We start from the raw sequence: 100,554 nt of genomic DNA, 5'->3' as shown, positions 1-100,554 counted from the left end.
GGACCCTCTGTCCGGAAAAATGTCAGCTATCGTCGCTATGAGCACACTTGCGGTCATCGCCAGGATGTCTCTGTCGCGAACATGCGTCACGGCGATGTCGATTGCGCAGGTTGCGGGCAAAGCTGGACGTCGAAGCCAAGCAAAATCTACTTGCTCGATTTTACGCTTCCCGACCTGTCCGTAATCAAACTCGGCTTCAGTTCGAATCCGGAATTCCGGATGCGTCAGGTGCAAATTGACCCAGAGCTAACGAAGGGTTCCGTTCTGCGATCCGTCGGGTTGGAGACGGAACATCGGGCGATTTGCGTCGAGAAGGCTCTACATTCTCACATCAAAGCTCACCGCCCCGATCTGATTGTGCCACCGGAACCTTTCCGGTCAGATATCCGGACGACGTCCGAGATCTACCACCGCCATGGGCGCACGTATATCTCGGCGCTCCTGGATGCGGTGGAGGCGGGTTGGGATCCCTCCGCCTAGGTATCGAACGTCGCCTAATCACGCCGAGGGCGCCCCACTTTGGGGCCCTGCCCTACGTCAAAGGCGAAGACACGTCGTGATCTCAGCGCAACGGGAGATCCCGCGATAAACCCTCACGCACCACAAACGCATTGAGCTACAGATTGTGTAGCGCAATGTGTAGCAAAACCAACATTAATATAAACTGTAACTCCGGATATACATCCGCAAGTTATTGAATATAATTACATTACTACCACGCGGATCGCGAGCTTATTGGCGGACAGACAGGGATTCGAACCCTGGAGACGGTCTCCCGCCTACACACTTTCCAGGCGTGCGCCTTCGACCACTCGGCCACCTGTCCGTTGGGGCGGGTTATACTGATGCCATCGCGGAGCGCAAGGGCCAACCGCACCGTTTAGCTATCTAAAAGATGTAAAGTGACACGACGGTTCTGACGGCCCTTCTTTTCGACCTTTCCCAGACGCACCGGACCGACCTCTGCGGTGCGCCGAACATGGGTGCCACCGCAGGGTTGCAGGTCGATCTGATCCGCGCCCGACCCGATGCGAACCAGCCTGATATGACCCGACCCACGTGGGGGCTGAACCGACATGGTTTTGACCAGCTCGGGGTTTGCATCCAGTTCCGCATCGGTGATCCAGCTCTCGGTCACCTCGTGATCCGCTGCGATCAGGGCGTTCAGTGCATCCTCAACCGCTTGCTTATCCTCAGGGGCCTCGGGCATGTCGAAATCCAATCGCCCCTTTTGCGCGCTGATACTACCGCCACTCACCGGCAGCGGGATAACGACCGACAGCAGGTGCAGCGCGGTGTGGACGCGCATGTGGCCATAGCGCCGCTGCCAGTCCAGCACCTGACGCAGCTCGGCGCCTACGGGCGGCAGGGCGGCGCCCTCAGCAGGGATCAGCACGATAGCGTCGCCATCACCCTTTACAGCCGTCGTGATCGGGGTCACGCCACCGTCCCACTCCAGCACGCCGCCATCACCGGGCTGCCCGCCGCCAGTGGGATAGTAAATCGAACGATCCAACACGATTCCCTCAGCCGAGGATGTCAGAACGCGCGCGGAGGCCTCGCGCAGATAGGCATCTGCGCGGAAAAGTGGCTCGGTCATGGTTTTGCTCCCCTAGGTGCGTTTACTCAGCGTCCTCGTAAACCGCCGGAATATCGTCGCGGCCCTCAACCAGCCAATGTGGCACGGGCAGGTTTTTGGTCCGCAGGAATTCAGGGTTGTACAGCTTGGACTGATAGCGCGTGCCGTAATCGCACAGGATCGTCACGATGGTTTTACCGGGGCCCATTTCACGCGCCATCCGCATCGCACCGGCAATGTTCACACCCGACGACCCGCCAAGGCACAGCCCCTCATGCTCCAACAAATCGAACGCGACGGGCACTGCCTCACTGTCTGGAATGTTAAAGGCCATGTCGGGGGTGAACCCCTCAAGGTTTGCGGTCACACGCCCCTGCCCGATCCCCTCAGTGATGGAGGAGCCGGACGAGCCCAGCGCGCCATTTGCGTAATACTGGTACAGCGCCGATCCATCAGGGTCCGCAATGCCGATTTTCACGTCCTTTGGCTGTAATGCCATACCGGTTCCGGCCAGCGTGCCACCCGATCCAACGGAACAGATAAATCCGTCAACCTTACCGCCGGTTTGCTCCCAAATCTCGGGTCCGGTGGTTTCCAGATGCGACTGGCGGTTTGCGACGTTGTCAAACTGGTTCGCCCAGATAGCGCCATTCGGCTCCGTCTTGGCCAAGGCGGCGGCAAGCCGCTGCGAATAGCGCACATAGTTGTTGGGGTTGCGATAGGGCACCGCAGGCACCTCAACCAATTCCGCACCGGCAAGGCGCAGCATGTCCTTTTTTTCCTGACTTTGCGTCTCAGGAATCACAATAACCGACCGGAACCCCATCGCGGCACCGACGAGGCTGAGGCCGATACCGGTATTGCCGGCGGTCCCCTCAACAATCGTGCCACCGGGGCGCAGATCGCCGCGCGCAACGGCGTCGCGGATCATGAACAGGGCGGGCCGATCCTTGACCGACTGACCGGGGTTCAGGAACTCTGCCTTACCCCAAATCTCACAGCCAGTTGCCTCACTGGCCTGACGCAGGCGGATCAGCGGCGTGTTACCGATGCTGTCCGGTAGGTTTTGGTACACGTTACGCATCTTGAGGCTCCCCGTTCAATGTCGCCAGAACTTAGAACTTCGCCGCCCTACCATCAAGGACGGCAACCGATTTTGCTGCTATCAACCCCAATCGGCCCGCAACCGGTCGTGGTGGATCAGCAAGTGCTGCGCCAGAATGATCAAGGGGCCATTCTCAATTTCACCCGAGGAAAGCGCATCGCGCAATTCCGCAACCGTCAGGATGATCGAGCGGATGTCCTCATTCTCAGCGGCCAACCCGTGAACGCCCCCCGCCTGTGACAGGTCCACTTCACCGATATAACAGCTCATCTGTTCTGTCAGGCAACCGGGGCTGGAATAAAATGGAGGCAGCGTGTCCAAACGGCCCAGCGTCAGCCCCGCCTCCTCCTGCGCCTCACGACGAGCGGTCTGCTCGGCTGTTTCCACACTGTCGATGCGGCCCGCAATCGGCTCCAGCAACCACGGCACCTCCGCCCCGCGGGCCAATGGGGCCACACGCATCTGCTCAACCAACAAAACGCTGTCGGTTTTCGGGTCCCATGGCAGCACGGCAACGGCATCACCGCTAACAAACACGGCGCGATCCATCGGTCCCTGCATTTCCCCACCAAAGGTACGGTGGCTCAGCCGCAAATCCTCAACAGCGAAATAATCGACATAGGGGCGCGAGATCTGCTCCACCTCGACATCGGCACGGCACAACCCGCTGCGATGCACGACGACAGGCTCCTCCAATCGCGCGCGGGCACGGGCATAGGCGCGGAAGCGGATACCCGGCCAGATGCGGTCCACATCCTCATCCGGCACCTGACCGAACAGCGACATCAGTTCACGCGCGCATTCGCTAAAGGCCACCTGATTATCCCGCGACCATGCCTCGAAATCCCATGCGTCACCGGTTTTAAACCGATCCCCGCGCACGAAAAACACCTCCGCATCACGCGGGCCGTCGGGGGTGTTGACGGTGCGAATTTCCAAGGCGTAATCAAACTCATCCTCGAAATAGCTCAACCGGTCCACAGCACCCTGCGGCAGGTTCGACACCAGCATTCCGTGGGCCGTGTCCCCCGCCTGCGCAACGATCACCGGATAGTCCTCACCCACCACGGCCAGAACGGCGTGATCGGCCAGCGTTGCATCAACACTATCCACAACATCCGAATAGGGCCCCATAACGATAGACAGCGTTTCAGCGTCGCGCAGCGTGCCGTAAAAGAACAAATCCCGAGCCATCATACCCTCACTTCATTGGTTGGCCCTGCGATAGCCCACGCGAAAAACTTTGTCGAAATGTTATTGCGCTATGATCCGGACTACCGCGACCCACGTAAATGTTGGTAAAAGCGCGAAACGAAATGGACCAATGACCACATGACCAGCCACCTGCCCTCTGATGCGATGCTCGCGTCCTATGCCTCCGGCACTGAAACGCCGGGCATCGGGCTGTTGGTGCGCACGCATTTGGCAATCGCACCGCAGACCGCAAACCGTCTGCATGTGATGGAGGATGTAGGCGGGCAGATGCTGCAACAAACCGCCCCCGCCCCTATGGCCGATGATGCGCTCAGCCGCACGCTGGCCGCGCTGGACATGCCCGATGCGTCGCCCGCGCCGCGCCCGAATGTCGGCACCGTGCCCGAGCCACTGGTGCAGGTGCTGGGTAAACCGCTTGAGGAACTGGACTGGCAATTCCGCCTGCCCGGCCTGCACGAATATGTGCTTGAGGGTTTTTCCGAGGGTGAGGAAGTCTCCCTCCTGCGCGCCCGCCCCGGTGCCGGAATGCTGCAACACACGCATCATGGTGAGGAAATCACCCTGATACTGGCGGGTGAGATGACAGATGGCGACACCGTGCTGCGCCGTGGCGATGTGTCAGAGGCGGACGACCATCATGACCACCGCCCCCGCATCACAGGCACCGAAATGTGCTATTGTCTGGTTGTGATGACGGGCAAGGTCCACTTTACCGGCCCGTTTTCCCGCGCCCTGAACCTGTTCACATGATCCCCCGCGCATGAGCGTGTTTTCCAAAATCATGACGCCGGATGATGGCGTCGCATGGGTCACTGGCGCGTCTGGCGGTATAGGGCGGGCAACCGTACTGCGCCTCGCCAATGCGGACTGGACCGTTTACGCAACCGCACGCGGCAGCGCCGATCTGGATCAATTGATCGCCGAGGGGCCAGCAGGCCGCATCATCGCCGCCGCTGGCGACGTGACAGATGCGGATCGCATGGCGGCGATTGTGGCGGAAATCACCGCGCAGCACCCTCTCGCGCTGGCGCTGCTGAACGCGGGCATCTACACGCCAATGCGCGCCAATGATTTCGACGCCGCCACCGCATCCCGCATGTGGCGCACCAATCTGGAGGGCGTGTCGAACTGCACCGATCCGGTGCTAAAGGCGATGATCGCGCAGGGCACCGGCCATCTGGCCGTCACAGCCTCCGTGGCGGGGTATCGGGGCCTGCCTGATGCCGCCGTCTATTCAGGGACCAAGGCCGCGCTGATCGCCTATTGCGAGGCACTGGCCATGGACCTCGCCGATCTGGGCGTGCGTATCTCGGTCATCAATCCGGGCTTTGTGGAAACACAGGCGACCAGCACAAATGCGTTCGATATGCCATTCCTGATGACACCGGATCAGGCCGCGCAGCGCATCGTTGCGGGCCTCGGCAAATCAGGGTTTGAGATTACATTCCCCAAGCGATTTTCCCTGATCCTGCGCACCATCGGCCTGTTGCCCAACCGTGCCTATATCGCGGTAATCCGCGCCGTCACAGGATGGAACGGCACGGATAAACGCGACGACTAGCGGCGCACGGTCATCTGCACAACGTCCGTGGTTTCATAGCGGAATGTCGCGGCGCAACTGGTCAGATAGAAGTTCCACATCCGCCGGAACCGATCATCAAATCCCATCGCAGCCACATCATCCCATTTGGCATTAAACGTCTCATGCCAGCGACGCAGAGTTTCCGAATAACTCTGCCCGATCTCGATATTGCCAACCTCGGTCAAACCCGCACGCGTGATCTGCTCGCGCAGTGCCGTGGCAGAGGGCAACATCCCACCGGGAAAGATATACTTCTGAATGAAATCAACACTTTTGCGGTATTCAGGAAACAACCGATCCGCGATGGTGATGATCTGGAACGTCCCGCGCCCACCCGGCTTCAGACGTTCACGGACGGCATCAAAATAGGTGGGCCAGTATTGTTCACCCACCGCCTCGAACATCTCGATCGAGGCGATGCAATCATATATTCCGGTCTCATCACGGTAGTCGCGCATCACGATTTCCACCTGATCGCTCAACCCCGCACGGGCGATCCGATCCACCGCGTAATCATGCTGCTGCTGGCTGATGGTCAGGCCGGTGACACGCGCCCCGCGCTCCTTGGCCGCATATTCGGCAAAGCCACCCCATCCGCAGCCGATCTCCAGCACGTGATCGCCCGATTGCACCCCCAGCTCATCACACATCGAGGCATATTTGGCGATTTGCGCGTTCTCAAGGCTCATCTGGTTATCCGTGAACAGGGCCGAGGAATAGCTCATCGTATCGTCCAGCCACAGGCCGTAGAACTCGTTGCCCAGATCGTAATGATAACTGATATTGCGCCGCGCCTGATCCTTGGAGTTCCGCCGCAGCCAGTGGTTCATACGCTCCCACATCCGGACCAGCGCAACACCCGGTGCATTGCGGCCAATCACGTCGTTGTTCAGCAACAATACGTCCATCAGCGCCTGCAAATCCGGCGTATCCCAATGGCCGTCCATGAATGCCTCGGAAAAACCGATCTCACCGTCGCGCACCACACGCGCAAACATCGCCGGATCACGCACATCGATCCGGCCATAGGGACCTGCCTCATCCCCCTGCGCCCGAAACACGCGACCGTCCGGCAGCACCATATCAACCGTACCCGCCTGAATATTCGACAAAATAGCATAGCCCTGCGCAAACCAGCGGGGCAAATCGGACTGGCCAGATGTTGTGGTCAAATAGGTCATAGATACCCCCTGAGTATTCTGTCGTAAGTGATTATTGTCGATCGCATCAGCGCGCGGCGGGGTCCGTAGTGCCCAAAAACCGCACGCCCTTCAGCGCCAGTCGCAGCGCCTGCCAGTGGATGGCGGCCACAACCTTGAACGTCATCAGCGGATGCGTCAGCACTGCCCAGGCCAGTGCACGATCCGTCGCCACCTGCCCGCGCCCGGTATGGGTAGCGATCAAAACCTCGCCCTCATCCCCGTGCTGACGAATACGGAGCGATAGCTGTTCATCCGGAGGCCGCACATCAAAGCGATAGGTCTGCTGCATCGGAATGAACGGCGACACCCAAAAGGTTTTTGCCTGCTGCTGCCGGATTGCTCCACCGCTCTGCGTGGCTGGCAGAACATAAACCTGCTGCCCGCCATAGGTGTTTTTCACCTCGTATAGCGTGGCATAAACTTGGTCTGCCGCATCACGACAAAAATAGACCGATAGCGGATTAAACGCAAAACCCCATAGCCGCGGAAAACATAACAACTCGACCCGCGCAGGGGCATCAAGGCCGTGTTCAGCCAGCATCCCCTCAACCCACGGGCGCAGCGCACTGCCGTCACGCGCACCATGATCACGCGCATCGAACCGCAGAACCCGCCCCCAGATGCGGCTATCCGCCATGGCATCATCCATCCGGTCCAGATCGAACAGGCATGAGAACACGCGATAGCGAAACCGGTGCCGCTTGGGCGCCAGCCGCATATGCATCACATGGCCGATATATAGACGGATAGGTGGCTTCATTCCGCAGCTTGCGCCAGTTGGGACCGAATTGGAACGATATCTTCGCCACGCCAAACCGGCTGTGCATCCAGCGCCGCCGCAACACGCAAACCTGATCGCAGGCCGTCCTCGTGGAAACCATAGCCCAGCCACGCGCCCGCATACCAAATGCCGCCCCGCCCCTGAATGCCGTCCATCTGCTGTTGCGCGTCAAAGGAGTCCTGCGTGAACAACGGATGCTGGTAGTTGAATTCAGCGTGAACATCGCGCAACGCGACACCCTCATCAGGGTTCAAACTGACGAATAGCGGCTGGCTCGCATCAATTCCCTGCAACCGGTTCATCCAATAGGTCACTGGCGCAGGGCGCAAATCACTGCCGCCATCGCTCAGGAAATTCCAGCTGGACCAAACCCGCTTACGCTTGGGCATCAGCACAGGGTCGGAATGCAGCACCGCACGGTTCGGTGCCGTTTTAAAGGCCCCCAGAACGCTGCGCTCCTGCGCATCCATATCCGTCAACAATGCCGCTGCCTGCGGGGCGTGCGTAGCCAGAACCACCTGATCGAAGGCAACAGGCGACCCATCGTCAAAGGTAACCTGCGGCCGTCCACCCTGTCGTGACACCGCAACCACGCGCGTGGATTTCACGGCCATGGGCAATGCGCCAATCAACCGCCGCACATATTCCCGACTGCCCCCGTCAACAGTACGCCACCGCTTGCCTGCACCATTCCCGTTGAGCAATTCATGGTTGCGGAAAAAATTCACGAAATTCTCGGCCGGAAAATCGAACATATCGACCGTGGGGGTGGACCAGATCGCACCGCCCATGGGCAGCAGAAAGCAATCGCGCAGCCAGTCACCATAACCGCTATTCGACAGATACGTGCCCAGCGTCACGCCGCGCAGCCGCCCCGCATCCAGATCAATCGGAGCTTCTCGGTGAAAACGTAAAATCTCACGCACACCCTTCACAAATTCAGGGCGCAGCAGGTTCGAGGGCTGGGCGAAAATCTTCCAGATATTATCGCACGCATATTCAGTGCGCCCATTTTGCAGCGACATGCCAAAGGACATATCCGATGCCTTGGTCGGTACGTTCAGATGCTCGAACAATCCGGTCAGATGGGGGTAATTGTCGTTATTATAAACGATAAAGCCCGTATCAACGGGGGTTCCGGCAACCTCCACCGTGTTCGCATGCCCACCAAAGCGGTCAGCCGCCTCGATCAGAGTAACCTCATGGACCTCGCTTAACGCGAGGGCGGTGCCCATGCCTGCAATGCCCGATCCGATAACTGCGATTTTCAATTGTCCGCCCCCTGCTTGAATTCCTGATAGGCGTCCAATGCCCGCTGCCGCCCGTCGCGCAGCGGGATCATCCGGTTCGGATATGGATCATCCGGGGACATCCCCCACGATTTCGGGATTGCTTTGAAATACGCAGCAGCATCCACAGATGTTTCAGGATTCAGCCAGCGATGACGATATGCGCCATCGGGATCGAACTTTTCGGCCTGAGTTTCGGGATTGAAAACACGGAAATACGGCGAGGCATCCGGTCCGCATCCCGCCGCCCATTGCCACCCCATCGCATTCGAGGCCGGATCGTGGTCAATCAAACATTGTGCAAACCAATCCAGCCCGACCCGCCAATGCGTCATCAGATGCTTGGTCAGATAGGACGCAACGATCATCCGCACGCGGTTATGCATCAGGCCGGTGACGTATAGCTCGCGCATTCCAGCATCCACGATGGGCTCACCGGTCATACCTCGCCGCCAACGTTCCGCATCGGGGTTATCGTCGCGCCATGGAAAGCCGCGCCATTCGGGACGCCAGCTTTCATCCTCGATCTGCGGGGTGTGATGGATCAGGTGCCACGCGAAATCACGCCAGACCAGCTCCTTGCGATAGGTTTCGGACGCGCCGGTCGCATGCCACGCGGTGCGAATACCAATCTCGCCCAAGGCGAAATGCGCACTCAACCGCGACGTTCCATCCCGATCCGGCCGGTTGCGCAGATCGCTATAATCCGCGACGCCCTGCCCCACGAAATGGTCCAGGCGATCACGCGCCGCCACCTCACCCGCCGCAACATGGTCCGCCACAATATCGGCCCCACGCCGCATGTCAGCGCCCAGTTGCCACGAGTCCAGATCCTCACTCTCCGGCCATGCGTCAGGCGCACGTAGCTCAGGCACATCAAGAGGTTGCGGCACCTCGCGCCCCTTCACGTTGTTCCAATAGGGGGTGTAAACCTTGTAAAATCCACCGCTGCCGGTTTCCACGGTCCACGGCTCATTCAACACATGGCCCTCGTGACTGACCACGTTCAGACCCGCATCGCGCAGGCTTTGCTTAACGCGAATGTCCCGCTCCTTGGACGTCGCATCATATAGCCGTGACCAGTGAACCTGCGTCGCGCCAAGCTGACCAGCCAGCACCTCAAGCACCAAGGCAGGCGGACCAGATCGCAGAATCAACCGCGATCCGTGCCGCCGCAATTCCGCATCCATCGCGGCCAAGGACAAACCCAACCGCCATTTCGCTGCCGCCCCCATCGCATCGACCAGTGCATCACGGATAAACACCGGCACAACCGCGCCCGCACCTGCCGCAGCGCACAGCGCCGGATGGTCCGATAACCGCAAATCGCGTCGCAGCCATAGGATCGCAGTGGTTTCAGCATCATTTTCGGGCAAGGCTCTCTCCGCATTCAATCTTAAACGTAATACGGCACAGCCCTCGCTGCGGATCAGTGTTCAGCAAAGGTTTTCACAAAACCCGTCGCAATGCGGTGCACAGATCGGCGATCTCACCCTCGCTGGTGTAATGGGTAAAGCTGACGCGCAGCACCCCATGCGCAGGATCAATGCCGATACCCTGCAACAAGCGGATCGCGTAGAAATCACCGCCGCCGCAAATGATCCCCTGCCCTGCTAGCTCCACGGCCAGATCCGCCCCTGCACGCGCATGATGCAGCGCAATTGTCGGCGCGCGGGATGCCGCATCACTTGGCCCCAACAATTGCACGTCCAACTCCGCCACGCAGTCCAGAACCGGCGCGGTCAGCGCAATTTCACGCCCACGCATCAAATCATGCACACGCTTGGCCCGCGCCACAGGGCCGGGATCGTCGTTAGAATGATGGCCATGCAAAATATCGATGTAGTCGGCAACACCGGCACAGGCTGCAATTTGCGCATGATCCGGCCCTGCCGGGGTTAACCGCTTTCCGGGATAATCCGCGTTGAACCAATGCCCCTGATTGGGCAGCGCATCGCGCAATTCACGCTTTACGCACATGATACCCTGATGCGGACCATAGGTTTTATAGGCCGAAAACAGATAGATATCTGCCCCCAGCGCCCCGACATCCGGCAGTCCATGGGGCGCATAACTGACCCCGTCCACACAAGCGACTGCACCGGCCGCATGAACAGCCGCAACGATGGCCTGCGCGTCGTTAATCTCCGCCACGATGTTCGAACAATGGGGAAAGCAAACCAGCCGCACCTTATCGTCCAGCAGCGCCTGCAAATCCGCAATGTCCAGATGCCCCGCTGCGTTCATGCGCCATTCGCGCACCTCGAACCCCTCATCGGCCAAGCGTCGCCAAGGGCCGGAATTCGCCTCGTGATCCTGATTGGTGACGATCACCGCATCACCGGCCTGCATCATCTGGCGGAACGCATTCGCCAGAACATAGGTGTTTTGCGTCGTCGAGGGGCCAAAGCTCAGCTCATCCTCACCCACATTCAACATGGCGGCCAAGCGTGCGCCAGCCTCGTCCATCTCCGCACCACCGGCGGCAGTTGGGGCCGCTGCGCCGTAAGGCTGCATCTTGCGTGAAGTGTAAAACCGCGTCAGCCGGTCGATCACGGGGGTGCAAACATAGCTGCCGCCTGCATTCTCGAAATTCGCCAAGCCCGCCAGTGACGGGTCAGAAAATGCCGGAAATTGCGCCCGCACGAAATCCACATCCAGTTCGGCCATTCGATCCTCCACAAAAACAAAAAGGGCGCCGATCGAAACCGGCGCCCCGTATCCTTGCGCAGAACCTACGCTTACTTCAACTCAGCGCGTTCGCTTTGCAGGCCCTTAAAGATGCACCAGCACAGCGCCAGCAGAACCACCGTGAACAGCAAGCCGGTCGAGATCACCATGGATTGCAGCGCCGCAAGGCCACCACCAATCAACAGCGCAATCGCAACGGCACCCTCGAACACGCACCAGAACACGCGCTGCGGCAGTGGCGCATCAACCTTGCCCCCTGCCGTAATCGTATCAATCACCAGCGACCCCGAATCCGAGGACGTGACGAAGAACACGATCACCAGCACAATCCCGATAAACGAGGTGATCGAGGCCAGCGGCATCACGTCCAGCATCTTGAACAACTGCAATGGCAGCGCCGCATCCTGCGCGCCGGTATAGCCGTCATTGATGACCTGATGCACGGCAGTGCCGCCAAAGATCGACATCCACAAAACGCAAACCAGCGATGGGATCAGTAGAACGCAAACGATGAATTCCCGCACCGTGCGACCACGGCTGACGCGCGCGATAAACATGCCCACGAATGGCGACCAGCTGATCCACCACGCCCAATAGAACGCTGTCCAACCTTGGCTAAAGTTCACGTCCTCACGACCAAATGGCATGGCCAGCGCGGGCAGATACTCGAAATAAGCCAGCAGGCTGTCCCAGAAGAACGACAGCAGGAACACGGTCGGACCGGTAATCAGCACGAACAGCGCCAGCAAACCGGCAAGGCCCATATTGATCTCGGACAGGATTTTCACCCCGCCATCCAGACCCCGTATGACCGAAACCAGCGCAATGGAGGTGATGACCGTGACCAGAATAACCTCGGTCGTGCGCCCAACAGGCACGCCAAACAGCTCATTCAGGCCCGCATTTGCCTGCGTCGCACCCAGTCCCAGCGATGTCGCCAGACCAAATAGTGTCGCAAAAACCGCGATGATATCGATCAGGTGCCCAGGCCATCCCCAAACACGCTCGCCCAGAATCGGGTAGAATGCAGACCGGATCGTCAGCGGCAAACCCTTGTTATAGCTGAACAAGGCCAGTGCCAGCGCAACAGTCGCATAGATCGCCCACGGGTGCAGACCCCAGTGATAGATCGTCGCGGCCATGCCCAGACGCAGCGCGCCCTCCTGATCCCCAACTGCGGCACCCAGTGGCGCCCAGTCCGTGCGCACACCGTCCACGACGCTGGTCCCGCCAAACGCGGTGGAGAAGTGGGTCAGCGGCTCGGACACGCCATAGAACATCAACCCGATGCCCATGCCTGCTGCGAACAGCATCGCGAACCAGCCCATATAGGTGTAATCCGGCGATGCATCCGCCCCGCCCAAGCGCACCGATCCAAACGGCGTGACAATCAGCATCAGCGTGAACAGAACAACAATATCCGCCGCGCCGATAAAGAACCAATCGAAGGTCGTGGTTGTAAAGCCGAACATCGCGCTGAACACAGACGCAGCCTGATCCGGCAATGCGATTGTATAGAATACGAATGCAACAATCGCGATACCCGCGATCAGGAAAACAGGATTGTGAATATCCACACCAAACGGGCCAACCGAGGTTTGGATATTATCCTGTCCAATTTCGTATTCTGTATCGATAATTTCTGAATCGCCCTCCGGCGATGGTATGCCCTGCGAATTATTATCCGTCATATGGCTTGTTCCCCTGTCAGGTTCTGCGACCCGAACTACGCTGGCCGCATTGTGAAACAGTTTCGCACTGTCAGGACGATCCGATCACAGACCGGATCGTATGGATGTCTGGAAAAAGACAACATGGCGCGAATGCGACATTCTGACAGGGGGTACAACCCATAGTAGGCGAATTTTTGCCGATTTAGCCGTTCACATCGACCACGACACGGCCCTGAACCTGCCCCTTCAGGATATCAGCCCCCAGTTGCGGCAGATCGCTTAGAGTTGCAGGCCGGATCATGGTTGCCAGCTTGTCCATTGGCAGATCCGAGGCAACACGCTGCCACGCACGCAGGCGATTATCATAGGGCTGCATCACACTGTCGATGCCCAGCAGGTTCACACCGCGCAGCAGGAATGGGATAACTGTAGCAGGCAAACCTGCCCCACCGGCTAATCCAACAGCCGCGACCGAGGCCCCGTACTGCATCTGACCCAGAACACGCGCCAGCATCGCGCCGCCAACCGCGTCGACACAACCGGCCCAGCTTTCAGCCTCCAACGGGCGCTTGACCGTCTCGTTGATATCCTCACGCGCGACGATCTGGGTTGCACCCAAGCCGCGCATGTAGTCCGCGCTTTCAGGCCGTCCGGTCACACCGGCAACCTCATAGCCCCGCGCCGCCAAAATCGCCGTTGCAACAGAACCAACGCCGCCAGCAGCGCCCGTGACCAGAACAGGGCCGTTGCCCGGAACCAGACCGTGATCCTCCAGCGCCATAACGGCCAGCATCGCGGTAAAGCCTGCGGTGCCGACGGCCATCGCATCATGCGTGCTCAGCCCATCAGGCAGCGGCACCAGATAATCGGCCTTTACCCGCGCCTTTTGCGCATAGCCGCCCCAGCGGTTTTCACCGACACGCCAGCCGGTTACGACAACCTTGTCGCCCGGCTTGTACCGCGCATCCTCCGAACTTTCGACCGTACCAGCAATATCGATCCCCGGCACATGCGGATAGTTGCGGACCAAGCCGCCGCCCGGCCCGATGCACAGACCGTCCTTGTAATTAACCGTCGAATACTCGACCGCGACGACAACCTCGCCCTCGGGCAGATCGTCCAACGTGACCTGCTCAATCTGTGCGGAGGTCTTACCTTCATCATCCTTGCGGACAACCAATGCGTTGAAGCTCATCTTACTCTCCCTAAACTGTACGGCTTTCAGCATCTGGACAGGTATTCACCACATCCCGAGATGCCAGCCATATCCTTTGATAAATTCGGCTGCCTAGTTAGGGCCGGACCAATTCACCTTGACGATTTCTGCGGACTTTCCGCCAAAATCCCAGACCCGCCCGTAATCGCGAACGCGGCTTTTGGTGCCCTGCGCCACTGCAATATCAGGCCCCATCCAGTATTGAGAATTCGAGATCATCACCGGCCCACCATCGGCGCCGACAACTTCCTCGATCTCACCCTGAATCTTGCGACCGATCATCAGACGCCGCTTGCGGCCTTCCTTTTCGATCACAACGGGGGCACGCTCATGCCCGATCATCTCACTGACCAGCATGGTGAACAGGCCCGTCGTGCCCTTCGCCTGACCCGAGAAGATTTGCAGCAGCGCATCATGCGCCGCATCATTGGCGCGTTCGTCCACATAGGCCGCAACCTTCCAGTTGCCCTCGCCCATACGGCCCGGAATATCCAGCAGCAGCCCCATGTTCAGACCTGACAGATCCTCACCGTTATAGCTGCCCTCATCGATACTAACCCCGATCCAGGCGTGGCATTCGCCCTCGGTCGGTTTATGCGCACCAAGGCTTACCACGCAGGGGCAAAACACGGTGCAATTGCAGTTGAGGATCAGTTCCCCTTTGATGTGCCATTCCGGCAAGCCGTCCAGCATCTTATTCCTCCCTTATCCGATCAGAGCATGTGCCGCGACCCACACTCCCAGTGCTACCAGACCTATCCCTACAGGGGCGGTCAACCACCTACCGATCGAGGGCAGCTTTTCCAGCGTCATCAACAGCGTTGCCAAACCCATCCAGAGCAGACTCATCATCCCGCCTGCAAAACCAATGGCCATCAGGCCCCAACAGCAGCCCGCACAATAGCCACCCGTGGCAAAGCCCAACCGAATCCCCCCCCGCAAACCGGGACGAAAATTGGCGAGGAACATGCTCATCGGGCTGCGGCAATAATGGACGCATCGCTCCTTTGCATTGGTAAACTGGTAAAGGCCCGCAACGATTAGCAGAATGGCAGAAAACCACGGCGACATGCTTTGCCCCATGCCGCCCGTCAGGCCCACAGCGATCAGGCCCAACTGCACCACGGCCAAGATTGCAGCAACGCCCAGCCAGATGGTACTATAGCCCATGGTCAACCCGATCAGGCCGATCGGGCGGGCTATTTCAGCCTCCAGCAAATCCATAAATGTGCGCGCAGTTGGCACAAAAGTTGGCAACATCATGGCAGCCATCATGACCGCCCACATCAGGAAAAGCGGCGAGAATCGGTCCATCGCCATCATGTTGCCCATGCCATCCATCGCGGGCATCGCATCGACATCCATCATCCGGCCCATAGCGGCATCCGGTTGCGGATCGGCCATCATCGCATCGCTCTGCATCGCGCCATCAATGGGGATGGCCGCCATACCGGGCATGGCCGCCATTTCGGGCGTTTCCTGCGGGAATCCGAACAAATTCACCTGCATATCATTGCTCCAATTGAACAATAATACCCACGCGCCCAGGCACCCTGCAAAAAACAATAGCCACGCAATCGCGCGGGTCCGTGCGAGCATCCCATCCATGTGTCTGTCCAGTCTTTTAGTCTTGATACACGGTCTGGAACATACCCTAACACCGATGCAAATCAATTTTGGTAAACGTCAATATTTAACCAAAGATAACGGCATATTAATGACCAAAACGATAACGGAGCGCACCCTCAAAAAAAGCTCCGCCAGTTTCCCGGCGGAGCCATAAATTCCGATAATTCCGCTCTTACTCGCCTGCTTCCTCGGCGATCAACTCACGCACACGGGCAACCATCTGAGCACCGGGCAGGTTGCGTGCCTCCATGCTGGCGATCCACTCCGCTATCACCGGATCAGCCAGCGCGGCCCAGCGCGCTGTTTCCGCATCGTCCAGCTGGATCATCGTATTTCCCGTTGCGACCGTTTCCTCACGCCCCGGTATGTCGCCAGTATCCGCCGCACGCCCCGCCCATGCCGATGCAACCAGTCCGGAATTGGCGTCAATTACGGCACGTAGATCATCCGGCAAGTTGTTGTAGGAATCGAGGTTCATCGCCAGCACAAACACGGTGTTGTACATCGACCGATCACCACCCATTTCCGTGTGGCTGTCGGCCAGTTCGTGCACGCGCAATGCAGGCACGATTTCCCACGGGATCACGCCGCCATCAACAACACCCTTGCTCAACGCCTCGGGGAAGGCGGGAACCGGCATGCCGATCGGCGTTGCTCCCATCGCCTCCAACAATGCACTGGCCTGCTGCGACGGACCGCGCAGCTTCAGCCCCGCCATATCCTCCAGCGTTTCAACCGTCACACCGCGCGTATGAACCACACCACGACCATGCACATGCAACGCCAGGACCTTCACACCCGAGAATTCTTCCTCAAGAAATTCCTGATAGTACCGAAATGCGGCGCGGCTGGACTCCTCGGCATTCATGCTGGTGATGAACGGCAATTGCAGCGCATCGACACCGGGGAACCGGCCGGGGGTGTAGCCGGGCGAAAACCAACCGCCATCCACTACGCCATCAGCAATCTGCTGGTACAGCGCAGGCGCGGCCCCGCCCAGTTGCATTGAGGGATACAGCTCGAAATCAATACGACCGTTGCTCTCCTCCTCGATCAGCTCACCCCACGGGATGATGAAATATTTGGGGATGGCCGTCTCGTTCGAGACGAAGTGCTGAAACCGCAGCGTAACGTCCTGCGCCAATGCGGGCACCGCAACACTGGCCAGCATGGCCCCCGCGCAGATCGTTTTGAGAAAAGCGTTCATTTTAGTCTCCCACGACTTTAGCAGCATATCGGCCACTTTGGGCGGGACAGAACCCTGCTGCCCTCTCCACGTCAAGCCCCCGTAATGCCACAACTTCACAGCAAAATCTCGCTGCAACGTGATTTGCCCTGCGTGAATTTCATGCACGCGCAGAACCAGCCGTGCTATTACAACCCACAGTAGAAAAACGGAGGAAACGACATGTACCGACAGACAGCCCTCGGCCTGACGCTGGCGATGCTGGTCCAGCCAGCGCTTGCACAGGATACCACCATCCAGCCCGAGGAAACGACGGCCCTAACCGAACAGCAGGCCGTGACCGCGCAAAATTACATGGTTGCCGCCGCGAACCCGCTGGCCGTGCAGGCGGGATATGACGTGCTGGCGGCAGGTGGGTCTGCCGCCGATGCTGCCGTTGCCGTGCAGATGATGCTGAACTTGGTCGAACCGCAAAGCTCGGGCATCGGCGGCGGCGCATTTCTGGTGTTCTGGGATGCCTCACAGGGGCGCCTGACAACATTGGACGGGCGTGAAAAGGCCCCTATGGCCGCTACGCCAGATTATTGGCTGGGTCAGGATGGCGAACCTGTCGGGTTCTGGGATGCCGTGATCGGCGGGCGCTCCGTCGGCGTTCCGGGCACGCTGGCCCTGCTGGACCGCCTGCACGCACAGCATGGCCGCACCCCATGGGCCGACCTGATGCAGCCCGCGATCACAACAGCCGAGGACGGCTTTGCCATTAGCCCGCGCATGGCCGACAGCATCGCAGGCGCGATGGATCGCAGCCTCGACCTGTTCCCTGAAACCGCCGCTTACTTTTTCCACGAGGACGGCACCCCGCGCGCAGCGGGCGAAACGCTGACCAACCCCGCCTTTGCCCGCACCCTGCGCCTGATCGCGGCAGAGGGGATCGCACCGTTTTATACCGGTGCGATTGCTGGCGACATCGTGGCCGCCGTGCGCACCGACACCAATCCGGGCATTATGACGATGCAGGATCTGGCCGAATATGAAGTGATTGAGCGGAACCCCGTTTGCGTCCTGTACCGCACGCATGAGGTTTGCGGCATGGGCCCTCCATCATCCGGCGCACTGACCGTCGGGCAAATGCTGGGCGTGCTCGATAATTTCGATCTGTCCACCATGTCCGAGGCCGATGCGTGGCACCATTACATCGAGGCCGCCCGTCTGTCCTACGCCGATCGCGGCAAATACATGGCGGATAGCGATTTCGTGTCCATGCCGACCGAGGGCCTGATCGATCCCGACTATCTGTCCAGTCGCGCCGACCTGATCGACCCCACCACAACTATGGGACAGGCGCAGGCCGGAACCCCCGCTTGGGACGAAACACGCCTGTGGTCGCCGGATGTAAACTTCGACCGTCCAGGCACTTCGCATATGGTCATCGTGGACAGCTATGGCGACATGGTGTCGATGACCACAACCATCGAAACAGGATTTGGCAGCCGCGTCATGACCGGCGGCTTTCTGTTGAATAACGAGATGACGGACTTCTCCTTCAGGCCCGAAGGTGCAGACGGCCCCGTCGCCAACCGCGTTGAGGCGGGCAAGCGCCCCCGCTCCTCCATGGCCCCCACAATCGTGTTGACCGATGGGCAACCCTCGGTCCTCATCGGCTCACCCGGTGGCAGCCGCATCATCAACTACGTGGCAGGGTCGCTGGTGCGGATGATCGACATGGGCATGGACCCGCAATCAGCGATCAATGCGGGCCACATCGTGAACCGCAACGGTGCCACTGATCTGGAGGAAGGAACCGAGGCCGAAAACATGGCCGAGGCTCTGGCCGGCTTCGATCAGGAAACCACTGTGCGCAATTTGAACAGCGGCCTACACGTTATCACCATCGCCCCCGATGGCACATTGACCGGTGCCGCCGATCCACGGCGCGAGGGTGCCGTGATGGGCGATTAAACAAAACGGGGCGGGCACCACGCCCGCCCCGCATTTCTAAACAGACCTTACCAGCCGCGTTAACTTTTCGTGCCAGCCATATAGCAGCCTGATAGCAGCCACAGCGCAGCCCGCGAATTCACCCAAAATCCGGCGGATCACCCTGCCCGTTATTCTTTTCACGAAAAACCGGCAAAGGGGTACAATTTACCCCTAAACCGTGGCCGTCCCCTCAACCGCTTGCTGACGCCGGATCACATAAATCGCGGCGGCGGCGGATAGCAGCGATGCAACCAGCATCATCAGCAGCAGCGGCCAAACACCACTCTCTACGCTTAGCAAAGCACCCGTCACCGCAGACAGCGCAGCACCGCCACCGATCATCAGCGCACCGCCCAAGCCCGAGGCTGATCCCGCCAGATGGGGCCGCACACTGACCAGTCCGGCATTGGCCGAGGGCAGCGCCAAACCGTTGCCCATACCGACCATCGCCATCGGGATAAACAGCGATAGTGGATGCACCAAACCAACACCAAACAGCACAATGGACAGCACCGCCCCACTCGCCGCCGTCGTCGCGCCCATCAGCATCATCCGGTTCAACCCGATCCGTGCAACATAGCGACCCGACAGGTAGTTACCGAACATATAACCCAATGCAATCAAAGAGAAATAACGCCCCATCGTTTCGGGGCTAAGGCCCAGAATCTGCGTCGCAACGAATGGCCCACCGCCCAGAAACGCGAAAAACGCACCGGATGCAAAGGCCGCGACCAGCGCATATCCCCAGAACCGCCGCGCCCGCAACAGTTCCGGATAGGTCCGAAATTGCGCGCCAAAGGACGAGGACGGCGTATGGTTCGTCTCACCCATATCGGCCCAACTCAACGCCAGAACCAACAGGCCAAACCCGATCAAAACACCCACACTACCGTGCCAGCCAAAGGCACTGTCCAGCTCACCACCCAGCAACGGGCCAATCATCGGAACAACGGACATGCCCATCGTGACATAGCCGATCATACTGGCCGCACGATCCGGCCCGACCATATCGCGCACCACTGCGCGGCTTAGCACCAGCCCGCTGGCAATGACTGCCTGCATGAACCGAAAGCTCAGGAAAGCTTCAATAGTTGTCGATAGATAGCACCCGATCGTGGCCAGAACGAAAAGGCTGACAGACACCAGAATAACCGGCCTGCGACCATATCGATCCGATAGCGGACCAATGAACAATTGCAGCACAGCCGTCACCGCCAGATAGGCCGAAATCGCCAATGCAACGGTGGCATATTCCGCCTGAAACCAAACCGCCATACTGGGCAGCGACGGCAAAAAGATGTTCATATTCAATGCGCCAACACCGGCAATCAGCACCAGAGTCGTAATATGCGGGGGGGTCGTGCGGTCCAGCCAACGGCTGGTTATAGGCGAAGCTTCGGCCATAAATGCTCCATTTGAGCCGACCAGAAAGGCCGCTTTGAGGATAGGGCGGCCAGGCCCGATTTGCCGATGTCAAATGCAGGGTCGGTCGTCATGGATAGGCAGATACAAGACTGCAAGTCCCCTATGTGGGGCCATAATGTCGCATGCCAAGGGGACGGGTACAAAACTCAATACCGCACACATGCTTGATCGACCCTGCCAGCCGTGCCACAGTCTATATGAACGACCGTTCACAAGAGCGGCGAAACATAAGCTGGGGAGCATCGCATGGAAGATCCGATCGTTATCGTAGGCGCATCGCGCACGCCAATGGGCGGCTTTCAGGGGGCACTGTCGGGTGCCACTGCGGCCGAACTGGGCGGGGCCGCAATTACCGCAGCATTAACCGACAGCACGCTGTCGGGTGATGTAGTTGACGAGCTACTGATGGGCTGCGTTCTACCCGCCGGTCAGGGTCAGGCCCCCGCACGGCAGGCCGGTTTTGCAGGTGGATTGGGCGAGGGCGTTCCCGCGACCACGCTGAACAAGATGTGCGGCTCCGGCATGAAAACGGTCATGACTGCCCATGACCAACTGGCCCTCGGCAATGGCACCGTGGTTGTTGCCGGCGGGATGGAGAGCATGACAAACGCGCCCTATCTGCTGCCCGCCATGCGGGGTGGTGCCCGTTTGGGCCATGGTCAAACCGTCGATCACATGTTTCTGGACGGGTTGGAGGATGCCTATGACAAGGGCCGTCTGATGGGCACCTTTGCCGAGGATTGCGCCGAGAAATACCAGTTCACCCGTGAGGCACAGGACGCCTTTGCCCTCGCCTCGCTGGAACGCGCCCTCGCCGCTGATTTCGATGGTGAAATCACTCCGGTCACGATCACAACCCGTAAGGGCGCATCGCAAATCAGCGCGGATGAACAACCAGCCAAGGCACGACCGGACAAGATCCCCACGCTGAAACCCGCCTTTCGCAAGGATGGCACGGTTACGGCTGCGAACTCCTCCAGCATCTCGGACGGGGCGGCGGCATTGGTCCTGATGCGGCAGAGCGAGGCGCAGGCACGGGGCCTGAAAATCCGTGCTCGGATCATGGGTCATGCCAGCCATGCACAGGCACCGGGATGGTTCACCACCGCGCCAGTTCCCGCCGCGAACACGCTGCTGGAGCGCATCGGTTGGACCATCGACGATGTGGATTTGTTCGAGGTGAACGAAGCCTTCGCCGTGGTTCCGATGGCGTTCATGGCCGAAACCGGCGCGCCCCATGACAAGGTAAACGTGAATGGCGGTGCCTGTGCGCTGGGTCATCCCATCGGGGCATCGGGGGCACGTATCCTTGTAACCCTGCTGAATGCCTTGGAAAAACGGGATCTGAAGCGGGGCTTGGCCGCGATCTGCATCGGCGGGGGAGAGGGCACCGCGCTCGCTATTGAGCGTGACTGAAACGCCCGCCACGTTGAGCGCCTGCCCGAACTGGACCTATCTGCTGCGTGAATTCGCGGAGATGTACCGGCTGGGTTCGGCAGGCGGCTCGCAGAAAATTCGCGGGCATCAGCATCGCGTCCGGCAGGCCATCAGCCGTGCCGTGACTGCGAATGCCGAAATCATCGCCCGCCCGCCCGAGGATAAACCGGTCACGATGCATCTGCGTCGTGCCTTGGATCAGGGACGCCATGACCGCATGGAAAGCGTCGTGCGCGCAATTGATGCCGTTCTCCCGCAGCTTAGCTGGCTGTATGGCTATGATAAAATGCCGCGCGGTCTGGACCAGAAATACGCCTATGCTGAAATTGCAGGCCCGCAGGGGCCGGTTCAGACGCAGGAGGTGATCCTAGGCCTTGTCCTGTTTGCGCCCAAAACCACCTATCCATCCCACGCGCATGAGGGCCTGACCGAGAGCTATTACACCCTGTCCGGCGCGGTCAGTGAGAATGATGACGGGGTATTTGCCCCCGGCTCGATGATCTTTAACCCACCCGGTCGTGCCCATCGGATCACGACCGGCGATCACGAACCAACTTTGCTCGCCTATGCTTGGGAGGGCAGCGGCCCCGCACTACTTGGTCAAAAGATGACATTCGCCCGAGTTAAAAAAGGACGCGCCTGATATGCCCACCGATCCCACCATTACCGTTGCCGAGGCGATGACCCTGCATGGCGAGGATAACGTCACCTTTGTCGATGTGCGCGAACCGGATGAAATCGCGCAGGGCACCATTGCAGGCGCTGCAAAAATCCCGCGTGGCACCCTGCCCGAGATTCTCGCCGATCTGTCCGGCCCGTTAGCGGACACATCGCGAACCTATGTTTTCTATTGCGCCGCCGGTGCACGGGCCAGCCACGCAGCACAAACCGCACAGGCATTCGGTCTGCAAAACATCCGCGTGATGGAAACCGGCTACACCAATTGGAAGGGCGCAGGAGGCCCAACAGAATGAGCAAAATCCGCCCCGTATCCGAGATGGTCGCCGCCGCCAATGCCGAGGTTGCGCATATGCCCGCAGCCGACGCCCTGCCCCTGCACGGGCAGGAGGGCGTTACCTTTGTTGATTTGCGCGACCCGCGTGAGCTGACGCGCGAGGGGATGATCCCCGACGCCTTTCACGCCACACGCGGAATGTTGGAATTCTGGATCGACCCCACCTCGCCCTACGCCAAGGAGGCGTTCCAGACCGGCAACCGCTTCGTGTTTTATTGCGCGTCTGGGTGGCGATCCGCGCTGGCGGCAAAGGCGGCGCAGGATATGGGCCTGCAAAATGTCAGCCACATTCAGGACGGCTTTGCCGGTTGGAAAAAGGCGGGCGGCCCCGTCGCTGAACGCTGATCCGCCTGCACCCAACGGACCATAGGAAACCACAATGTTGACCGAAGACCAGACCATGATCCGCGACACGGCGCGTGCCTTTGCCCGTGACCGCCTCGCCCCCGGTGCCCTCGCCCGTGAGGCAGCGGCTGAAATCGAGCCTGAAATTCGTACAGAGCTGGGCGAGCTGGGCTTCCTGGGCATGACCATTGATCCGGATTGGGACGGTGTCGGCGCGGATTATGTCAGCTACGCCTTAGCGCTGGAGGAATTGGCCAAGGGCGACGGCGCCGTTTCCACCATGGTCAGCGTCCATAATGCGCCGTTCCTTGCCATCCTCGACCGGTTTGCCAGCGATACGCAAAAGGAAGCATGGCTGAAACCCGCCGCACGGGGCGAGCATATCGGCTGTTTCGCCTTGACGGAAAGCCATGCGGGGTCCGACGCCTCGGCCCTGCGCACCAAGGCCGTAAAACATAATGACCGCTATGTCGTGAACGGGGCGAAGCAATTCATCTCCTCCGCACGTATCGGTGGCGCGACCATCATTTTTGCCGTCACCGATCCTGATGCGGGTAAGCGGGGGTTGTCTGCGTTCTATGTCAGCAATGACACTGCGGGCTTCATCGTTGCAAAGGTTGAGGAAAAGCTGGGCCAAAAGGCATCCGACACCTGCGCGCTGTCCTTTGACGACATGGAAATCCCGATTGAAAACCGCATCGGTGAGGAAGGCGACGGCTATCGTATCGCGCTATCCTCGCTGGAAACCGGCCGCATCGGCATCGCGGCACAGGCGGTCGGCATGGCGCAGGCGGCCTTTGACGCGGCGCTGGCCTATTCGCGTGAGCGGCAGAGCTTTGGCAAAGCGATCTTTGACCATCAGGCCGTCCAATTCCGGCTGGCCGATATGGAGACGGAGATTGAAGCCGGACGCCAATTGGTGCTGAACGCCGCACGGCTCAAGGATGCAGGCGTGCCCTGTCTGCGTGAGGCCGCAATGGCCAAGCTGTTCACCTCGGAAATGGCGGAACGTGTTTGTTCCGGCGCGATCCAGACCTTGGGCGGATATGGCTATCTCAGCGAATATGGCATCGAGAAAATCTACCGCGATGTGCGGGTTTGCCAGATTTACGAGGGTACCTCGGACATCCAGAAAATACTGATCGCGCGGCAAATGGACTGACGCAGCGCCTATCTGAAAACAATAAAAGCTAGGGGAAACACCATGAAACTTGATAGCTCCATCGCCGCGATTGTCACCGGCGGCGCATCCGGTCTGGGCGAGGCAACGGCCCGCGCATTGGCCGAACAGGGCGTGCGCGTGGCCATTCTGGATCGCGACGCCGAACGTGGCCAGATGGTCGCGGGCGAGATTGGCGGCACCTTTGCCAGCGTCGATGTATCCGATGCGGCCAGCGTCGCGGCGGCGCTACAGGTTGCACGCACGGCCCATGGTCAGGAGCGGATTTGCGTCAATTGCGCAGGCATCGCATGGGCGATCAAAACCGTGGATCGCGACGGCAATCCCCATGATGCAGATGCGTTTTCCAAGACGATTGGCGTCAACCTGATCGGCAGTTTCAACGTGGCCAGCCAATCCGCCGCAGGCATGATGACCGCGGACCCGATGGGCGATGATGGGGAGCGTGGCTTGATCGTCAACACGGCCTCCGTCGCCGCATATGATGGCCAAATCGGTCAGATCGCCTACTCCGCATCCAAGGGCGGAATTGTCGGCATGACCCTACCTATGGCGCGTGACCTGTCGCGTTCGGGCATTCGGGTCAACGCCATCGCTCCCGGCCTGTTCCTGACCCCGATGTTGCAGGGTCTACCACAGGAGGCACAGGATTCACTTGGCGCGCAGGTTCCGTTTCCCGCGCGACTGGGCAAACCGACGGAATATGCAGCGCTGGTCGGGCACATGGCGCAGAACGCCATGCTCAATGGTGAGGTTGTGCGTCTGGACGGCGCAATCCGTATGGCGCCGCGCTGAATAACACGGGTCGAAGCGTTTAGCCCCACCTACACTCATAGGATCTGGCTGCCTTGACTACAGAAGCGGCCAGAGCGCGCCTTTAATTACTATCGAAAATGCTCTCACGGGCACCTGTGATCCAATTACCAATACCCGACAAACCCGTTTCAGTACCGTCAGCCCCATCAATCCCCGTCGCAATGCGGCGGCATTGTAGGCTGACTTGGCTGGGTAGGTCGGCACAGCGGGTGACCTCTCTTTGAACCAAACCGGCATCGCCTGATATTACTGCATTAGTCACCCTGATGGGTTGCGCAACAAGTATGCCATATTGGTTTTCCATCCGGTCAGCGATAGCCGCAGCACGCGATGGGTTTCCGGATTCAGCCTCGGACCTGGCCCATATGCGCCCTACATCTAGCGAGATGACGCTTCTGGTTGGAATGGCCCGCAATGTACTGCGCGCCCGTGATCCATTCCCGCCTTGGAAATAGGAAAGGGCAAGTTGTTGCGCCAAAGCGGTCTGCGAACCACGACGGGATATTGCGCGGGAAACGAGGCGCCGCGCATCAGAAGCGTGACCTCCTGCCATCAATTGACCAGCCTCATCCACTGTTTCCATATCAGCGGCCCATGCTTCGATATTCGTAGATCGCTTCCACGCAGACCACGTCGTCATATCCATCATGCCTGTAGCGGGGGGCGCGCCGTCACGCCGAATGTGACGCTGAAAGTTGTCGTTCCGCACACTTGCCGGTGGATGCGAATGCGCTGCAACACGCCCTAGGTCGCGCGCCGCCTGAATACCGACCTGCCGAACAATATCACGTATGCCACTGCGGATGATATCACTGTCGCCGGTCAAAATCAGGGCCTCTGCCTGAACTTGAATGGCTTGTGCGCTTTGTTCCAGGAACCCCACAACTGCACGGTTCCCGTTTTCAAGCCGTCCAAATGTCGACGGAACAGCCCCTAAGTCATAACCGGCAGCAACCATCAAATCTGCGGCGAAGATGTCGGCCTCCAGTTCATGTGGACGGGTGTAGATTGCCGTCGCGGCTATTTCGGTCAATTGGCCCGCCACGATTGATCCGATCATTACGTCGCTAAAATCCTCATCATCCAGACCCGCAAACTGAATCCCCAGCGCAGCACCAAAGCTGGCCGCTGCTGTTAGCGTTTCCGTCGTGTTGCGCAAACCCTCCATAATGCTGTTCGCCTGATTATGCGCCAAGGCAATATGAGCAAGCTCATGTGCGATAATAAAAGCAACCTCATCTTCGGAAGATGCGCCAGCCAACAAGCCAATATTGACATAGATATCATTCGTGTCTGTTGCGCGAGCGCCGTAAAATCCTGACGCCTCGGGATGAATTCGAACCTCACCGCCGGGCACCACACCACCGGGAACATGAACAACAAGGCTCTGCAAGATCGCCTCTAGCTTACGTTCGGTCTGTGGCATAGACATCGCGCGCCATCCGGTGTCGTTCGACGACATGGCATAAAGGGATACCGTATGAGGCAAACCCGTTCCGATCCGGACTGGTAGGGTTTCCACCACGATTGCGCCCGGAACGCAGGACACCAGTCCCAAACCAAGAAGCCCGATAGTAGCGATTTTACGCAATCCCGCCGCCAATGCTGACGGCCACGACAAGACTTTATTACTAATTACTTTCCTCGACATTAGCACGCATCTCCGATTCCACGACCACCACCATTTGTGCCGCTTGTATTCAATCCGGGAGTACCAGCCATCCGCGGGGCACACGCTTCGCCAGGTACCACGCGTAAATCAATACTAGCGAAGGTTCCTGAAACCGCAGGCAGCCAAATACGACCATCCGTCTGCCTGAAGCCGCGTAGCCCAGTCAGGCTGTTGCCAGAAATCTGCGTGTTACCCCCTGAACATTGTTGCATTTCCATGTTGGGAATATTGGGTGCTAGCACTTCGATACTGATTGGCGTCACAGTGCATGCTGCAGCGACCTGCGGTACTGCGATGAATATGCCAAATAGCAGCGGGTATATGCGGGGGGTCATATTTTGTGCCTTTCAGTTTTGACGGCTGTATTGTTAGCCTCGGAGTTGAGTTGCTGTGAAATATTAAGGAAGCCCTGCGATCCAGCCGCAGCAAACAGACCGGCGGTGCCAACCCAGTTGAAACCGGACCAGTTGAAGTTGTGCCATGCAAAGCGGTACAGGATCAGCCCGATGACAATGCCCGTCACGAGCAGCACAGCAAAAATCATCGCAAGAATTGCGACATGTATGACCCCGCGCACGATGCCAAACCGGACAACGCCATCCATGCGCGCCGCAAGCCACCGATTACGCGCCCGTACAAAGCGCCGCATCATGTCATAACAGCCAAAAAATCGGCCGCTGGGCAGTGGCACACGCACCGTCAGCAACGCGGTCACGACAAGCGCATCCAGCAATGCATCCGGTGATCCCTTGAACTGAAATCCGCCCAAAGTGTAATTATCCGGCGTTGGCGCTTTAAAATCAGCACCTAAACGCAACAGATTATCCAATGCCATCGCATGAAATTCTGTACCGTGGCGGGTTACATCCAGAACATCATGGCGGTCGTGAAAGGGCACATAATCCGTACCAATCAGAAAGATGCGACCCTGCAAATCATCCATGCTTGTCCGTGAATGCGTTCCCCTAACCACCTGCCAAAACTCGGTCGCTGATAGGGTTAGAAAGTAGTCACAAATCAACTGGTCGCGCGGCGTCGTTGAGAAAAGCGAACGCCAAAGGTAGCGTGCGCCCTGCAAAATCCGTTGCTGTAACGAGGACGTAAGCGGGCATGTCCAGTTCTGGCCACCATCCGCATCGGGTATCGCGTCCGGACCACGCGCCCATGTCAGGCTCATATAAGGGGGCATATCAACACGCCCACCTGCCTGCATTGCGTGTTGATCGGCCTCGCGCAGCGCAGTGGTTAGGTTTGTTTCAAGCTCATCACTACTCGCGCATCCTGGATAGGTAAAATTTGTTTGCTGGCGGCCATGTAGGTGGGTTTCCAGCGCACATTTCCAAAAATACAACTGAACCGAGGCCGCCAGGCGTTCGCGCTCACGCTCACGCGTGCGGACCATCCGTTGACGTAGGGGACTGGCATCCGCTGGGGCATAATAATACTGTATGCCCCATTTCATCCGATCGGCAGATGGGGCAAGTACTTGCCCCAATGCGACTGCATTCTGGCTCGGGAAAATGGTGATCCCCCGACGTTGCAACCCATCAGCGCTGGCCGATTGCAAATCGCTGCCAGCGATAATTCCGGTATCCGAGGAGTGCGTCCCAGCCTGCGGCCCGACATTGCTCAACCTACCGTTCAGAAACCGGTGGCTCCACGCTATACTCTCAGCCCTGATGTCAGGTTGATCCCCAGGAAAGACTAGATCCAGAAAGATCGCATCCGGTGAAAATTGTGCAATCCCTTGGATCAATTGCTCGTAAGCATAGCTCTCGATCGGCCGCGGCCCGCCCATAACACCATAGTTGCATTCAGGAGCGACCAATCCCTGCAGGGCGGCTGCAGATGGCATAATCCCCATCTGTCCGCATTCCCCGAACAGATCATTATCATCGATCAGAATGATTACGACTTGATCGCGCAGGGTCCCATCATGTGCGCCGGGCATCATTTCACTGTATAACGGCCCAAACGTGTTCGCAGTTACGCGATCTGTATTGGCATCGATAGCGTTCGATGCACCAAGTATGTCAAAAAAGCCAATCAAAAGCTCAAGTGATACCACTACAAGCAGGACTTCCATAAAATATTTTTTAAAATATTTCACATGAACCTCGCTCTCAGAAACGAGTATTCACACAATAACTTTTAGATCAATATTAAATCATATAGAATCCAGTCGCAGGGATGCCTGCGCTCTAAAACCCAGTGTAACATTCACATGCGTCAAGCAAGACAAATGGCGCAGGAACATCCAGCACAAGCCAGAGTCAGATCAGCCCGTCATAGCCACGGCGAGGGATCACCACCTCTAACAAGACGGGACCGGTTGCCGCCAAAGCCTCGGCGGTGGCCAGTTCCAATTCCTGTTGAGTCGTTGCGCGCAGGGCCTTTAGCCCCAGCGCGGTGGCAACATTTGCGTAATTGGTCGCGCCGAAGTCCACGCCGGTGTTTTGTTTGCCATCACGACGTTGCTTTAACTCGATCAGGGAGAGTGAGCTGTCGTTCAGGACCGTGCAAATCACCGGCGCGTTGGTGTCCCGCAGGGTTGCCAGCTCACCCATGATCATATCCAGACAACCATCCCCCATCACCGCCATGGACCGCGCACCGCTGGCCACGGCGTGCCCCATGGCGAGTGGCAATGCGCATCCCATAGTGCACAGGCCGGTGGACTGGATCAGCGTGTGAGGCAAGGTGCAGCGCCATAGCTGGCTCATCAAAATGCGGTGCGCGCCGCTATCCACACTGACCATCATATCCTGAGGACGCATCTGGTTCAGCATGGCCAGCGCCTGCGCCGGTCCCCAATCTTCGCTGGGCGTGAACGCGGTGGTCAATGCGGCGCGGGCTTCGATGATCCTGCCCCCCCATTCAGGCGCGGGCGTTGCCCCGTCGAACAATGCGGCCATGCCCGCCCCTGGATCACAGGCCCAACTGTCGCCAACGGCGTGCATTGCCTGACGGTTTGGCGTGCTTACAAATTCGATCGCATTAGCGGCGTCCCATGGATCCTGCCAGCCGGCACGCATCTCAATCGGATCATAACCCGCACAAATCACGAAGTCCGCCTCGGCAATCAGGGGCAAGGTAATCGCATCGGATTTCGGGCTGAGGCCATGGCCGCCCAGCGATAGCGGGTGATCCTCGGGCAGCACGCCCTTGGCTTTATAGGTCGTGATAACGGGGATGTTGTGCGTGATGGCAAGGTCGCGAACCGTTTCTGCCGCGCCTGCATGGTTCAACAGGTCCAGCCCCGCGACGATCAGCGGGCGCTTTGCGGCTGACAAACGTGCGCGGGCCGCATCCAGATTGGCGGGCATAACCGGCGACGCGACCGCAATCGGCGCAACCCGCGCGGGGACATGCGCGGCAGAGGCAACACCAATGGGAATGTCGATATGAACCGGACCCGGCTGCGGGTCCAGTGCAAGGCGCACCGCCTTATCAATCATCACATCACAGGCATCTACACGCGCCTCAAAACTGGCCTTAACCAATGGCCCCAACACAGCGCGGTGGTCGAAAATCTGATGGGTATAGCGCAGCGTGGTCGCGTCATCATAGCGCCCCGTCAGCACGATCAGCGGCACGCGGTCCTGTTCCGCATTCGCCGTCACGTTGACCGTGTTCGCCATGCCCGGCCCCACAGTCGCCACCAGAACACCCGGTGCGCCGGTGGCGTGCCATGCCCCCTCAGCCATGAATCCGGCTGCGTTTTCGTGCCGCGCCAGGACGAAGGTAATCCCGGCCCGCTGCAATGCGTCGATCAGGTCCAGAACCTCGCCCCCCGGCACGCCAAAGGCATGGCGCACCCCCGCATCAAACAGGCGAGAAGCGATGATATCAACGGAAGTGCTCATGACGGCGTCCTTGTTCGGTTTGCGGTACAGGAGCCGCCGACATGTCGCGAGTCAATGCACGGCGCGAAACCTCGCATAAATGTCAGTAAGTGTTGGACCGCATCACTTTGGCGGCACGCTGGGCCCCCAGCCGATTTCATTGACGAAATCACCCATGATCGTCAGCCACAGGTCATGACTGTCACGGAAGTTTTCCAGCGTTACGCCGCCATACAGGTTGATGGGCATCTCGAAATAGACATCGCCGTCGTTAAAGCTGATCCGCCCCCAGACCCAATCGCTGTGCCATGCCAGTGCCTGCTCAGGGCGATAACTGCCATTTGTATCGAACTGCACGACATATTGCATCATGCTGCAATCTTTATTCCCGTCACAGTCATAAAACTGCACATCGTAATTCCAGCCATCGTGCTCCGCGCGAATATAGAGGTTTCCATCATTGTCCGTCTCAACACTGGAGGTCGGATTTACCTCTGCGATGATTTGATTAAGCCGCGCGATATTGGTGCCATCGACGATATCCTGAGCATAGGACATTGCGGGAACCAACATCACAGATGCAGCGACGAACAAGGAGCGAAATATCATAATAAATCCACGCTTAGATACGAAAAGGGGCGCCGGAAGCGCCCCTATCTTTGCCGTAGTTTACCAACAGATCAACCCGTTAGGTTCCTGCACGATTTGCAATAAGATCATCAACCACTGACGGATCGGCCAGAGTCGAGGTATCCCCCAGCGCGCCGTAGTCGTTTTCAGCGATTTTGCGCAGAATGCGGCGCATAATCTTGCCAGAGCGTGTTTTCGGCAGGCCCGGCGCCCATTGGATCACGTCAGGCTTGGCAATCGGGCCGATCTCAGTTCGGACGTGGTTTTGCAGCTCTACCAGCAGCGCATCAGATGGCTCCTGCCCCTCCATCAGCGTGACATAGCAATAGATGCCCTGCCCCTTGATATCATGTGGGAAGCCGACGACTGCGGCCTCGGATACGGCGGAATGGGCGACCAGCGCGCTTTCCACCTCGGCCGTGCCCATGCGGTGGCCGGACACGTTGATGACATCATCGACGCGACCCGTGATCCAGTAATAGCCATCCGCATCACGGCGGCAGCCATCGCCGCTGAAATAGTAGCCTTTGTAATCCGAGAAATAAGTCTTCACGAAGCGGTCATGATCGCCCCAAACCGTGCGCATCTGGCCGGGCCAGCTATCCTTGATAACCAGCACACCCTCGGCCTGAGTTTCGGTTTGGACTTCGCCGGTTGTCGCGTCCAGAACCTCTGGCTGCACGCCAAAGAACGGCTTGGTCGCTGATCCGGGTTTTGCCGCGATTGCGCCGGGCAGTGGCGTGATCAGGTGGCCGCCGGTTTCGGTTTGCCACCACGTATCCACGATGGGGCAATTTCCCTTGCCCACAACGTCATTATACCACGCCCATGCCTCAGGGTTGATCGGCTCACCCACCGTGCCCAGCAGGCGGATGGAGGACAGATCGCAGCCCTCGACCCATTCCTTGCCCTTGCCCATCAAGGCGCGGATCGCAGTAGGAGCGGTGTAGAATTGCGTGACCTTATGTTTCTCGCATACCTGCCAGAAACGGGATGCATCGGGCCATGTTGGCACGCCCTCGAACATCACGGTCGTCGCGCCATTGGCCAGCGGGCCGTAGACGATATAGCTGTGGCCAGTCACCCAGCCGACATCGGCCGTGCACCAGAACACGTCGCCATCGTGATAATCGAACGTGTATTGATGGGTCATCGCAGCATATAGCAGATAGCCGCCAGTGGTGTGCACCACGCCCTTTGGCATACCGGTGGAGCCAGAGGTGTAGAGGATGAACAGCGGATCCTCGGCGTTCATCGCCACAGGCTCGCAGGTATCCGCGACATTTGCCTCGGCTTCATGCAGCCACACGTCGCCCTCGGGCCGCCACGCGATTTGCTGGCCGGTGCGTCGAACGACAAGGCACTTCACGCTGTCATCACAGTGCAGCAGCGCCTGATTGACGTTATCCTTCAGGTTGGTCGCTCGCCCGCCGCGCGGCGCGCCGTCAGCGGTAATCACCACCTTTGCCTGCGAGCCATTCACACGGTTCGCCAGCGCGTCCGAGGAGAAGCCCGCGAAAACGATGGAATGGATCGCGCCGATCCGTGCGCAGGCCAGCATCGCATAGGCGGCCTGCGGAATCATCGGCATGTACAGGACAACACGGTCGCCCTTGGTCACGCCCAGATCCTTGAGCACATTTGCCATTTTGCATACATTTGTGTGCAGGTCGCGATAGGTGATGTGCTGCGCGCCCTCCTCGGGGTTATCCGGCTCCCAGATGATCGCGGTTTGCTCGGCCCGCGTTTCCAGATGGCGGTCGATGCAGTTGGCGGCGACGTTCAGCTCACCATCCTCGAACCATTTGATGGAAATATCGGGGTAGGCAAAGCTGGTATTCTTTACCTTGGTCGGGGTTTTGATCCAGTCGAGGCGCTTTGCCTCCTCGGCCCAGAATGCCTCTGGATCAGCGACGGATGCAGCGTATTTTGCCTCATACCCTGCCGCGTCGATATGGGCGCGGGCGACGAGTTCGGGGACGGGTTCGTAGATATCCTTCACGGGGGCTCCTCCGGGACTGTTCTTGCGCTGCGGGACCAGCCCGCAGCGGTGCAGTTCAGATTGCGAGATATTGTTCTCGCATTTCTTTGTTATCGAGCAAGTGCTGTGCGGTATCGTCATAGACAACAGTGCCAGTGTCCAGAATGACAGCCCGATCTGCAAGCTTCAGCGCGGCAACCGCGTTCTGCTCAACAATCACCGTGGTGATACCCAGCGCGCGGATTTCCTTGAGCGTACGCTCGATCTCATGAACGATCACGGGGGCCAGCCCCTCATATGGTTCATCCAGCAAGAGCAGCTTGATGTCGCGGGCTAATGCGCGGCCAATGGCCAGCATCTGCTGTTCACCACCGGACAGGGTCACGCCCTCCTGCTTGCGCCGTTCGCCCAGGCGGGGGAACAGCTCGTAAATCCGCTCAATCGACCAGCCCTTGGGCGGTGCGATCTGGGCCAATTGCAGGTTTTCCTCAACGGTCAGGCCCTGAATGATGCGCCGGTCCTCTGGCACCAACGCCACGCCAGAGCGGGCTGCCTCATGCGCGCTCATCTCATGCAAGGGTTGATGGTCCAGCCAAATCTCGCCATGAGTCACCATTGGTGATCCGGCCCGTGCAATGGCGCGCAGGGTCGAGGTTTTGCCCGCACCGTTGCGCCCCAGCAAGGCGAGGATTTCGCCCTCGTGGATGTTCATGCTGACGCCCTGCACGATATAGCTTTCACCATAATAGGCGTGCATGTCCCAGCAGGAGAAGAAGGCGGGTTCACTGCGTTGTGCCGGCGCCTTGAGAGTGGAAAATTCGCTCATCTCGATATCCTCAATCGTCGTGCGCGTCGCCCAGATACGCTTCACGTACCTTGGGGTTGCCCTTGATGTTCTGCGGGTCGTCCTCAACGATCACATGGCCCTGCGCCAGAACGCTGATCCGGTCAGCCAGCGAGAACACGACATGCATGTCGTGTTCGATCACCACAAAGGTAATCGGCCGCGTATCCGCAATCTGTTTCAGCAGGTCGATCGTTGCGTTGGTATCGGCCCGCGCCATGCCCGCTGTGGGTTCATCCAGCAGCAGCAGTTTGGGGTCCTGCGCAAGGCACATCGCCATTTCGAGGCGACGTTTATCCCCGCGTGACATGGCAGAGGCGATCATGTTCCGCTTCTCCAACATGCCCACCTGACCCAGCATTTCCTCCGCATGGTCACGGATCGCGCTTTCAGCCTTTACCGCCGCGAAGGGCGATAGTTTGAATGCGCCGTCCCGCTTGGCAAAAGACGGGATCATCACGTTTTCCAGAATGGTCAGATCGCTAAATATCTCAGGCGTCTGGAACACGCGGCTGACGCCCATCTGGTTAATCTCATGCGGTTTACGGCCAATCAGGCTTTGCCCATTGAACATCACCGTGCCCGTGTCAGGCGTCAGACGCCCGACAAAGCAGTTGAGAAGTGTGGATTTACCAGCGCCGTTCGGACCGATGATCGCGTGGACGGTGCCTTCCTCAACGTTGAGGTTCACATCGTCCAGCGCCTGTAGGCCACCGAAGCGCTTATTTACATTTTGGACTTCGAGAATTCCCATCGTCCCCTCCCTTATTCCGCAGTGGTGGACTTGCCACCCTGCACATTGGAGCCGAGCTTATCGAGGTCGCCCTTATGGCCACGCCGCCCCAGATAGCCGCCGATGCGTCGCGCACCCTCGACCAGACCGCCGGGCAGGAATGTCACCACCAGCATGAACACCAGGCCCAGCGTCAGGTGCCAGCCATCACCAACGAATTTCGCGACAACAAAGGCGATACTGTCGCCCAGCCCCTCAGGCAGGAAGGAGAACCACGCCTCAACCACGTTTTCGTTGAATTTGGACAGCTTCGCCTCGGCAAACTTAATCACGCTGGCGCCGATGATCGGGCCTAGCAACGTGCCTGCACCGCCCAGAATGGTCATCAGAACAACCTCACCCGAGGCAGTCCAAACCATCCGCTCCGCACCGGCAAGCGGGTCCATACAGGCCAGCAAGCCACCCGCCAGACCGGCATACATGCCCGAAATAACGAAAGCTGCCAGCGTATAGGGCCGCGTGTTCACGCCGGTATAATTCAGGCGGTTCTGGTTGGTTTTCACCGCCTTGAGCATCAGGCCAAAGGGTGAGCGGAAAATCCGCATCGCGATCCAGAATGCCAGCACCAGAAACGCCGCGCTAAAGAAGTAGCCGACATTCAGCTGCACATCCATGCCAAGCACCGCAACATCCGTGGTCGCATTCATGTCCAAGCCAAAGAAGGTCGGGGACGGCAACTGCCCCGCCACACGCTCACCATCCAGAATACGCGGATCGTCCAGCGCCAGTTGCAAACCGGTCTCACCATTGGTGATCGGGGTCAGCACCGAATAGGCCAGTTTGTAGCTCATCTGAGCAAAGGCCAGCGTCAGGATTGAAAAGTAGATGCCCGACCGACGCAGGCTGACAAACCCGATCACCAGCGCAAACAGACCGGCAATTATCACGGACAGGAACAGCGCAGGCAGCACATTCATGCTGAGCAGCTTGAACATCCAAACCGCGGAGTATGACCCCACACCCAGAAAGGCCGCATGACCAAAGCTGAGATAACCGGTCAAACCGAACAGGATGTTAAACCCGATCGCAAAGATGCCAAAGATGGCAAAGAACTGCATCAGCGCCGGATAGCCTGCCCCAAAGGGCGCAGCCAGCAGGGGAACCAGTGCCACAACGATCACAAACAGGATCATCAGCATGGAGTCGGAGATTTTTGAGCCGAACATGGTTCAGTCCTCCATCACGCCCGCGCGGCCCAACAGGCCCCGGGGTCGGGTAAGCAGAATGATGACGGCGACAAGATAGATAATGATCTGGTCAATACCGGGCAGCAGCGCCTTCACTTCGTTCATCGAGGCAAAGGATTGCAAAATCCCCAGCAGGAAACCCGCCGCGACCGCACCGGGCAGTGAGCCCATGCCGCCAACAACAACCACGATGAAGCTAAGCACCAGAAAATCCATGCCCAGATGGTAATCGGGCGACAGGATCGGCGTGTACATCACCCCCGCCAAACCGGCGACTGTGGCCGCCAGACCGAACATAAAGGTGAACCGCTTGTCGATATCGATACCCAGCAGGCCCACGGTTTCACGATCCGCCATGCCCGCACGCACAACCATCCCGAAGGTGGTGAACTGAAGGAAAGCAAACACGCCGCCGATAATAGCCGCCGCAAAGAAGAAGTAGACGAAGCGCCATGTGGGATAGGGAACGCGCCCCGGCTCGAAGCCCAGCAAAGTGCCGAAATCCATCATACCGCGCAGGGCATCAGGGGCCGGTTGCGGGATCGGGTTGGCGCCAAAGAAGGTCCGGATAACCTCCTGCAACACAATGGCCAGACCAAAGGTCACAAGGATCTGTTCCGCATGGGGGCGCGAATAGAAATGCTTGATCAGACCACGCTCCATCACCACGCCGATGATGAACATCACCGGAATAGCAACGACGATGGACGCCAGAACCGAATAGTCGATCAGCCACAATCCGAAATCGCCGAACCATGCCTCCATGACCGGTTCGCGGATTTCCAGCGGGGAACCCCACGCTGTTGTCTCCGTTTCAGAAAGTGTGACGCGCTGGAAGCTGATAAGCTTGTTGAACGTGACAGTGCAGAAGGCACCAAGCATGAACAACGCCCCGTGAGCGAAGTTAACCACGCCGAGCGTGCCGAAGATGAGGGTGAGGCCGAGGGCGATCAACGCATAAGCGGATCCCTTGTCGAGGCCATTGAGGATCTGCAGGACGATATCGCCCATCATACGCTCCCAGTCTGTAAGTGAGGTAAGGGTGGGCCACCCCGCAACGGGGCGGCCCGAAGGTGCTTACGCGCCCGGATTACATGTGCCCAATTCGCCACCGGCAAACATGGGGTGATCCGGTGCATATGTGACCTGCTCCGCCGGGGTAACGTCCACAACTTCCAGCAAATCGAACTGGTTGGAGGGGTTGTCCTTACCCTTCACGACCAGCACGTCCTTAAAGCACTGGTGATCGTCGGCACGATACAGCGTTGGACCGTTGCCCATGCCGTCAAACTCGAACCCTTCCAGCGCCTCAACAACGGCACAAGGGTTAAAGTCGCCTGCACGCTGAACAGCATCCGCATAGAGCAACGCCTGAACGTAGCATGTGTGTGCAGCCTGCGATGGCGGGAAGCCGTATTCCTGACCGAACGACCGAACAAAGGCCTGCGAGGCCTCGTCCTGCAACGACCAGTGCCAGTTGGTGGAGCCGAAGATACCCTTCACGTTCTCGCCCGCACCCTGTGCCATCAGGCGGGAATAGAGTGGAACCACGATTTGGAAGTCCTTGCCGTTGACCTGACGGTCGCGCAGACCGAACTGAACTGCCTGCGTCAGCGAGTTCACCATGTCGCGGCCATAGTGGTTCAGGATCAGCGTATCAGCACCGGAGTTCAGGATCGGCGTGATGTACTGAGAGAAGTCGCCAGCGCCCAGCGGGGTGCGGACCTTGTTAACCGTGTTCCAGCCGAGGCTCTCGGTCGCAGCGGCAATCGACTCTTCCTGTGTCCAGCCCCATGTGTAGTCGGCTGTCAGGTGATAGGCGTTACGATCATTGCCGTAATTCGCGGACAGAACCGGTGCCAGCGCAGCAGCGGACATGTAAGCGTTAAAGAAGTGACGGAAGCCGTTCGCCTTCTTGTCCTTACCGGTCGTGTCGTTCGAATGGGTCAGACCCGACATGAAGATCACGCCGGCCTCCTGACACAGGCCCTGCACAGCAACAGCCACGCCCGAGGACGAACCGCCGGTGATCATGATCGCGCCGTCCTGCTCGATCATCGAGCGGGCGGATGCGCGGGCAGCATCGGATTTCGTCTGCGTATCGCCGGTTACATACTCAACCTTACGGCCAAGGATACCGGTGCCGTCCAGAACCTTGGACGAGAAGGTGTTCAGCATACCGCCGTCGCCCTCACCGTTCAGGTGCTTTACGGCCAGCTCATAGGCGCGCAGCTCATCCGCACCCTCATCCGCATAGGCACCCGACTGCGGCACATTAAAGCCCAGCGTAACAGCAGATGCGCCTGGTGCGTTGGTAAACGCATTGGCCGCAGAGGTGAAGAAAGTCGGCGCTGCAAGTGCACCACCAAAGGCCGCGCCCGTTTTGAGCACACCGCGACGGCTAAAGTTTGATTTCGACATGAGGTTCCTCCCTTTGTGTCGGATCGCCTACGTCGCCTCGGTTTTTTTGTGATTAACGGCGCAGGCGGGTCATCTCTGACCCAGCGTCATATTCACCCCATATTGTAAATGAATCAACAAGCGCTTGCTTTTGCATGGTTTTTCAGTAAATATTTTACACATCACATATGTGTATCTGTCACATATGTTACATTGCGTCGCGGTAAGGCGCTTTCACGAAAGGATTTTTCGCGATGCCCCGTTCCTTTGCCGGACTGCGAATTCGCGAGCGCAGACGCACATTGGGCCTGTCCCAGACAGCATTGGCGCATCAGGCGGGGATCTCTCCATCCTATCTGAACCTGATCGAACATAACCGCCGCCCTGTCGCCGGAAAGGTATTGCTGGCACTGGCACGGGCGCTGGATGTACCCGCCGCCGCATTGGGCGAACAGGCCACATTAGGATTGGTCGCCACATTGCGCGAGGCAGCCGCCGACCTGCCCGTGCATGAACCAGAGACCCATTTGGTTGAGGAATTTGTCGGCCGTTATCCTGGCTGGGCGCGGATGCTATCTACCTTGGATCGATCCAATCGAGAGCAGCGCACCACCATCGAGGCCCTGGGCGACCGTCTGACCCATGATCCGGTTTTGCAATCCGATATGCATGAGATGCTGACCACGATCACCGCCATCCGCTCCACCGCATCCATCCTCGCCACGGTGGATGATATCGAGGTGCCGCAACGCCAACGCTTTACCCGCGCGATCCATGATGAAAGCCAACGGTTGAGCGAGGTCGCAGGCGCGCTGACTGATTATTTTGATCGAACCGCCTCAACCGACCGCCCCCCCGCCACGCCCGAGGAGGAAATCGCGCGGATATTGGAAAGCGCCGGATATGCCTTTCCCGAACTGACCGATGGTGCGGATATTGAGGATGTTCTGGACCGCCTTTGCCCAAATGCGGGGGCCACGCGGACTGGATTGCAGGCATGGCTAACACGTTGGCTGGACGACGCATTGGCCATTCCTGACAGCGATTTATTGCAGATCCTAGCCGAGCCGCTGGACCTAACCGCCGCTGCACGCGCCCATGGCGTGACTGTCGCGCAGTTGATGCGGCGGCTTGCGTTTCGACAGGGGGATATGCCGCTCGGGCTGATCGAAATTAACGGCGCGGGGCAAATCCTGCTGCGCCGCCCCCTACCCGACTGGCCTATCTCGCGGCAAATGGCGGCATGCCCGCTGCTGCCCATTTTTGACGCGCTATTGCAGCCGGGCATGACCCAGCCAGTCACGGTTGAGATGCCCGGCGGGCAGTCCACCCTGACCATTTGCACCAATACAATCACGCCCTCAGACCAGATGGGACAACGCGGCAGGGTTGGCGCAACAATGCTGCTGGTGCCCAATGCGGCGCAGCGTCTATTCGCCCTGAACAACGTGCCATTCGTACATGCCGGCCCCGGATGCCGCGTGTGCGCACGGACCGATTGCAGCGCTCGCATCGCCGAACCCGTAATCGCCCGATAGTTTTGTCCGTTGCTGGATGCCACCTGTCGGCGCTAAGGTGCGGCACACGCGCAAAAGATCACGACAGTTGACGAATACGCGCATGGGGAGAAGTAATGGTCAAACGTATACTCATCGTCGAGGACGAGGCGAATATTGTGGAGTCGTTAGCATTTCTGCTGCGGCGCGACGGTTTCGACGTGTCCACAATTCCAGACGGTGCGCGCGCACTGGCCGAGGCGGAACGGATCACTCCCGACTTGATGATTCTAGACGTTATGCTGCCAAACCTGTCCGGATTTGACGTTTTACGTGACCTACGCACCCATGGCGCGCTTGGCACCACACCCGTGATGATGCTGACGGCCAAGGGGCAAACGCGCGATCGCGATCAGGCGGAACAACTGGGCGCCGATCTGTTCATGACCAAGCCATTCTCCAACGCCGAGATCATAGCACAGGCGCGGCGGCTGACCGGTCTGACACCGTGAGCCAGCAGGAGGATATCCCCCGCGCGCGCAAACGGCGCTATGACGGGGCTGTCATCCTGCCGATCTTTGCCGCTTTTCTGATTTTGCCACCGTTCATCAAGCTCTTCGCCGCACCTGTTACGGTTTTCGGTGTGCCGCTGATTGTCGTTTGGCTGTTTGGTTTGTGGTTGGCGCTGATTATCATCGCACGCCACTTGGCCCATTTATTGACCCAGCCGGGCGATGAGTAGCAATGCCGAGCTGGAACACCATTGTCATCACCAGCTTGCTATACGTGGCACTGCTGTTTTGCGTCGCGTTCTGGGCTGAACAACGGGCAAAGCGGGGGCAGTTTGGCTGGATCAGAACGCCGTGGGTCTACACCCTGTCGCTCTCCGTTTATTGCACGGCATGGACCTATTATGGCGGTGTTGGCTCCGCCGCCCGCAGTGGGCTGGAATTCGCAGCGATTTATCTAGGCCCGACGCTGACCTTTCTGGGCTGGTGGCTGGTCCTGCGCAAATTGGTCCGCATCTCAAACGAGCAGCGGACAACCTCCGTCGCGGATTTGCTGTCCTCGCGCTATGGCAAAAGCACATCCATCGGCGTTGTTGTCACGCTGATCGCGGTCCTTGCCTCGACCCCATATATCGCGCTGCAATTGCAATCGTTGAGCCTAAGCTTTGCGCTGTTTTCAGATGTAGGGACACAGCCCGCGCAGACGGCATTCTGGATCGCGTGCGGTTTGGCCGCCTTTACCATCCTGTTCGGCACCCGCCATGTGGACGCGAACGAGCAACATTACGGCGTCGTTACCGCCATCGCGTTGGAGGCCGTGGTCAAGCTGGTCGCCCTAACCTCTGTCGGTTTATTCGTGGTGTTTGGCATCGCAGACGGTCCGACCGATATTTTCGCACGCATGCCAGACCCCGAATTGCTGAGCGCGGAAGTGTTCGGCCCCCGCTGGGTCACGCTGCTATTCCTATCCGCCACCGCCGTTATCTGCCTGCCCCGTATGTTTCAGGTCGCTGTGGTCGAGAATGTGGACGAGCGGCACCTCGCCACGGCCAGTTGGGCCTTTCCGTTCTACGTCTTCCTGATCTCCCTGTTCGTTCTACCCATTGCGATTGCGGGCATGACCGGATTGCCCAGCGACGCAAACCCCGACCTGTACGTGCTGACCGTGCCACTAGGGGCAGGGAATGGATCACTGGCGCTGCTGGCATTTTTGGGAGGCTTCTCCGCCGCCACATCCATGGTCATCGTGGCCGCAATTGCCCTGAGCACAATGGTTTCAAACCATATCATCATGCCGCTATGGCTGCGCTCGGCCAAGAAATCACCCACAGCCAGCGGCGATGTGCGGCACATGCTGCTATTCTCACGCCGCGCCAGCATCATCGGAATTCTGGCGCTGGGATATATCTATTTCCGGTTTACGGGCGGCTCTACCGCGCTGGCCTCCATCGGGTTGATCGCATTTTTGGGCGTCGCGCAATTGCTGCCCAGCATTATCGGCGCGCTGTATTGGCGCGGGGCAACCCGAACCGGTGCGATTACCGCGGTTATCGCGGGCTTTGCCGTTTGGGCCTATACCCTGTTCATCCCCAGCTTTGACGGCGCATTCCTGTTGCCACCCGAGGTGATTTCAAACGGCCCATGGGGCATCAGCCTATTGCGCCCACAGCAATTGTTCGGGTCGGAATTTGCCGATCCTCTGGTCCACGCCACAGTCTGGTCCATGACGGTGAACATCACGGCCCTAGTCGCAGTGTCGCTGCTATCCCAACCATCCGCGTTGGAACAATTGCAGGCAAAGCTGTTTGTTGACGTGTTCAACATCACCGCAGATCGCCCCGCCATCGCCCTGCAACGGGCCGCGAAATCCGAGGATTTATTTGAGCTGGCGCAACGCATTCTGGGGCGCGAAACCTCATGGCGGATGTTCACCGATATTGCACGATCGCAGGGTAAGCATAGCGGTTTACCTGACCCGACCGCTGAACTGACCGAGAGGTTGGAGCGTGCATTGGCCGGTGCAATCGGCTCCGCCTCGGCCCACGCGATGGTTAGCCAGATTGGCGGGCATGGCACCGTCTCAGTCTCCGAACTGATGCGGATGGCGGATGAGACGGCGCAGATCATCGAATACTCCAACCGGATCGAGGAAAAGAGTCGCGAATTACAGGAAACAGCCTCGCAACTACGCCATGCCAATGCTCGCCTGCATGAGATTGCGGAGCAGAAGGACGCCTTTCTCAGCCAGATCAGTCATGAGCTGCGAACGCCGATGACCTCCGTCCGGTCCTTTGCTGAAATTTTGCGCGATGGTGATGATCTGGAGCCGGAACAGGCCCGCCGTTTCGTTTCCATCATCCATGAGGAAGCGCAGCGTTTGACCCGCCTGCTGGATGAGATCCTGGACGTTTCCGTGCTGGAAAACGGCAAGGCCCAGATCGAGAAGGTGCCCGTTTCTCTGAACGCCTCAATCGAGCAAGCGCTCGCCGCGACCGAGCCACTCATGCGTCGCGCCGGTGTGCAGCTGATCCATGCCTCGGGACCAGACATTACCGTATCGGCGGATCGGGATCGTTTGGCGCAGGTGCTGATAAATGTCCTCAGCAATGCAGTAAAATACGGGCGTGGTCAGCCACCGGCGATAATTGTTCAGGTCAGCCGCGACCGCGACCAAGTACAGGTCACGGTGGCTGATAATGGTCCGGGTATTGCACCGGATGATCAGGAAAAGGTCTTTGAAAAATTCACCCGTTTGCAGCATCAGACCCTAGCGGGCAGTGCCGGATTGGGCCTGCCGATCAGTCGGGAAATCATGCGAAATCTGGACGGGGACCTGACGCTCGACCCGAATGGACCGGGTGCAAGCTTCAGAATTACTTTAAAAACATATGATGAAAATAATCACACGCTATAATATTTGAATATTACGCGATACCTAGAACGCGCAGGATAAACAGAACGACAACAACAAGTCCGACCAGATAAATAATACCACGCATTTAAATATTCCTTTCGCGTTCAATCACGCCCTATCAACGTGATTGAACAGCGAAAGGTTCCCTAAATAACGCAGAGCGTTAAAATCAGGTTCGCGGTCATCAGGTCCAGATGCGCGCCGCCGCCATTCTTGAACACCGTAATTTCATCCGCGTTTTGCCGACCAGCAGTGCCTGCAACCATGGCGCGGAAATCGCCCTGAACGTCGCTGCGCACGATGGTTCCTGCGGCCAGAGGGATCATCAACTCACCGATATGATCCAGCGTCGTCTCATATGAATCAACGAAGATACGGCCACGGCGCAGCACCTCGTCATCTGCCTCACGCATGGTGGCGGTGAATGCGCCGATCAGATCGACATGCGTGCCTGCGCGTAACATTGCACCCGCCAAGATGGGGGTGTTGCTCATGGTTGCTGTGGACACGATATCCGCATCCGCCAGCGCGGTCTGCAAATCCTGCGCGACCTCAACATGGGGATATTGGTCCGCCAGCGACTGCGCCTTGGCCGTTGTGCGATTCCACAGCGTGATTTTGTCGATATTCGGCAGCACGGCCGGATAGGCCTCGATCAGGCTGGCCGCGACTGAACCTGCGCCGATAATCAGCAGGTTTCGCGCATCAGGGCGCGCTAACAGCCGACCGCCAAGTACGGAATCCGCAGCCGTTTTCCACTTGGTAATCAATGCGCTATCGATCAGTGCACGGGGCGCGCCGGTCACGTCATCAAAGACGATCATCGCCCCCTGAACGCTGGGGCGATCTTGCGCGACATTGCCCGGAAACACCGTCACCGACTTTACGCCAACGCCCTGCCCGTCGATCCATGCGGCGCGGCTGAGCATGACATCATCGCGGCGATGCAGGAACTGGTCCGAAATCTCGAACGCGCCGCCGCGGTGTCCTTCCGCCAGCGCATCAACAAGGCGGGGCCAGTCGCAGGGACCGGCCTCCGCCGCGGTGATATACGGTAGCGAGGCCATTATACCCCAGCTGCCGCAGCTGCACGTGCGAAGTCGCGCAGCTTATCCGTCGTCAGGCCCGCGATGTTCATGCGGCTGTCGCCAACCATATAGATGCCACCCTCACGCATTGCAGCCACCTGCTCCGGCGTCGCACCAAGGCGCGAGAACATGCCGCGATGTTCCGCAATGAAATCAAAGCGGTTCGAGTTTGTTTCCTGACGCAATGCTTCGGCCAAGCCGGTGCGCAATCCGTTGATCCGGTCGCGCATCTCAGCCAGTTCGGCCTCCCAATCGGCGCGCAGCTCTGGATCGGTTAGGATTTCAGCAACCACAGCAGCGGGGTGATCCGGCGCGAAGGAATACAGCAAGCGGTTCACCGAGCTGAGCGTCGCGGTGACGAGGGGAACCTCTGCCGCGCTCTCACACTGCACGATCGCGCAACCGGCGCGGTCACGGTACAGGCCGAAATTTTTGGAACACGAGGTCGCGACCATCATGCGCGGCATCTTGGACGCCATGTAACGCACGCCCTGCGCGTCCTCCTCCAAACCATCACCCAGACCCTGATAGGCAAAGTCCACCAGCGGCATCCAGCCATTGTCCAGCGCGCTTTGCGTCACACGCTCCCACTGCGCCTGCGTCAGGTTGGCACCCGTCGGATTGTGGCAGCAACCATGCAGGATGACGACATCATTGGCGTCCAGCCCATCCAGCGTGGCAATCATGGCGTCGAAATCAACACCCAGCGTTTCGGCGTCGAAGTAAGGATAGGACTGATGCGGCACCTTCATATTGGCCAGCATCGCCTGATGGTTAGGCCAGCTCGGCGCGGAATACCAGAAACGAGCGTCGGGGTTTGCACGCATGGTCAGCTCAAACAAAACCCGCAGCGCACCTGTGCCACCGGGAGCCTGCGCGCCGGTCAGACGGTCACTGACTTTACCCAAGGCGAGGCGCTGCATCCCAGCCACGAAATCGGGGTTTCCTGTCAGCTTAGTGTAGGATTTGCTGTCCTGCGCAGCGAGCAACCGGCGCTCAGCCTCCTTAACGGCGCGCATGACGGGGGTTTTGCCTGCGTCGTCCTTGTAGACGCCAACGCCCAAATCGACTTTGGAGTCGCGGGGATCCTCGGCAAAGGCCTGAATCAGTGCAATGATGGCATCTGCCTTTGGCTCGGGAAGGGCGCTGAACATTTCGGTGGTCTCCTCAGGGCATGTCGCGCGGCGCGGTTAGCACCGTTGTCGCGGTCTCTTGGCGAATGGGTGAATACCCATGTTTTTGGTAAAGCTGTAGGGCGCGTGGGTGGTCCAGCGTGCAGGTATTGACGGTGACGCGCTGTACGCCGACCCCATCCCAAGCGGTGTGGATCGCGGTGCGCAGCATCCATGTGCCCAAACCTGCGCCGATCACCTCGGGCATCAGGCCGAAATAAGCCAGATCGCAGGTCGCTTCCTCACGGAAATCCAGCGTGAAGAAACCCGCCGACCAGCCGTCTCGCATCAGGGTATAGATATGAACATCAGGACTGCCGACAAAGGCGTGCAGATCCTCAGGCGACTGACGCAGCCTGTCATTCCATTCCCAATTTGATCCGACACCGCGATACAGGTCGAGGAAATACCGGTTTGGTGGCCCCTCGGCCCGCAACAGCGCCACAGGTGGGCCGCCGGGAACAGATGGGCGCGGATAGTCGGGGCGGGATGTCATTTCGAGGAAGGTGATAGTGAACTCCACCTCCTCACCTGCCTCGCGCCTCATCCTTGGGATACCTTAAGATCGGGATACATGCCCCATTCGGCCCATGATCCGTCATATAGTGCAACCTGCCGATGCCCGATGACCGACAATGCCAGTGACAGGATCGCCGCAGTCACGCCGGACCCGCAGGTCGTAATGATCGGCTTGTCCGCATCAACGCCAGCAGCGGTAAAGACGGCGCGCAGCTCGTCCTCGGACTTTATATGGCCATCTGCGGTCAGAACGTCCTTGTAATATACGTTCAGCGATCCGGGAATGTGACCGGCGCGCAGACCGGCGCGTGCCTCAGGCTCATCCCCGCGGAACCGTGCGGGGGAACGGGCGTCAACGATTTGTTCCTGTCCCAGTTTTACCTGCGCGGCAACCTGCGTCACGTCGCGCACCTTGGACCCATCGCGGCGGGCGGTGAAGTGACGGTCGCGCAACAGGGGCGGTTCATCATCGACATCGTGGCCTGCGGCCTTCCACGCGGGCAGGCCGCCATCCAGAACCGAGATATCCATTTTACCCATCAGGCGGAACATCCACCACACACGGGCGGCGGAAAACAGGCCGGAGCTGTCATAAACGACAACGCGGTGCCCGTCACCAATGCCCATTGCGCGCATCCGGGAGATAAACTTCTCAACCGGAGGGGCCATATGCGGCAAATCAGAGGCGCTGTCCGAGATTTCCTCAATATCGAAAAAGCGCGCACCGGGGATGTGCTCGGCCTCATACTCCGCCTTGGGGTCGCGCCCCTCGGCTGGCAGATACCAGCTTGCATCTAAAATTCGCAGGTCGGGGGCGCCAATATGCTTGGCCAGCCACTCGACACTGACCAGATCGCCCGTCTCACCAACTGCCATGCCATATCCTCCACGCTATTCGAGTTGATTACCGCGCCTCACGATAGGACGCAAGGATGTCGCCCGTTAGCCGCGCATACGTGTCATTCCCGCCCCGTAAATCCCATCGGGGCGCGCCGTAAACCCGCGAGAGGCGTAAAAACCCTCCAGCCCCGCAACCGCCATCAGGCCAATGGCCGATCCATGCACCAGTTGCGCGTCAAGTTCGTGCAGGATTGCATCCAGCAACCGCCCCGCGATTCCCTGCCCCCGATGGCCCTGCGCCACGATCAGGTCCTGTATATGCGCGTACAGAATACCGTCTCCCGATGCCCGCACCATGCCTACCAGTTGCTCATCCTCACGAGCCGACAAGCAAAACAGCGAGTTATCCAGCGCGCGCTGTAACGCAGTAGGATCAATCACCTCCCACGCGGTTTCCAATCGCAATTGCGCGACCTGTTCCGCGGGTAGAGGCCCAACGCAAATCGCGATCACTCGACACCCCGTTTGCGCCGTGCCTCCGCTCTGTTCATGATCTGAGTGCCGACGATCAGCCCCAGCGCGACGATCAGGATAACAATCGTGCCCAGCGCGTTCACATCAGGGCTGACCCCCAACCGCACCTTGGAATAAATCACCATTGGTAGGGTTGAGGACCCCTGCCCGCTGACAAAACTGGCAATCACCAGATCGTCCAGCGACAGGGTAAAGGCCAGCAACCAGCCGGAAATTACAGCAGGCGCAATGACCGGCAGTGTGATCCCCATAAAGATGCGCAGCGGGCGCGCACCCAGATCGCGGGCGGCTTCCTCGATACTCTTGTCAAACCCTGCCAAGCGGGCCTGAATCACCACCGCGACAAACGCCATGCCAAAGGTCGCATGGGCGATCACAATCGTCAGGATCGAACGCCCCTCGGGCCAGCCGAACATCTGTTCCATCGTGATGAACAGCAATAACAGCGACAGACCGGTCACCACCTCGGGCATCACAATCGGCGCGGTGGCCATCACCGTGAACAGCATCCGCAGCCGGAACTTACCGAACCGCGACAGGATATAACCGATCACCGTGCCAAAGGCCGTGCCGAGGGTCGCAGACAGCACCGCAACTTGCAGCGAGACCCAAGCCGCCTCCAGCACCGCATCATTCTGCCATAACTCGACATACCAGCGGAATGACCAGCCGCCCCAAACGCTGACCAACTGGCTGGCGTTAAAGGAATAGATCACGAGGACCAGCAGCGGCACATATAGCAAGGCAAAGCCGATCAGGGCGAGAAATCTGAGCATTATCCATCCTCACGCAGGGCGGGTGATGACCGCAGTATCATGAACGGGATCACCAACAGCGCCAGCATGGCAATCGCCACAGCGCCGGCAACGGGCCAGTCGCGGTTGCGCGTAAATTCACCCCACAGCACATTGCCGATCATCGGACTGTCCTGCGCGCCCATCAGGTCGGGGATCACGAATTCTCCCACTGCCGGAATGAAAACCAGCAGGCACCCCGCAATGATCCCCGACAGGCTGAGCGGTAATGTGACCGTCCAAAAGGTCGCGAAACGGGACGCGCCCAGATCGGCCGAAGCCTCCAACAACGCGCCGTCCAGTTTTTCCAGCGTGGAATAGAGCGGCAACACCATCAGCGGCAAATAGGTGAACACCACCGTCAAATAGACCGCGAAATCCGTCTGCATCATCTGTATCGGTTGATCGATGATGCCGCTCCACAACAGGACGGAGTTCACGATGCCGCCCTGCCGCAACATTCCCATCAGGGCGTAAATCCGCAGCAGTGATGAGGTCCAGAACGGCAGGATCACCAGCATCAGCAGCACATTACGCCGGTAAGGTTCAGCCCGCGCAATTATCCACGCCATGGGCCATGCCACCAGCAGGCATAGCAGGGTCGAGCCGCCTGCGATTTTCACCGACCCCAGATAGGCCCGCCAGTACAGGTCATCCTCGGTCAGAAAGATGTAATTCTCGAACGAGCCCACGAAGTGCGGCCACCAGCCATCCCACTCGAAAGCGGGGGAATAGGGCGGCACACTGAATTGCGGACTGCCCAGACTGACCAGAAAAACAATGCCAAAGGGCACGAGGAAAAACAGGAACAGCCAGAACAGCGGAATGCCGATGACCAGACGTTTGCCCCAGCCGTTCATAGGCGACTACCTTGTCGTGACACGGGCTTTGAAATGTTGGACCGGATCACGATCAATCCCTCAACATCACGGCACCCTCGGGCGCGAAATCGAACAGGACCGGCGTTTCCCATGTGATGTCCCCCTCACCCGCGCGCAGGCGGTTGGGGCGATTTACATCAAGCATCCCGCCACCGGGCAAACGCAGGCGATAACGGGTCACATCGCCACGATAGGCGTAATCATCAACGACGGCCGGATGGCCGCTGCCCAAGGTAATTTTCTCAGGCCGGATGGCCAAGGTCACAGCCGTTCCGATTGCGGGCGGCTCCCCCTCACATGCGGCGCGAACCTCCTGCCCCATTGCGGGACAGTCCAGTCGCACCAGCGCACCGTCAGAACCGGTTACGGTGGCGTCCAGCAGGTTCACATTGCCGACGAAATCCGCGATCAGTTTGTTGCGCGGAAACTCATATATCCGCCGCGGCGTATCAACCTGCACCAACTGCCCCTTATCCATCACGCCGATGCGCGTGGCGAGGGTCATCGCCTCCTCCTGATCGTGGGTCACGACGACAAAGGTGGTGCCTGTCTTGTCGAAAATATCCATCAGCTCGAACTGCGTTTCCTCACGCAGTTTACGGTCCAGCGCGGATAACGGCTCATCCAGCAGCAGCAGTTTCGGACCACGCGCCAGCGCACGGGCCAAGGCGACACGTTGCCGTTGACCGCCTGACATCTGGTGCGGTTTGCGCGCGGCAAACCCCTCCATCCGCACGAGGCGTAGCATCTCGGTGACACGCGCATCCCGTTCCGTCCGGCCCATGCCCATACGGCGCAGGCCATAGGCGACGTTATCCGCAACATTCATGTGCGGGAACAGCGCATAGCTTTGAAACATCATGTTTACAGGGCGGTCGGCGGGATCGATGCCAACCATATCGCGCCCCTCAATCTCAATCGAGCCGGAGGTCGGTTTCTCAAACCCTGCCAGCATTCGCAGCAGGGTCGATTTGCCAGAGCCGGAGCCGCCCAGCAGGCAGAACAGCTCTTTTCGCCCGATATCGAGCGACAGGTCATCGACGGCGCGCACGCCGTCGAATTCCTTTACCACATTGCGGATCCGAAGGAACGGCCCGTCCTGTGACGGCTTCACTGCGCTCACTCGCCGGTCTTTACGGTGGTCCACAGGCGGTTGACCAACCGGTCGGTGCGGGCGTTGTAGACCTCGGACGCCCATAGACGCTGCTTTGCCTCGTCAGTCGGGAAAATACCGGGATCGGAGGTGATTTCCTCATCCACCAGCTCCAGCGAGGCCGCATTGCCGTTCGCGTACCAAACGTAGTTGGTGATGTCGGCGGTGATGTCAGGGCGCATCACGAAGTTGATGAATTCATGCGCCAGATCAGGATGCGGCGCATCGACAGGAATTGCCATCATGTCGAACCACTGCAGCGCACCCTCGGTCGGGATTGTGTAGGCGATATCGACGCCGTTCTCAGCCTCAATCGCGCGGGCCTGTGCCTGGAAAATATCACCGGACCAACCGATCGAAACACAGACGTCACCATTGGCAAGGTCGGAGATATATTGCGACGAGTGGAAGTAACGCACATTCGGGCGCACCGACGCCAACAGCTCCGCGCCGGCCTCCAGATCATCCGCGTCGGTTGAACGTGGATCGAGGCCCAGATAGTTCATCGCCGCGGTCAGCATTTCGGAGGGCGCGTCCAGCATGGTCACGCCGCAGTCGCCCAGCTGTGCGACCACTTCTGGGTCGAAAACCAGATCCCAGCTATCGGTGGGTGCATCATCGCCCAAACGCTCTGCCACCAGCTCAGTGTTATAACCGATGCCGGTGGTGCCCCACATATAGATCACCGAATGCTCGTTTTCGGGATCATAGGCAGCGGCAGCGGCCATCAGCTCAGCGTCCATGTTCGAGGCATTTGGCAGCTTGGAATAATCCAGCGCCTGATAAATGCCCGCGACGACCTGACGACGCAGGAATTCGGATGTGGGAACCACGATGTCGAAACCGGTATTGCCCGCGAACAGCCGTGCCTCCAGCACCTCGTTCGAGTCGTAGACGTCGTAATTTACGGTAACGCCGAATTCCTGCTCGAATTTCTCGATCGTGTCCTCGGCGATATAGTCGGACCAGTTATAGATGTTCAGCACGTTTTCCTGTGCAAACAATGCACCCGGCGCGATCATGGCCAATGTGGCAAGGGCAGTTGTCACGGTAAGCTTGGATTTAGGCATGGTGCATTCCTTGGTTTGCGTCGCACGTTGATTTGAGCATATGCAGCATGTTCCCGACTTGTGAAGGGGTTTCATCGTGTGAAGCCACTACCGCCCGAAACAAGCGCATGCTAGCGATGTGATGTACTGCCTCAGGAGCAACAGCATGCAGCCCCGCAATCCGCTTAGTTTAACCGCCTCACCGAACATCGACGGCTCCGCGCCCGATGCACTGGACCAGTTGCGTCACTGGGTTACAGAGCATGGCGTCGAGGAAATCGAATGCGTCATTCCCGACCTTGCCGGTATCGCACGGGGCAAGGTAATGCCCGCCGCGAAATTCCTGCGCGAGCCGGGCGTTCGCCTGCCGATGTCCACGTTTTTCGCCACCATCAACGGTGATTACACCGAGGAAGCCGGCCCCAAACTATATACCGACCCCGATCTGGTTCTGACCCCTGATTTCGGCGCAATCCGCGCCGTGCCTTGGGCAAATGACCGGTCGCTGCAAATCATGCACGACGCCCAGACCGAGGATGGCGAAGCCTTTGCGCTGGCTCCTCGTCAGGTTCTGCAACGTGTCGTTGATATGTATAATGATCGCGGCTGGTATCCGATTGTCGCACCTGAGCTGGAATTCTATCTGGTCAAACCGAACCACGATCCCGATTACCCGCTAGAACCCCCTGTTGGACGTTCTGGCCGTCAAAGCATGGGCAATCAGGCTTTCTCCCTCTCCGCAGTGGATGAGTATGACGAGGTTATCGAGCTGATCTATGATTATGCCGATGCGCAAAACCTGGCCATCGACACGATCATTCAGGAGGCCGGACCCGCCCAGCTGGAAATCAACATGCTGCACGGTGATCCGGTCAAGCTGGCAGACGAGGTGTTTCTGTTCAAACGCCTGATCCGCGAGGCCGCATTGCGCGGCGGCACCTATGCGACCTTCATGGCGAAGCCCTATGGCAACCAGGTCGGCTCCGCGATGCATATCCATATGAGCGTTACCGATGCGCAGGGTGGCAATATCTTCTCCGGCCCCGATGGTAAGGCGACAGCACTGCACGACGCCTTTGTCGGTGGTCAGCAGGGGCATTTCCATGCGGCGACTGCCTTGGTCGCGCCCTATGTGAACTCGTACCGTCGTTTGATCCCCGGGTGGTCCGCGCCGATCAACCTCGACTGGGGAGAGGACAACCGCACCACCGGATTGCGTTCGCCCCGTGCAACCCCTGCTGCGCGCCGCGTTGAGAACCGTGTCGCGGGCGCGGATGCGAACCCGTATCTGGCGCTGGCGGCAACGCTGGCCTGTGGCTATCTGGGCCTGACGGAGCAGATCAAGCCGCGCGTGCGGGTCAAGGGCAACAGCTATAGCCGCGACCGCGATCTGCCTGCCTCGCTGCTGGATGCGATTGTTGCCTTGGATGAGAGCGAAGAAATGCGTGCCGTACTGGGCGATCAATTCGTCGATATCTTTACTGCTGTGAAACGGACCGAGCATGAGCAGTTCATGCGCGTAATCTCCCCGTGGGAGCGTCAGCACCTGTTGCTGAACGTCTGATGATCCGGTGCGGGGCCGCAACGCCCCGCACGCACTACATGCGGACCACGATGCCCTCATCAGCGGGCAACGTGCCTGAGGCCACATCTGCATAAACTGCTGACAGCCCCTCTACCCCCGCGACCTCACGTATCTTTAGCCACGTCGCACAGCGTGCAGTGGCATCACGCATAAAGTCATTGGTCCGCTGCGCAAAACCGGCCGTACCCCAATCCGCCATCCGCCGTTCAATATGCGACGGCGCGAAGAAAAAGCCGCTGCGACCGACATCAATCCCGTCATCGCGAACCTCGGCTCGGTGCGTGATACCGACCTGAATACAATGCAGCATTTGCGCGCCCAAGCGTTGATGCAGCGCGCCCAGAACCGCACCGTTTCCAGCCATATCTACGACCACAGTGGGGATATCCGCATCCACCTCGGCCAGCGCATCATAAGTCATAACCGAGGAGTAGACCCCCAACCCTTGCACCATTTGCACATTGCGCGGCGAGGTGACTGCGACAACTTCCGGCGCGCTGTCATCTGCGGCTAATGCATAGGCCAGCCCGATGGCCGTTTTGCTGGACGCGCTGAGCATGATGATCCGCTGCGCCCCATGCCACTGCGCCTCTCGCAATGCGTCCCACAGGCAGAACGACGTGATGAACAGCGGAAACAGCAAAGCCCGCATTGCATCATTGGCAGGATCGTAGTGCGGCTCCGCCAGAACCCGTGTGTAGGTGTTATAGCCAACCGGCAATTTGCGCCGATGGGGCGTCGCATCAATCAAATAACCCGCGCCACTGCGGCCCGGCTGCAACGTCAAATATTGCGCTGGTGGAAAGTAGCCATATAGCCGCTCTCCAACCTCAACTCCCTGTGCATTTGTCGCAACAACATCCGCAAAACCCCAGACCGGCAACACCCCCCAACCGCTCTGCGCGACGGGAAAGAATTGCCAATAGGCCAGTTGATCGCCCACCTGTCCGTAGGTCATGTTGTTGGAGGTAAAGGCGAAAAGATCGACCTTCACCAGCACCTCGCCCTCGGCCAGTGGGGCGTCTGGCGTCACCCGCTCCGCCACGATCCGTGTTTGTGTTAAGGCGTCGCGCTGCACCTGAAATTCCGCCATCTAGTTACCCTCCGCTTTGTCCATATCCACGATAAAGGTCTGAAGCTTGCCCATTGCGGGCATTGCTGCTGCCTTGATCCGCGCCATGATCGCCCGCTTTTCCACCGCCGTTTCCGGAATGCCGGAGGTCAGCGAACTGAACCCATCCAGCCGGTTGGATTTCAGCCAAGCCCGCAGGTCCTTGTCCTGCCCCCAGTTGAACTGGTTCATCATGAAACCGGTCGTGTAGCGCAGGAAATCCGTGTCGTGATTAGGCAGTGGTACAACAGCGCAAAGCCGGTTTTTCTCAACCTGCGTCGCGTATCTCGCCTCAACATGCGCAATGAAGGCCGCGCTGAACACCGGCTGGTAGGGGCGCACCGTTTGCGGGGTAATCAGATCGCCCTGAAACACCGGTTTCGTCTCAAGGTTGGTGATCGCACTGGCCGAGCAATCCACATGCACGATACCCGCACCGGTCGGGATCGCACCATGTTCTAAGGTGATTTGATCCGCACCCAGATAGGTTACCCGGCCCATGCGCACGATATTTTTAATACGCCGTAATTGCTCTAGCTCCAACGCACTGATCGTCGCGCCATGGAACATCGCGGGGCGAACCTGTGGATCGATCCGCAGGAAATAACCACAGGATTCCAACCGGTCGAACATATCATCAACACTATCTGCCGCGGCGATCGCCTCGAACTGGTTGGCCTGCGATCCTATGGACGCGGCAAAAAACTCCTGTGTCGGTTGGGTGTTTTTACGGTCCAATAGCCAAGCGTCTCGCGGCATGATCCAGCGAATATCATCCGCATCAACGCCCTGTTGCAGCAGCCACAAACAGGCATCAATCCCGGTTTTACCGCCACCAATAATAACGAAGCCCTCAGGTGCATCCGTCACCTTGGGCAAGTCGTTCACCGGAATGAACTGCACGCCTGCATCTATCGAAAAGTTGGGAATGTGGGTCGAGGGCGTCGAGGTATTCAGATAGGTCGCATCAACTGTTTTCGCGGCAGTCACCTGATATTGCGCACCGGTTAACCGCGCAGTAAACTGCCCGTCGCCGATGTAATCGCACATCGGGAAATACTGCACCCGACCCGAGGGCAGGAACTGTTCCCGCATCACGGCGTCGAAATAGGCGCTAACCTCTGCTCCGCTTGCCAGATCGTTTAACCCTTGGTTCAGGCCCACCGTGTCGATGGTTCCACGGCTCAACTCACGCGATGATACGCCGTAAAAGGCGGATGGCTGGTGCAATGTGACAAAGGGATAGGCCACATTCCAGTGCCCACCCGGCGCGTGATAGCGATCAACAATCGTGATGCGTGCATCGGTTTCGGCCAGCAGGATATCGGCAAAGGCCATGCCCACGGCGCCGCTGCCTACAATCAGATAATCCGTATCGATTTTTGTGATCGTCATCTGCGCCCTAACTTGCCTCAATAGCTATAACAGTGTTATATTGGTATTTATGGAACAGAACCCTGTCAACAAAACCCAAAACGACGTGGCGTCAGCCAAGGCACGCATCCTCGCGGCGGCCTCGGTCCTATTTTTGCAAGGAGGAGCGCGTGCCCTCAGCGTGCGCGCGGTCGCGGCGCAGGCCGGCGTGTCCACGATAGGCATCTACAGCCACTTTCAGGGCAAGCAGGGCATTCTGGACGCATTATATATTGAGGGTTTTACGCGGGTACTGAACAGCCTGAACGTGGAGCACTCCAGTGAGGATGGCATCCGTCTGGCCGCCGCGAACTACCTTGCCACGGCTGAAGAGTATCAAGCGCATTACCGCCTTATCTTTGGCGAAGCTGACCCCAGCTACACCCCATCAGAGGCTGCGATGCAGGTTGGAGCCGATGCCTTTGCCACATTGGTTCGGCTGATCGCCACAATGTTGCCGCCCGACGCAGATCGCGCAGCACGGCAGGACGCCGCGATGCAGGTCTGGTCATTGATACACGGTGCCGTCGCCCTGCGCCAACACGCGGTGGCGGAACTGGTGGACATGGCGAATTGGCAGCAGCGAACCCTAGATGCACTGGATATGTTGCTGGCCAGCCTTAAAAGGTGATTACTTCTTAAAAGGTGATTGCGGGCGTCAATTGCAGCAGCTCACGGGCGTAATCAGCCTTGGGCGCGGTAAAGAATGCCTCGGATCGCTGCGCCTCAACCACTTTGCCATTTCGCAGCACAGTGATGTCATCCGACATTTGCCGCACGACCGCCAGGTTATGGCTGATGAACAGAATCGTCAGCCCGAACCGTGCCTGTAGATCCTTGAGCAAGTTCAGCACCTGCGCCTGAATCGAGACATCCAGCGCGCTGGTCGGTTCATCACAGATCAGGAATCTCGGCCGCGCCAGCAAGGCCCGCGCCACCGCGATCCGCTGCCGCTGTCCGCCGGAAAACTGATGCGGGTAACGGTCGATGGAATCCGCGCTGAGCCCCACCAAATCCAGCATCGCCGCTGAAATCTGCCGACGGCGTGCGGCATCAGGCTCCAACCCGTATAGCCACAATGGCTCGGACAGGATTTCGCCGATGCGGTGGCGGGCGTTCAGGCTGGAATACGGGTCCTGAAACACCATCTGGATCAGGCGCCGTGACACATGATCGCGCGGGCGCTGTTTTGCCGCGGGCAAGGGGTCACCCGCGAGGGTCATTTGCCCCTCAGCCGGACTGACAAGGCCGGTAATGACCTTGGCCATCGTGGATTTGCCCGATCCGCTTTCACCGACCAGTCCCATCACCGTGCCCGGTCGGACCTGCATAGAAACGGAATCCAATGCGACGAAGGGTTCAGGCTTGGTCCACAAGCTGGTACGGGTGCCCGCGAAACGAACGGTCACGTCCTTCATTTCCAGATCGGCACCGCCCTGCTGCACTCCGTCCAGCAACCATGCCTCGGCATCTGCTCCGGTGAGGCCCGCAGGTGAGGCAACTTTTACCACATCGCTTTCAGGCACCAAGAACCGCTCAACCCGTTTATCAAGGCGCGGAACAGCGTCCATCAGCGCCTTGGTATAGGGGTGTTCGGGCGCGCGCAAAACACGCTCTGTCGGGCCGTGTTCCATGACCTTACCACCACGCAGAACTGTCACGTTATCCGTGATTTGTGCGATAACGCCGATATCATGGGTGATCAGGATGAAGCCGATGCCCCGCGTTTGTGCCAACCGCTTGATCAGGTCCAACACCTGCGATTGCACAGCGACATCCAGCGCAGTGGTCGGTTCGTCCGCGATAATCAACTCTGGATTTGTACACAGCGCCAATGCGATCACGACCCGTTGCCGCATACCGCCCGAGAACTGGTGCGGATAGGCCTTGATGCGGGTGGCGGCCTGCTTGATCCCGATTTCCTCCAACAGCTCAATCGCGCGTGTGCGTGCATCGGAGGTGGAGATATCCTCATGCGCCTGAATGGTTTCGATCAACTGATCCTCAACCGTCATCAACGGGTTCAGGCTGGTCTGTGGATCCTGAAAAATCATCGAGATCCGCGCACCGCGCATCTGATGCGCCTGTGCTGCGGTTAGATTTCGCAGATCCACATCGCCTAGGGTCATGGTGCCCTCAGCAATATAGCCGGGAGGTTGCAGCAGGCCGATCACCGCCGCGCCGATCGTTGATTTTCCGGCGCCGCTTTCCCCGACCAGTCCGTGAATTTCCCCCGGATTCACGGATAGGGACACCCCCTCAATCGCGGTGAAATCGCCATGCCTGCTGGGAAAACGGACCGTAAGCCCCTGAACATCGAGCATTAGTGCAGCCTCGGATTAAAGACATCGCGCAGGAAGTCGCCTAGCAGGTTAATGCTGACAACCAACGCAATCAGGAACAGGGTTGGCACCCACAAAATCCACCACTCACCGGACAGCAGGAACTGCATACCGATACGGATCAAAGTGCCGAGCGAGGGGCTATCCGCCGGCAGGCCAATGCCCAGAAAGCTCAGCGTCGCCTCCAGCAAAATAGCCGAGGCCAGATCGACCGTCATAATCACCAGCAGCGGTCCAAGGATATTGGGCAGGATATGGCGAAACATCACGCGCAGTGGATGCTGCCCCATGATCATCGCCGCCTGCACATATTCCTTGTTCCGCTCGACAAAGGTAGAGGCCCGCGCCGTACGCGCAAAATTCACCCATAGCGACAGCGCAATGGCCAAGGTCAGGACCGCAACCCGCACATCGCCATGCATCTCGGACGGTAAAACACCGCGTGCTATGCCGTCGATCAACAGCGCCGTCAGGATCGCGGGCAGCGCTAATTGCACATCCGCAATCCGCATCACGATGGCATCAAACCGCCCACCGTAATAGCCAGCGGCCAACCCAAGTCCAACACCCAGAACGGTCGCGATAACCATCGCCATCAGTCCGATCAGCAGGGACAGTCGTGCCCCGTACAAAATGGCCGAGATCATATCCCGCCCCTGATCATCCGTACCCAGCGGGAATTGCGCCATGCCGCCATCCTGCCAAACAGGCGGCAACAGGCCGTCCATCAGGCTGAACGACGCCAAATCATAGGGGTCGGTCGAGGCGATCCACGGTGCGAAAACCGCACCTGCGATAACCAGAAAGGCGACCAAGCCGGCGATCATCGCCGCCGGGCTGCGCCGCAACATCCAGAAGCCATCGCTGTGCCAGAAACGTGCCAGCATTACGCGGCCTCCTTCACGCGCAGGCGTGGATCAATAGCAATATATAGAAGGTCCACCGCGAGGTTCACCAAAACGAAGAAAAACGCGATCACGACCAGATAAACCCCCATCACAGGAATATCAACGAACCGGATGGATTCCAGAAACAGCAGGCCCATGCCGGGCCACTGAAAAACGCTCTCGGTCACGATTGAAAACGCGATAACACCGCCAAATTGCAGGCCGATAATGGTAATAACCGGCACCATCGTATTTGCCAGCGCGTGCCGGAAATGCAGCCTCCGCCATGGGATACCACGCGCAGTCGCGAACAGGATGTAGTCGGAGCGCATGACCTCCATCATCTCCGCCCGCACCAACCGCATAGTCAACGTCAACTGGTACACGCCCAGTGTGAACGCGGGCAGGATCAGCGCGCGCCAGCCCTCAACCGTGAACAGGGACGAGGTCCAGCCGCCTATTTGCACCGTGCCACCACGACCAAAGGTCGGTAGCCAGCCAAGCTGTACCCCGAACAGAAAGATCAGCATAATTCCAATAACAAAGGTCGGGATCGAAACGCCCACCAATGTCGTGAGCAATATCGATTGCGTCACGAACCCTCGGGGGTTCAGCGCGGTATACACACCCGCCGGAATCCCGACGAGTAGTGAAATGATAAGCGCGACTGTTCCCAGCTCCAACGTCGCGGGAATACGGTCCGCGATCATCTCCGCCACGGGTTGCCGCGTGCGGTAGGAATAGCCGAAATCGCCCTGTAGCAGATCACCGGTGAAACGCGCGAACTGGAACAAGAACGGGTCGTTCAGGCCCAGTTCCTCACGCAATCGCTCACGATCCTCGACCGTGGTTTCCACACCGGTCATCTGGCTGACCGGATCACCAACGAACCGGAACAGCGAGAATGACAGGAAGGCGACAGCCAACATTACGAAAATCGACTGAAATAGCCGCTTCAGGATAAAATAGACCATCGCCGTTCCTGTCCTTCGATCAGTTTACGCTGACCCAGCGCAACATGAAGAAGTTATCGGCCCGCTGTGTCAGGTCGATATTTTCCTTCGCAGCCCAGATCAGAGGCTGTGTGTACAGAGGAATATACGCGACTTCCTCCTGCGAGATCGCAACCAGTTCGTCAATCAGCGTCTGACGGGTGGCTGGGTCCAGTTCCTGCTGGATCTGTGGCAGCAATTCATCAACGCGGGCGTTGCTGTAGTTGCCGAAGTTCCACGAACCCAGACGGGCCTCATCATCCTGACTGTGCAGCAGGAAGCGGATGGGGTGCTCTGCATCGAATGTGCCCGGGGACCAGCCCAGCAGGTACATATCGAAATCATCGGCGCGCAGTTGCTCCCAATAGTTCCGAACCGGAACCGAGGTCAGCTCTGCATCCAGACCAACAGCCGCGAACATCGAGGACGCGGCACGGCACAGCGCCTCGTCGTTGATGTAGCGGTCATTGGTGCATTTCAGGCCAAAGGAGAACCCATCAGGATAGCCAGCCTCGGCCAGCAGCTCACGCGCACGATCAGGATCATATGCGGGACGCTCGGCATTCGCCTCGGAGAAGCCGGAGATGCCCGCAGGCACCAACTGGCTGGCCGCTTCGATCTTGCCACGCATAACAACGCGGTCGATTGCGTCCATGTTCAGTGCGTGTGCAGCAGCAAGGCGAACCCGTGGATCGGTGAACGGGTTGGTGCCCTCCGTCTCGGACGAATACAGCAGTGCTTCATGCTCATGGCCGAAACCGAACATGATGACGCGGGTTTCTTCGCCCTCGATCACCTTAAAGCCGTCTCGGCCCTCAACCTGACCAACATCCTGCAATGGGATCGGTTCGATGAAGTCGATCTCACCGGATAACAGCGCGGCCAGACCGGTGGAGGAGTTTCCGATTGGCGTGAAGATAGCCTCGGTCACATTGCCCTGCGCCTCATCCCACCAGCCGTCAAACGGCGCGAGAGTCGTGCGCACGCCCGGATCGCGCGAGGACAGCATGAACGGACCAGTGCCGTTTGCCTCACGCGTTGCGAAATTCTCGGAATCGCGTGCGGGCAGCTCAGCACCATTTGCCGCAGCCCAGCCGCTGTCGAGGATCAGGAAGTTCGCGATGGAATCCGGGAACAGCGGGTTCGGCGCGTTCGTCACGAAATCGATAGTGAACTCGTCAACAACGCGAACCTCGGTCACAGGTGCGAACCACGAACGCACGTCGGATGCTTCGGAGGAGGCGCGCTCATACGAGAACATTACGTCCTCGGCGGTGAAATCGGACCCGTCCTGAAACGTTACGCCCTGACGCAGGTTAAAGCGCCAGCCGTTTTCGCCCTCAAGCTGCTCCCACGACGCGGCCAGCGAAGGCTCAATCGCCATGCCCTGATTGCGGCGTACAAGGCCCTCGTAGATATTGTTGAGGAAGGACAGCACAGGCGCCGCGTTCACGGCGTGAGGGTCCATCGTCTGCGGATCAGTTGTGGACGCCCAGCGGAATGTCTCGGCCTGTGCGGCTGTACCGCCCAGAACCACAATCCCTGCCAGCGCGGTGCTGCGCAACAGATGTGCAAGTTTCATGATCCAACTCCATATATCTCTGTATGATTACGGCAAGGTGTACGTTCGCGCGCCAAATCGTCAAGCGAGTATGGCAAAACAACACAGATGCACGCGGAAATTCACGGAAACGTGAGCGGAAAAATCAAAGCGCTTGGATTTCTGCGAACAAATGACAGGCTGGAGTGGTTTGATGCAAAATTATGTGGTGATGGGCGTATCGGGATGCGGAAAATCATCTGTCGGAACCGCCGTGGCCCATGCGCTGGGTGGGCAGTTCATTGATGGTGACGACCTGCACCCGCCGCAAAACATTGCCAAGATGGCGCAGGGGCAGCCTTTGACTGATGCCGACCGTGCGCCGTGGCTGGAACAGATCGGCCAGACCCTATGCATGCAACAGGATGTGACCGTTATCGCCTGCTCCGCGTTAAAGCGTCGTTACCGCGATATCATCCGGCGGGCTGCTGGCCAGCAGGTTACGTTTCTGCACCTATCCGGCACACGGCAGGTGATCGAGAGCCGTATGGCCGCGCGCACCGATCATTTCATGCCGCTATCCTTACTCGACAGCCAGTTCGCCGCCTTGCAGCAGCCATCACAGGATGAGCGCGCAATCACGGTCGATATCGACCAGCCCTTTGACGTGGTGGTCGCGCAAATATTAACGCAGATAAACGGCTGAACTATCAGACGACCACAGCCACTAGACCGACAAAATCACCCACCTTGATCAAGCCCGGACTGTGGCGCGCCGTCAGGATACCATCCAGCCCAGCATAGCAAACATGCGGTGCCTCACCCGTTCGGTCTGCACGCCAAATGCGCGCTATCGCCTGCCCCTTGGCCACCGTATCCCCCATATCGACGAGGTATTCGACCAGCCCAGCCGTCTCTGCAAAAACAAAGCAGCGATCGTCGGGCATATCCAGCTGAATGGTTGGATCCAACTGCACCTGCCCCGCCAGAATACCGGCATGGATCAACAGATTGCGAATGCCCTTATTCGCAACCGCCACGCTATAGGCTGTTGCGGTACCTGCGCCGCCCAGCTCGGTTGTGACAAACACCTTGCCTTGGCTCTCCACCTCCGTATCGAACATGCCGACATTGTCGATTTCCAGCATCCGTGCGGAATAGGGCGCGTTAAAGGCCTGCATCGCGGCCATGCAGGCGACCTCCTGCGCCTTGTCCGGCAGGATATGAGCCGCAGCAAAGGGCAGGAAATCCAGCGTTCGTCCGCCCGAATGAAAATCCAACACGATATCCGCCAGCGGCACCAGTTCCGTCGCGATATAATGGCAAATCTTCTGCGTAACCGGGCCATCCGGCCTCCCCGGAAAGCTGCGATTCATATTGGCGCCATCGACCGGCGAGCATCGCGTCCCCGCAGCAAAGGCAGGCATATTCATCATCGGCAGGATAATCACCCGCCCCGTAATATCCTGCACCTGCAATGATACGGCGAGGCTTTGCAGCGCAATCGGCCCCTCATATTCATCACCATGGTTCGCACCCGTCATCAGCGCGGTAGGCCCCTCACCATTCGCGATCACCGTGATCGGGATCATGACAGAGCCCCATGCGCTGTCATCGCGGCTATGGGGTAATCGCAGAAAGCCGTGCTGCACGCCCTGCCCGTCCAGCGGGATTGTCGAGCTGATGGGGTTCCTGGTCATGATTTCACCCAGAGTTCGCGTGGTGTGGAGCACAGACATTCATGGCCGGTTTCGGTGATCAGGATAGGCTCCGTAATCTCCAACCCGCCATCGTCCAGCCATAGGGCCGGCATAAAGTGGAACGTCATCCCCGCCTGCAACACGGTCGTATCACCGCGCCGGAACGAGATTGTTCGCTCTCCCCAATCGGGTGGATAGCTGATGCCGATTGCATAGCCGCAGCGACTGTCCTTTTCGAAACCTGCCTTGTTCAGTGTCGCATTAAACGCATTCGCAATATCCTGCGCCTGATTGCCCGGCTTTGCCTGTTCTAACCCGGCCGAGATTGCGTCTAGCACTGCGGATTCAGCATCGCGGTATTTTTGCGGCACCTCGCCCAGAAACAGAGTGCGCGATTGCGGGCATTGATAGCGCCGATGCGCGCCTGCAATTTCAAAAAAGGTCGCCTCACCCGTTTTCATCGGACGGTCATCCCATGTCAGATGCGGCGCAGTGGCATCCAGCCCTGATGGCGCCATGGGCACGATTGCGGGGTAATCCCCCCACTGCCCATCCGCACCGCTGATGGCGGTGTGGTAGATTTCAGCGATCAGTTGGTTTTTGCGCAGGCCGGGCTCCGCCACCTCCAGAATGCGCTGATGCATTGCCTCAACAATACGCGCGGCGCGGCGCATATAGGTGATCTCCTGCGTGGACTTCACCGCGCGCTGCCAGTTCACCATGCCAGTCGCATCGGTAAATGTTGCATTAGGCAGACCCGCAATCAGCGTCGCGTGCGCCGAAGCCGTGTAATAGTAATTGTCCATCTCCACACCGATCCGGGCATTCTCCAGTCCCAGCTCAGCCAACAGTGCAGCCAATTCCCTCATCGGGTGCTTTTCAGGGTTCTGCACGAAGCTGTCATCATAGGACCGGATCGACGCATCCTCGGCCATGAACACGGTGCGGTACGCGCCCGTCGCATCCATTGCCCGGCCCCACCAAACGGGCTCGCCCTCCATCCGCAGGATTACACCCTGATGGACGTAGAATGACCAGCCGTCATAGCCGCTGACCCATGACATATTCGACGGGTCCGACACAAAAATCGCATCAAGGCCAGCCGAGGCCATAGCGATACGCAGTCGGGCAATTCGAACCAAGTATTCCTCGGTGGTGAAATTTGCGTCTGGTCCGGTCATCGGCGGTCCCAATCTTTAACAATGCTGATGGTGGGGTGTGCAAATGAAAGTTCGACTGTTTTTTTCACCGTGACAAGTCATCGAACGACATAGAACCGCCATCAGCGGCAAAATACATCGCCCCGAGAGCTAAATATGTTGTTCGAATATGGGAAAACGCATTACTGCGCTAGCGAAGGGTACTTATCACAGGATCGACGCAGGCTCATGGCATACGTCACAGGCTTAGTTCTGTTGGGCGGCCCAGCTATCGGATCTTGCCAATTGGACATCCGAGCAATTCTCGCCGTCAAGAATACGGCTTCGCGACGCAGTATACAAAACCGTGCAACCGGACTGCCACTGAACTTCAAATTCATCAGTCGAACGTTGATGAAAAACCGCGCCGCCACCGGTATGTTCGACCAGAGAGGCAAGATCACGGGCGGCAGGTGGTTCGCTTGCAGCAAGCCGCACGCCGTTGCTCCAACCGTCAATTCTGCCACTATCGCTTTTCACGTGGCACCATCTGTTCAGCCCGGTTCCAGTACAGCCCATATTGCGCAGGAAACTGCCATTCGCGACCCGAGCCATAATATTAAAGCCAAAACCCGGCCCTGTGCGAACATTCAGGAAGTCGATAGAAGTTGCATCCACGACCCGCCAATATGCCGGGTCAATGGTAGCATCATCAGGTTCAACGATGTCCGCAACCTCAACATCAGCCTCACCTACATTGAGCGAAAGGTCGAAGCTCGCGCTCTCATTCCGGCGGGCAGCGTTGCTGATCATATAAACCCTGATGGTCCAGTCGCCTGCGCTAGGCAGAACGCCATCAAAATGTGACCCTGCAATAGACCCGACATGAGCGGCTGCACCAGCATATGGCCCTGTCAGATCGTAATACGCACTGACATTTGAGGAGGTCATATCAACGATCAAGCGCTGCCCCGCATCCGCGCTGACAACGTAATCGACAACCTGATCCCCAACGATTGTGTGTGAGATGACAGCGTCCGATAGACCATCATCAAACTGAACATGCTCGACAATGTGTTGCTGGGCAATTGCAGGCAGAGCAAGGCCATAGGCAAGCATGCCAACCACCAAAAAAGCTGGTAGAACCTTCATCGAGAGCCCCGCAAACAAACATCATGCGCGGGACTGTAAAACATTTAGCCCCAATTGAACACTTATTTTGACCAAACCATCCTCACCAAAATGTAAACATGTGAGGAAATCGAAAGGGGCGCCAAGCACAGAGCGTCCCTTTCATCATATAAAACAACCAGATTCAGCTTTTACCTCTCTGGAATAGAAGCGAAATCAAACCCAGTCCTGCGGAACAGATAATCAGTAATAGTGATACTGCATTTAGCACAGGTGTTGATCCATGCTTAAGCTTATCAAACATTGTGATGGTCAACGGCGAATCTGACCCGACCAGCATCAATGTCGTGTTGAAATTCTCAAAGCTCATCAGGATCGAAACCACTCCCGCTCCCACAATCGCAGGCAGCAGGAACGGCAGCGTGACCTGACGCACCGCGCCCCATTTCGTTGCGCCAAGGTTCAGCGCAGCTTCCTCAAGGCTGAGGTCGAATTTCTGTAAACGCGCCGAAATCACGAGCGTGGCAAAGGTGGTGATGAACGAAAACTGCCCCAGGATCACAAGGATCAGACCGGGTCGCAGACCATCGAACCAAAGCCCTGTTGCATCCTCCAGCGTGTTGGCGACCGTACTGGAAAACACCAGGATCGAAATGCCAAGAATCACGCCCGGGATAATCAGCGGCAGCAGCATCAGGATATACAGAAATCCCCTGCCCCGGAAATTGTGCCGCACGAACAGGAACGCATTACACGTCCCCACGAACACGGCCAGCCCCGCGACCCAGATCGCGACAAAGGCCGATGTTCCGATTGAACGCAGGATCGAGCGTTCGTGGAACACGCCGATAAACGGCGCCTCATCCCCGAAGAACCATGCCATCGTGAAACCTTCCCACGGTAGGGACGGAAACACGCTATCATTGAACGCAAAGGCACACACCACGCTGAGCGGCAGCGCGAGATAGACGAAAAACAACGTCACATAGGCCCGATAGGACCATTTCAGGACGTTGGATTGTGGAACTGTAGGGATCATCTTAGCGCCCCATCGTTTCAGTCAGCGTTTGACGCGACAGCTTTAGCCCAAGGAACACAATGCCCGAGGACAGCGCCAGCAGCAGGAAGCCAAAGGCAGAGCCGAGCTCCCAGTTAAATCGCGTAATGAATTGCGTATAGATCAGCCCCGTGAACCACAGGCTATCCTTACCACCCAGCAAAATCGGCGTCAGGTAATTGCCCAGCGACAGCATAAACACCACGATACAGCCCGAAACGATGCCGGGCATAGCGTGGGGTATGATGATCTCACGCAGGATCGAAACGCCGTTTCCACCCAGATCATAGCCTGCCTCGATCATGCTGTCGTCCAGACTGTCCAGCGTGGTGACCAGCGGCACAATCATGAACAGGATCGAGGTATAGACCAGCCCGACCATGATCGCGGCGTCGTTATACAAAAACTCCACCGGACCAGAGATCAGGCCGATAGATTGCAGCGCGTTCGAGATAATTCCCGTTTCGCGCAACAGGATCATCCAGCCGAATGTCCGCACCAGCTCCGACACCCAGAACGGGATCAGGCACATCAAAAACAAAGTTGTTTTCGTGCGACCACGGGTCATTTTGGCAATGTAATACGCAATCGGAAAGCCGAGGATCAGCGTCAGTGCCGTCGTTGAAATCGACATGATCGCAGTGCGCGCAAAAGTCCGCCAATAAAGCGGCTCGTTGAAAAACACCGCGTAATTGCCAAGGCCGGTTTCATATTCCCGAACGCCGACTTTCTCGCTGATTGAAACGAAAAACAGGCCGATATGGGGGAGGATAATCAGCACGACCAGCCATAGCAGCAGCGGCGCCAGCAGCAGGTAAAAGCCCAGTTTGGATTTATCTGAGGTCATCTTACTGACCTTCAACCAGATAACATCTGGCCTGTTGTGGGTTCCATTGTGCGTAAACCGTATCGCCCTTGTTCAAACCAAGGAAGGTGCCGGTTTGCGGCAGCGTAACGTTCAGGATTTCCCCCGACACCGCGTCACGCAAAATGGCGAGGCTGTTCGCCCCGTTGAACAGAACGCTTTGCACGGTGTAGTTGCGCGCATCCGCACCCAGATCTGCATCCGCTGCGTTTTGCGCCAGCCTGATTGCCTCAGGCCGGATGAAGACCTGCGCCCGCTGACCGGCGGCGACGGTGCCGTTGATGGTCCTCGCCTTTAGCTGCAAACCCTTATCGGTGACCACCTCGACGGCATCACCGTTCACGGCTGTTACCTTACCCTCGAACCGGTTCGCATCCCCGACAAAGCCCGCGACGAATGCGCTGTGGGGTTCGTAATAGAGATCGCGCGCCGTACCGATCTGATCAAAGCGCCCCTTGTTCATCACGGCGATCTTGTCGCTCATCACCAAAGCTTCGGATTGGTCATGCGTGATATAGACGAAGGTGGTGTTAAACTCGGCCTGTAGCGATTTCAGCTCGACCTTCATGTGCTCACGCAGCTTGAGATCCAGCGCGCCCAACGGTTCGTCCAGCAGCAACACATCGGGTTCCAGAACCATGCACCGCGCAATCGCCACACGCTGTTTTTGGCCGCCTGATAGCTGGTCAACCTTGCGATCGGTGATGCCGGGCAGGCCCACACGCTCCAACACCCGCTCAACCCGTGTTTTGATCTCGGACTTGTTCACACCGCGCTGACGCAGGCCGAAGCCAACATTTTCACCGATATTCATCATCGGGAACAGGGCGAGATGCTGAAAAACCATGGAGACGGGGCGCTTGTTCGGCCCGACGCCGATCATGGACTTACCCTTGATCTGTAAATCGCCACTGGTTGGAAACTGGAAACCGGCAATCATGCGCAGCAGAGTAGTTTTACCGCATCCTGATGGTCCAAGGATGGAGAAAAACGACCCCGGCGGGACATCAAAGCTAACCTGATCGACAGCACGAAAATCGTTAAAATCTTTGGTTAGATCGATGCATTCCAAATCGGGAGTGGCAGACATAGGCAAGACCCTTCAATTCAATAAGGAGGGGCGCAGATCGCGCCCCTCCCCACTTCAACATATCCGACCGTTTAGTTCGCCGCGTTGATGCGGTCCAGTGCTGCACCTTCCAGTGCCTCCAGACCGGCGGGAACAGGTGGGTACCACTTGATGTTGTCGATTGCCGCCTGATCGAAGCTGCCCTCGTAGCGGGCCTTCAGATCAGCGCTGACATCAACAGCACCATCGACAGCAGCGGTGAAGTTGCCGGCCGTGTTGGTGATCATCGACGCGATTTCAGGGCGCATAACGAAGTTGATCCAGTCATATGCTGCATCATCCGCGCGACCGCGTGCTGGCAGAACGAATGTATCGATCCAGCCTAGTGCGCCTGCCTCTGGTGCGACAAAGGTGATGTCCGCATCGTCGGCGTTCAGCTGCCAACCGCCAGTATCCCATGCCATTGCGGCAACAACTTCGCCGGAACGCAGCAGGTTCTTGATCTCGTCGCCGCCATCCCAATAGGTTTTGACGTTGGCCTTACACTCGATCAGTGCTGCCTCAACCTGATCCAGAATAGCAGTGTATTCCTCGGTATCGTCATAGGCTGCGAATGGGTCGAGGCCCATGGAATAGGCAAAACCGATCAGCGTTGGACGCTTCAGGCGATAGGAAACACGGCCCGCAACGGATTCGTCACACAGGTCGGTATAGTCAGTCACGTCGCCCGCCTGCGCGGTATTCACGACCAGACCGCTGGTTCCCCAAACATGGGGCAGACCGTAGACTTCACCCTCGAACGTGGTGTTGCCAGCGGTTGCTTCCAGCATGGAGGGGATGAACTGCGCCGCATCGACACGCGACATGTCGATCGGCTTGTAGATGCCGAACTCTTCCTGTGCGCTGGTGATGCGATCCTGACTAGGCTGTGCCAGATCGAATCCGCCGCCATTGGTTGCGCGCAGCTTTGCGATCATTTCTTCGTTGTTGGAGGTTGTGACCTCAACGGTGTGGCCGGTTTCCGCCTCGAACATCTCGATCACATCATCAGGTGCGTAGCCACCCCATGTCAGCAAACGCAGAGTGTCTGCCTGTGCTGCTGTCACAGACATAGCTGTCACCAGAAGCGTCGTTGTGAAAAGTCCCGTTTTCATACCCATGTTCGATTCCTTCGATTTGAGATGGCCGCATTAATGCAAGACATCCGCGCAATGTCCAATTCTTCGATGACCGATCCATGACGTAGCCCGCCCCTGTGCCGCTCGCGAAAATCAGGCATAGCAGTGCGCACCTCGAAAATTGGCGGTTCAACGCTAGTGGGCGGCCATTGCAACAACCAGCGGAAGGCCAAATATCGCCCAGTCATTCAACACATGAACGGCCGTCGAAACCCAGATATTCTTGGTGATGATATATGGCAGCAGCAAAACCATTCTAATCGGCACCAAGGCAACCAATGCTTGAGGCAAGTGCCATTGATAGGTCGGCAAGTGGATTAGCGCGAACAATATCGAGGCCACCAACGCCGCGAGAAAAACCGCCTTCGTGCGCCGAATTCCGACCGAATGATACAACCATGCGAGCATTGCAAGAAACGGTAGAACGGAGAAGATTTCCTCTCCCAAAAGCTGGATAACCGCCTTGAGAAAGAACAAAGCGCGCTCAAAATCTGTGGAGGTCTCGATTATGGCAACCGCAGGATTTCTCGACGTTTCGAACAGGTTAACCGCCAGCGCGCCGACCCCGATCGTAACCGCAGCATTCAGCAGAAAGAAGCCGAGGATTATGACAGCATCATTCCACTGCAACGGTCGGAAAAGAGCTGTCCAGCTTGAGCCGGCGACCAAAATCAATGCACCTAACGGAACCGCGACATAAACGATGGCCGGTATGAAACCGGCCAATCCCGACGGGAATAATGCAAGCGTGGTAAAGAGCAGCCCGACACCCGCTACAACGGCCGCAAGAATAATAACCCAGTCGAATAGAGTCAGCGCAACGGGTCGCCCCCGATAGAAGGGAAAATCATCACCCTTGCGTTCCAACCAGCCAATCAGCAGGTCGTCACCGTCATCGCGTATGTACCGCCCCAAGCTACTCTCCCGCGTTATCAATGCCCCCATTGAAAATTCACAAAACGAATACTTCAGACTTCACTATCCCTACAATTTACGACATTTTTCAATACTTTTGCCTCGCCGAGCCTAAAATTGTGATATTTGGCGGTGACACGTATCATGTTGCACGCACCGCAGGTGATTGCCCGCAGTGCGTGAGACCGGCTCAAATTGCTGCGATCACTGTATCAACAGCACGCGATAAACGGCCGACCATTTCGTCCAATTCAGCCTCTGACGCGATGAAGGGAGGGGCCAGCAGCACGTGATCGCCATTACACCCGTCCCGCGTGCCGGGCATCGGATAGCAAATCAGACCCTCGGCAAAGGCCGCCTTTTTGATCTTACCTGCAAGGCCAAGCGCCGGATCAAAGGGGTGCTTCGTCGCGCGATCCGCTACGAATTCGATCCCCCGAAACAGGCCAACGCCGCGAATATCACCAACATACTGTTTCTGCGCGAAACATGTCTGCAATGCGGATTGCAGGTAGTCACCACGCGCCTGCACTTGCGGGATCAGATCACGCTCCAGTAATTCCGAGACGACGGCAAGACCAGCCGCCGCCGCAACAGGGTGCCCGATATAGGTGTGCCCGTGCTGGAAAAAACCGGTGCCGTCAGCGATGGTCGCGTAAACCGATTTCGAAGCCAGCATCGCGCCAATAGGCTGATAGCCCGCACCCAACCCCTTGGCGACGCACAGGATATCCGGTGCGATACCATCTGCCTGACAGGCAAACAGATGGCCGGTGCGGCCCATACCGCACATCACCTCGTCCAAAATCAGCAGCACACCATGCTGATCGCAAATCTCGCGCACACGTTTGAAATACCCCGGAACGGCAGGAACAGCGCCCAGCGTTGCGCCCACCACAGGCTCCGCAATGAAAGCCATCACGTTTTCCGGCCCCAGACGTTGGATTTCCGTCTCCAACTCATTTGCAACGCGCTGACCATAATCATGCAGCGTTTCATCGGCTGGCCGCTCCGCATATTCATAGCAGGGCGCGATGTGGCTGATCTCCAGCAAGAGTGGGGCGAATTGCTGGCGGCGCAGCGCGTTTCCACCAGCGGACAATGCGCCGATGGTGTTGCCGTGATAGCTTTGCCGACGGGCGATCAGATGCTTGCGCTGTGGCTCACCCCGTTCAACGAAATATTGCCGCGCCAGCTTGATCGCGCTTTCCACCGCCTCGGACCCACCTGAAACGAAGTACACACGGTCCAGATTGCTGGGGGCATTTGCAATCAGCAGATCCGCCAATTTCTCCGCCGGATCGGATGTGAAGAAGCCCGTGTGGGCAAAGGCAAGTTGGTCCACCTGCGCCTTGATCGCGTCGCGCACCCGCGAGTTCGAATGACCAAGGCAAGAAACAGCCGCGCCGCCCGATCCATCAAAATAGCGTTTTCCATCGGCATCAATCAGGTAGCATCCATCGCCCCCAACCGCTGTTGGCAAGTCTGAATGGCAATGGCGGGGAAAAACGTGGCTCATAACGAATGCCTTTCGAGCAGAGAGCGCAACGCCGCGACAGACGCCGCGTTATCGGGGTGCGGCCGGTCGGAATGATCGGTCAAACTGTTTTCAAAACCAACGCGCAGATCACCGCCCTGCTGTGCCGTGGCCAGCAGGCAATCATGCTCACGCGAGCCAAAGGCGCAGACCATCCAGTCCTGCACATCCGGCATCGCGGCACGAAACGGTTCTAGATCAACGGGCGCTGAAACTTGCCCAGCGGAATAGCGGCCCAACACGAATAGGACCGAGGATTGCCCCTGCCCCACAATGCCCAGCGCCTGCCAATCCCGCAGCAATGCGATGTCGGCGGTGTCATAGAGGATATGCTGCACCTCCGCCCCTTGATCCGCGCAGCAGCCATAAACCTTTGCGGCAAGTACGGGGTCGCGGGCGATTTCGCGGATGGAGATCGACGCCCAATCGGGCCGCACCTGCGACAGGCACTGCAACTGGGTTGCGACATCGAAAACCCCGGCAGCCTCGGTTGTAATTTGGATGCGCAGCTCCGGCACGACACGAGTTAGCTCCGCCACCGTTTCGATATATTGGCCAGCATCGAGTGAATGCTGACCCTGTTTATCCCGAATATGCAGGTGCACTGCATCCGCCCCTGCATCACGGCACGACATTGCCGTGGCGACGATCTGATCCGTGGTGATCGGCAGCGTGGCGTGATCGGCTGGACCACGCCGTGCCCCGTTTGGGGCCACCATGATGAAGGGGCGCGTCATGGGTCAGACCTTCATCCGGTTGCCGTCAGGATCATAAAGCGGCCCCTGAACCACAGTCGCATCGAACATCTGACGTGCAATATCGACCTGCACTCGGGCTCCATCCGCAACCATCTGATGCGCATGTCCCAGCGCAACAGGTTTGCCCACGCGATAGCCAAAGGCACAGGAGGACGTTTGCCCGATGATCTGACCGTTCAGATAGATCGGCTCATGCCCCAGCGCGATAGCCGCCTCATCGTCAAATTTCAGAGAGAAGACGCGGGCCTCTTCACCCTTTTCGCGCAGTTCGGCCAAAACCTCCGCGCCGATAAAGCCGCCCTTTTTACGGGTCGCGAAATCCAGACCTGCGGCAATCGGGTTTACGTCGCCGTCCAGTTCATGCCCCATCGCGCAGAAGCCCTTCTCAACCCGCATCGAGGTTTGCGCGAACAGACCAGCGGGCACCGCGCCCTGCGCGACAAAGGCCGCATATAGCGCATTTGCATCCGCCGCCTTGCAGGTGATTTCCCATCCGGCCTCACCCACATAGGACAGGCGCGCAGCGGTCACGTCGATACCCGCGATGCGACCCTGACCAACCTTGAAATATCCCAGATCAATCAGGCCCTCAGCCTGCAATGCCGTGGCGATGCGCGCCGTATCAGGCCCCATCAGGCCCAGCGTTGCATACTCCTCGGTCACGTCGGTTAGGGTAACGTCGTAGCCATCGGAACTGCGGCGAAACCAGCTTAGATCCCGCTTGATCGCATTTGTTCCCACGAACAGGCGGTAATGCTGATCGGCCAGACGATGTGCGGTGATGTCGGATTCGAATGTGCCGCGGCTGTTCAAGACGGCGCTATAAATCACCGATCCTGCCTTACGCTGAACCTGCCCTGCGCAGGTGTGGCGCAGGAATGCCTCCGCATCAGGACCGGTTACGTCGATCTTTCCAAAGGGCGACGCATCGAAGATCGCGGCTTTTTCATGGGCGGCAGTTACCTCGGCCTTTACGTTCTCGAACCAATCCGGCTGGTCAAAGCGCATGGTCGGCTCGGCTGTTTTCCCGAAATAGAGCGGCCGCTCCCATCCATAAACCTGCCCGAAATGCGCGCCTGCCTTACGGTATTCCGCGTCCAGCGGCAGTTTGCTCAGGTCACGGGCGGTTTTCAGCTGCTTACCGGGATATGCAATATCGTAATGCGTGCCCAGAATTTCAGGCGCACGCGCCATCAGGTGATCGATATTGTTAAAGATCGGCGCGAACCGTTTCGCATCCGCCTCAGTCAAATCATATGCCGTGTGGCCGTGCACAATCGCATGGGCCAGGTTCATGCCCGCACCACCGCCCGACGCCATCCCGACGGAGTTCAGGCCGCAGCCAAGGAACAACCCCTTCGTTTCCGCCGTTTCGCCCAGCATAAAGGTGCCATCGGGGGTGAAGCTTTCCGGTCCGTTCAGCAGCATCTTGACCTCGGTTGTTTCCAGCGCGGGCAAGCGGTGCAGAGCGTTCATCATCATCGGCTCGAAGTGATCCCAATCCTCGGGCAGCAATCCGAACTCGAATGCCTCGGTCAGGACACCGGGTGCGATTGGCTTGCCCATCGGCTCGAAGCAACCGACCAGCAGGCCGCCGGAATCGTCGCGGATATACAGGTGGTTATCGTGGTCGGACAGCGTAGGCATGTTGCCGACAATGCCCTCGACCGGTTTGGTCAGCAGATAGAAATGCTCACAGGCCAGCGCGGGAACCTCGGCACCGGCCATTGCGCCAACTTCACGCGACCACAGGCCGGTGCACAATGCGATTGCATCGCATGCGATAGTGCCCTGAGTTGTTTCAACGCCGGTAATGCGCCCGTTTTCGGTTAGAACACCGGTCACGCCTGTCCGCTCGAAAATCTTCGCGCCTAGAGATTTTGCACCCTTAACCAGCGCGGCACAGACATCCGACGGTGAAACACGGCCATCGTCGGGGGACCAGACTGCACCCAGAACGTCTTCGCCGTTCATCATCGGCCAACGCTCCTTGGCCTCCTGCGGTGAGATTGAACGGGCGTCGATGCCGTATGCGTGGGCGAGCGCCTCCTGCCGTTTTACGTGGATCAGCCGGTCGGGGTTCGTTGCGATGGAAAGCGATCCCTTTTGAATCCAGCCAACGGCCTGCCCTGTCTCCTGCTCCAGCTGCGAATACAGATCCACCGAATACTGGATCATCCGCGTCAGGTTTTTCGAATGACGCAGCGCGCGCACCTGCGCCGCAGAATGCCACGTCGTGCCGGATGTCAAGGCGTTACGCTCCAACAAAATGGCATCGGAGACACCCATTTTGGCGAGGTGGTACAGGGTAGAGCACCCCATGATACCGCCGCCGATAACGACAACCGAGGCGTGGGAGGGAAGAGTGTCGGCCATGATTTTTTCCGCAGATTGTGTGTCGTCAGGCTCGCCTGAACGCGCTGTGCATGTGCTACCCTTGCAAGCAAAACAAAATTGGTCAATATTTCTAAAAAATAACGTTTGTTTCACATTGCATAAGGCCACCCGCTATGGACCCGACCCTGAAAAACAGGACAATCGCAAAGCTAAAGGCTGAAATCCCGTCCCTGCCCCGTGGTTTGGGAATCGTGGCGAAATATGTGATCGACCACCCGTCGGATTTCGGGCTGGATTCCATTCGTGTAACGGCAAAAAAGGCGGGGGTAAGCACCTACACCCTTGTCCGCCTAGCTGAGCGCGTCGGCTTCAGCGGTTATGACGAGATGCGTGAGCCATTTCGGCAAGCCCTGGTTTCTGCGGCTGTAATCGTTGAAAAACCTGCATGGGTTGAGCGTTTGCGCGATGGCGGCACACTAGGCACGGTTCAGGCAGAGGCCGCGTTGAACGAGATGGGCATTGTGCAGCGATCGCTGGAACAACAGAACTCCGCGCAGATGGAGCGTGTCGTCACCATGTTGACCGAGGCGCCGACCGTATTTCTAACGGCTGTGCGGGCCAGTTATTCGCTCGCCTATTATCTGCACTATGTAGGGCGGATGGCGCTGCCTTCATTGCAACTGATCCCGCGCCATATGAACAACGCGATTGATGAATTGCATACGGCGCAGGCCGATGATGTGATGATTGCGATCACCTTTACCCCCTATTCGCGCGAAACGATCGAGGCCTGCGCCTTTGCCAAGCGTAAGGGGGTGAAGCTGATCCTGATTTCCGACAGTGAGATTGTATCACCCGACTTCAACGCCGATGAAACGCTGATTGCCTCAGTCCTATCGACCTATCATTTCGGGTGCTATGCCGGCGCGATGGCCCTGATCGAGACGCTGATCGCCATGCTGGTCGCGCGCGGCGGTGATCCAGCGCAGGCCAGAATCACATCCTATGAGGACGTTCGTAAGGACAGCCAAGCCTATTGGGTCGCTCAAAAAAAACGGTAGTTTTATATTGAGCGACCTATTTTGGTTCAGTCCCGCAGAACCAGAACCGAACATTGGGCATGCCGCACAACACGCGCCGCGTTCGGGCCGATCAGATAGTCGCGCAGGTCGGGGCGGTGCGCGCCCATGACGATCAGCGAGGGTTTGTGTTTTTCCGCCGCAGTCAGGATTTCCTGATAGATCGTTCCCTGCCGCAAAATATGCAAACAAGTCGCGTCAACCTCTGCACCCAATGCATCTGTCACGGCGCGGTGCAATGCCTCACCCGCCTCCTTTACCACGCTTTCGGTTGCGCCCTCCTTGAACCACGGGGCGACGAGGCTCATCCCGAAATCAGGCAGAACGGAGATCACGGCCAGACGCTTTTCCTCGGCCAACGCGGCGGAATGCGCCCGACCAAGGATCAGCTTGTGATGCTCCGGATGCGCCAGATCGATAGCAGCGAGTATCATACCAAAAGCTCCCTTTGTTGACGGCGACGCTGGACAAAGACCACCAGACCGAACAGCAACAGCGCTGGAATGTAGAAGATTTCCTTGGGCATGCGGTCATTCTCGACCTCCACCCCTGTTAGGGTCCAATCGAAATCGATGCCTGCCTGCTCCGCCGCTTGGCCAAAGCCAATCATATCGACGATCACCGCACCGTCACGCTCGACCAATTCCAACCCTGCTGATTGCGCAAGGCGGTCAAAACCGGACCGGCCTGCCTCACCCAAAGGCAGCTGATAGGTTGATGCGACATGATCACCGAACAGGGTCATTCCCTCCAGCCCCAGCCGCAATGTGCCGCCACTGGGCACTTCCTCAGCCAATGCAAACACTCGTGCGGGTGGTTCCATCACATACGCATCCTCGAACCGGTCCAGCCAGAAACCCGGACGGAACAATGTCAGCGCCACCAGCACCAGAACCGCACTTTCCCACAGGCGCGAGCGTGTCAAGAAATAGCCCATGGTTCCGGCGGCAAAGATCAGCATCGCCATCAGCGCCACAATAAAGACCACAATCGCATGCTGCCACGACACGTCGATCAGCAGCAAATCGGTGTTGAAGATAAACAGGAACGGCAGCAATGCGGTGCGGATCGAATAAAAGAACGCCTGAAAACCCGTCTTTAGCGGATCACCACCAGAAATCGCAGCCGCCGCAAAACTGGCAAGCCCCACCGGCGGCGTCACATCCGCCATGATACCAAAGTAAAAGACAAACATATGCACCGCGACCAGCGGCACGATCAGGCCGTTCTGCGCACCCAGCTCAACCACAACGCCGGCCATTAGCGAGGACACAACGATGTAGTTCGCCGTGGTCGGCAAACCCATGCCTAGAATGATTGAGATCAGCGCGACAAAAACCAGCATCAGCATCAAGTTGCCGCCAGATAGGAATTCGACGAACTCCGCCATAACTTGCCCGATACCGGTCAGCGTGACCGATCCAACGATGATACCCGCAACAGCCATGGCACAGGCCAGACCGATCATATTGCGCGCGCCGATGATCAAGCCATCTACAGCCTCACCCAGACCGGCCCGTAGCGCGGGCAGAACATTGCCCTGCCCCCGAAAAAACGCCTTCAGCGGATTTTGCGTCAACAGGACCAGCAACATAAAGCTGGCCGACCAGAAGGCCGAGAAACCGGGCGATTTACGCTCAACCATCAGCAGATACATCAGCAACAGGATCGGTAGCAGATAGTGCAGACCGCTGCGGAAAATCTGACCGGTGGGCGGCAGGTTCTGCATGGAATCAACCGACAGATCCAAATCCTGCTCACGTGCAGCATGGCGGACCGCCAGCAGATATAGGCCAAGGAACAGCGCAACGATCACCGGCACAGCCGCGCCGCCTAATGTTGCCTCCATCATGCCGACCAGTTGGCCCGCGCTCCACAGGATACCACCTGCGCCGACAATCCCGACGCAGATCATCAGGATTGCCGTCAGGATGAACAGCACGGGGTTCATCTTGCTGGTGCCCTTCATGCCCATTTTCAGGGCCTCAAGGTGCACAATATAGACCAATGCAACATAGGAGATTGCAGCAGGCACAATCGCCGTTTTCACCACATCCACATAGGAAATGCCGACATATTCGGTCATCAGGAACGCAACCGCGCCCATTACCGGCGGCGTCAAAACACCGTTGATCGAGGACGAAACCTCAACCGCGCCCGCCTTGGCAGGAGAGAAGCCGACCTTCTTCATCAGCGGGATCGTAAACGTACCGGTCGTAACCACATTCGCAATCGAAGAGCCAGAGATCAGGCCCGTTGCTGCCGATGCAATCACAGCCGCCTTGGCCGGACCGCCGCGCAAGTGGCCCAATGTGGCAAAGGCAAGTGAGAGGAAGTAGTTACCTGCGCCCGCCTGATTCAGCAGCGCACCAAACAGTACGAACAGAAAAACAAAGCCCGAGGAAACGCCCAGCGCCACGCCGAACACGCCCTCGGTCGTTAGCCACATATGGCTCATCGCACGTTCGATCGACGCACCGCGCCAACGGATCACATCCGGTAGCAGCTCTGACGAGCCAAAGAAAACATAGCCTAGAAACACAACCGCCACAGCCATCAGCGGGAAGCCGAGAGACCGTCGCGCGGCCTCCATCAGCAGAACAACTCCGATTGAGGCAAAGATCAGATCCTGTGTCGATGGCGCGCCCGAACGCGCCGCCAAACCATCCCAGAACAGGTAGAGATATCCCGCACAAAACGCCGCCAGCAGTGCGATGGCCCAATCGATCAGCGGGATCGTGTCGCGGCGGCTCCGCTTGAATGTAGGAAATGCCGTAAAGGCAAGGAAAACCGCAAAGGCCAAGTGGATCGACCGGCCCTGCGCGTTATTCACAACAAAGATGCCAAACTCATAGGGCAGTGGCGAGGCGATCCATAATTGGAAGACCGACCACATCAGTGGAACCACCCACAGCACGCCCCTGTTGAAGCTGCCCGTAGGTGCCCGCGCACCGGTGTCGTTATCGGCGATAAAATCGTCGACGGCCTGATCGTCCTGACTGCTCACGCGTTCGGTCCTACTCTTGTTGTTCAATTGGAAAAACCCGCCCGAATATAATCCGGACGGGCTGGTATCGCTTAGACAGACTTACTTCCAGCCGCGCTCTTGGTAGTACTCCAGCGCGCCGGGGTGCAGGTCAGCGGTCAGACCCGAGGAGATCATCTCCGCCTCGTCCAGACGAGCGAAGGCAGGGTGCAGACGCTTGAAGTCCTCGAAGTTTTCAAAGACTGCGGAAACCACAGCGTAGACAACTTCGTTCGGCGTATCAGCCGAGGTTACGAATGTCGCGCGTGGACCCCAGGACGGGATGTCTTCCTCGTTTCCAGCATACATACCGCCGGGGATGGTTGCTGCCGCATAGGCAGGGTTTTCAGCCAGCAGGGCGTCAATGCCTTCGCCAACCAGTGGGATCAGGTTAACGTCACAGGTGGAGGTAGCCTCCTGCGTGGAACCGTTTGGCAGGCCAGCCGCCCAGATCGTCGCCTCGATGTTGCCATCGCACAATGCAGATGCTTGCTCAGCCGATGCCAGTTCCGCCGCCAGCGAGAGGTCGTCCTTGGTCAGGCCGGAATACTGCATCAGCGTCTCAGCCAATACACGTGTGCCCGAACCGGGGTTTGCGATGTTGACGCGGCGACCTTCCAGATCGGCAACCGTCTCAATGCCGCTATCGGCACGCGCCATCAGGTGCATAGGCTCCGGGTGGATCGAGAACAGCGAGCGCAGCTCAGGAAACGCGCCATCATCGCTGAATGCGCCGGTGCCGTTAACAGCAGCAGATTGCACGTCGGACTGAACAACGCCGAAGTCCAGCTCACCCTGACGGATGGTGCGGGTGTTGTAGACCGAACCGCCAGTGGATTCGACCGAGCAACGCAGGCCGGTTTCAGCGCGGTTCGCGTTTACCAAACGGCAGATCGCGCCGCCAGTAGGATAATAAACGCCGGTCACGCCGCCGGTGCCGATGGTGATGAACTGCTGGTCCTGTGCAAAGGCTGGTCCAGCCAGCATAGCGACAGCCAATCCGAGGGGGGCAATGCTCTTGGTGATATTCATGTAAAATTCCCTATTGCGAAGTTTGCTCCGGCCGAAGCCGCAGGCACCATTCCGGTGACTTGCCATGAATGTCCGCCAAGCAAACGTCAACTGTCACGGAAAAACTAATGTTTTCTACATTTGCTGTGGCACCTAAGCACGCGTTGCTAAAATCAACTACGGATATTAGAATACTAGCAATCAAATTAAACATAACGAAAACGCCAGATAGGGGGCCGCCGTGAAAATCACCGATGCAAAGCTGTTTGTCGGCGGACCGGGCAAGAATTACGTCACGCTGAAAATCATAACCGATCAGGGGATCTATGGCCTAGGGGACGCCACCCTGAACAATCGTGAAACCCTGACTGCCGCCTATTTGCAGGATTACCTGATACCGAACCTGATCGGTATGGACCCGCGCAACAGCGAGGATATCTGGCAGTTCTTTTATCGCGGTGCCTATTTCCGGCGTGGGCCAATTGCCATGGCCGCTTTCGGCGCGATCGACATAGCGCTGTGGGATATCAAGGGTAAGCTGGCCAACATGCCGCTATACCAACTGTTTGGTGGCAAAAGCCGTGATGGCGCAATGGCATACGCCCATGCAACGGGGGCCGATCTGGAGGACCTGATGGACTCCATCGCGCATTACGTCGCGCAGGGGTACAAGGCGGTGCGCGTACAATGCGGGATACCCGGCATGCCCTCCGCCAGCTATGCCGTGCCTGAGGATAAGGGCGCGAACAAGCATTACATCAGCGACTTCAGCGGCATCCGGCCCAAGGTCGAGATATGGGACACCGACCGTTACATGCGCTACATGCCCGATGCGTTGGCCGAAATCCGCGCCCGCTTTGGCCCCGATCTGAAACTGCTGCACGACGTCCATCACCGCCTGTTACCGCGTGAGGCAGCTGAATTTGCCAAGTCCGTAGAACCGGCCGGCCTATACTGGCTGGAGGACCCCACCCCCGCCGAGGATCAGGATGCGCTGCGCCTACTACGTCAACATTCCACCGTTCCCATCGCGATTGGAGAGGTCTTTAACTCGATCTGGGACTGCAATAGGTTGATTGAGCAGGAGCTGATCGACTTCATCCGCGTGGCCGTCACCTATGCAGGCGGTATCACCCACACCAAGCGGATCGTTGATCTGGCCGCTCTGCATCATGTGCGCACAGGTTTTCACGGCGCGCCCAGCCATTCCCCCCTGTGCATGGCAGCGCAGGCGCATTTGAATGCGTGGGCGCCGAATTTCGGCATTCAGGAATATCTCGTCTTGGGCACACCAGAATGCGATGCGCTGTTCCCGTCGGATCACCGGATGGAAAACGGGATGGTCTATGTCAGCGATGCACCTGGATTGGGCGTCGATTTTGATGAGGGCGAGGCCCAGCGCTACAGCTACTCACCCGGCAGCCATCCGGTTGTGCGGTTACAGGACAGAACGCTATGGAATTACTGACGCTGGCCTAGTTCGCGATTTTTGCGCGCTTCCAATCGCCACGCAGTAGACGGCGGTGAAAGACGGGGAACTTCAGTAGTTCCTCGAAAAACAGCAGTGACAGCACCCAGAACACCGAAACGTCGAAATACAGCACCGCCAGCGCCGTTGCAGGGACGCGAAACAGCCATTGCGACCAGACAAAGATGTGCATGACATAAATCGTATCCCCACTAGCCCGCAGCGTGTTTCCGCAGATCGCGTTTGACCCCTTGGGAAAGGGCAGAACCAGCAGGATAGGCAAGAAGCTCAGCAGGACCGTCCGTGTCTCCACATCCAGATCGGCATATAGATAGCTGGCCGACAAGCACACGATGAGGAAGATCACCGCAACAACACCCGCCGCGACAAAAGCGCCACGCCACGCACTGCGCAGAAACCGGTCGAGAATTTCCTCTCGCTGTCCCTGCCCCAGCAACTGCGCCACGATAATGCCCGTTGCCTGCGCCCACTGCATACCGATCGTGCCCGCCACCATGATCCACGGCGCGATGATGGTCATGGCTGCGAACTCGTTCAGGTTCAGGCGCGCATAAATCAACGTACAAACATGGCTGGCAAAGGTCGCACTAAAGAATGTCACCGCAATTGGCAGTGCAAAGGCCAGATGCCGCCGCAGCGTTGCCACGAAGCTTAACTGCCGCCACCCCGCAACATGCCGCAAATACCCGTCCAGCGCCCATAGCCGGACCACCAGAAAGCCAACCTGCACCGTAACCGCAATGGCGCTGCCCATCGCGGCACCAGTTACTCCGAATGCAGGCAGGCCGAAATAGCCGTGGATCAGAACGATGCTCGTGATGACATTGATCGGCAGCGACAGGCAAAAACTGTACAGCGGTAAGCGGGTGCGCCCGCAGCCGTTGAAATAGCTCGACAGGCACTGCCCTATCGCCTCGCCAACAATCACCAGAGAAAATACGGTCAGGTAATCAATGGCAAGGTCGGCAACCTGCTGCGTTGGGGCCATCACACCGATCAGTGAGCCGCCAAACAGCGAAATAATCGCCAAGCCGACACAGCCAACTGTCAGGCTGATGGCCATACCGCAGGCCAGTGCGGATTTGATGAACACAGGATCACCGGTGCCGAATGCTTGCGCGGTGCGCAGCTGCATCGCGTTAGAAAAGGCAAGGATCGCCCCCAGCACAAATCCCGCCACCGCCGCGGCAAGGCCCATTGCAGCCAGCGCAGTTTCCCCCAATGCGGACACCAGATAGGCGTCGATCACCACTGTTCCGTGCAGGATGATCGCCTTTAACGTCATCGGCCACGCTAGGGCGAATACGTCCAGTGATGCGGGGCCCGCAGCGGGCGGTGTGGCTGTTGAGGGGGTGGCAGACATCGGGAAAGGGCGTCCCTAGCAGGGCCGGGGTCACGGCATGGTTTCAGTCAGGCGCGCGCCCATCTGGCCCGCGCCTGTTGCTTGAATGGATCAACCGTCTGACGGCTCGAAGTAATTCGCATTGGTCGCGGAAATGCGCCGAATCGTATCGTCCAGCCGCGACAGATGCAGCATTCCGGCCTCAATCGCGCGGTCGGCGTCATGGGCCTTCAACGCATCAGCAATGACACGATGATCCTCAACCAATTCGGGCATGCGGTCCTCCTTGGACAGACCCAGCACGCAAAGGCGGTCAACCTTGGATTTCTCGCTGATGATAACGTCAAAGGCGAATTCAGCCTTGGCTATCCCGCAGATGGTTTCGTGAAACGCGTAGTCGAGCGCGCCGAACCCGTCGACATCCTTATCCTCAATCGCCTTTTGCTGACTGGCCAATGCCGCATCCAACTGGGCGGCGCCTGCCTCATCGCAATGCTCGGCCGCGCGGCGCAGCACTTCCTTTTCAATGGCGGCACGTACAAAGCGGGATTTGACGATTTCTCGCATCGAAAACCGCTTTACCTCGGTCGCGCGCTGCGGGCGGATCAGCAACAGGTCCAGATTGGCCAAGCGACTGAACGCATCGCGCACCGGCTGGCGTGAGACGCCAAACCGTGCGGCCACATCAGATTCCGGAATTTTATCCCCGGGCCGCAATCGCAGCGACAATATCTCCTCATGAAGATAGGAGAAAATTTCATCGACGCTCGTCCGTCGTTCACCCAGCTGCGTTACCTGTACCATCGCATCATCTCAATCTTTCACGCGCCCCTAATCCAAACATTGCGCACATGGTGCACGCGAAGGCGTCCTGGTTGTTTTCAGTACATGGAGCGTGTGGGGCACACCAAGTGTGACCAAAAATCTGACGCTCATCATGACTTCTGTTTTTCCGCCAGTTTTGACGACTTGTATAGGCCTACCTCACTTCAGGCTAGTATACCAGTATAATTACTAGTATACCAGATGAAGGAAGGCGACGAATCAGTCGCTCGTATCAGATGCGCCGCAAAAATGACGGCGCGATAGGGAGGGGCCATGTCTGGCGTGAGTCTTCAAGGCATCGTAAAAGCTTACGGTGCGGTTCAAGTCGTCCATGGGATCGACCTAGAGGTTCAGGAAAAAGAATTCGTCGTTTTGGTCGGCCCGTCGGGCTGTGGCAAATCGACAACATTGCGCATGATTGCCGGGCTGGAGGAAATCAGCGATGGCGACCTGTCTATCGATGGTAGGCACGTAAATCGCGTCGCGCCCAAGGATCGCGATGTCGCGATGGTGTTCCAGAACTACGCCCTATACCCCCACCTGAACGTTGCAGATAACATCGCCTTTGGCCTGCGCATCCGCAAGGAAAGCAAGGAGAAGATCGCCTCATCCGTTGACGAGGTTGGCAAAATCCTCGGCCTGACACCGTATCTGGAGCGCCGCCCCGCCGATCTGTCCGGTGGACAGCGGCAGCGTGTCGCCATGGGCCGCGCGATCGTGCGCCGCCCCAAGGTTTTCCTGTTTGATGAGCCCCTCTCGAACCTAGACGCAAAGCTACGGACCCAGATGCGCGCCGAGATCAAGCGTCTGCACAAGCGACTGGGTGCCACCTCGATCTACGTGACCCACGATCAGGTTGAGGCGATGACATTGGCCGACCGGATTGTCGTCATGCATGATGGCCGGATTGAGCAGATCGGCACCCCGATGGAGCTGTTCCTGAATCCCGCCAACACTTTCGTTGCTGGTTTCCTCGGCTCCCCACCAATGAACATGGTCAAGGCACGCATTGTGGCCAGTGAAACGGGCCCCGTTGCGGAATTCGGTGGGAACCGCCTGCAACTGGCGCAGATTCCGTCACTGCAATCCGCCGTCGGGCGCGAGGTGATCCTGGGCATCCGCCCCGAATTCGTGACCGTAGCCGAGGAAACCACCCCGGGCCGTTTGCCTGTTGAGGTTGACCTGATTGAGACCCTCGGCTCCGAGGCCCTGATCCACGCAACACTCATGGGCGAACCCTTTGTCATTCGCACCGGTACGGTCGGGCAGATGAACGTGCTGGACGGCATATCCGGATTTACCATCGAACCACATCTGGTCCGGGTGTTCGATGCGGAGACAGGTCAGGCATTGGCCGGTCAGGTGCTAGAGCAATGAGCGCCGATCCGAACGTAACAGGCCCCAAGACCGAGGAGATTGTCCTCGGCGCCGCCGAGGCCACACGCCGTCGCAGGGGCAGCCGCATGGTGCGCCTTGGCGATCATATGAAGCGTGAATGGCAGCTTTACGTGATGCTGATCCCGACCATTCTGTGGTTGTTGGTGTTCTTGTATAAGCCGATGTACGGCCTGCAAATCGCGTTCAAGGATTACTCGCTGTTCCGCGGTGTCGCTGCCAGCCCGTGGATCGGTTTCGATCATTTCGAGACGCTGTTCAGCAATGATCAGTTCCTGCGCGCGCTAAAGAACACGATCATTATCAGCTTCTACGGCTTGGTCTTTGGTTTTCCCATGCCGATCCTGCTGGCGTTGATGTTCAACGAGATCCTGAAACAGACGTTCAAGAAGACCGCGCAGACCATCGTTTATCTGCCGCACTTCATCTCCTCGGTCATTATCGCGGGTATCGTCATCACGGCCTTTTCCCCATCTGCGGGCATCGTGAACACGGTCATGGGCTGGCTGGGCTTTGACCCCGTCTACTTCCTGACCAAGCCGGAGTGGTTCCGCCCGATCTTTATCGGAACAGGCATCTGGCAGGAGGCTGGTTTCCAGTCGATCGTCTACCTCGCCGCAATCGCGGGTGTGTCGCCGACATTGTACGAAAGTGCTGTCGTGGATGGTGCCAGCCGCTGGCAGATGATGTGGAAAATCACGGTGCCGTCGATCCTGCCGACGATCATCATCATGCTGATCATCCGCATCGGCAACATCCTAGAAGTGTCGTTCGAGATGATCATCCTGCTGTATCAGCCCGCAACCTATGAGACGGCGGACGTGGTGAACACCTTCATCTACCGGCAGGGCCTACAGGGCGGACAATACGATTTCGCCGCTGCTGCCGGACTGTTCAACGCCGTGGTCGCCTTCACGCTGGTGATGACCGCAAACACAATCTCGAAGCGCTATTCGCGCACGTCGCTTTGGTAAAGGAGAGAGCAAAATGGCCAACATGAACCTCTATTCCCGCGGCGATAAGCTGTTTGTGATCGTCAATATGGTGCTGATCGCGCTGTTCACGATTTCCACGCTGTATCCCTTTATCTACATCGCGTCCCTGTCGATGAGCACAGGGTTCGAGGCACGGGCAGGCAACGTCGTGCTAACGCCCGTCGGCTTCACGCTAGAGGCCTATAAGCAGGTGCTGAGCGAGCCGCAGTTCTGGAACAGCTACAAAAACACATTCATCTACACAGTCGGCGGCACCTTGATGAGCCTGGCGTTCATCATCCCCGGTGCCTACGCGCTATCCCGTCCCCAGCTATACGGGCGGCGGTTCTGGAACCTGATGGTGGCGTTCACCATGTGGTTCAACGCTGGCCTGATCCCGTTCTTCCTCAACATGAGGGACCTTGGGTTACTGGACAGCTATTTCGGCATCATCATCGGATTTGCCGTCAACGGCTTCAACATCATCCTGCTGCGCAACTTCTTCGAGGCAATTCCACAGTCCTTTGAGGAAGCAGCCCGGATGGATGGAGCCAACGAGTTCCAGGTTCTCTGGAAAGTTTACATGCCGCTTTCAAAACCGGCCATCGCTACGGTCGCTTTGTTCTGCATTGTATCGCGCTGGAATGGGTTCTTCTGGGCGATGGTACTGCTGCAAGATGAGGATAAAATCCCGCTGCAGGTCTACCTTCGTCAAGTCATCGTCGATCTGACCGATGACGAAACGTTCGCAGCGACTTTGCTCAACGCGCCTTATTCGGTCGAGACCGTAAGCGCCGCGATCATCGTCTGCTCGATCATCCCCATCCTGCTCATCTACCCGTTCCTTCAGAAGTACTTCTCAAAGGGCATCCTGCTGGGTGGCGTGAAGGAATAACAACGATTTCGCTATAGGGAGGAAACCATGCGAAACTTACCATTGGCCTTGGCCATGATCGGAACAACTGCCCTAACCATGCCGGCATTTGCCGACGGGCACTTGCAGATTGTTGATGAACCGCTGGATCTGTCGATCCACATGCACTGGCCGCGCAGCCAAGGGTATGACGAGAGCTATGCCGTTGAGCGTGTGGCCCGTGAGATGACAGGTATCCACCTGCGCGAGGCAACATTCGGCCGCAATACCAGCGATTCCGCCGAGGCGATGAACCTGCTGATCGCATCCGGTGACATGCCCGACATCGTTGGCGGTCACCTGATCAAGCAGCCGGTAAACGAATACGGTCCGCAGGGCGCATTCCAGCCATTGAACGAGCTGGTAGCAGAGCACGCACCGAACATTCAGGCGTTCTGGGACAGCCATCCGGGCCTGCAACAGGCGATCTCCGCCTATGATGGCAACTATTACTACATCCCCTATCTGCCAGACGGCAAATACGGTCGGGCCTACTTTATCCGTCAGGATTGGCTCGACATTCTGGGGCTGCAACAGCCGCAGACCGTGGATGAGCTGCACACTGTTCTGACCGCCTTCCTCAACGATGATCCCAACGGCAATGGTTTGCAGGACGAAGTGCCCGCATTCTTCCGCAACTGGGAGGAGGTCATCCGCCTCGTCACGTTCTGGGATGCACGGTCGTCAGGCTCGGACACCTATCACGATTTCTACGTCAATGACGAAGGCACCGTCGTACACCCCTATGCGCAGGAAGCGTATCGCGACGGTCTGACAATGGTGGCCCAGTGGTACGAAGAGGGCATCATTGATCCAGAGGTATTCACCCGCCGCTCGACCGCGCGTGAATATCTGCTGGGTGAAAACCTCGGCGGGTTTACCCACGATTGGTTCGCGTCCACCTCCGGCTACAACGCCGCATTGGAGGATAAGATCGAGGGCTTCAACTTCGTGCCGTTCCTGCCACCTGAATCTGCCGGTGGCGTTCGGATGGAGGAGCACCGCCGCATCCCGATCAAGCCGGACGGATGGGCGATCAGCCACTCCAACGAGCATGCAATCGAGACGATCAAGTATTTCGACTTCTTCTTCAGCGAGGAGGGGCGCCTGCTGTCCAACTTCGGCGTTGAGGGCGAGACATGGAACATGATCGATGGTGAGCCCGTCTTTACCGACGAAGTGCTGAACAGCAGTGAGCCAATCAACTCCCAGATGTATGCGGCGGGCGCACAGATCCAGCGCGGCTACTGGCAGGATTACCGCTACGAATGGCAGTGGACTGCACAGGCTGCGCGTGACGGGATCGAGCTGTACGACCAGCACGATCTGTTGGTTGAGCAGTTCCTCGGCGTCGCCTTCACCGAGGATGAGCAGGTCATCTACGACCGCTACTGGCCGTCGATCCGCACCTATATGCTGGAGCGTCAGCAGGCATGGGTTCTGGGCTCGGGCGATTTGCAGGCCGACTGGGATTCCTATGTCGAGACGCTGGATAACATGGGATACCAAGAGGTTATCGAGGTTCTGAACTCGGCCTATGCCCGTCAGTACGGCTGATCCTTCACCGCTAGTTTGAACACGGGTGCGGCCGATCCGGCCGCACCACCCCCACGACGACCAACAGGAAGATCACAGATGCCCGGCCACGCGACACCCCTTCTCGACGAACCCAAAACTGGCCGTTTGACGATCCAGTACGGCCCTGACGCGCAGTCGGATATTACCGAGAACCCGCCCCGTTTCACTTGGCTGCCCGTGATCGAGGATGAGGCCAAATATGTTCTGCGTATCTCGCAGGACCCCGGATATGACGACGCGGCGACCACGTATTACACGCAGATCCCGCTGAACTTCTTTACCCCCGATGCAACAATACCCGCAGGTGTGCACCACTGGTCCTATGCCGTCTGCGACCCGAAATCCGGCGCGGCAACGACAGCGTGGAGCCAGACACGCACCTTTACCATTGCTGATGATCTGCCCGAAACGCCCCTGCCCTCACGCACGGACCGTTTTGCCAACACCACCCGCGCCCACCCGCGCCTGTGGCTGACGCCGGACCGGCTGGATGGGTTTCGCAAGGATGTGAAGGCTGATCCCGATCATTGCACTTGGGCGACCTTCTACGACAAATCCGTGCTGCCATGGATGGACCGCGACATCATCCCCGAGCCAGCAGGCTATCCCAACCATCAGCGCGTCGCACCGATCTGGCGCCAGACCTATATCGACTGTCAGGAACTGATGTACGCGATCCGCCATCTGGCCGTCGGCGGTCAGGTGACGCAGGATCAGGCGATGCTCGACCGCGCCAAGGAATGGCTGCTCAGCGCCGCTGACTGGAACCCGACCGGCACGACCTCGCGCAGCTATACTGATGAATGGGCGTTCCGCGTGAACCTCGCGCTGGCATGGGGCTATGACTGGCTCTACGATCAGATGGACGAGGACGAGCGGACCCGCGTGCGCACCGCATTGCTGGCCCGAACCCGCGAAACCGCCGATCACATTATCAAGCACGCAAACATCCACCTGTTCCCGTTTGACAGCCACGCCGTGCGCGCGGTTTCCGCCGTGCTGATCCCCGCCGCTATCGCATTGCTGGATGATGAGCCGGAAGCCGCCGAGTGGCTGCACTACTCCGTCGAATTCCTCTACACAGTCTATACGCCGTGGGGTGACAAGCAGGGCGGCTGGGCAGAGGGTCCGCACTATTGGATGACCGGCATGGCCTATCTGATCGACGCGGCGAACCTGCTAAAGGGGTATAGCGGTCTGGACCTGTATCAGCGCCCGTTTTTCCAAAAAACAGGCGATATGCCACTGTTCACCAAATCGCCGGATACACGCCGCGCGACATTTGGCGATGACAGCACCATGGGCGATCTGCCTGCGGTCAAGATCGGCTATAACCTGCGCCAATATGCAGGCGTGACCGGCAATGGCGCGTATCAGTGGTATTACGACGAGATCAAGCGCACCAATCCCGGAACCGAAATGGCGTTCTATAATTGGGGCTGGTGGGACTTTAACTTTGACGAGCTGGTCTACCGCACCGACTTCCCGATTATCGAGGCACAACCACCCGCCGATGATGATAAGCTACGCTGGTTTCAAGGCATCGGCTGGGTCGCGATCCAGCAGCAGATGCAGGACCCCGACAACCACATCCAGTTCGTGATGAAGTCATCGCCCTTTGGATCGATCAGCCACAGCCATGGCGATCAGAACGCATTCTGCTTGGCCGCCTTTGGCGAGGATCTGGCGATCCAGTCAGGGCATTACGTCGCCTTTAACTCAACCATGCACCAGAACTGGCGGCGTCAGACGATCTCTAAAAATGCCATTCTGATTGACGGTAAGGGGCAATATGCGGGTAAGGACAAGGCACGTGCCATGACCTCCACCGGCAAGATTGAAATCGCCGAGGATCGCGACGACCACATCTTTATCCGTGGCGATGCAACGGCTGCCTACCGCACGTTGTCGCCCGAAATCACATCCGTCACCCGCGAAGTCTATTTCGTGCATGACAGCTATTTCGTCATCGTCGATGCGATCGATGCCGAAACGCCGGTCTCTGTTGACTGGCTCTTCCACGCCAATGCACCCATGACGCTAGGCGATACGACGTTCCGCTATTCCGGACAAAAGGCTGGCTTTTACGGTCAGGTTCTATGGTCGGAGGCGGGCAACCCGCTGATCACGCAGGAAACCGGCTTTGCAGGGGTGAACCCGGCAGAGATCGAGGGCCTGCCCGTCAGCACCTGCCTGAAGGCGACATATCCCAAGGCAATTCGCCACCGGATTGCCACCTTGATCGTTCCCTATCCGCTGTCCGCGCCGCGCCGCGTGTTCAGCTTCCTCGACGATCAGGGCTACGACTGCGACCTCTATTTCACCGATGCCGATGACCGCTCATTTAAGGTCGTCGTCCCCAAAACATTTGACGTTGGCACATCGCCAACCACGACACCAAAGAAGGAAACAAAATGAAACTTCAGGGAAAAACAGCGATCGTTACTGGCGGCGGCCGCGATATCGGTATGGCCGTCGCGCTGAAGCTGGCATCCGAGGGCGCAAGCGTTGCGATCAATTATTTCTCCAGCAGCACCGGCGCGGATGAGGCTGTCGCACAGATCACCGCAGCGGGCGGGCGTGCCTTTGCCCTGCAAGGTGATTTGACCAAGCAGGCGGATGTAGACGCGCTGGTCGAGAAGACCGTTGCTGATTTCGGCAGCATCGACGTGCTGGTAAACAATGCGGGCGGCCTGATCGCGCGTAAGACGATTTCGGAGATGCCGCTGGACCACTGGAACGCGGTGATGGACCTGAACCTGACCAGCACGTTCCTGCTGACCAAGGCATGCCTTGCACACATGAAGGACGGCGCGATCGTCAACCTTGCAAGTCAGGCTGGCCGTGATGGTGGTGGGCCCGGTGCGGTTGCCTATGCAACGGCAAAGGGCGCAGTCATGACCATGACACGCGGCTTGGCCAAGGAATTAGGCCCGAATATCCGCGTCAACGCCTTGTGCCCCGGCATGATCGACACAGATTTTCACAACGTCCACACCCCCGATGCAGGCCGTCGTGGGTTCGAGGCGAATGCACCGTTGAAGCGTCAGGGTCACACCGATGACGCCGCCAATCTGGTTCTTTTCCTCGCATGTGGCGATTCCGGCTTCATCACTGGTACAAATATCGACATCAATGGCGGTATGCTGTTCTCCTAAGCGTTAGACCAAGGACTACACATGTCTGATTTTCCTATTGTCACAACCGGCGAAGACGTCACTCGGCAGGTCCTATCTGACCACCCTGCGCTGATGGTCGTTGCGTTCCGGTTTGGCAAACAGGGCGCCATTGGCGCGCTGCACGACCATGTGCATGTGCAATCGACCTATGTGGAAAGTGGGCGTTTCCGCTTCACCCTTGGTGAAGTGGAGCGTGAGGTTGGGCCCGGTGACAGCTTTGTCATCCCCTCCAAGCAGATACATGGTTGTGTCTGCTTGGAGCCCGGCACCCTGGTTGATTGCTTCGCCCCACGCCGCAACGATTTTCTTTGATTGCAAGGATATTCCAGAATGCACTTCCTCGCGATTGGTGAATGCATGGCCGAGCTTGCTCCGGCCGCCCAGCAGGGCGACTTCCACCTCGGCTTTGCCGGTGATACGTTTAACACCGCGTGGTATCTGGCGCGGATTAGCCCCGACACGCATGTCTCGTTTTTTACCTGCGTCGGGGCTGACGCGATCTCGCAGCAGATGCGGGATGTTTTTACGAATAGCGGCATTGATGACAGCCACGTTCAGACTGTCGCTGATCGCACGGTCGGCCTGTACCTGATTTCGCTGAACAATGGCGAGCGCAGCTTCTCATATTGGCGCGGCCAATCCGCCGCGCGACTGCTTGCACAAGACCCCGCCGCATTGGCCACAGCGATGGCAGCGGCGGATATCATCTATTTCTCAGGCATAACGCTGGCCATTCTGGACAGTGCGGGCCGCGAAACCCTGCTACATACGCTGCGAACAGCACGTGCAGCGGGTAAAGCCATCGCCTTTGACCCCAACCTACGCCCCCGCTTGTGGGCCGACACCGCCGAGATGACGCAGGCCGTCATGCAAGGGGCCGCCGTCAGCGACATTGCCCTGCCCTCGTTCGAGGATGAGGCCGATTGGTTCAAGGATGCAGACCCAAATGCCACCGCTGATCGCTATGCAGCGGCAGGTGCGACGACGGTTGTGGTCAAGAATGGCGGCGAACCTGTTCACTACCTGCACGGGGACGCGCGAGGCACGGTCGCTGTACCACCGCTGGCGTCGATCATGGACACAACTGCGGCGGGCGACAGTTTTAATGCCGGTGTGCTGGCTGGAATACGGCAAGGCTTACCCCTGCCAGACAGCATCGCAAATGCCTGCCGCATCGCGGGTAAGGTGGTTCAGGGTAAGGGCGCGCTGGTTCCTATCGGCGCAGATGTGCTGAACGGCTGACTTCCTGCCAGCCGATTTACGCCGTCACAATCGCGACCAAGGCCCGAAACATTTCGATCCCGTCCGGTAAAATCTCATCGGGGAAATCATAATCAGGGTTGTGCAGGGCCGGTTGCGATTGCCCCGCGCCCAGCCCGAACATTGCGCCTTCATACCGCTTGGTCAGCTCGCCAAAATCCTCGCCCCACCGAAAGGGCTGGTCGAGTTTCTGAAACGGCCGACCAGTCACCACCGCTGCCTGTTGGATCATATCGAACCCAGCCTGACCGTTCGTGGTGGCGGCAAAATCCTCTCGTGTTTCGAATGTGACATTCAGGCCGTATTGTTCGGCAAGCGTGGTCGCATGGTCCCTTAAATCCTGCCACATCTGCTGCACAGTCGCGGCCAGCGCGGCCCTTACCGTGAAGTGCACTTCACCCTGCGCCGGTGCGACACCGGATGCCTGAACGCCCATCTGCGTATAAACTGGCACGGCCAGAGCATAGGCATCTGGGCGATCATAGCGCGCCTGAATCTGTTGCGCGCACAGCATCAAGTCAGCCAGCGCAATGGCGGGGCTGTGGCCGGTTTCAGGTTGCGCGCTATGCGCCTCCTTACCGGTCATTTTGATCGCGGCGTATTTCACCTCGGACGCAAAGGTGCCGGTTTTGCAGATCACTGCCCCGGCAGGAAATCCCGGCAGGTTATGCAGCGCAAACACATAATCCGGTTCAATTTGCGCGAAATTCTGATGCTGCACACATGAGCGGGCACCGGTGCCGGTTTCCTCATCTGGTTGGAACAGCAGAACAACACGGCCCCGATCTGGCCGGTTCGCTAAGCAAAGCGCCAACCCCGCCATGATCGCCATATGCCCGTCATGGCCGCATTTATGCCCAACACCATCGTAGACCGAACTATAGGCGATACCTGTGTTGATCTCATGTATCGGCAGAGCATCCAGCTCGCACCGAAACAGAACCGTTTTATCGGCGGCGCGACCATTATAGACCGCTGCAAATCCTGCACCTTGCAACGGGATAATCGCATCTGGCGGTGCATGTTCGATCAGAAAACCACGCAAATGCCGTGCCGTTTCCCCCTCATGCCGTGAAAGCTCGGGGTGCGCGTGCAGCCAGTGACGCAGATGGGTCAACAGATCGATGTTTGACGACATGGTTTTTCTTTTGGGTAAAGGTCGCGCGCACCTCAGCGCGCGCGACGATTTGATTAGCCCAGGGTTTCGCGCACCACAGCCTCGGTCGTGGAAATCACGATATCGGCTTCCTGACGCGTCAGGCAGAATGGCGGCGCATAGCCCAGGATATCGCCCTGCGGCATAGCCCGCGCAATCACGCCCTTTGCGGCCAGCGCAGCGGAGAGTTTAGCCCCGACGCCGGCTGAAGCGTCATAGAATTTGCGTCCGTCGCGCTGCTCCACGAACTCGATCGCGGCCAACATGCCGACGCCGCGAATATCGCCAACATGGGGGTGATCGCCCAAACGCTCACGGAAACCGGCGCGCAGATAGTCACCCGTAACCGTGGTGTTTTCGATCAGGTTCAGGTCATCGATCAGCTTGAGGTTAGCCACCCCTGCCGCAGCACCAATCGGATGTGCGGAATAGGTCCAGCCGTGACCGATGGGGCCGAATTCGTCGGTCCCTTCCTCAAGCACCTTCCAAACCTTATCCGAGATGATGGAACCCGATAGCGGCGCATAGGCCGATGTCAGGCCCTTGGCGATCGTGATGATGTCCGGCTCCATCCCGTAATGCGTCGATCCCATCATCGAACCGGTGCGGCCAAATCCGGTCACAACTTCATCCGCGATCAACAGGATGTCGTGCTTTTTCAGGATGGCCTGAATGGCGGCCCAATACCCCTCGGGCGGGGGCACGATGCCACCGGTGCCCAGAACAGGCTCACCAATGAAGCCGGCGATGTTTTCCGCACCCTCGCGGGCGATCAGCTCCTCCAACTTTTGCGCGCAATGGGCGACGAAATCAGCCTCGGACATGTCCAGATCATCGCGACGGAAATAGTATGGCGCCTCGGTGTGGATGACCTGTTCCAGCGGCAGATCGAACTTCTTGTGGAACAGCTCCAACCCCGTCAGCGAGCCAGTCACAAGGCCCGACCCGTGATAACCGCGCCAGCGAGAGATGATCTTCTTTTTCTGCGGACGGCCCAGAATGTTGTTGTAGTACCAGATCAGCTTAACATTGGTCTCGTTGGCGTCGGAACCGCCCAATCCAAAGTAAACCTTGGACATATTGGCGGGTGCACGGTCCATGACCATCTTGGCCAATGTGATCGATGCTTCGGTGCCGTGGCCGACATAGGAATGGTAATAGGCCAGTTCATGCGCCTGTGCCGCAATCGCCTCCGAAATCTCAGTCCGTCCATACCCTACGTTAACGCAGTACAATCCGGCAAAGGCATCCAGCAGGCGCTTGCCGTCACGATCCTCGATATACACGCCCTTTGCGCCGGAAATAACGCGGGTCGGCATTTCGCCGCGTGCATGTTTGGCAAGGTGGGTCGAGGGGTGGAAGAAATTCTCACGGTCCCACTGGCCCAGTTGGTCGTTGTGCAAAGTGTCCATATTCTCAGCTCCAGTCACGGCAAACATATTTGATTTCAGTGAATTCTTCGAGGCCATGGCGCGCGCCCTCACGCCCCAGACCTGATTGCTTTACGCCACCAAACGGAATGGGCGGGCCGGTGACGGAGGTCCGATTGATCGCAACCATGCCGTATTCCAGCGCCCGTGACATGCGGTAAATCCGTTTGGGGTCCTGCGTATGAACATAGGCCACCAGCCCGTATTCGGTATCATTTGCGCGGGCGACAACCTCATCCTCGGTATCAAAGGGGGTCAGCGCGGCAATCGGGCCAAAGGTTTCGTGGTGCATAATGTCCGCATTGGCAGGCACGTCCACCAGAACTGTCGGTTGGAAAAACAACGGCCCCGCGTCGTGACGATACCCGCCCAGTGCGATACGCGCGCCCTTGGCCACGGCATCGGCAACCTGGCTTTCCTGCTTTTGGATCAATCGCTCATGCATCAACGGACCAATATCAGGGTCATCCATTCCGGCCCCAACCGTCAGCGCGGCGGCTGCCTGCGTGAAGCGTTCGCAAAATGCGTCATAGATGCCGCGCGCGATGAACATCCGGTTCGCACCGAGGCAATCCTGCCCGCTGGTCGCGAACTTCGCCCCAATTGCCTCAGAGACAGCGCGATCCAGATCGGCATCCTCGAAGACGATAAAGGGGGCATGGCCACCCAGTTCGAGCACCAACCGTTTCACCGTATTCGCGCATTGACTGTACAGCAAGCGGCCCACTTCGGTTGATCCGGTAAAGGACAGAGCCCGCACCCGCGCATCGCTGCACCACGGTGTGACGATGGTTTCCGCATCCCCCGGAACGACATTGAACACACCCGCAGGCATGCCCGCATCCTGAGCCAATTCGGCCAAGGCCAGGGCAGATAACGGGGTTTCAGCAGACGGATGTGCCACGATTGTACAACCGGCAGCCAATGCGGCCGCGGCCTTGCGCGTTAGCATCGCCGACGGGAAATTCCACGGCGTGATCAGCGCAACAACTCCGATTGGTTCGCGCCACAGCTCCACCTCGGCATTCGGCATATGGCTGGTTATACCCTCCACATTAGCGCGTTTTGCTTCCTCGGCATAAAATTCAACGAAGCTGGCGGCGTAATCAATCTCACCCCGCGCTTCCGAGATCGGTTTGCCCTGCTCCGCGACCATGATGCGTGCCAGATCCTCACGATGCTCAATGATTTTGGCGTGCCATTGTTTCAGAATCAGCGCGCGTTCCTGCGGCAACATCGCAGCCCATCTACCAAAGGCGCTTTGCGCGGCAGTTACCGCAGCCTCGGCCATATCTGCGCCCAACGCATCAACGCGCGCTATTTCCGCCCCTGTTGCGGGATTGGTCACAGCAAAGCTGTCAGGCGCGCCACACCAAACGCCATTGATATATCCGGCGGATTTTATCAAACGCGTCTGCGGTAATATCTCATCATTCACGGTCACGCTGATCCCTCCCCATTGTTGAGGGCAGCGTAGAAGGTTCTGATAGATGATGAGCCTGAAGTTACCTGTAGTTACAGATTAATCTTCTGCAAAAATCCAGTCGAACAACTCAATCCTGCTGCAAATCGGCAAATAAGTGCAGCGGCGGCCCCGGATGGCGGACTGTCTTTGTCACAATATAGGAATAGTACCGCGCAATACCGCCGGATTCCTCAAGCACGGTTTCGATTAGATTCTGATACTCCTCGATCGTTGGGGCAACGACCTGAATCAGGTAGTCATAACCGCCCCCAATCGCCCAACAGCCTGTGATTTCAGGGTGCTGTCTGACCGTATGCTCAAAGGATTGGAACCGCGCAGCCGCATGTGAATCCAGCTCAATCGTAACAAACACCGTCACAGCACCCGGTAATTTGCGCAGGTTGATTTGTGCCTGATAGCCAGAAATCAGGCCAGATTCCTCCAGCCGCCGCAACCGCTCCCAACAGGGCGAAGGCGACAGGCCAACCTGTTGCGCCAGCGCGGATTTCGCGATGCGGCCATTATCGGACAATACCCTGAGGATCTTCAGGTCGATGCGATCCAGTTTCAACATGTTCGACCCATAGCTGCTGACCTATTTCAGATCAATCCGGGAGGTGCCCCGCAGCGCACCATTTGGCAGATGGTATGGCCGAAGCACAGCAAGGGCATCTGCGGGCCTTCGCCTTTGAGCGCCCCCGCACCCATGCCGCCGATACCATTTTAGCGCCCCGCGATGCCGCGCAGTTTGCCAACCAGCCAGCCCCGCGCAAAGGTCGCCCGACTGTTGTGCCCGATATCGCGGATGCTTTTGACGCGCTTATGACCATGGGCAAGATCGACCTGAGCCAATCAATGAATGCTCACTATCCAGCCATCAGGGCATGGCTGCGGGTCCATCGCCCTGACGCCGCGCCAACAGATGCAAAACCCGATAGCGAGACGATCCGCAGGGTGATCTCTCCCTTGTTCAAGGCTGCGCAGAGCCAAACCAATAAACAATAAAAGCCACCCGCTTTTAGAGGTGTATTTGGAGGATCAGAACCGCGTCATACCCATCGCATAACAACGCCAGCAGGAGGGCAGCATATGCGAACGGCACCACGGTTCCCGATCTCGACACGCGCAGCGACTATTACGACGGCTTCATTGATGAAACGGCGGCGGCGGACTTTCTGTGTCAAAGCGTGCGCACGTTGCAAAAGTGGCGCGTCACAGGCTTTGGTCCGTGCTTCTTCAAATCGGGTCGGTCGGTTCGCTATCGCCGCCGCGACTTGCTGGCATGGGCGGAAAGCCGGATGCGCAGCAACACCTCGCAGGCCGACGCGGCATGAGTTTTGCCCCTGACGGGTTGGCAGCACTTCAGGGGATTTTGGGGCCGGATGGCTCGAAAACGGGGTGTGGGGCGACAGCTCCACGCCCCGCATCCTTTTCCGCTTTCAGCAACCTCCAACATCGCAGGGGCGCAGTATCGCCCGCGCCACGCGCCGAGACTTCAGGCCCGGCCCCAAAACAAAAGCTGCCCCGCCGGAGGCTCTTAAGAGCGCGTCAGCGCGTCCCCACCGCAGGCGGGATTGTGAGAAGCGAGCGGCAAAAAGGGGGGCCTTGTAACACCCCCCTCTATAAATACGAATGCGCAGGAGATCGTAAATGGACGTAGTGCATAGCGGCTTTGATGGGCTGAAGCTGTCGATTGAGGCTGATATCCCTCCAGACTTCCGTGAAGCCCTGATCGACGCCAAAACCCGTGCTGCAAAACAGAACGATCCGGTGATGATTGAGTGGAATGGCGTTGCGTTAGCAGTGCGCAAATCTGGCGGCATGTCAGCATTCTCGGCCCATACGGGAGATTACGGCGCGGAGTGGTACTTTCTGGACCCGCTCAATAAGCCAAAGAACAATCCCGGCATCACCGTAGACTTCCGCGCATTCCTGCTGGCAACCGGCGGCATCGCAGCCGCCCGCGCACAGTTCGAGGCGCAGTTGCAGGCGTTCGGCATTCGCTACGGCGATCACATGGTGAAGGTCGCGCGTGTGGACTTCGCGGTTGATGTTCTGGCCCCTTGGTTCACCCCAGACCGCAGCTGCATCGTGGCTCCGTCCGGCACACGGACCAGCGCCCGCGCCAGTGATATCCCGATCGAAGAATACGGCGTCGGGGATGGCGTGACCGGCCTGAAGGCAGGCCAAATCTCGAACCGTCAGTTGGCGATCTATGACAAGCGCCGCGAAGTGATCGATTGCCACAAGCGCGGCTGGGAGGCGATCTGGAACAGCCGCCGCGCTGCGCAGGGAAAGCCCCCGTTAGACCTAGCCGACGCCCCCAACAGCCGCGTCTGGCGATTTGAGATGCGACTTGGCTCCAAACAACTGCGCAACCGCTGGCTTATCCGGGGCTGGGATGAGCTGGACGCCAAAATAGGCGATGCCTTGGCCGAGGCTTATACCAAAACCCGCTACACCCTGCCCCAAGCCGACAGCAACCGCGCCCGCTGGCCAGAAGACCCGATCTGGCAGACAGTGCGTGAGGAAGCCACAGCGCACCTATCCAGCCATCGCAGCTATGCAGACCCTGCCCTAGTCAAAGAAGCCAACCGCGCCGCGCACAAGCTGCTCCTCGACACCCAGATACTCGGCTTGCTGGTGTCCCGCGCTGCTACCGAGGAGCTCGGTACAGATGAGTTTGAGGCGTTCATCGCACGCCACATAACCGCACTGCGCAATGCGTCCCGCGATCATCCGGTATCGATTGCAGAGCGGCTCGCTAAAGCAGAAGCGAGGTATGACTTTAAGTGAGAGGTGAAGTGGTCCGGCAAATTCGGACAGCGTGCTAAGATGTATCCAACCTTGAAGACAGGATACAGAAATGACGAAGAGACGCAGTTTTTCAGATAATTTTAAGGCCACGGTAGCGCTTGAGGCGCTTCGCGGAGACAAGACGGCGCAAGAGATTGCAGCTAAGCACAAGATCCACCCGACGCAGGTGACGACATGGAAACGGCAGGCAATTGATGGTCTGACGGGTGTGTTCTCTGACAAGGTCAGGAAGGCTGAAGATAACGAAGCCGAAGTCAAAGAGTTTCATGTGAAGATTGGCAAACTGGCGGTTGAAACTGATTTTTTTGTCATAAGGGCTTGACCTGCTCCCCTGAAAAGTCCGGTGTTTTGAGTTAGCCTGTTCTCCAAGAAGGAGACAGACGATGAAGAGAAGCCGTTTCAGCGAAGAACAG

89 protein-coding genes, 1 tRNA gene and 1 pseudogene are annotated in these 100,554 nt (G+C 58.3%); 31 read left to right on the top strand and 60 right to left on the bottom strand.

The genetic code is table 11. The features are described from left to right. Positions 1-480, top strand: a pseudogene (locus CR254_RS18160) (hypothetical protein); the annotation flags it as partial. Between the two features lie 256 nt (positions 481-736). Here CR254_RS18160 and CR254_RS15865 read toward each other — a convergent pair. From CR254_RS15865 to CR254_RS15850, 4 genes are all read right to left on the bottom strand, one after another. Further along, positions 737-826 (bottom strand) — tRNA-Ser (locus CR254_RS15865). 54 nt (positions 827-880) lie between these two features. Further along, positions 881-1,600 carry an alanyl-tRNA editing protein gene (locus CR254_RS15860; protein ID WP_097931728.1) on the bottom strand — a complete coding sequence of 240 codons (720 nt, stop codon included), beginning with the start codon at positions 1,598-1,600 and terminating at the stop codon, positions 881-883. 22 nt (positions 1,601-1,622) lie between these two features. Continuing rightward, positions 1,623-2,663: a cysteine synthase A gene (locus CR254_RS15855; RefSeq protein ID WP_097931726.1), complete on the bottom strand. Its 1,041-nt coding sequence runs from the start codon at positions 2,661-2,663 to the stop codon at positions 1,623-1,625. An 81-nt stretch (positions 2,664-2,744) separates the two neighbouring features. Continuing rightward, entirely contained in the window at positions 2,745-3,881 is a 1,137-nt protein-coding gene (locus tag CR254_RS15850; protein WP_097931724.1) for an NUDIX domain-containing protein, read from the bottom strand. 135 nt (positions 3,882-4,016) lie between these two features. Here CR254_RS15850 and CR254_RS15845 point away from each other — a divergent pair, with 135 nt between their 5' ends. After that, positions 4,017-4,649, top strand: a complete 633-nt coding sequence (locus CR254_RS15845) for a ChrR family anti-sigma-E factor (RefSeq protein WP_097931722.1) — start codon at positions 4,017-4,019, stop codon at positions 4,647-4,649. A 10-nt stretch (positions 4,650-4,659) separates the two neighbouring features. After that, the gene (locus CR254_RS15840; RefSeq protein WP_219618032.1) at positions 4,660-5,460 is read left to right on the top strand and encodes an SDR family NAD(P)-dependent oxidoreductase; all 801 of its coding nucleotides are present in this window, start codon (positions 4,660-4,662) and stop codon (positions 5,458-5,460) included. Here CR254_RS15840 and CR254_RS15835 read toward each other — a convergent pair. The 10 genes from CR254_RS15835 to CR254_RS15790 form a co-directional block, all read right to left on the bottom strand. Further along, positions 5,457-6,662 carry an SAM-dependent methyltransferase gene (locus CR254_RS15835; RefSeq protein ID WP_097931720.1) on the bottom strand — a complete coding sequence of 402 codons (1,206 nt, stop codon included), beginning with the start codon at positions 6,660-6,662 and terminating at the stop codon, positions 5,457-5,459. The two genes, CR254_RS15840 and CR254_RS15835, sit on opposite strands and share 4 nt — an antisense overlap. A gap of 46 nt (positions 6,663-6,708) precedes the next feature. Then, a complete protein-coding gene (locus CR254_RS15830; protein WP_097931718.1) occupies positions 6,709-7,443 on the bottom strand; it encodes a DUF1365 domain-containing protein in 735 nt (244 codons plus the stop codon). Continuing rightward, positions 7,440-8,735, bottom strand: coding sequence for an NAD(P)/FAD-dependent oxidoreductase (locus CR254_RS15825; protein ID WP_097931717.1), 1,296 nt, complete (start codon positions 8,733-8,735; stop codon positions 7,440-7,442). The genes CR254_RS15830 and CR254_RS15825 overlap by 4 nt, the downstream gene beginning before the upstream one ends. Then, entirely contained in the window at positions 8,732-10,129 is a 1,398-nt protein-coding gene (locus tag CR254_RS15820) for a cryptochrome/photolyase family protein (protein ID WP_097931715.1), read from the bottom strand. Before CR254_RS15820 ends, CR254_RS15825 begins: the two co-directional genes overlap by 4 nt. A 73-nt stretch (positions 10,130-10,202) precedes the next feature. Beyond that, positions 10,203-11,423 (bottom strand): aminotransferase class V-fold PLP-dependent enzyme, encoded by a 1,221-nt coding sequence (locus CR254_RS15815; RefSeq protein ID WP_097931713.1) that lies wholly within the window; start codon positions 11,421-11,423, stop codon positions 10,203-10,205. Positions 11,424-11,494: 71 nt separating this feature from the next. Beyond that, entirely contained in the window at positions 11,495-13,135 is a 1,641-nt protein-coding gene (locus CR254_RS15810; protein WP_097931711.1) for a BCCT family transporter, read from the bottom strand. A 184-nt stretch (positions 13,136-13,319) separates the two neighbouring features. Further along, positions 13,320-14,312, bottom strand: coding sequence for an acryloyl-CoA reductase (gene acuI, locus CR254_RS15805; RefSeq protein WP_097931709.1), 993 nt, complete (start codon positions 14,310-14,312; stop codon positions 13,320-13,322). Positions 14,313-14,405: 93 nt separating this feature from the next. Further along, positions 14,406-15,026: a DUF1326 domain-containing protein gene (locus CR254_RS15800; protein ID WP_097931707.1), complete on the bottom strand. Its 621-nt coding sequence runs from the start codon at positions 15,024-15,026 to the stop codon at positions 14,406-14,408. Between the two features lie 12 nt (positions 15,027-15,038). Further along, entirely contained in the window at positions 15,039-15,842 is an 804-nt protein-coding gene (locus CR254_RS15795; protein WP_180956036.1) for a DUF2182 domain-containing protein, read from the bottom strand. Between the two features lie 292 nt (positions 15,843-16,134). Beyond that, positions 16,135-17,169, bottom strand: coding sequence for a TRAP transporter substrate-binding protein (locus CR254_RS15790; RefSeq protein WP_097931704.1), 1,035 nt, complete (start codon positions 17,167-17,169; stop codon positions 16,135-16,137). A 201-nt stretch (positions 17,170-17,370) separates the two neighbouring features. Between CR254_RS15790 and ggt the strand changes: the two genes are divergently transcribed. Further along, positions 17,371-19,107: a gamma-glutamyltransferase gene (gene ggt / locus CR254_RS15785; RefSeq protein ID WP_097931702.1), complete on the top strand. Its 1,737-nt coding sequence runs from the start codon at positions 17,371-17,373 to the stop codon at positions 19,105-19,107. A gap of 192 nt (positions 19,108-19,299) precedes the next feature. On the opposite strand, the gene CR254_RS15780 is transcribed toward ggt, so the two are convergent. Next, positions 19,300-20,556 (bottom strand): multidrug effflux MFS transporter, encoded by a 1,257-nt coding sequence (locus CR254_RS15780; RefSeq protein WP_281253010.1) that lies wholly within the window; start codon positions 20,554-20,556, stop codon positions 19,300-19,302. 243 nt (positions 20,557-20,799) lie between these two features. Between CR254_RS15780 and CR254_RS15775 the strand changes: the two genes are divergently transcribed. Genes CR254_RS15775 through CR254_RS15750 form a run of 6 tightly spaced genes read left to right on the top strand, consistent with a single transcriptional unit; the run spans position 20,800 to position 25,325 of the window. Continuing rightward, a complete protein-coding gene (locus tag CR254_RS15775; protein WP_097931698.1) occupies positions 20,800-21,969 on the top strand; it encodes an acetyl-CoA C-acyltransferase in 1,170 nt (389 codons plus the stop codon). Further along, complete coding sequence (locus CR254_RS15770) at positions 21,962-22,633, top strand: dimethylsulfonioproprionate lyase family protein (RefSeq protein WP_245851688.1); 672 nt, start codon at positions 21,962-21,964, stop codon at positions 22,631-22,633. The genes CR254_RS15775 and CR254_RS15770 overlap by 8 nt, the downstream gene beginning before the upstream one ends. A 1-nt stretch (position 22,634) precedes the next feature. Further along, a complete protein-coding gene (locus CR254_RS15765; RefSeq protein ID WP_097931696.1) occupies positions 22,635-22,964 on the top strand; it encodes a rhodanese-like domain-containing protein in 330 nt (109 codons plus the stop codon). Further along, positions 22,961-23,350, top strand: coding sequence for a rhodanese-like domain-containing protein (locus tag CR254_RS15760; RefSeq protein ID WP_180956035.1), 390 nt, complete (start codon positions 22,961-22,963; stop codon positions 23,348-23,350). The genes CR254_RS15765 and CR254_RS15760 overlap by 4 nt, the downstream gene beginning before the upstream one ends. 34 nt (positions 23,351-23,384) lie before the next feature. Then, entirely contained in the window at positions 23,385-24,512 is a 1,128-nt protein-coding gene (locus CR254_RS15755; RefSeq protein ID WP_097931694.1) for an acyl-CoA dehydrogenase family protein, read from the top strand. Positions 24,513-24,554: 42 nt separating this feature from the next. Next, a complete protein-coding gene (locus tag CR254_RS15750) occupies positions 24,555-25,325 on the top strand; it encodes an SDR family NAD(P)-dependent oxidoreductase (RefSeq protein WP_097931692.1) in 771 nt (256 codons plus the stop codon). Between the two features lie 82 nt (positions 25,326-25,407). On the opposite strand, the gene CR254_RS15745 is transcribed toward CR254_RS15750, so the two are convergent. The 10 genes from CR254_RS15745 to CR254_RS15700 all read right to left on the bottom strand — a co-directional run bounded on the left by CR254_RS15745 (position 25,408) and on the right by CR254_RS15700 (position 38,719). Further along, positions 25,408-26,937 (bottom strand): M48 family metalloprotease, encoded by a 1,530-nt coding sequence (locus CR254_RS15745; protein ID WP_180956034.1) that lies wholly within the window; start codon positions 26,935-26,937, stop codon positions 25,408-25,410. A gap of 412 nt (positions 26,938-27,349) precedes the next feature. Next, positions 27,350-28,969, bottom strand: coding sequence for a CHASE2 domain-containing protein (locus tag CR254_RS15740; RefSeq protein WP_180956033.1), 1,620 nt, complete (start codon positions 28,967-28,969; stop codon positions 27,350-27,352). Positions 28,970-29,291: 322 nt separating this feature from the next. After that, on the bottom strand, positions 29,292-30,884 hold the full coding sequence (locus CR254_RS15735) for a thiamine pyrophosphate-binding protein (RefSeq protein WP_097931686.1): 1,593 nt from the start codon (positions 30,882-30,884) through the stop codon (positions 29,292-29,294). A 102-nt stretch (positions 30,885-30,986) separates the two neighbouring features. Beyond that, positions 30,987-31,472 (bottom strand): YbjN domain-containing protein, encoded by a 486-nt coding sequence (locus tag CR254_RS15730; protein ID WP_097931684.1) that lies wholly within the window; start codon positions 31,470-31,472, stop codon positions 30,987-30,989. Between the two features lie 79 nt (positions 31,473-31,551). Then, the gene (gene acs / locus CR254_RS15725) at positions 31,552-33,495 is read right to left on the bottom strand and encodes an acetate--CoA ligase (RefSeq protein ID WP_425440292.1); all 1,944 of its coding nucleotides are present in this window, start codon (positions 33,493-33,495) and stop codon (positions 31,552-31,554) included. A gap of 55 nt (positions 33,496-33,550) precedes the next feature. After that, positions 33,551-34,300, bottom strand: a complete 750-nt coding sequence (locus CR254_RS15720) for an ABC transporter ATP-binding protein (RefSeq protein ID WP_097931680.1) — start codon at positions 34,298-34,300, stop codon at positions 33,551-33,553. Positions 34,301-34,310: 10 nt separating this feature from the next. Further along, the gene (locus CR254_RS15715; RefSeq protein WP_097931678.1) at positions 34,311-35,072 is read right to left on the bottom strand and encodes an ABC transporter ATP-binding protein; all 762 of its coding nucleotides are present in this window, start codon (positions 35,070-35,072) and stop codon (positions 34,311-34,313) included. A gap of 11 nt (positions 35,073-35,083) precedes the next feature. Next, complete coding sequence (locus tag CR254_RS15710) at positions 35,084-36,277, bottom strand: branched-chain amino acid ABC transporter permease (RefSeq protein WP_097931676.1); 1,194 nt, start codon at positions 36,275-36,277, stop codon at positions 35,084-35,086. Positions 36,278-36,280: 3 nt separating this feature from the next. After that, a complete protein-coding gene (locus tag CR254_RS15705) occupies positions 36,281-37,309 on the bottom strand; it encodes a branched-chain amino acid ABC transporter permease (protein ID WP_097931674.1) in 1,029 nt (342 codons plus the stop codon). 66 nt (positions 37,310-37,375) lie between these two features. Then, the gene (locus CR254_RS15700) at positions 37,376-38,719 is read right to left on the bottom strand and encodes a substrate-binding protein (RefSeq protein ID WP_097931673.1); all 1,344 of its coding nucleotides are present in this window, start codon (positions 38,717-38,719) and stop codon (positions 37,376-37,378) included. A 233-nt stretch (positions 38,720-38,952) separates the two neighbouring features. On the opposite strand from CR254_RS15700, the gene CR254_RS15695 reads away from it, so the two are divergent. From CR254_RS15695 to CR254_RS15680, 4 genes are all read left to right on the top strand, one after another. Further along, positions 38,953-40,236: a short-chain fatty acyl-CoA regulator family protein gene (locus CR254_RS15695; protein WP_097931671.1), complete on the top strand. Its 1,284-nt coding sequence runs from the start codon at positions 38,953-38,955 to the stop codon at positions 40,234-40,236. Positions 40,237-40,331: 95 nt separating this feature from the next. Then, complete coding sequence (locus CR254_RS15690) at positions 40,332-40,706, top strand: response regulator transcription factor (protein WP_097931670.1); 375 nt, start codon at positions 40,332-40,334, stop codon at positions 40,704-40,706. Next, the gene (locus CR254_RS15685) at positions 40,703-40,936 is read left to right on the top strand and encodes a hypothetical protein (RefSeq protein ID WP_097931668.1); all 234 of its coding nucleotides are present in this window, start codon (positions 40,703-40,705) and stop codon (positions 40,934-40,936) included. Before CR254_RS15690 ends, CR254_RS15685 begins: the two co-directional genes overlap by 4 nt. Positions 40,937-40,938: 2 nt before the next feature. Beyond that, entirely contained in the window at positions 40,939-43,617 is a 2,679-nt protein-coding gene (locus tag CR254_RS15680) for a sensor histidine kinase (protein ID WP_097931666.1), read from the top strand. A gap of 146 nt (positions 43,618-43,763) precedes the next feature. Here CR254_RS15680 and CR254_RS15675 read toward each other — a convergent pair whose 3' ends face one another. The 9 genes from CR254_RS15675 to CR254_RS15635 form a co-directional block, all read right to left on the bottom strand. After that, positions 43,764-44,684 (bottom strand): ornithine cyclodeaminase family protein, encoded by a 921-nt coding sequence (locus CR254_RS15675; protein ID WP_097931664.1) that lies wholly within the window; start codon positions 44,682-44,684, stop codon positions 43,764-43,766. Further along, on the bottom strand, positions 44,684-45,859 hold the full coding sequence (locus tag CR254_RS15670) for an amino acid aminotransferase (protein WP_097931662.1): 1,176 nt from the start codon (positions 45,857-45,859) through the stop codon (positions 44,684-44,686). Before CR254_RS15670 ends, CR254_RS15675 begins: the two co-directional genes overlap by 1 nt. Before the next feature lie 13 nt (positions 45,860-45,872). Beyond that, complete coding sequence (locus CR254_RS15665; RefSeq protein ID WP_097931660.1) at positions 45,873-46,424, bottom strand: GNAT family N-acetyltransferase; 552 nt, start codon at positions 46,422-46,424, stop codon at positions 45,873-45,875. Continuing rightward, positions 46,421-47,272 (bottom strand): 3-mercaptopyruvate sulfurtransferase, encoded by an 852-nt coding sequence (gene sseA, locus CR254_RS15660; RefSeq protein WP_097931659.1) that lies wholly within the window; start codon positions 47,270-47,272, stop codon positions 46,421-46,423. The genes CR254_RS15665 and sseA overlap by 4 nt, the downstream gene beginning before the upstream one ends. Before the next feature lie 66 nt (positions 47,273-47,338). After that, a complete protein-coding gene (locus CR254_RS15655; protein ID WP_097931657.1) occupies positions 47,339-47,749 on the bottom strand; it encodes a GNAT family N-acetyltransferase in 411 nt (136 codons plus the stop codon). Beyond that, positions 47,746-48,546, bottom strand: a complete 801-nt coding sequence (locus CR254_RS15650) for an ABC transporter permease subunit (RefSeq protein ID WP_097931655.1) — start codon at positions 48,544-48,546, stop codon at positions 47,746-47,748. Before CR254_RS15650 ends, CR254_RS15655 begins: the two co-directional genes overlap by 4 nt. Then, positions 48,546-49,424, bottom strand: coding sequence for an ABC transporter permease subunit (locus tag CR254_RS15645; RefSeq protein ID WP_097931653.1), 879 nt, complete (start codon positions 49,422-49,424; stop codon positions 48,546-48,548). Before CR254_RS15645 ends, CR254_RS15650 begins: the two co-directional genes overlap by 1 nt. 52 nt (positions 49,425-49,476) lie before the next feature. Next, positions 49,477-50,568: an ABC transporter ATP-binding protein gene (locus tag CR254_RS15640; protein ID WP_245851686.1), complete on the bottom strand. Its 1,092-nt coding sequence runs from the start codon at positions 50,566-50,568 to the stop codon at positions 49,477-49,479. Further along, positions 50,565-51,668 carry a polyamine ABC transporter substrate-binding protein gene (locus CR254_RS15635; protein ID WP_097931651.1) on the bottom strand — a complete coding sequence of 368 codons (1,104 nt, stop codon included), beginning with the start codon at positions 51,666-51,668 and terminating at the stop codon, positions 50,565-50,567. Before CR254_RS15635 ends, CR254_RS15640 begins: the two co-directional genes overlap by 4 nt. Positions 51,669-51,813: 145 nt before the next feature. Here CR254_RS15635 and CR254_RS15630 point away from each other — a divergent pair, with 145 nt between their 5' ends. Then, entirely contained in the window at positions 51,814-53,211 is a 1,398-nt protein-coding gene (locus CR254_RS15630) for a glutamine synthetase family protein (RefSeq protein WP_097931649.1), read from the top strand. A 34-nt stretch (positions 53,212-53,245) separates the two neighbouring features. Here CR254_RS15630 and CR254_RS15625 read toward each other — a convergent pair whose 3' ends face one another. Both CR254_RS15625 and CR254_RS15620 read right to left on the bottom strand, forming a co-directional pair. After that, positions 53,246-54,325: a DUF2855 family protein gene (locus CR254_RS15625; RefSeq protein WP_097931647.1), complete on the bottom strand. Its 1,080-nt coding sequence runs from the start codon at positions 54,323-54,325 to the stop codon at positions 53,246-53,248. Continuing rightward, positions 54,326-55,738, bottom strand: coding sequence for an NAD(P)/FAD-dependent oxidoreductase (locus CR254_RS15620; protein ID WP_097931645.1), 1,413 nt, complete (start codon positions 55,736-55,738; stop codon positions 54,326-54,328). A gap of 49 nt (positions 55,739-55,787) precedes the next feature. Between CR254_RS15620 and CR254_RS15615 the strand changes: the two genes are divergently transcribed. After that, positions 55,788-56,387: a TetR/AcrR family transcriptional regulator gene (locus CR254_RS15615; protein ID WP_097931643.1), complete on the top strand. Its 600-nt coding sequence runs from the start codon at positions 55,788-55,790 to the stop codon at positions 56,385-56,387. Positions 56,388-56,394: 7 nt separating this feature from the next. Here the strand turns inward: CR254_RS15615 and CR254_RS15610 are convergent, their stop codons facing one another. Genes CR254_RS15610 through CR254_RS15595 form a run of 4 tightly spaced genes read right to left on the bottom strand, consistent with a single transcriptional unit; the run spans position 56,395 to position 61,559 of the window. After that, positions 56,395-58,080, bottom strand: coding sequence for a dipeptide ABC transporter ATP-binding protein (locus tag CR254_RS15610; protein WP_097931641.1), 1,686 nt, complete (start codon positions 58,078-58,080; stop codon positions 56,395-56,397). Then, a complete protein-coding gene (locus CR254_RS15605; protein ID WP_097931639.1) occupies positions 58,080-58,985 on the bottom strand; it encodes an ABC transporter permease in 906 nt (301 codons plus the stop codon). The genes CR254_RS15610 and CR254_RS15605 overlap by 1 nt, the downstream gene beginning before the upstream one ends. Beyond that, positions 58,985-59,959: an ABC transporter permease gene (locus tag CR254_RS15600; protein WP_097931637.1), complete on the bottom strand. Its 975-nt coding sequence runs from the start codon at positions 59,957-59,959 to the stop codon at positions 58,985-58,987. Before CR254_RS15600 ends, CR254_RS15605 begins: the two co-directional genes overlap by 1 nt. A 19-nt stretch (positions 59,960-59,978) precedes the next feature. Beyond that, entirely contained in the window at positions 59,979-61,559 is a 1,581-nt protein-coding gene (locus tag CR254_RS15595; RefSeq protein ID WP_097931635.1) for an ABC transporter substrate-binding protein, read from the bottom strand. Positions 61,560-61,731: 172 nt separating this feature from the next. Between CR254_RS15595 and CR254_RS15590 the strand changes: the two genes are divergently transcribed. Further along, the gene (locus tag CR254_RS15590; protein WP_097931633.1) at positions 61,732-62,223 is read left to right on the top strand and encodes a gluconokinase; all 492 of its coding nucleotides are present in this window, start codon (positions 61,732-61,734) and stop codon (positions 62,221-62,223) included. A 4-nt stretch (positions 62,224-62,227) separates the two neighbouring features. On the opposite strand, the gene doeB is transcribed toward CR254_RS15590, so the two are convergent. From doeB to CR254_RS15535, 11 genes are all read right to left on the bottom strand, one after another. Beyond that, positions 62,228-63,217, bottom strand: a complete 990-nt coding sequence (gene doeB / locus CR254_RS15585) for a N(2)-acetyl-L-2,4-diaminobutanoate deacetylase DoeB (protein WP_097931631.1) — start codon at positions 63,215-63,217, stop codon at positions 62,228-62,230. Continuing rightward, entirely contained in the window at positions 63,214-64,398 is a 1,185-nt protein-coding gene (locus tag CR254_RS15580; RefSeq protein WP_097931629.1) for a M24 family metallopeptidase, read from the bottom strand. Before CR254_RS15580 ends, doeB begins: the two co-directional genes overlap by 4 nt. 225 nt (positions 64,399-64,623) lie before the next feature. Then, on the bottom strand, positions 64,624-65,508 hold the full coding sequence (locus CR254_RS15575; RefSeq protein ID WP_097931627.1) for an SH3 domain-containing protein: 885 nt from the start codon (positions 65,506-65,508) through the stop codon (positions 64,624-64,626). Between the two features lie 163 nt (positions 65,509-65,671). Further along, a complete protein-coding gene (locus tag CR254_RS15570; RefSeq protein WP_097931625.1) occupies positions 65,672-66,526 on the bottom strand; it encodes an ABC transporter permease in 855 nt (284 codons plus the stop codon). Between the two features lies 1 nt (position 66,527). Beyond that, positions 66,528-67,391, bottom strand: coding sequence for an ABC transporter permease (locus CR254_RS15565; RefSeq protein WP_097931623.1), 864 nt, complete (start codon positions 67,389-67,391; stop codon positions 66,528-66,530). Between the two features lies 1 nt (position 67,392). Continuing rightward, complete coding sequence (locus CR254_RS15560) at positions 67,393-68,499, bottom strand: ABC transporter ATP-binding protein (protein WP_097931621.1); 1,107 nt, start codon at positions 68,497-68,499, stop codon at positions 67,393-67,395. A gap of 71 nt (positions 68,500-68,570) precedes the next feature. Continuing rightward, positions 68,571-69,632: an extracellular solute-binding protein gene (locus tag CR254_RS15555; protein WP_097931733.1), complete on the bottom strand. Its 1,062-nt coding sequence runs from the start codon at positions 69,630-69,632 to the stop codon at positions 68,571-68,573. A gap of 159 nt (positions 69,633-69,791) precedes the next feature. After that, the gene (locus CR254_RS15550) at positions 69,792-70,523 is read right to left on the bottom strand and encodes a CPBP family glutamic-type intramembrane protease (protein ID WP_180956032.1); all 732 of its coding nucleotides are present in this window, start codon (positions 70,521-70,523) and stop codon (positions 69,792-69,794) included. Positions 70,524-70,761: 238 nt separating this feature from the next. After that, positions 70,762-72,090, bottom strand: a complete 1,329-nt coding sequence (locus tag CR254_RS15545) for an aspartate aminotransferase family protein (protein ID WP_097931618.1) — start codon at positions 72,088-72,090, stop codon at positions 70,762-70,764. Further along, positions 72,087-72,845, bottom strand: a complete 759-nt coding sequence (locus CR254_RS15540) for a beta-keto acid cleavage family enzyme (protein ID WP_097931616.1) — start codon at positions 72,843-72,845, stop codon at positions 72,087-72,089. Before CR254_RS15540 ends, CR254_RS15545 begins: the two co-directional genes overlap by 4 nt. A gap of 3 nt (positions 72,846-72,848) precedes the next feature. Next, complete coding sequence (locus CR254_RS15535; RefSeq protein WP_097931614.1) at positions 72,849-75,242, bottom strand: GcvT family protein; 2,394 nt, start codon at positions 75,240-75,242, stop codon at positions 72,849-72,851. A 134-nt stretch (positions 75,243-75,376) separates the two neighbouring features. Here CR254_RS15535 and CR254_RS15530 point away from each other — a divergent pair, with 134 nt between their 5' ends. Next, the gene (locus tag CR254_RS15530) at positions 75,377-76,264 is read left to right on the top strand and encodes a MurR/RpiR family transcriptional regulator (RefSeq protein ID WP_097931612.1); all 888 of its coding nucleotides are present in this window, start codon (positions 75,377-75,379) and stop codon (positions 76,262-76,264) included. A gap of 26 nt (positions 76,265-76,290) precedes the next feature. Here the strand turns inward: CR254_RS15530 and CR254_RS15525 are convergent, their stop codons facing one another. The 3 genes from CR254_RS15525 to CR254_RS15515 form a co-directional block, all read right to left on the bottom strand. After that, entirely contained in the window at positions 76,291-76,716 is a 426-nt protein-coding gene (locus CR254_RS15525) for a universal stress protein (protein WP_097931610.1), read from the bottom strand. Continuing rightward, positions 76,713-79,289 carry a TRAP transporter permease gene (locus tag CR254_RS15520; RefSeq protein ID WP_245851685.1) on the bottom strand — a complete coding sequence of 859 codons (2,577 nt, stop codon included), beginning with the start codon at positions 79,287-79,289 and terminating at the stop codon, positions 76,713-76,715. Before CR254_RS15520 ends, CR254_RS15525 begins: the two co-directional genes overlap by 4 nt. A gap of 81 nt (positions 79,290-79,370) precedes the next feature. Next, a complete protein-coding gene (locus CR254_RS15515) occupies positions 79,371-80,339 on the bottom strand; it encodes a TAXI family TRAP transporter solute-binding subunit (protein ID WP_097931606.1) in 969 nt (322 codons plus the stop codon). A 220-nt stretch (positions 80,340-80,559) separates the two neighbouring features. Between CR254_RS15515 and manD the strand changes: the two genes are divergently transcribed. Then, the gene (gene manD, locus CR254_RS15510; RefSeq protein WP_097931604.1) at positions 80,560-81,786 is read left to right on the top strand and encodes a D-mannonate dehydratase ManD; all 1,227 of its coding nucleotides are present in this window, start codon (positions 80,560-80,562) and stop codon (positions 81,784-81,786) included. A 7-nt stretch (positions 81,787-81,793) separates the two neighbouring features. Here manD and CR254_RS15505 read toward each other — a convergent pair whose 3' ends face one another. After that, positions 81,794-83,170, bottom strand: a complete 1,377-nt coding sequence (locus CR254_RS15505) for an MATE family efflux transporter (protein WP_097931602.1) — start codon at positions 83,168-83,170, stop codon at positions 81,794-81,796. A gap of 90 nt (positions 83,171-83,260) precedes the next feature. Then, the gene (locus CR254_RS15500; RefSeq protein ID WP_097931600.1) at positions 83,261-83,953 is read right to left on the bottom strand and encodes a GntR family transcriptional regulator; all 693 of its coding nucleotides are present in this window, start codon (positions 83,951-83,953) and stop codon (positions 83,261-83,263) included. A 294-nt stretch (positions 83,954-84,247) separates the two neighbouring features. On the opposite strand from CR254_RS15500, the gene CR254_RS15495 reads away from it, so the two are divergent. The 8 genes from CR254_RS15495 to CR254_RS15460 all read left to right on the top strand — a co-directional run bounded on the left by CR254_RS15495 (position 84,248) and on the right by CR254_RS15460 (position 93,255). Continuing rightward, positions 84,248-85,351 (top strand): ABC transporter ATP-binding protein, encoded by a 1,104-nt coding sequence (locus tag CR254_RS15495; RefSeq protein ID WP_097931598.1) that lies wholly within the window; start codon positions 84,248-84,250, stop codon positions 85,349-85,351. Beyond that, on the top strand, positions 85,348-86,343 hold the full coding sequence (locus tag CR254_RS15490) for an ABC transporter permease (protein ID WP_097931596.1): 996 nt from the start codon (positions 85,348-85,350) through the stop codon (positions 86,341-86,343). The genes CR254_RS15495 and CR254_RS15490 overlap by 4 nt, the downstream gene beginning before the upstream one ends. Before the next feature lie 13 nt (positions 86,344-86,356). Further along, positions 86,357-87,238 (top strand): carbohydrate ABC transporter permease, encoded by an 882-nt coding sequence (locus tag CR254_RS15485; RefSeq protein WP_097931594.1) that lies wholly within the window; start codon positions 86,357-86,359, stop codon positions 87,236-87,238. A gap of 27 nt (positions 87,239-87,265) precedes the next feature. Further along, on the top strand, positions 87,266-88,813 hold the full coding sequence (locus CR254_RS15480; protein WP_180956031.1) for a type 2 periplasmic-binding domain-containing protein: 1,548 nt from the start codon (positions 87,266-87,268) through the stop codon (positions 88,811-88,813). Between the two features lie 78 nt (positions 88,814-88,891). After that, complete coding sequence (locus CR254_RS15475) at positions 88,892-91,252, top strand: heparinase II/III domain-containing protein (RefSeq protein WP_097931592.1); 2,361 nt, start codon at positions 88,892-88,894, stop codon at positions 91,250-91,252. After that, positions 91,249-91,992, top strand: a complete 744-nt coding sequence (locus CR254_RS15470) for an SDR family NAD(P)-dependent oxidoreductase (RefSeq protein WP_097931590.1) — start codon at positions 91,249-91,251, stop codon at positions 91,990-91,992. The genes CR254_RS15475 and CR254_RS15470 overlap by 4 nt, the downstream gene beginning before the upstream one ends. A gap of 21 nt (positions 91,993-92,013) precedes the next feature. Beyond that, positions 92,014-92,325, top strand: coding sequence for a cupin domain-containing protein (locus tag CR254_RS15465; protein ID WP_097931589.1), 312 nt, complete (start codon positions 92,014-92,016; stop codon positions 92,323-92,325). Positions 92,326-92,343: 18 nt separating this feature from the next. Next, positions 92,344-93,255: a sugar kinase gene (locus CR254_RS15460; RefSeq protein WP_097931587.1), complete on the top strand. Its 912-nt coding sequence runs from the start codon at positions 92,344-92,346 to the stop codon at positions 93,253-93,255. Positions 93,256-93,271: 16 nt separating this feature from the next. Here CR254_RS15460 and CR254_RS15455 read toward each other — a convergent pair whose 3' ends face one another. The 4 genes from CR254_RS15455 to CR254_RS15440 all read right to left on the bottom strand — a co-directional run bounded on the left by CR254_RS15455 (position 93,272) and on the right by CR254_RS15440 (position 97,898). Next, positions 93,272-94,411, bottom strand: coding sequence for an amidohydrolase (locus tag CR254_RS15455; protein ID WP_097931585.1), 1,140 nt, complete (start codon positions 94,409-94,411; stop codon positions 93,272-93,274). Positions 94,412-94,464: 53 nt separating this feature from the next. After that, positions 94,465-95,841, bottom strand: a complete 1,377-nt coding sequence (locus CR254_RS15450; protein ID WP_097931583.1) for an aspartate aminotransferase family protein — start codon at positions 95,839-95,841, stop codon at positions 94,465-94,467. Positions 95,842-95,845: 4 nt separating this feature from the next. After that, positions 95,846-97,303 (bottom strand): NAD-dependent succinate-semialdehyde dehydrogenase, encoded by a 1,458-nt coding sequence (locus CR254_RS15445; protein WP_245851683.1) that lies wholly within the window; start codon positions 97,301-97,303, stop codon positions 95,846-95,848. Between the two features lie 109 nt (positions 97,304-97,412). Then, complete coding sequence (locus CR254_RS15440) at positions 97,413-97,898, bottom strand: Lrp/AsnC family transcriptional regulator (protein ID WP_342744484.1); 486 nt, start codon at positions 97,896-97,898, stop codon at positions 97,413-97,415. Positions 97,899-97,972: 74 nt separating this feature from the next. Between CR254_RS15440 and CR254_RS15435 the strand changes: the two genes are divergently transcribed. The 4 genes from CR254_RS15435 (at position 97,973) to CR254_RS15420 (ending at position 100,463) form a co-directional block, all read left to right on the top strand. Next, complete coding sequence (locus CR254_RS15435) at positions 97,973-98,329, top strand: hypothetical protein (RefSeq protein WP_097931579.1); 357 nt, start codon at positions 97,973-97,975, stop codon at positions 98,327-98,329. A gap of 23 nt (positions 98,330-98,352) precedes the next feature. Beyond that, positions 98,353-98,658 (top strand): helix-turn-helix transcriptional regulator, encoded by a 306-nt coding sequence (locus CR254_RS18335; RefSeq protein WP_342744485.1) that lies wholly within the window; start codon positions 98,353-98,355, stop codon positions 98,656-98,658. Between the two features lie 316 nt (positions 98,659-98,974). Continuing rightward, positions 98,975-100,120 (top strand): hypothetical protein, encoded by a 1,146-nt coding sequence (locus CR254_RS15425; protein ID WP_097931575.1) that lies wholly within the window; start codon positions 98,975-98,977, stop codon positions 100,118-100,120. A 70-nt stretch (positions 100,121-100,190) separates the two neighbouring features. After that, a complete protein-coding gene (locus tag CR254_RS15420; protein ID WP_097931573.1) occupies positions 100,191-100,463 on the top strand; it encodes a transposase in 273 nt (90 codons plus the stop codon). Positions 100,464-100,554: the final 91 nt, after the last annotated feature.

It is taken from the genome of Pontivivens marinum, assembly GCF_900231835.1.
In the GTDB taxonomy this organism is placed as follows: Bacteria; Pseudomonadota; Alphaproteobacteria; order Rhodobacterales; family Rhodobacteraceae; genus Pontivivens; species Pontivivens marinum.
This window is presented reverse-complemented; position numbering and strand designations above follow the sequence as displayed.

Excerpts from the sequence above, each read along its gene's own strand:
- CR254_RS15710 (WP_097931676.1), bottom strand. The coding sequence starts at position 36,277 with ATGTTCGGCTCAAAAATCTCCGACTCCATGCTGATGATCCTGTTTGTG.
- CR254_RS15540 (WP_097931616.1), bottom strand. The coding sequence starts at position 72,845 with ATGACGCGCCCCTTCATCATGGTGGCCCCAAACGGGGCACGGCGTGGT.
- CR254_RS15475 (WP_097931592.1), top strand. The coding sequence starts at position 88,892 with ATGCCCGGCCACGCGACACCCCTTCTCGACGAACCCAAAACTGGCCGT.
- CR254_RS15720 (WP_097931680.1), bottom strand. The coding sequence starts at position 34,300 with ATGAGCGAATTTTCCACTCTCAAGGCGCCGGCACAACGCAGTGAACCC.
- doeB (WP_097931631.1), bottom strand. The coding sequence starts at position 63,217 with ATGACCAGGAACCCCATCAGCTCGACAATCCCGCTGGACGGGCAGGGC.
- CR254_RS15470 (WP_097931590.1), top strand. The coding sequence starts at position 91,249 with ATGAAACTTCAGGGAAAAACAGCGATCGTTACTGGCGGCGGCCGCGAT.
- CR254_RS15440 (WP_342744484.1), bottom strand. The coding sequence starts at position 97,898 with ATGTTGAAACTGGATCGCATCGACCTGAAGATCCTCAGGGTATTGTCC.
- CR254_RS15700 (WP_097931673.1), bottom strand. The coding sequence starts at position 38,719 with ATGTCGAAATCAAACTTTAGCCGTCGCGGTGTGCTCAAAACGGGCGCG.
- CR254_RS15565 (WP_097931623.1), bottom strand. The coding sequence starts at position 67,391 with ATGACCTCAGATAAATCCAAACTGGGCTTTTACCTGCTGCTGGCGCCG.
- CR254_RS15740 (WP_180956033.1), bottom strand. The coding sequence starts at position 28,969 with ATGCCCGGCGCACATGATGGGACCCTGCGCGATCAAGTCGTAATCATT.
- CR254_RS15560 (WP_097931621.1), bottom strand. The coding sequence starts at position 68,499 with ATGTCTGCCACTCCCGATTTGGAATGCATCGATCTAACCAAAGATTTT.
- CR254_RS15465 (WP_097931589.1), top strand. The coding sequence starts at position 92,014 with ATGTCTGATTTTCCTATTGTCACAACCGGCGAAGACGTCACTCGGCAG.
- CR254_RS15455 (WP_097931585.1), bottom strand. The coding sequence starts at position 94,411 with ATGTCGTCAAACATCGATCTGTTGACCCATCTGCGTCACTGGCTGCAC.
- CR254_RS15420 (WP_097931573.1), top strand. The coding sequence starts at position 100,191 with ATGACGAAGAGACGCAGTTTTTCAGATAATTTTAAGGCCACGGTAGCG.
- CR254_RS15755 (WP_097931694.1), top strand. The coding sequence starts at position 23,385 with ATGTTGACCGAAGACCAGACCATGATCCGCGACACGGCGCGTGCCTTT.
- CR254_RS15595 (WP_097931635.1), bottom strand. The coding sequence starts at position 61,559 with ATGAAACTTGCACATCTGTTGCGCAGCACCGCGCTGGCAGGGATTGTG.
- CR254_RS15645 (WP_097931653.1), bottom strand. The coding sequence starts at position 49,424 with ATGAACGGCTGGGGCAAACGTCTGGTCATCGGCATTCCGCTGTTCTGG.
- CR254_RS15490 (WP_097931596.1), top strand. The coding sequence starts at position 85,348 with ATGAGCGCCGATCCGAACGTAACAGGCCCCAAGACCGAGGAGATTGTC.
- CR254_RS15715 (WP_097931678.1), bottom strand. The coding sequence starts at position 35,072 with ATGGGAATTCTCGAAGTCCAAAATGTAAATAAGCGCTTCGGTGGCCTA.
- CR254_RS15855 (WP_097931726.1), bottom strand. The coding sequence starts at position 2,663 with ATGCGTAACGTGTACCAAAACCTACCGGACAGCATCGGTAACACGCCG.
- CR254_RS15860 (WP_097931728.1), bottom strand. The coding sequence starts at position 1,600 with ATGACCGAGCCACTTTTCCGCGCAGATGCCTATCTGCGCGAGGCCTCC.
- ggt (WP_097931702.1), top strand. The coding sequence starts at position 17,371 with ATGTACCGACAGACAGCCCTCGGCCTGACGCTGGCGATGCTGGTCCAG.
- CR254_RS15705 (WP_097931674.1), bottom strand. The coding sequence starts at position 37,309 with ATGGGCGATATCGTCCTGCAGATCCTCAATGGCCTCGACAAGGGATCC.
- CR254_RS15545 (WP_097931618.1), bottom strand. The coding sequence starts at position 72,090 with ATGAGCCACGTTTTTCCCCGCCATTGCCATTCAGACTTGCCAACAGCG.
- CR254_RS15605 (WP_097931639.1), bottom strand. The coding sequence starts at position 58,985 with ATGCTGGCACGTTTCTGGCACAGCGATGGCTTCTGGATGTTGCGGCGC.
- CR254_RS15435 (WP_097931579.1), top strand. The coding sequence starts at position 97,973 with ATGGCCGAAGCACAGCAAGGGCATCTGCGGGCCTTCGCCTTTGAGCGC.
- CR254_RS15690 (WP_097931670.1), top strand. The coding sequence starts at position 40,332 with ATGGTCAAACGTATACTCATCGTCGAGGACGAGGCGAATATTGTGGAG.
- CR254_RS15750 (WP_097931692.1), top strand. The coding sequence starts at position 24,555 with ATGAAACTTGATAGCTCCATCGCCGCGATTGTCACCGGCGGCGCATCC.
- CR254_RS15830 (WP_097931718.1), bottom strand. The coding sequence starts at position 7,443 with ATGAAGCCACCTATCCGTCTATATATCGGCCATGTGATGCATATGCGG.
- acuI (WP_097931709.1), bottom strand. The coding sequence starts at position 14,312 with ATGAGCTTCAACGCATTGGTTGTCCGCAAGGATGATGAAGGTAAGACC.
- CR254_RS15615 (WP_097931643.1), top strand. The coding sequence starts at position 55,788 with ATGGAACAGAACCCTGTCAACAAAACCCAAAACGACGTGGCGTCAGCC.
- CR254_RS15665 (WP_097931660.1), bottom strand. The coding sequence starts at position 46,424 with ATGAGGCGCGAGGCAGGTGAGGAGGTGGAGTTCACTATCACCTTCCTC.
- CR254_RS15730 (WP_097931684.1), bottom strand. The coding sequence starts at position 31,472 with ATGATATTTCGCTCCTTGTTCGTCGCTGCATCTGTGATGTTGGTTCCC.
- CR254_RS15795 (WP_180956036.1), bottom strand. The coding sequence starts at position 15,842 with ATGCAGGTGAATTTGTTCGGATTCCCGCAGGAAACGCCCGAAATGGCG.
- CR254_RS15625 (WP_097931647.1), bottom strand. The coding sequence starts at position 54,325 with ATGGCGGAATTTCAGGTGCAGCGCGACGCCTTAACACAAACACGGATC.
- CR254_RS15495 (WP_097931598.1), top strand. The coding sequence starts at position 84,248 with ATGTCTGGCGTGAGTCTTCAAGGCATCGTAAAAGCTTACGGTGCGGTT.
- CR254_RS15575 (WP_097931627.1), bottom strand. The coding sequence starts at position 65,508 with ATGAAGGTTCTACCAGCTTTTTTGGTGGTTGGCATGCTTGCCTATGGC.
- CR254_RS15555 (WP_097931733.1), bottom strand. The coding sequence starts at position 69,632 with ATGAAAACGGGACTTTTCACAACGACGCTTCTGGTGACAGCTATGTCT.
- CR254_RS15810 (WP_097931711.1), bottom strand. The coding sequence starts at position 13,135 with ATGACGGATAATAATTCGCAGGGCATACCATCGCCGGAGGGCGATTCA.
- CR254_RS15650 (WP_097931655.1), bottom strand. The coding sequence starts at position 48,546 with ATGCTCAGATTTCTCGCCCTGATCGGCTTTGCCTTGCTATATGTGCCG.
- CR254_RS15530 (WP_097931612.1), top strand. The coding sequence starts at position 75,377 with ATGGACCCGACCCTGAAAAACAGGACAATCGCAAAGCTAAAGGCTGAA.
- CR254_RS15425 (WP_097931575.1), top strand. The coding sequence starts at position 98,975 with ATGGACGTAGTGCATAGCGGCTTTGATGGGCTGAAGCTGTCGATTGAG.
- CR254_RS15800 (WP_097931707.1), bottom strand. The coding sequence starts at position 15,026 with ATGCTGGACGGCTTGCCGGAATGGCACATCAAAGGGGAACTGATCCTC.
- CR254_RS15735 (WP_097931686.1), bottom strand. The coding sequence starts at position 30,884 with ATGAGCACTTCCGTTGATATCATCGCTTCTCGCCTGTTTGATGCGGGG.
- CR254_RS15480 (WP_180956031.1), top strand. The coding sequence starts at position 87,266 with ATGCGAAACTTACCATTGGCCTTGGCCATGATCGGAACAACTGCCCTA.
- CR254_RS15460 (WP_097931587.1), top strand. The coding sequence starts at position 92,344 with ATGCACTTCCTCGCGATTGGTGAATGCATGGCCGAGCTTGCTCCGGCC.
- CR254_RS15815 (WP_097931713.1), bottom strand. The coding sequence starts at position 11,423 with ATGGCCGAACTGGATGTGGATTTCGTGCGGGCGCAATTTCCGGCATTT.
- CR254_RS15450 (WP_097931583.1), bottom strand. The coding sequence starts at position 95,841 with ATGGACACTTTGCACAACGACCAACTGGGCCAGTGGGACCGTGAGAAT.
- CR254_RS15590 (WP_097931633.1), top strand. The coding sequence starts at position 61,732 with ATGCAAAATTATGTGGTGATGGGCGTATCGGGATGCGGAAAATCATCT.
- CR254_RS15670 (WP_097931662.1), bottom strand. The coding sequence starts at position 45,859 with ATGTTCAGCGCCCTTCCCGAGCCAAAGGCAGATGCCATCATTGCACTG.
- CR254_RS15535 (WP_097931614.1), bottom strand. The coding sequence starts at position 75,242 with ATGGCCGACACTCTTCCCTCCCACGCCTCGGTTGTCGTTATCGGCGGC.
- CR254_RS15680 (WP_097931666.1), top strand. The coding sequence starts at position 40,939 with ATGCCGAGCTGGAACACCATTGTCATCACCAGCTTGCTATACGTGGCA.
- CR254_RS15610 (WP_097931641.1), bottom strand. The coding sequence starts at position 58,080 with ATGCTCGATGTTCAGGGGCTTACGGTCCGTTTTCCCAGCAGGCATGGC.
- CR254_RS15765 (WP_097931696.1), top strand. The coding sequence starts at position 22,635 with ATGCCCACCGATCCCACCATTACCGTTGCCGAGGCGATGACCCTGCAT.
- CR254_RS15635 (WP_097931651.1), bottom strand. The coding sequence starts at position 51,668 with ATGCCTAAATCCAAGCTTACCGTGACAACTGCCCTTGCCACATTGGCC.
- CR254_RS15835 (WP_097931720.1), bottom strand. The coding sequence starts at position 6,662 with ATGACCTATTTGACCACAACATCTGGCCAGTCCGATTTGCCCCGCTGG.
- CR254_RS15775 (WP_097931698.1), top strand. The coding sequence starts at position 20,800 with ATGGAAGATCCGATCGTTATCGTAGGCGCATCGCGCACGCCAATGGGC.
- CR254_RS15760 (WP_180956035.1), top strand. The coding sequence starts at position 22,961 with ATGAGCAAAATCCGCCCCGTATCCGAGATGGTCGCCGCCGCCAATGCC.
- CR254_RS15500 (WP_097931600.1), bottom strand. The coding sequence starts at position 83,953 with ATGGTACAGGTAACGCAGCTGGGTGAACGACGGACGAGCGTCGATGAA.
- CR254_RS15845 (WP_097931722.1), top strand. The coding sequence starts at position 4,017 with ATGACCAGCCACCTGCCCTCTGATGCGATGCTCGCGTCCTATGCCTCC.
- CR254_RS15515 (WP_097931606.1), bottom strand. The coding sequence starts at position 80,339 with ATGAATATCACCAAGAGCATTGCCCCCCTCGGATTGGCTGTCGCTATG.
- CR254_RS15525 (WP_097931610.1), bottom strand. The coding sequence starts at position 76,716 with ATGATACTCGCTGCTATCGATCTGGCGCATCCGGAGCATCACAAGCTG.
- CR254_RS15790 (WP_097931704.1), bottom strand. The coding sequence starts at position 17,169 with ATGAACGCTTTTCTCAAAACGATCTGCGCGGGGGCCATGCTGGCCAGT.
- CR254_RS15505 (WP_097931602.1), bottom strand. The coding sequence starts at position 83,170 with ATGTCTGCCACCCCCTCAACAGCCACACCGCCCGCTGCGGGCCCCGCA.
- CR254_RS15695 (WP_097931671.1), top strand. The coding sequence starts at position 38,953 with ATGCCCCGTTCCTTTGCCGGACTGCGAATTCGCGAGCGCAGACGCACA.
- CR254_RS15850 (WP_097931724.1), bottom strand. The coding sequence starts at position 3,881 with ATGATGGCTCGGGATTTGTTCTTTTACGGCACGCTGCGCGACGCTGAA.
- CR254_RS15840 (WP_219618032.1), top strand. The coding sequence starts at position 4,660 with ATGAGCGTGTTTTCCAAAATCATGACGCCGGATGATGGCGTCGCATGG.
- CR254_RS15570 (WP_097931625.1), bottom strand. The coding sequence starts at position 66,526 with ATGATCCCTACAGTTCCACAATCCAACGTCCTGAAATGGTCCTATCGG.
- CR254_RS15675 (WP_097931664.1), bottom strand. The coding sequence starts at position 44,684 with ATGGCCTCGCTACCGTATATCACCGCGGCGGAGGCCGGTCCCTGCGAC.
- CR254_RS15485 (WP_097931594.1), top strand. The coding sequence starts at position 86,357 with ATGGCCAACATGAACCTCTATTCCCGCGGCGATAAGCTGTTTGTGATC.
- sseA (WP_097931659.1), bottom strand. The coding sequence starts at position 47,272 with ATGGCAGTTGGTGAGACGGGCGATCTGGTCAGTGTCGAGTGGCTGGCC.
- CR254_RS15620 (WP_097931645.1), bottom strand. The coding sequence starts at position 55,738 with ATGACGATCACAAAAATCGATACGGATTATCTGATTGTAGGCAGCGGC.
- CR254_RS15630 (WP_097931649.1), top strand. The coding sequence starts at position 51,814 with ATGCAGCCCCGCAATCCGCTTAGTTTAACCGCCTCACCGAACATCGAC.
- CR254_RS15600 (WP_097931637.1), bottom strand. The coding sequence starts at position 59,959 with ATGGTCTATTTTATCCTGAAGCGGCTATTTCAGTCGATTTTCGTAATG.
- CR254_RS15580 (WP_097931629.1), bottom strand. The coding sequence starts at position 64,398 with ATGACCGGACCAGACGCAAATTTCACCACCGAGGAATACTTGGTTCGA.